90 protein-coding genes (1 of these 90 running past the window's edge) are annotated in these 115,343 nt (G+C 61.2%); 59 read left to right on the forward strand and 31 right to left on the reverse strand.

What is annotated here, in order from left to right; genetic code table 11:
* From JIN84_RS05645 to JIN84_RS05655, 3 genes are all read right to left on the reverse strand, one after another.
* Window positions 1–542 (reverse strand): hypothetical protein (locus JIN84_RS05645; protein WP_200350054.1); only part of this gene is annotated, 542 nt, incomplete at its 3' end.
* A 492-nt stretch (window positions 543–1,034) separates the two neighbouring features.
* Entirely contained in the window at window positions 1,035–1,436 is a 402-nt protein-coding gene (locus JIN84_RS05650; RefSeq protein WP_200350055.1) for a RidA family protein, read from the reverse strand.
* Between the two features lie 530 nt (window positions 1,437–1,966).
* Window positions 1,967–2,725, reverse strand: coding sequence for an SDR family oxidoreductase (locus JIN84_RS05655; protein WP_200350056.1), 759 nt, complete (start codon window positions 2,723–2,725; stop codon window positions 1,967–1,969).
* A 192-nt stretch (window positions 2,726–2,917) separates the two neighbouring features.
* On the opposite strand from JIN84_RS05655, the gene JIN84_RS05660 reads away from it, so the two are divergent.
* A complete protein-coding gene (locus JIN84_RS05660) occupies window positions 2,918–3,559 on the forward strand; it encodes a TetR/AcrR family transcriptional regulator (protein WP_200350057.1) in 642 nt (213 codons plus the stop codon).
* A 164-nt stretch (window positions 3,560–3,723) separates the two neighbouring features.
* Here the strand turns inward: JIN84_RS05660 and JIN84_RS05665 are convergent, their stop codons facing one another.
* The 3 genes from JIN84_RS05665 to JIN84_RS05675 form a co-directional block, all read right to left on the reverse strand.
* Window positions 3,724–3,978: a hypothetical protein gene (locus JIN84_RS05665; RefSeq protein WP_200350058.1), complete on the reverse strand. Its 255-nt coding sequence runs from the start codon at window positions 3,976–3,978 to the stop codon at window positions 3,724–3,726.
* A 141-nt stretch (window positions 3,979–4,119) separates the two neighbouring features.
* Window positions 4,120–5,163, reverse strand: coding sequence for a carboxypeptidase-like regulatory domain-containing protein (locus JIN84_RS05670; protein ID WP_200350059.1), 1,044 nt, complete (start codon window positions 5,161–5,163; stop codon window positions 4,120–4,122).
* A 2-nt stretch (window positions 5,164–5,165) separates the two neighbouring features.
* Window positions 5,166–12,650 carry a hypothetical protein gene (locus JIN84_RS05675; protein ID WP_234043233.1) on the reverse strand — a complete coding sequence of 2,495 codons (7,485 nt, stop codon included), beginning with the start codon at window positions 12,648–12,650 and terminating at the stop codon, window positions 5,166–5,168.
* A 399-nt stretch (window positions 12,651–13,049) separates the two neighbouring features.
* Here JIN84_RS05675 and JIN84_RS05680 point away from each other — a divergent pair, with 399 nt between their 5' ends.
* Window positions 13,050–13,313 (forward strand): hypothetical protein, encoded by a 264-nt coding sequence (locus JIN84_RS05680; protein WP_200350061.1) that lies wholly within the window; start codon window positions 13,050–13,052, stop codon window positions 13,311–13,313.
* A gap of 145 nt (window positions 13,314–13,458) precedes the next feature.
* Here JIN84_RS05680 and JIN84_RS05685 read toward each other — a convergent pair whose 3' ends face one another.
* The 7 genes from JIN84_RS05685 to JIN84_RS05715 form a co-directional block, all read right to left on the reverse strand.
* Window positions 13,459–13,602 carry a hypothetical protein gene (locus JIN84_RS05685; RefSeq protein ID WP_200350062.1) on the reverse strand — a complete coding sequence of 48 codons (144 nt, stop codon included), beginning with the start codon at window positions 13,600–13,602 and terminating at the stop codon, window positions 13,459–13,461.
* A 219-nt stretch (window positions 13,603–13,821) separates the two neighbouring features.
* Window positions 13,822–14,472 (reverse strand): hypothetical protein, encoded by a 651-nt coding sequence (locus JIN84_RS05690; RefSeq protein ID WP_200350063.1) that lies wholly within the window; start codon window positions 14,470–14,472, stop codon window positions 13,822–13,824.
* A gap of 14 nt (window positions 14,473–14,486) precedes the next feature.
* The gene (locus JIN84_RS05695) at window positions 14,487–21,470 is read right to left on the reverse strand and encodes a hypothetical protein (RefSeq protein ID WP_200350064.1); all 6,984 of its coding nucleotides are present in this window, start codon (window positions 21,468–21,470) and stop codon (window positions 14,487–14,489) included.
* Between the two features lie 858 nt (window positions 21,471–22,328).
* The gene (locus tag JIN84_RS05700) at window positions 22,329–23,111 is read right to left on the reverse strand and encodes a hypothetical protein (protein WP_200350065.1); all 783 of its coding nucleotides are present in this window, start codon (window positions 23,109–23,111) and stop codon (window positions 22,329–22,331) included.
* A 33-nt stretch (window positions 23,112–23,144) separates the two neighbouring features.
* Window positions 23,145–23,723 carry a hypothetical protein gene (locus JIN84_RS05705; RefSeq protein ID WP_200350066.1) on the reverse strand — a complete coding sequence of 193 codons (579 nt, stop codon included), beginning with the start codon at window positions 23,721–23,723 and terminating at the stop codon, window positions 23,145–23,147.
* 16 nt (window positions 23,724–23,739) lie between these two features.
* The gene (locus tag JIN84_RS05710) at window positions 23,740–24,129 is read right to left on the reverse strand and encodes an imm11 family protein (protein ID WP_200350067.1); all 390 of its coding nucleotides are present in this window, start codon (window positions 24,127–24,129) and stop codon (window positions 23,740–23,742) included.
* A 359-nt stretch (window positions 24,130–24,488) separates the two neighbouring features.
* The gene (locus JIN84_RS05715; RefSeq protein ID WP_200350068.1) at window positions 24,489–24,854 is read right to left on the reverse strand and encodes a hypothetical protein; all 366 of its coding nucleotides are present in this window, start codon (window positions 24,852–24,854) and stop codon (window positions 24,489–24,491) included.
* 621 nt (window positions 24,855–25,475) lie between these two features.
* Between JIN84_RS05715 and JIN84_RS05720 the strand changes: the two genes are divergently transcribed.
* The 18 genes from JIN84_RS05720 (at window position 25,476) to JIN84_RS05800 (ending at window position 46,300) form a co-directional block, all read left to right on the forward strand.
* The gene (locus JIN84_RS05720; protein WP_200350069.1) at window positions 25,476–26,006 is read left to right on the forward strand and encodes a terminase small subunit-like protein; all 531 of its coding nucleotides are present in this window, start codon (window positions 25,476–25,478) and stop codon (window positions 26,004–26,006) included.
* Window positions 26,003–27,301: a hypothetical protein gene (locus JIN84_RS05725; protein WP_200350070.1), complete on the forward strand. Its 1,299-nt coding sequence runs from the start codon at window positions 26,003–26,005 to the stop codon at window positions 27,299–27,301. Before JIN84_RS05720 ends, JIN84_RS05725 begins: the two co-directional genes overlap by 4 nt.
* Window positions 27,302–27,553: 252 nt before the next feature.
* Window positions 27,554–28,153, forward strand: coding sequence for a hypothetical protein (locus JIN84_RS05730; RefSeq protein ID WP_200350071.1), 600 nt, complete (start codon window positions 27,554–27,556; stop codon window positions 28,151–28,153).
* Window positions 28,111–28,380: a hypothetical protein gene (locus tag JIN84_RS05735; protein ID WP_200350072.1), complete on the forward strand. Its 270-nt coding sequence runs from the start codon at window positions 28,111–28,113 to the stop codon at window positions 28,378–28,380. Before JIN84_RS05730 ends, JIN84_RS05735 begins: the two co-directional genes overlap by 43 nt.
* 145 nt (window positions 28,381–28,525) lie before the next feature.
* On the forward strand, window positions 28,526–30,184 hold the full coding sequence (locus JIN84_RS05740; protein WP_200350073.1) for a portal protein: 1,659 nt from the start codon (window positions 28,526–28,528) through the stop codon (window positions 30,182–30,184).
* 176 nt (window positions 30,185–30,360) lie between these two features.
* Entirely contained in the window at window positions 30,361–30,657 is a 297-nt protein-coding gene (locus JIN84_RS05745) for a Bbp19 family protein (protein ID WP_200350074.1), read from the forward strand.
* A gap of 16 nt (window positions 30,658–30,673) precedes the next feature.
* Window positions 30,674–31,294, forward strand: a complete 621-nt coding sequence (locus tag JIN84_RS23205; protein WP_200350075.1) for a hypothetical protein — start codon at window positions 30,674–30,676, stop codon at window positions 31,292–31,294.
* 17 nt (window positions 31,295–31,311) lie between these two features.
* Window positions 31,312–32,304 carry a hypothetical protein gene (locus JIN84_RS05755; RefSeq protein WP_200350076.1) on the forward strand — a complete coding sequence of 331 codons (993 nt, stop codon included), beginning with the start codon at window positions 31,312–31,314 and terminating at the stop codon, window positions 32,302–32,304.
* A gap of 1,039 nt (window positions 32,305–33,343) precedes the next feature.
* Window positions 33,344–34,396, forward strand: a complete 1,053-nt coding sequence (locus JIN84_RS05760; RefSeq protein WP_200350077.1) for a glycosyltransferase family 25 protein — start codon at window positions 33,344–33,346, stop codon at window positions 34,394–34,396.
* A 241-nt stretch (window positions 34,397–34,637) separates the two neighbouring features.
* Complete coding sequence (locus JIN84_RS05765) at window positions 34,638–40,727, forward strand: RHS repeat domain-containing protein (protein ID WP_200350078.1); 6,090 nt, start codon at window positions 34,638–34,640, stop codon at window positions 40,725–40,727.
* Between the two features lie 6 nt (window positions 40,728–40,733).
* A complete protein-coding gene (locus tag JIN84_RS05770) occupies window positions 40,734–41,147 on the forward strand; it encodes a hypothetical protein (protein WP_200350079.1) in 414 nt (137 codons plus the stop codon).
* Between the two features lie 157 nt (window positions 41,148–41,304).
* Window positions 41,305–41,598 carry a hypothetical protein gene (locus tag JIN84_RS05775; RefSeq protein WP_200350080.1) on the forward strand — a complete coding sequence of 98 codons (294 nt, stop codon included), beginning with the start codon at window positions 41,305–41,307 and terminating at the stop codon, window positions 41,596–41,598.
* A 40-nt stretch (window positions 41,599–41,638) separates the two neighbouring features.
* On the forward strand, window positions 41,639–42,136 hold the full coding sequence (locus JIN84_RS05780) for a hypothetical protein (RefSeq protein WP_200350081.1): 498 nt from the start codon (window positions 41,639–41,641) through the stop codon (window positions 42,134–42,136).
* Between the two features lie 278 nt (window positions 42,137–42,414).
* On the forward strand, window positions 42,415–43,917 hold the full coding sequence (locus tag JIN84_RS05785) for an RHS repeat-associated core domain-containing protein (protein ID WP_200350082.1): 1,503 nt from the start codon (window positions 42,415–42,417) through the stop codon (window positions 43,915–43,917).
* 69 nt (window positions 43,918–43,986) lie between these two features.
* Entirely contained in the window at window positions 43,987–44,574 is a 588-nt protein-coding gene (locus tag JIN84_RS05790; protein WP_200350083.1) for a hypothetical protein, read from the forward strand.
* A 242-nt stretch (window positions 44,575–44,816) separates the two neighbouring features.
* On the forward strand, window positions 44,817–44,948 hold the full coding sequence (locus tag JIN84_RS23210) for a hypothetical protein (protein WP_267908179.1): 132 nt from the start codon (window positions 44,817–44,819) through the stop codon (window positions 44,946–44,948).
* 65 nt (window positions 44,949–45,013) lie between these two features.
* Window positions 45,014–45,601 (forward strand): hypothetical protein, encoded by a 588-nt coding sequence (locus JIN84_RS05795; RefSeq protein WP_200350084.1) that lies wholly within the window; start codon window positions 45,014–45,016, stop codon window positions 45,599–45,601.
* 372 nt (window positions 45,602–45,973) lie between these two features.
* Window positions 45,974–46,300 (forward strand): hypothetical protein, encoded by a 327-nt coding sequence (locus JIN84_RS05800; protein ID WP_200350085.1) that lies wholly within the window; start codon window positions 45,974–45,976, stop codon window positions 46,298–46,300.
* A gap of 503 nt (window positions 46,301–46,803) precedes the next feature.
* On the opposite strand, the gene JIN84_RS05805 is transcribed toward JIN84_RS05800, so the two are convergent.
* The 6 genes from JIN84_RS05805 to JIN84_RS05830 form a co-directional block, all read right to left on the reverse strand.
* A complete protein-coding gene (locus tag JIN84_RS05805; RefSeq protein WP_200350086.1) occupies window positions 46,804–47,241 on the reverse strand; it encodes a VOC family protein in 438 nt (145 codons plus the stop codon).
* 338 nt (window positions 47,242–47,579) lie between these two features.
* Window positions 47,580–48,182: an outer membrane protein gene (locus JIN84_RS05810; protein WP_200350087.1), complete on the reverse strand. Its 603-nt coding sequence runs from the start codon at window positions 48,180–48,182 to the stop codon at window positions 47,580–47,582.
* A gap of 447 nt (window positions 48,183–48,629) precedes the next feature.
* Window positions 48,630–49,313, reverse strand: a complete 684-nt coding sequence (locus tag JIN84_RS05815; protein ID WP_200350088.1) for a response regulator transcription factor — start codon at window positions 49,311–49,313, stop codon at window positions 48,630–48,632.
* A gap of 1,326 nt (window positions 49,314–50,639) precedes the next feature.
* Window positions 50,640–51,851 (reverse strand): helix-turn-helix domain-containing protein, encoded by a 1,212-nt coding sequence (locus tag JIN84_RS05820; RefSeq protein WP_200350089.1) that lies wholly within the window; start codon window positions 51,849–51,851, stop codon window positions 50,640–50,642.
* 75 nt (window positions 51,852–51,926) lie between these two features.
* Window positions 51,927–52,565, reverse strand: coding sequence for a response regulator transcription factor (locus JIN84_RS05825; protein WP_200350090.1), 639 nt, complete (start codon window positions 52,563–52,565; stop codon window positions 51,927–51,929).
* A 502-nt stretch (window positions 52,566–53,067) separates the two neighbouring features.
* On the reverse strand, window positions 53,068–53,898 hold the full coding sequence (locus tag JIN84_RS05830; protein ID WP_200350091.1) for a hypothetical protein: 831 nt from the start codon (window positions 53,896–53,898) through the stop codon (window positions 53,068–53,070).
* Window positions 53,899–54,443: 545 nt separating this feature from the next.
* Between JIN84_RS05830 and JIN84_RS05835 the strand changes: the two genes are divergently transcribed.
* The 5 genes from JIN84_RS05835 (at window position 54,444) to JIN84_RS05855 (ending at window position 58,763) form a co-directional block, all read left to right on the forward strand.
* Window positions 54,444–55,220 (forward strand): glycosyltransferase family protein, encoded by a 777-nt coding sequence (locus JIN84_RS05835; protein ID WP_200350092.1) that lies wholly within the window; start codon window positions 54,444–54,446, stop codon window positions 55,218–55,220.
* A 347-nt stretch (window positions 55,221–55,567) separates the two neighbouring features.
* Window positions 55,568–56,269 (forward strand): glycosyltransferase family 32 protein, encoded by a 702-nt coding sequence (locus JIN84_RS05840; RefSeq protein ID WP_200350093.1) that lies wholly within the window; start codon window positions 55,568–55,570, stop codon window positions 56,267–56,269.
* Between the two features lie 4 nt (window positions 56,270–56,273).
* Window positions 56,274–57,098 carry a hypothetical protein gene (locus JIN84_RS05845; protein ID WP_200350094.1) on the forward strand — a complete coding sequence of 275 codons (825 nt, stop codon included), beginning with the start codon at window positions 56,274–56,276 and terminating at the stop codon, window positions 57,096–57,098.
* Window positions 57,095–57,913: a hypothetical protein gene (locus JIN84_RS05850; RefSeq protein WP_200350095.1), complete on the forward strand. Its 819-nt coding sequence runs from the start codon at window positions 57,095–57,097 to the stop codon at window positions 57,911–57,913. Before JIN84_RS05845 ends, JIN84_RS05850 begins: the two co-directional genes overlap by 4 nt.
* A gap of 316 nt (window positions 57,914–58,229) precedes the next feature.
* Window positions 58,230–58,763 (forward strand): hypothetical protein, encoded by a 534-nt coding sequence (locus JIN84_RS05855; RefSeq protein ID WP_200350096.1) that lies wholly within the window; start codon window positions 58,230–58,232, stop codon window positions 58,761–58,763.
* Between the two features lie 50 nt (window positions 58,764–58,813).
* Here JIN84_RS05855 and JIN84_RS05860 read toward each other — a convergent pair whose 3' ends face one another.
* Window positions 58,814–59,473, reverse strand: a complete 660-nt coding sequence (locus JIN84_RS05860) for a glycosyltransferase family protein (RefSeq protein WP_200350097.1) — start codon at window positions 59,471–59,473, stop codon at window positions 58,814–58,816.
* Window positions 59,474–59,480: 7 nt separating this feature from the next.
* Window positions 59,481–60,527, reverse strand: a complete 1,047-nt coding sequence (locus tag JIN84_RS05865; protein WP_200350098.1) for a UDP-galactopyranose mutase — start codon at window positions 60,525–60,527, stop codon at window positions 59,481–59,483.
* A 148-nt stretch (window positions 60,528–60,675) separates the two neighbouring features.
* On the opposite strand from JIN84_RS05865, the gene JIN84_RS05870 reads away from it, so the two are divergent.
* The 5 genes from JIN84_RS05870 (at window position 60,676) to JIN84_RS05890 (ending at window position 66,600) form a co-directional block, all read left to right on the forward strand.
* A complete protein-coding gene (locus JIN84_RS05870) occupies window positions 60,676–61,395 on the forward strand; it encodes a glycosyltransferase family 32 protein (protein WP_200350099.1) in 720 nt (239 codons plus the stop codon).
* A gap of 727 nt (window positions 61,396–62,122) precedes the next feature.
* Window positions 62,123–63,049 (forward strand): phage capsid protein, encoded by a 927-nt coding sequence (locus JIN84_RS05875; RefSeq protein ID WP_200350100.1) that lies wholly within the window; start codon window positions 62,123–62,125, stop codon window positions 63,047–63,049.
* Window positions 63,050–63,103: 54 nt separating this feature from the next.
* The gene (locus tag JIN84_RS05880; RefSeq protein ID WP_200350101.1) at window positions 63,104–63,565 is read left to right on the forward strand and encodes a hypothetical protein; all 462 of its coding nucleotides are present in this window, start codon (window positions 63,104–63,106) and stop codon (window positions 63,563–63,565) included.
* Between the two features lie 72 nt (window positions 63,566–63,637).
* A complete protein-coding gene (locus tag JIN84_RS05885) occupies window positions 63,638–64,258 on the forward strand; it encodes a phage connector family protein (RefSeq protein WP_200350102.1) in 621 nt (206 codons plus the stop codon).
* A gap of 158 nt (window positions 64,259–64,416) precedes the next feature.
* Complete coding sequence (locus JIN84_RS05890) at window positions 64,417–66,600, forward strand: phage tail protein (RefSeq protein ID WP_200350103.1); 2,184 nt, start codon at window positions 64,417–64,419, stop codon at window positions 66,598–66,600.
* A 132-nt stretch (window positions 66,601–66,732) separates the two neighbouring features.
* Here JIN84_RS05890 and JIN84_RS05895 read toward each other — a convergent pair whose 3' ends face one another.
* Window positions 66,733–67,155 (reverse strand): hypothetical protein, encoded by a 423-nt coding sequence (locus tag JIN84_RS05895; protein ID WP_200350104.1) that lies wholly within the window; start codon window positions 67,153–67,155, stop codon window positions 66,733–66,735.
* A gap of 98 nt (window positions 67,156–67,253) precedes the next feature.
* Here JIN84_RS05895 and JIN84_RS05900 point away from each other — a divergent pair, with 98 nt between their 5' ends.
* From JIN84_RS05900 to JIN84_RS05960, 13 genes are all read left to right on the forward strand, one after another.
* On the forward strand, window positions 67,254–68,159 hold the full coding sequence (locus tag JIN84_RS05900) for a hypothetical protein (RefSeq protein ID WP_200350105.1): 906 nt from the start codon (window positions 67,254–67,256) through the stop codon (window positions 68,157–68,159).
* The gene (locus tag JIN84_RS05905) at window positions 68,143–68,568 is read left to right on the forward strand and encodes a hypothetical protein (RefSeq protein ID WP_200350106.1); all 426 of its coding nucleotides are present in this window, start codon (window positions 68,143–68,145) and stop codon (window positions 68,566–68,568) included. Before JIN84_RS05900 ends, JIN84_RS05905 begins: the two co-directional genes overlap by 17 nt.
* Before the next feature lie 13 nt (window positions 68,569–68,581).
* Window positions 68,582–69,052 carry a hypothetical protein gene (locus JIN84_RS05910; RefSeq protein ID WP_200350107.1) on the forward strand — a complete coding sequence of 157 codons (471 nt, stop codon included), beginning with the start codon at window positions 68,582–68,584 and terminating at the stop codon, window positions 69,050–69,052.
* A gap of 28 nt (window positions 69,053–69,080) precedes the next feature.
* Entirely contained in the window at window positions 69,081–71,036 is a 1,956-nt protein-coding gene (locus JIN84_RS05915) for a lysozyme family protein (protein ID WP_200350108.1), read from the forward strand.
* A gap of 188 nt (window positions 71,037–71,224) precedes the next feature.
* Window positions 71,225–74,062: a hypothetical protein gene (locus JIN84_RS05920; RefSeq protein ID WP_200350109.1), complete on the forward strand. Its 2,838-nt coding sequence runs from the start codon at window positions 71,225–71,227 to the stop codon at window positions 74,060–74,062.
* Window positions 74,063–74,507: 445 nt separating this feature from the next.
* The gene (locus tag JIN84_RS05925) at window positions 74,508–76,298 is read left to right on the forward strand and encodes a zeta toxin family protein (RefSeq protein ID WP_200350110.1); all 1,791 of its coding nucleotides are present in this window, start codon (window positions 74,508–74,510) and stop codon (window positions 76,296–76,298) included.
* Between the two features lie 27 nt (window positions 76,299–76,325).
* Complete coding sequence (locus JIN84_RS05930; protein WP_200350111.1) at window positions 76,326–77,315, forward strand: metallophosphoesterase; 990 nt, start codon at window positions 76,326–76,328, stop codon at window positions 77,313–77,315.
* A gap of 123 nt (window positions 77,316–77,438) precedes the next feature.
* A complete protein-coding gene (locus JIN84_RS05935; protein WP_200350112.1) occupies window positions 77,439–77,705 on the forward strand; it encodes a hypothetical protein in 267 nt (88 codons plus the stop codon).
* Window positions 77,706–78,196: 491 nt separating this feature from the next.
* Window positions 78,197–83,734, forward strand: a complete 5,538-nt coding sequence (locus JIN84_RS05940) for a hypothetical protein (protein WP_200350113.1) — start codon at window positions 78,197–78,199, stop codon at window positions 83,732–83,734.
* Complete coding sequence (locus tag JIN84_RS05945; RefSeq protein ID WP_200350114.1) at window positions 83,731–84,054, forward strand: hypothetical protein; 324 nt, start codon at window positions 83,731–83,733, stop codon at window positions 84,052–84,054. The genes JIN84_RS05940 and JIN84_RS05945 overlap by 4 nt, the downstream gene beginning before the upstream one ends.
* Before the next feature lie 258 nt (window positions 84,055–84,312).
* Complete coding sequence (locus JIN84_RS05950; protein ID WP_200350115.1) at window positions 84,313–86,784, forward strand: hypothetical protein; 2,472 nt, start codon at window positions 84,313–84,315, stop codon at window positions 86,782–86,784.
* Window positions 86,781–87,014, forward strand: a complete 234-nt coding sequence (locus JIN84_RS05955) for a hypothetical protein (RefSeq protein WP_200350116.1) — start codon at window positions 86,781–86,783, stop codon at window positions 87,012–87,014. Before JIN84_RS05950 ends, JIN84_RS05955 begins: the two co-directional genes overlap by 4 nt.
* Window positions 87,015–87,043: 29 nt before the next feature.
* Window positions 87,044–87,367 (forward strand): hypothetical protein, encoded by a 324-nt coding sequence (locus tag JIN84_RS05960; protein ID WP_200350117.1) that lies wholly within the window; start codon window positions 87,044–87,046, stop codon window positions 87,365–87,367.
* Between the two features lie 508 nt (window positions 87,368–87,875).
* Here the strand turns inward: JIN84_RS05960 and JIN84_RS05965 are convergent.
* Both JIN84_RS05965 and JIN84_RS05970 read right to left on the reverse strand, forming a co-directional pair.
* Window positions 87,876–88,046, reverse strand: a complete 171-nt coding sequence (locus JIN84_RS05965) for a hypothetical protein (protein WP_200350118.1) — start codon at window positions 88,044–88,046, stop codon at window positions 87,876–87,878.
* A gap of 231 nt (window positions 88,047–88,277) precedes the next feature.
* Window positions 88,278–89,435 (reverse strand): acyltransferase family protein, encoded by a 1,158-nt coding sequence (locus tag JIN84_RS05970; protein WP_200350119.1) that lies wholly within the window; start codon window positions 89,433–89,435, stop codon window positions 88,278–88,280.
* Between the two features lie 1,086 nt (window positions 89,436–90,521).
* On the opposite strand from JIN84_RS05970, the gene JIN84_RS05975 reads away from it, so the two are divergent.
* The 15 genes from JIN84_RS05975 to JIN84_RS06045 all read left to right on the forward strand — a co-directional run bounded on the left by JIN84_RS05975 (window position 90,522) and on the right by JIN84_RS06045 (window position 105,837).
* Complete coding sequence (locus tag JIN84_RS05975; protein ID WP_200350120.1) at window positions 90,522–91,367, forward strand: hypothetical protein; 846 nt, start codon at window positions 90,522–90,524, stop codon at window positions 91,365–91,367.
* 441 nt (window positions 91,368–91,808) lie between these two features.
* Window positions 91,809–92,396 (forward strand): hypothetical protein, encoded by a 588-nt coding sequence (locus JIN84_RS05980; RefSeq protein WP_200350121.1) that lies wholly within the window; start codon window positions 91,809–91,811, stop codon window positions 92,394–92,396.
* A 38-nt stretch (window positions 92,397–92,434) separates the two neighbouring features.
* Entirely contained in the window at window positions 92,435–93,091 is a 657-nt protein-coding gene (locus JIN84_RS05985) for a hypothetical protein (protein WP_200350122.1), read from the forward strand.
* 10 nt (window positions 93,092–93,101) lie between these two features.
* Window positions 93,102–93,752 (forward strand): hypothetical protein, encoded by a 651-nt coding sequence (locus JIN84_RS05990; RefSeq protein WP_200350123.1) that lies wholly within the window; start codon window positions 93,102–93,104, stop codon window positions 93,750–93,752.
* 642 nt (window positions 93,753–94,394) lie between these two features.
* On the forward strand, window positions 94,395–94,955 hold the full coding sequence (locus tag JIN84_RS05995; protein ID WP_200350124.1) for a hypothetical protein: 561 nt from the start codon (window positions 94,395–94,397) through the stop codon (window positions 94,953–94,955).
* Window positions 94,956–95,215: 260 nt separating this feature from the next.
* A complete protein-coding gene (locus JIN84_RS06000; protein WP_200350125.1) occupies window positions 95,216–96,178 on the forward strand; it encodes a metallophosphoesterase in 963 nt (320 codons plus the stop codon).
* Between the two features lie 424 nt (window positions 96,179–96,602).
* The gene (locus JIN84_RS06005; protein WP_200350126.1) at window positions 96,603–98,534 is read left to right on the forward strand and encodes a hypothetical protein; all 1,932 of its coding nucleotides are present in this window, start codon (window positions 96,603–96,605) and stop codon (window positions 98,532–98,534) included.
* Window positions 98,535–98,562: 28 nt separating this feature from the next.
* Window positions 98,563–98,892 carry a hypothetical protein gene (locus JIN84_RS06010; protein WP_200350127.1) on the forward strand — a complete coding sequence of 110 codons (330 nt, stop codon included), beginning with the start codon at window positions 98,563–98,565 and terminating at the stop codon, window positions 98,890–98,892.
* Window positions 98,889–99,488, forward strand: a complete 600-nt coding sequence (locus tag JIN84_RS06015; protein WP_200350128.1) for a hypothetical protein — start codon at window positions 98,889–98,891, stop codon at window positions 99,486–99,488. The genes JIN84_RS06010 and JIN84_RS06015 overlap by 4 nt, the downstream gene beginning before the upstream one ends.
* Window positions 99,489–99,573: 85 nt before the next feature.
* Window positions 99,574–101,037, forward strand: coding sequence for a hypothetical protein (locus JIN84_RS06020; protein ID WP_200350129.1), 1,464 nt, complete (start codon window positions 99,574–99,576; stop codon window positions 101,035–101,037).
* 132 nt (window positions 101,038–101,169) lie between these two features.
* On the forward strand, window positions 101,170–102,297 hold the full coding sequence (locus tag JIN84_RS06025; protein WP_200350130.1) for a collagen-like triple helix repeat-containing protein: 1,128 nt from the start codon (window positions 101,170–101,172) through the stop codon (window positions 102,295–102,297).
* Window positions 102,298–102,323: 26 nt separating this feature from the next.
* Window positions 102,324–102,683, forward strand: a complete 360-nt coding sequence (locus JIN84_RS06030) for a hypothetical protein (protein WP_200350131.1) — start codon at window positions 102,324–102,326, stop codon at window positions 102,681–102,683.
* A 412-nt stretch (window positions 102,684–103,095) separates the two neighbouring features.
* Window positions 103,096–104,661 carry a thiol-activated cytolysin family protein gene (locus JIN84_RS06035; RefSeq protein ID WP_200350132.1) on the forward strand — a complete coding sequence of 522 codons (1,566 nt, stop codon included), beginning with the start codon at window positions 103,096–103,098 and terminating at the stop codon, window positions 104,659–104,661.
* 241 nt (window positions 104,662–104,902) lie between these two features.
* Window positions 104,903–105,199 carry a hypothetical protein gene (locus JIN84_RS06040; protein WP_200350133.1) on the forward strand — a complete coding sequence of 99 codons (297 nt, stop codon included), beginning with the start codon at window positions 104,903–104,905 and terminating at the stop codon, window positions 105,197–105,199.
* A 41-nt stretch (window positions 105,200–105,240) separates the two neighbouring features.
* Complete coding sequence (locus tag JIN84_RS06045; RefSeq protein WP_200350134.1) at window positions 105,241–105,837, forward strand: hypothetical protein; 597 nt, start codon at window positions 105,241–105,243, stop codon at window positions 105,835–105,837.
* A gap of 24 nt (window positions 105,838–105,861) precedes the next feature.
* On the opposite strand, the gene JIN84_RS06050 is transcribed toward JIN84_RS06045, so the two are convergent.
* The 5 genes from JIN84_RS06050 to JIN84_RS06070 all read right to left on the reverse strand — a co-directional run bounded on the left by JIN84_RS06050 (window position 105,862) and on the right by JIN84_RS06070 (window position 109,914).
* Window positions 105,862–106,722 (reverse strand): hypothetical protein, encoded by an 861-nt coding sequence (locus JIN84_RS06050; RefSeq protein ID WP_200350135.1) that lies wholly within the window; start codon window positions 106,720–106,722, stop codon window positions 105,862–105,864.
* A gap of 125 nt (window positions 106,723–106,847) precedes the next feature.
* A complete protein-coding gene (locus JIN84_RS06055) occupies window positions 106,848–107,390 on the reverse strand; it encodes a hypothetical protein (protein ID WP_200350136.1) in 543 nt (180 codons plus the stop codon).
* A 27-nt stretch (window positions 107,391–107,417) separates the two neighbouring features.
* The gene (locus JIN84_RS06060) at window positions 107,418–107,825 is read right to left on the reverse strand and encodes a hypothetical protein (protein WP_200350137.1); all 408 of its coding nucleotides are present in this window, start codon (window positions 107,823–107,825) and stop codon (window positions 107,418–107,420) included.
* A gap of 112 nt (window positions 107,826–107,937) precedes the next feature.
* A complete protein-coding gene (locus JIN84_RS06065; RefSeq protein ID WP_200350138.1) occupies window positions 107,938–108,312 on the reverse strand; it encodes a hypothetical protein in 375 nt (124 codons plus the stop codon).
* Window positions 108,313–108,669: 357 nt separating this feature from the next.
* Window positions 108,670–109,914, reverse strand: coding sequence for a hypothetical protein (locus JIN84_RS06070; protein ID WP_200350139.1), 1,245 nt, complete (start codon window positions 109,912–109,914; stop codon window positions 108,670–108,672).
* Window positions 109,915–110,222: 308 nt separating this feature from the next.
* Here JIN84_RS06070 and JIN84_RS06075 point away from each other — a divergent pair, with 308 nt between their 5' ends.
* Complete coding sequence (locus tag JIN84_RS06075; protein ID WP_200350140.1) at window positions 110,223–112,529, forward strand: hybrid sensor histidine kinase/response regulator; 2,307 nt, start codon at window positions 110,223–110,225, stop codon at window positions 112,527–112,529.
* Window positions 112,530–113,114: 585 nt separating this feature from the next.
* On the opposite strand, the gene JIN84_RS06080 is transcribed toward JIN84_RS06075, so the two are convergent.
* Both JIN84_RS06080 and JIN84_RS06085 read right to left on the reverse strand, forming a co-directional pair.
* Window positions 113,115–114,581, reverse strand: coding sequence for a hypothetical protein (locus JIN84_RS06080; protein ID WP_200350141.1), 1,467 nt, complete (start codon window positions 114,579–114,581; stop codon window positions 113,115–113,117).
* A gap of 336 nt (window positions 114,582–114,917) precedes the next feature.
* Window positions 114,918–115,343, reverse strand: partial view of a PepSY domain-containing protein gene (locus tag JIN84_RS06085; RefSeq protein WP_200350142.1) — the 3' portion only. The gene runs 270 nt beyond the window's last position; only the last 426 of its 696 coding nucleotides appear in the window; its start codon lies beyond the right edge, outside the window; the stop codon is at window positions 114,918–114,920.

Genomic DNA, 115,343 nt, shown 5'->3' on the forward strand with positions numbered 1-115,343 from the left:
CGGATGGGGGCGACGGGGGTGGTTTTTATTTCGGGGGCTGATGTGCCTGCGGCATGGATGGTGTCCCACAGGGCTTTGTCCTTGCCGGCGGAGTCGATGGTTTTTTCGGCGTAGGCGACGAGGTTCCCTGTTTCGTCGAGGGCGTTGAAGATGATCCGGTCCTTGTTTTCGCCGTAGAGGTGGTAGGATTCGTAGTAGCCCCGCCGGCCATCCCTCACTCCGGGCCTGACGGTGGGGACGTGGATGGTGGCGAGGCCGAGGTTTTTGATTCCGGAGCCGGTGGTTTTCCGGTAGAGCATCCAGCCGTCGTTGGCGCTGAGGTCGGGGCGGCTTACGAAGATTTCGTCGGTGCCGTCGCCGTCGATGTCGAACTCGAAGTATTGGAGGTCGGCATGGATGCTTTCCGGTGTGGTCTCGGGCGTCTGGAAGTTGTCGGTGACGGAGATGGCGAAATTTTCGAGCGCCTCGTCGAGTGCGGTGGCGGCGTGGGAGCCGGCGGTGGTGAGCAGCAGCAGGATCAGGGGGAGTGCCGATGCTTTCATGGGCCATGATGTGGCATGGTTGCGGCGGCTTGGGCGAGGTTTTAACGCCTGGTTTTTTACGATGGCGTGAGTCGTGAAGGGACGGGATCGAACGTGGAGCGGTGCGCCACGGATGCCGTCCCTTCAGGACTCCGGTAATGGTGGGGATATTTCCCGGGGCTGCGCGGTGCTTGCCCCGGGCTGTCTCATTCCGCACCGTTGGTGCTGGAGGATGCCGGTGGAGCGCCAATCCATGGTTAGGCTTTCCATAGTTCGGCTTGTGAAATGGAGGAAAGTCAGGGGCAATGTCCCGGGAAAAGGGCCCGAGTATCACGGAGTCCTGAGGGGACGTGGTCGAGGGAGAAGCGTCGCGCCACGGATGCCGTCCCTTCAGGACTCCGGTAAATGGTGGGGACATTTCCCGGGGCTGCGCGGTGCTTGCCCCGGGCTGTCTCATTCCGCACCTTTGGTGCTGGAGGATGGAAGATGGAAGATGGAAGAGGGGCGGGCGTGTCAGGCTTCCCGGCTTTGGGGGATGCGGGCGGTGACCTTGATTTCGAATTGGAAGCCGGCGAGCCAGTTCACGCCGACGGCGGTGATGTTCGGGGCGGGATCGCGGAAGAATTTTTTGAGTTCTTCGAGGGCGAAGCCGACGCTGGCTTCGGGATCGATGAGGTAGAGGGTGACGTCGACGACGTCGTCGGAGTTGCAGGCGGCGGCTTCGAGCACGCCCTGGAGGTTGGCGAAGGCGAGGCGGATCTGGGCCTGGAGGTCGGGTTCGGGAGTGCCGTCCTGCAGGGCTCCGACCATGCCGGAGACGAAGAGGAGGTCGCCGGAGCGGATGGCGGGCGAGTAGCCGTGCTCACGGTAGAGGGTGTGCGGGTGTTCGGGGAAGATGGCTTGGCGGGTGCTCATGGTGTTGGCGTTTGGTGGGGTGGACAGCCATTCCGGATAACTCATTTTTCTCCGGCCGCAAGGGGAGTTTGATGATCGATGAGGGGAAGGGTTGATGGTTGAGAGTTGATGGTTGATGGAAAGAGAGGAGGAAGATCGCGAGGAGAGGTGTCGGGTGGGCGGTGGGTTGTGGAAGAGAAGATTTTACCGCAAAGGTGCGAAGGGAAGGATCGATGAGAGATGAGGGTGAGCGATGATCGATGATCGATGGGTGACAGAGGGGGGAATCGAAACGCGGAGGACGCGGAGTGCGGGGAGGAAGAAGCGGAGGGAGAGTCGGCGGGAGAGTCGGAGGGAGAGCGGTGAGCGAAGAAGAGTTGATGGTTGGTGGAAAGAGGGGAGGAGGATGGACAGGATGTCCACGGCACGTTGCTGTCAGGATGAGCGCGCTGCTTTTTGCCGCTGGTGGGGGCGTCGTTCGGACGGGGGGCGGTTGGAGGCCGCCGCGGCGTGGGGCGACGGGGGATCGCCGCCACACCGGGTGACGGGCGTTACAGTTGGCCGGGGGTGCGGGCTGCGGCCCAGGCGATGGCGTCGGCTCCGGCGGGGAGGAAGGCGGGGGCGCCGGGGTCGGTGACGGAGGTCCAGACGGCTTCGGCGACGTCGGTGGCATGGGTGACGGGGTCGGTGGATTCTTCCCAGGCGGTGAAGATTTTTTGTGCCATTCCGGCGTATTCGTCGGGGATGCCGAGCATTTGGGCGCGGGCGTTTTCACCGAAGCGGGTGCCGGGGGCGTAGCCGGGGAGGACGAGGGTGGCGCGGATGCCGAAGGGCTGGAGCTCGAGGGCGAGGGACCGGGTGAAGGCGTTCACGGCGGCCTTGCTGGCGGTGTAGATGGAGAGCAGGAGGAGGGGTCTGAGGGTGACGGTGGAGGTGACGTTGACGATGACTCCGGCGCGGCGTTCGCGGAATTGGGGGATGACGGCCTGGGTGACGGCCATGGTGCCGAAGGTGTTGGTCTCGAAGATTTCGCGGATTTTTTCGAGCGGGGTTCCTTCGAGGGAGTTGAGGAAGCCGATGCCGGCGTTGTTGACGAGGGCGTCGATGGGGCCGGCTTGTTCGACGGCGGCGCGGATGCTTGCGGCGTTGGTGACATCCAGCGGCAGGATGCGGAGGTGTTCGGAGCGCGGGAGGGCGTCCTCGTCGGGCACGCGCATGGTGGCGACGACCTTCCAGCCGCGTGCGAGGAAGTGGCTGGCGATTTCCTGGCCGAAGCCGGAGGAGCATCCGGTGATGAGTATGGTTTTCATGTGGGTTGGTCTGTTTTGGGGTGAGGGGTGAGCTGCTGTCACCAGGGTTAGTAGAAGTGATATTACGAGACTGTCAAGTTTCGGAACGAATAAGTTTCGTAATTGTGTTTTCAGGCGGCAGGCGGATGTTTTTTACATTCCCATCCGGTGGGGGTCTGGGGCAGGGTCGGGGCTGGAGCACGAAGGGGCGATATGAGGAAACCAGCGAAAAAGCAGACGGCGGCGGTGGCGGCGGGCGGGGTGAAGCCGGCGAAGGCGCTCGGGCGGAAGCGGGATCCGGAGCGGGACGGGGATTTCCTGGAGGCGACGCTGCACATCCTGGCGGAGGCGGGCTTCGACAGCATGACGATGGATCTGGTGGCGGCGCGGGTGAAGGCGGGGAAGGCGACGCTTTACCGGCGGTGGGAGTCGAAGGAACTGCTGGTGCGTGACGCGCTGATCAGCATGAGCCGGAACTCGATCGAGGTGGACCAGCTGCCGGATACGGGAAACCTGAGGGACGACCTGCTGGCGGTGGTGAAGCCGCATTCGCTGGAGTACAGCGAGCGGAAGCTCAAGGTGCTGGCGGGGCTGGGATCGTTCACGACGCAGCACCAGAAGTCATACGACGAGGCGCTGGCGGGGATCTTCGGGCCGTGGATCGAGGTGAACACGGCGCTGATGAAGCGGGCGGTGGAGCGCGGGGAACTGCCGGAGGGCGCGGACATCGCGGCGGCGTGCGAGGTGATCGTCTCGATGACGGCGTTCCGGACGAGCATCGAGCGGAGACAGTTCGACCGGGAGAGTTATGTGAGGCTGCTGGATATCCTGATTCCCGGGTTGAAGGGGGGATGAGGCTTGGAAGAAGATTTACCGCAAAGTCGCGAAGAGCGCGAAGGGGCGCAAAGGAAAGTGGGCGAAGGCGAGGGAAGATGTGCGGAGCAGGCCGCCTCTTTTCTCCTGCCTGCCATCATTCCTCATGTCGGCGGAATGGGGAGATCATGAGACTACGGTATGGCTCAGGGCGGGGGAGCATTGATGTATTCCATCCGTTTCCAATTCGCTTCGATGCCTTTGCTCCGGGCATATTCCTCGAAGCGGAAATCCGGCATCGACAGGTCCGCCGCCGTTCCTTCCCAGATCGATTCGCATTCGCGACAGAGCACGAACATTTTCGACTCCAGATCGGGCAAGCGGACCAAGTTCAATCCGCTTTGCCCACAACATGGACAGTCCAGATCCGGCGGATCTCCGATTTTGATTTCAATTTTCATGGCACCGGATTTGTTGGCAGGACCCCACATTCATCACGCCGGTAGTGCCGGGGGCAAGACGATACGGATTTTTTGGCCGGGCGAGGGGGGGCGTGAGGGCGGTGGGGTTTTCCGTGGAGCGGGCCGCCGGGACGGAGCCGGTCATTCTTTTTCGGGGTCGGTTTCCTGGTAGCCGAAGCTGGTGCCTTTGAGGGATGCGAGGTTGCGGGAGCCGGGTTTCTGGTTGAGCCATGAGGTCATGGTGATGGCGGATTCCCCGACCTGGGTGTCTCCGTCGACCTCGAGGACCAGGCGTCCGTAGCTGCCGTCCGGGAATTTGACGAAGTAGCGGCCGGATTTGATTCTTTTCCATTTATCCTGGGGCTGGCTGGCGCGTGCCTCGAGGTGGATGGTTTCCTTGTATCCCTGTTCGGGGGCTTCGAACATGATGGAGTCTCCGCTCCAGAGGAAGCCTCCGCCGGGGATGGCGGCGTCCAGGCTCCAGTCGAAGCGCATTCCATAGCCTCCGTCGGGAAGGGTGAGGCAGTCGCTCTTGAAGCGGAATTCGATGGCGTGGGGACCCTCGCCGTTTTCCGAGTCGAGGGAGATCCTGCGTGGTGTGCCGTCGATGGGAAGCTTCCAGCGGGTTTCCTTGGTATAGGACATGGGCTCGGGCGTGCCGATGTCATGAAGGACGAGGGCGAGCGGGGTGGCGGGATTACTGTAGCGTTTTCCGGGGGCGGCGCCGTCCGCATACTCCACCATGGATGAGGAGGCGGGTCCCGAGAGGGGTGGAATCCGCAGGTAGCCTTCCTTGCTGGCCTTCACTCCCATGGAGACGCCGTTCAATCCCGTGACGGAGAATTTTCCGTCGGCATCGGTCACCAGGGTGACCTTGGTTTCCGACGAGGATCCGTCCGCCAGCGGACTGCTGACGGGAGTCAGTTCGATCTTCGCTCCCGGCACGGGAGCGCCGTGTTGGTCCGTGACGATTCCGTAGAGTTCGATAGGGGTGCTGAAGGCGTCCAGCAGGGACTGGACCGGACCGTTTCCCATCGCGACCGCGTGGCTGGGAGAGCGGCCGGCGGGAAGCCGGCTTTCGTGAGATCCGGGTTTGTCGTCGGTCCGGCAGTAGCGGACGAGCAGGATGACAAGCAGCGCTCCTGCTCCGATCTTGTAGAGGTGGGATTTCTTGAATTCCGCCATGGTCATTTGGCCTCGAGTTTGATGACCAGTTTCTCCCAGAACAAGCTGGTGGATTGGTAATTCCACTGCCATTCGGCGCTGTGGGTGCTGCCGAACCCGCCGTGGGCGACGCCTTCGCCCCAGTCGTCCATATTCTGATGGGCGAAGACGGCTCCCCGGGTCCTGAGGTCGGAACCCGCGGTGCGTGTCAGGGATTTGGTGACGAAGCCGAAGGCTTCGGCAACGTTGGTCACCTCCACTTTCGTGGGTCCCGTGTCTCTCGTCATTTTGTAGGGGAAGCTCCCGGTCGGCGCGGCCCGGTATGAGTAGCCGTGGATGAGGTCCGGTTTGTAGAGGTGGTTGTTGGCCACCCAATTGCCGAGGGCGCTGTCGTTGGGCAGACCGAAGTTGAAGAAGTTCGGCGCTCCGGCCACGTTGTGGAATTTGTCCTTGAGGCCGTAGGTGTCGCGGAAGGTTGGCGACGGGTCAAGGTCCGGACACTCCTGGGCGGAGCCGGATGGAAATATATAACCGAGGAACTCCGAGGTTCCCGGATCATACCTCAGGGCGGTATTGTTGTCGTATGCCATGGCGCTCATCGCGGCATTGCACATGGAGTAGTTCTTGACCTGCATTCCGGCCCTGAGTGCGGAACCCACGACCACGTTGCCCATGCTGTGGGCGAATATGCACCTCCGTGCGGGGTAGGGCAGGCCATTGACAAACTGGGCCATCGCGGGACCACAGAGCCATGCCCGGTATTCGCTGGGGTTGTAGGTGAGCACGCCGTCGGCTCCGGAGAAGGTGGCCCAGCGGAAGGCATAGAAGTCTCCCTTGAATCCCTGGTGCCAGAGGCGCTTGAAGGAGGTCTGGGAGTTCTGCATGGAGTAGTTGTAGGTGTTGTTCCAGCCGTGGACGTAGACCATGGAGACGGGTTCCGCATCCGGGTCGGGGGAATAGGGCCAGTTGTAGGGATCCCATGTCCAGGTTTGGGCCGGAGGGTTGGTGCTCACCCAGGGTTGGGGGATCTGCTCGGCCTCGTTCTGGATGCGGGCACGGCGGTACATGTTCCGGACGTCGAGCAGATTGATCCATGTGCCGGCGCTTTCTCCGATCTTGGTGCCGTTCTTGTTCATGACGACCATGGCGAGTTTGCCGAGACCCACCGATTCTCCCTCGAAGATGAAGTTCGCGGTGCTGTCGCTCCGGTGGCTCCAGAAGGAGGGCGGGATCTGGACGAGTCCGTCGCTTGAGGTGAAGCAGGCTTCCGAGCGTTGTCTTGTCGCGGCGGTGCCGTTGTTGAGGTAGGACAGGCTTCCCCAAGGATCCTGGTTCGGCCAGACCTTGATCCGTGGTTTTCCGGATTTGATTTCGGTGAACTTGAGGCCCACCTTGATTTCGCCGCTTACCAGATCCCTGGTGCTGAAGCCGGTGTTGAGGTTGAGACGGGTGAAGTCCTCGAGGTCCCTGTTGGTCTTGATCTGGTTGTCGAGCCAGTCACGGTCGTTGGTCCCGAACTCCGGATCCTCGCTGTCCTCGTCTTCGTCATTGTCGTTGTTGATCCAGAAGCGGAAGGGTTTGGCGACGGTGGCCTTGCTCTCGTCATAGCTGAGGTAACCGTCGCGGTTGGTGTCGACATTGGGGCCTCCGAGGCGGCTGCCGCTGATCCTTACCTGGACAACTTCGTTCTCCCCGGCCTCGGCGACCTTGTAGATGGTCCGTGTCTCACCCGCCGGGACGATGATGATTTCGATGCTGTTGGTGACGCCGATTTCGGTATCCATGTCCGGAGTGCGGGTCCTGGCGATGTAAACGACCTCCGGGTTGGTCTTGGATGCGGTGACTTCGATCTTGATGTCCTCGACGTCCTCGTATGGGCCGGTATATCCCTTGGAAAAGATGCGGCCAGTGATGAGCTGGTCGAGGTGGGTGGGCTCATAGGCCTGGGCCGGCCATGGAAGGGAGTTGAAGTTCCGCGCCAGATAGGAACGGACGTCCGAAATCCGTTCCTCATGGGTGAGCGGCCGGCCGAGGACGATCTTGTGTTCGTATCCGGTGCTGGTATGGGATTGTTCGTCGTCCTTGGAGGCGTCGTTGTTGATCCAGGTCGGGAAGTTGTCGAAATAGGGAGACCAGGAGGATGGAGGATCGGTTTTGGTGGTTTCCTGTCCTGCGGAGGGGGTGTTTCCCCAGACTTCGGTGGTGGTGGTGGTGCCTTGCGCCGTGGCTGTCTTGAGGGCGGCTGTGGTCTTGGATTTGAGATAGCCGCCGCTGCCGCTCGGCGGGGTCTTGAGTTCCCAGCTCTCGTTGTGATGTCCCCATGTGGAGACCGTCTCTTCCCAGTGGATAGTCGCTTCGTGTTGGTAGAATCCCGGCATTTCGAAGGTGGTGATGTCCGATTCCCCGGGTTCCGTCACCGTCCACTGGGATTCCTTGGTATAGTTGTAGTCTTCCGATTCGGTGTCGTTGTCAGTGTCCGTGTCGTCGCCGGAGTCATAGATCTTGGTTTCCGTCTTCTTGAGGTAGCAGACGGGGACTTCCGCGATGACATTCGGATCGTAGTTGGGTGCGGTCGTGGGATCATACAGTCCCGGGTAGCCCGAGGAATGGTAGGCGGATGCGCGGCGAAGCTTGACGGAGTATTTGGGGGTGTCTCCGGCCTGGTTGCCGGAGCCGGCGTTCTGGCCGCTTCCGTGGGAGTTCTGGTAGTCCTCGACCATGTTGAGGCCGTATTGGGTGTTGCCGGAGGAGGGGTTGACGTTGGTGAGGAGGGTGGGGGTCTGGCCGCTGGTGTAGAGCCACTGGGCGTAGTTTTTCTCCCAGTCGTCCGGGATGCCGTCGGCATCGGTGTCGGTGTTGGGGATGAGCTGGACGATGCCCAGGGCGGAATAGCTGTGGGAGCTGATGATGCCGCCGGAGGAGATGTGGATGGGCAGGAGAGCGCTCGCGCTGGTGGAATGGATGGTGGCGAAGGGCACTGTGGCGGCGGTGGCGGGATCGCTGCCGGCGGGGTAGACGGGGAGGGTGGCGAGGGTGGTGTAGGCTCCGTCGGCCTCGATCTTGAATGGCTCGGGGCCATCGCCGAGCATCCGGCCGTTTTCGGATGATACGGTCAACACGTATTCATTTGTCATCCCGGTGTAGCGGGCTTTCCTGATGCTGTTGGTGGCGAAGCTGGCGACGTGGGGGGTGGTTACGAGGTTCGCGGTGCCGGTGGGATCCGGGAGGTTTCTATTGTAGGTGACTTCTCCCTTGTCATCCACTGCGATGAAGCTGATTTCGTAGGGTCCGGAGTCGCCGGTGCTGACGCGGAGGGTCTGGGTGGTGGTGCCGTCGGAGAGGACCAGGTCCGAGTCGTATGTGGTGGTTCCGGAGGCGGTGACCGGCGTGATGACGAGGGCGACGGCCTGGCCTTTGTTATTGATGGCCACCCAGTCATAGTTACCGCTCAGGGTGCCCTTGTAGGTGCCGTTCTGCGACAGGATCACCTGGTCGAGGGCGGCTTGGAAGATACGGGCATTCCCGGTGGGGGAGGCGATGGTGGTGGGGAGGAGATCATCGCCGGGTGCCAGGTGCTGGTCGAGGATGAGGTCGTCCACGATGTCTGCGAGAGATATGCGGGCGTCCGCAGTGTTCAGCCTGTCCGGGATGAGGAGGTAGTCGACCTGGGAGTTTCCGGCCACGGTGTGGGTGCGGATGGCGAAGGCGTTCACGACGCCGCCGCCGGCGTTGCGGTTGTCCACGTCTTCGGTGATCTCGTGGTAAACACTGCTTGAGTCGTAGTAGTATGAAAAACCGCCCGGAGGAAGGGGGGTGAGAGTGGGGGTGGAGCCTTCCTGCGCGCCACCGACGAGGGTGGCCGCGCCGGCAAGGGTGGTTTTCAGGAATGATCCGTCGTCCGCGAAGGATTTGGAGTATTCGCCGCCGAGGAGGGGGAGCTGGCGGATGAGGTAGTTGTTGACGGGGCTGGTGGATATTTTGGATTCGTCGAGGTTGGAGACGTGGTCTCCGTCGTTGTCGAGAGCGGCGTCGGAAGGATCAAGGGGGAGCAGTCCCCAGCGGACTTCCCATCCGTCCTGCATGCCGTCGCCATCGGTGTCCGGGTCGTTGACGAGGGTTCCGTTCTGGTATTCGGCGGTGTCGGAGAGGCCGTCGCCGTCGGTGTCGCCGGTGTTGGCGGAGAAGGGGTTGAGGCCGTTCTCGGTTTCGTAGGTGTCCGGAATGCCGTCGCCGTCGGTGTCGCGGTCCGGGGTGAGGAGGAGGTGGGCGGTGGTGCCGTTCCTGGTGGCGTTCACGTGGAGGGCGCCGTTCTGGTTGGCGGAGATGATCCTGGTGAAGGCGTGGCCGGAGGAGACGGGAACGATCTGGCCGAGGGGGTATGCCTTGCCGCGGCGCCAGAGGGTGGAGACGGGCCGGAGTTGGGAGGAGGTGGTGACTTCTCCGTAGAGTTCGCCGGAATCGAGGACTTTCTGGATGGTGCAGGCGTATTCGGGATTGCCGACGGCCTTGAGGACCCAGGCGGAGGTGGTGGTGTTGTAGGAGGCGGTGAAGGGCTGGTTCCGGATCACGCCATTGACGGAGGTTTCGGAAGTCCCGGCGACCAGTCCGGATGGGGAGACCGCGCCGACGGAGGCGGTGGTGCCGCCGGAAAGGGTGCCGAGGTTGACGGCCACTCCGTCGCTTTTCCAGATGACGGCGCGGGCGGGGTTGGAGGAGACGGTGGTGGTGCCGGCGATGACGGGGTCCGTGCTGTTCGAGATGCCGACGGCGGTGGCTCCCGACGACCCGGAAAGGTTGAGGAGGAGGGTGGTGGTGACGGCGGTGCCGGCGGTGTTGAGCTTCCAGAGGATGACGCGTTTTTGTCCGGAGATGGTGGCGTTCACGGCGACGTGGCCGTGGTCGGTGAGATAGGGTACGGCCGTGGAGGAGATGGAGGCACCGGTGGGGAGGGGCAGGATGACCGGCGGGGAGATGACGCCGTTTTCAGGCATTTTCCAAATGACCCACTGGCGGAGGCTGGTGTTGCTGGTGGGGGCGCGGCTCCCGGCGGCGTATTTGCCGGAGGGGGAGAGCGACCATTTGCCGACGATGCCGAAGAGGTCGTTGGCGTTCGCGGCACCGGACATGATGACGGGATAGGCGGTGGGGGAGGACCAGTAGAGGATGCTCCGGGGACTGGTGGGGGCGAGGCCGAGGGCGGCTCCGTTCACGCCCTGGGCGATGGCTGTGGTGGCGATGGTGGTGGAGTTTCCCAGGACGTTTCCTTTGTAGAGGGTGTAGGTGCCTTGCCCGGCTCCGCGCTGGACGTCCCATACGGCGGGCACGCTGGCGTTGTTCGATGCCCTGCCCCGGAGGTAGAGGGAGTCGCCGGGGGTGGAGGCGACGGGTTCCTCGCCGAGGACGCCGGAGTAGAGGGAGACGGTGGCCGGATCCGGGAAGGGGCCGAGCTCGCGGACGCGGTAGAAGGGGGCACCCTGTGGATCGGTGTTCAGGCGGAATTCCTGGAGGTTGGTGTAGCCGTCGCGGTCGTAGTCGAGGGCGGCGTCGGCGGGATTGTTGTAGTCGAGGCCGTTGGCGATTTCCCAGATGTTGGGCATGCCGTCGCCGTCGGTGTCGATGCCGTCGCGGACGTCGATTGTCTGGCCGTTGTTGGGGTCGATGACGGGGGCGGCGTTCGGGTCGGAGCGGAGGTAGAATTCGGCGAGGTTGCTGGTGCCGTCTCCGTCGGTGTCGAGGTGGCCGTCATTGACGGCGGGGTTCAGGTTGTAGAAGGCTTCCCAGTCGTCGGGGATGCCGTCGCCGTCGGTGTCGTCTGCGGGGATGATGGTCTGGAGGATCTTGCTGGTTTTCTGGATGATGAGCAGGCCGTTGTCGCAGATTTTTGTTTTCTGAGGGTTGGTCGATCCGGCGGGCAGGAGCTTGGTGAGGGGCGCGATGACGGAGTCCGACCAGAGGTGGGTGGCGATGCCGGAATAGCCGAGGAGCATCTGCGGGTCGTTGGACATGCCGACGACTTGTTGGGAGGAGTTGGTGAGGTGGTAATCTCCATTGTAGAAGAAGGCTCCGGTGGGCGTGTCCTCGTAGTAGTAGTGGTCGGTGCCGCCGGTGGAGTAGTTGTGGTTCACGGTCTCGTTGGCGAGGGTGAAGGTGTAGGCTCCGCCGAACTCGCCCCAGTCATTCAGGGCGATGGGGGCGCCCACGGATGATTTCACGGCGTACCAGCTGCGGTCGTCTCCGTAGTAGTATTGGTTCCAATAGATCAGGCCGGTGGCGGTGTCCCGTCTGTAGAGTTGTTCGAAGCCGCCGATCATGGCTGAGCCGTACTGCATGATGGTGCTGGTCTGTCCGTATGCGTCATAGGAGTAGTAGGGCTCCCAGGGGTCTACGGAATAGCCGTTCTCGTCGTAGTAATCGTCGGGATAGGTGAAGGTGGGGATGGGCTGCCACTGGATGGATGACTCGGGCACATCCGGCATGTTGATCAGCCTGTTGTTCACGACATCGGCGGTGACGGGGGTGGAGAGGTGGAAGTAGCCGCCGGGGAGGGCGAGGAAGGTATGCCGGAGGCCGGTGAGGGGGTTGACGATGGTGCCGACGTATTCGCCGAAGTCATTGACATCGACATAGACGGGAGAGGTCCATGTGCCAGCGTTGGTGGGGGGGGTGAGGGGATTGATGGGGACCTGCTTGGGGTCCGCCGGTTTCAGGTCGGTGCTGGTGGGGGAGCCGGTGGTGTAGAGGAGGTGGCCGGTGTCGCTGATGCGGCGGGGGAAGGCGGATGTGGGAGGGGTGGCGGTGGGGTTGATGAAGAATTGTTTGGACTCGCCGCCGTCGGGGTGGGACGGGGAGGGTGTCCAGATGAAGCCCTTGGTGCCGCCGGTGGTGAGGTAGCCGACGACCTGGCCGCGTGAGTTCACGTCGGTGGCGGTGAGGACGGAGGTTGACGCCACGCTGGCGGGAGGCACGACCCATGTCCACCGGCCGGTGGCGGGTGAGTAGGTGTAAACGCGGGTGCTGGAGGTAGTGGCGTCGGAGCGGACCCCGACGACCCTTACGAGGCTGGTGCCGTTTTTGGCGGCGTCGATGAGGGTGATGGTGCTGATGGTGGTGTAGCCCTGGGGATCGGGGATGGTGGCGACCTCGTAGGTGCCGAGGGGCTTGCCGTAGAGTCCGCCGGGTCTGACGGAGAGCTCGTATTCCTGTTTGGCGGTGAGTCCGTCGAAGTCGAAGTCGCTGGCGGCATCCGCGGGGTTGTTAGGCTTGTGGGCGTTTGCGGTTTCCCATGTGTTGGGGATGCCGTCCCCATCCGAGTCCGTGGAGGTGACGGGGTCGGTCGGCGGAGGGTTGACGCGTGAGGGGGCGGGTTGTTCTCCCCAGCCGTTTCCACGGAAGGCCGCCGTCTTGGCACTGGCGTTTTCGTGCAGATAGATGATGCCCAGGGAAAGGAGCAGCGCTGCGACGGTTCCGGAAAGGAACGCGTGGAACATACGGACCGGAAGACAATTCATGGCTTTTTCAGGACGTGGTTGGGGAGGGTTCGGGACAAAGGGCCGGCGGTCCATGCACCTCTAACAGCATGGAGGCGTGCGACGCGGATTCATCCGAGGTCTGCTTAACTAGACGAGCAGACTTGGCCGTCGAGGAAATTCATCGAATATTTTCAAGGAGGGGGGCGCATGGCGGGATTGCGTTTTTTTACATGTGAGGATTGTGATGGTTTATGGTTTCAATTTTCTTGTTGTTAGTTGGTTGTGGTGTTTTTTGGCGGCTGTTTCATTGGCGGTGAATTGCGGAAATACTTCCGAAATGATACAATCGGTTGTTGGGGAGGGGGAGCCGCCGGTGGAAGGGAAGATCCCCCGCGGATATGTGATTGATATCCACAGGAGGATGGCTTGGAATCCAACATGCCAAGGGTCCCCGCTGTTGTTTCGGTTTTGATCATCCTGCCTGCGACGCTCTGGTGCGGCTATTGCTCGTGGCACTTCACCGCGTTTTTCCATGGCGAGTTGATCCATCAGACTCAGATGGCCTTCGGGGATGGAGGCATTCCGGCAGGGGAGCGGTTGTCGTCGTATGTGGTCTGGATTCCTTTCGCGCTGTTTTTGATCGCGTCGGTCTGGATCAACCTGCGCCTGCTGCTGCGGGCATTGCCGCAGGGACCGAGGTGACCGGTGGGAGAGGGGTGCTCTGGAATGTGCTCGGGAAGAGGAGGAACCCACCGGAGATAGGAATCCGGGATTCCATGGCCATGCCGGTGGGGCGGCCGCGATGGACGGCAGGCAGGTCCGGGCCATTGGTCCCTCCGGTGTGGGATCAGGCCGATTGATTCATGCACTCCACCTTGTGCCAATCCGCTTCGATGCCTTTGCTCCGGGCATATTCCTCGAAGCGGAAATCCGGCATCGACAGGTCCGCCGCCGCTCCTTCCCAGATCGATTCGCATTCGCGACAGAGCACGAAGAGAAGAGGATCTGCCGCGGAGGTGAGAAAGGGGAATGATCTATGAGAGATGATCTATGAGAGATGATCTATGAGAGATGAGAGGCGATCAGAGGAAGAGGAGATTTGGCGCGGAGGGGTGGGGAGAAGTCGAGAGGGGGGGGACGAGGGGGGCGGGGCGGTTGGAAACCGCCGCCATGGTGGGTGGCGACCGATGACCGCCGCCGCGGTCGGGTATCAGGGGATGGTGATTTGCAAGGGGGTGTCCAGGTTGGCGGGGACGGTGACTTCGACTTCGTCGTAGCGATCCTGGCCATTCTGGAGGGGACTGTGGACTCCGAGACGGTAGATGCCGGGTTGGACGTTTTCTATTTTGAACCGGCCGCTGTCGCGCGACCCGCCGATATAGACCCAGTTGTTGTTTTTCCCCGACAGGACGAACGACCGGACCGCCTTCTCCCGGAAAACAACGCCGGCGGGCCAGGTGATCTCCCCGGTGCAGCTCACTCCTCCTGATTTCGCATCCGGCACCACCTGGGATACGTCAAGAACCTGTCCGGTCGCCAATGTGACCGTCTGGAATTTTCCGAAGCCGGATCTCATGAAAACCGACAGGTAGAGGGGAACCCCTTCCGGGACGTTTGTCAGGGTGAACTTTCCTTCGCTGTCGAGTCTGGCGATTCTTTGCGCGGCATAGGCTTCGCCCACGGCTTTGGTGTGGTCGAGCCTGGTGCCTTCTCCGGGGGCGATGATTCCAACCGAGACCGTACCGGTGGCGACGAGGGTCTGGCCATCGACGACCTGTTGCAGGGTGCCTTTGATCTCGGCGGAACATGCCAGGTCGTAGGCCATCAGGAAACAGCATGCGGGAAGCAGAAGTTTTTTCATATGATCGGTTTGATTTATTGGCAGCATGAGCCGATTTGCCAGGACTCGTTGAAGTTGTTTTCCAGATCCTGAATTTTAAGATCCACAATGAAGTCCTTGATCAAGGTGATGAATTCGTCGGGAACCACCCCCAGCATACCCGCTCCCGGTCCCGCCAGGATCCTGTCGATCTCACTGCTGCGGACTCCCCTGAGAGAAGTCTGCTTCAGCACCTCCTTGTCGGTCCCGCAAGGGCATCCGTACCTCCCCCATCCCTCTCCCCTGACCTTGTTCTCAATCTGTTCGAATTTCGGAAACGCCTTGTTGAGGATCACATCCGGCAACAACCACAGGTGGCCTCCGACGGCATTCTCCAGGGCGAGCGCGTCTGTCGCGGCCTTGTCCCACTCGCTTCCCGGCTTGCCGATCTGTTCTCCCAAGGTCCCGATGATCAGCCGGTTCGTGCCCTGGGTCGCGGCGGGGTCGTTGAGCGTGTACTCCGGATCGGTGGTGTGATCCCTGGAGTTCCGCGCGACCAGCGAGACGATTTCCTGCGAGACCTCGTGGAGCATGAGTCCCATCAGGAGTTCGGAGAGGGATCCCTTGAGCTTGCTTCCCGCGCCGGTGGGCATCACCTTCAGCTTGAAGAGGGCGTTTCTGACCGCCGGGTCATCCACCAGGAATCTGAGAGGGGGAGACTCGATGACCTTGGCCTGTCCCTGGTAGATGACCAGATGGGCCGTCATGTCGAAGCCAGGCAGGCCGAGAGGTTTCCAATCCGGGATGTCGGCATTGGGATTCATCGAGACGACCTGGATCTCGCTGGATGGGGTGATGGTTTTCGAGAACTGCTCCTGGTTCAACACTTTGTAAACGACCTTGCCTTGGAATCCCGTCAATTCGGGAAACCGGACACTGACATCGAACGTGTCTCCGTTGCCGTAATAGACGCATCCGTCGCTTCCGATGGCGGGGTACTGGTGGAAGGCCATTCCCTGGGCGGCTTTCTCGGCGCAGCATTTCGGGCGTGGCTTGGTATCGAAGCCATCTCCTCCGGTATAGTTCCTGAACTCGACGTTGAGGTATTCGATTTCGATGTCGACCCATTTGTATCCGCCGGGATCGGCCCTCGCGATGACGGTTTGCGCCTGTCCGGCGGGGACGTTGACGATTTCCTGTGTTTTCAAGAGGGGGAGGTTGTAGCCATGGTTCCCACCTGTCGTATTGTAGAATTTCCGGGTGATCACGATCATCTCGGGCTTGGTCTTGGCCGCGGCGATCCGGATCTTGACTTCATCGATGTGCGCATGCGAATCGGACAAGAAGTAATGCTGTGTGATTCCGCCCGAGAAGAAGGAGCTGTAGGTGTCGAGGGAGCTGGTGACGGACGCCTCTGTCGGCCAAGGCACCGAAGCGATGTCGGTTTTCACGAATCCGAGGACTTTCGAGTCGTAGGTTTCCTGTTCGATCTTCTGGGTGAGGGCGACGGAATATTCGATCTTCTCGGCGCCGTTCGTGAGAGTTCTGGACTGGCCGGCGTCTTTCGACGGGTCCGTCCTGTTGAACAACCCGTAGAAGGACATGATGGGGAAGGTGCTGAACTCGGGATCCCATGGCACCGGCGTCGAGGACGAGGAGGTGCCGTTTTTATAGGTGTTGGTCGTGATGTGGGTGCCGGGGGAATCCACCAGCTTGCTTCCCTTCTTGACGGTTGACACGACAGAGGTGGACGACCAACTGCCTGTGTTCTTGTAGGTCAACGAGTCGGTTTCGTCCGCGCTGACGGTTTTCGCCACGGTCTTGCCGAAACTGTTGTGGCGGGAAAACGATGCTTTCCATGATTCATCCGTGTCGGTTTTCGTCAGCATGGTGGGATCCGTGAAGGTCACTGTTTCCGTGTCCTCGATGTAGTAATCATAGTCGGTCGTGCTGGTGGATATGTCGGTCAGATTCTCCTCATCCCTGATGCGCTTCCTCTGGGCGTATCTGGAGTAATAGGCGCTTTGCGGATCATCATACAATCCGTCGTATCCCCCTGCGATGTCGCATGAGGATTTGCGGGTCATCATCGAGTAGACCGGCGCCGCGCCCTGGCTGTCGTTGACGGCGGCGTTGAAGGCACCGTCTGTTTTGGCCTTCTCGTAATCGGCCCGCATGGTCATCCCGTTTCCGGCGACATCGGCCGCCGGGTCGATCTCACCGAGCAGGACGGTTGTCTGGCCGGTGGTGAAGAGCCAGTGGGCGTAGGCTTTTTCCCAGTCGTCGGGGATGTCGTCGCCGTCGGCGCTGTTTTGCGGGATGAGGCGGAGGATGTTGGTGGCGGTGGTGGTGGTCTCCACGGTGATGGTTCCGTCGGAGGCCAGGTGGCGGGCGAAGACCTCGCGCGGGAACAGCGAGGCGAGGGGGGCGGGCGTCGCTGTCGGACCGGTTTTCACCATCGTGGCGGCGATCCTGACCACGCTGCCGTCCGGGGTGACCTGGTAGGGGGCCGGGCCGGTGCCGAGCAGGCGTGAGTTGAAGGTGGAGGGACCGGAGACGGTTTCCGGGCCGAGATTGGGCTGTTTGACACGGGTCACGGAGCCGTTGGCCTTGAACAGGTAGTATTCCTGGTAGGTTCTTCCGAGCGAATCTTCCTTCGGGCGGCTGATGAGGGCGTTTCCGTCGGACGAGTAGCCGAGAATGGAGACGGTGGAGGCATCGAGGGGGATGTTCAGGACGTAGGCTTGGCCGTCCTTGAACTGGTGGATCTCGGGAACGTTGTAGCCGGGATTTCCGCCTTGGGGCGGCACGGTGCGGAGCATGAAGGCGATGGCGTCGCCGTTGTTGTTGACCTTCGACCAGTTGGTGGTTTCCGGGAGTTTGCCGACGAACGTGCCCGCCTCGTTGAGGAGGAAGAATTCGCCGGAGGCGCTGCGGTGGAGACGGCGCGTGCCGGATGGGGAGACGGAGACGGGCGTGGGGTCCAGCGTGTCTCCCGTGGCCAGGGCGGGCTCCAGAAGCGGGACATGGTTGCCTTGTCCGTCATCCTGGCCGTTGTCGACCATGAAGGCGCGCAGACCGCTTTCGACGGCCGACCATGGTTTCCAGCCGGCTTCGGAGGTGATGGTGGTGGCATCCGGCAGAAGGAAGCGGGTGACCACCGTGGTTTGGTCCTCCCCGGCGTAGGTGGTGGCGGTCCTGATGACGGAACCGTGGACCTTGCCTGTTTGGGGATCAAGATGGTAGGTCGGGCGTTCGACCGTGTAGGAGATCGGTTCGGAGGAGGGGTTGTTGAGGCCGTAGTCGCGGTAGGGAACGGGGAGCGTGGTCCGGGACGGGCTGCCTCCCGGTGCCGGGGGCTTGGTCAGGTAGTATTGCGTCGTGGTGGAGAAGACCTCGTTCCATGAGGAGTCGCTCTCGAAGATGTAGACGGGTTCGGAACGCTCGATGATTCTGCCGCTGTCATCGGCGTCGGAATAGGTGCCGTCGCCGGGTACGGGATCGCGGGTTTCGATCCGGTAGATGCCGGTGGGGATTGTGCCGATGTTGAATTCCTGCCGGTTGGTGACGAGGTCTCCATCGGGGTCGAGGTTGGCATCCGAAGGGTCGAGAGGAAGGAGCCCCCAGGTGGTTTCCCAGCCGTCGCTCATGCCGTCGCCGTCGGAGTCGGTGTTACGGATCTGGGTTCCATTCTGATATTCGTCGAGGTCGGAGAGTCCGTCGCCATCGGTGTCGGCATCCGGGCTGTTTTTGACGAATGGATTGAGGTCGTTCTCGGTTTCGACGGCGTCGGGAAGGCCGTCGCCGTCGGTGTCCCTGTCCGGTGTGAGCAGGAGGTAATGGCTGGCGCCATTCCTCATGGCCTCGACGAGGAGGGTGCCGTTTTGGTTCGCGGAGAGGATCCTGGTGAGGGAGTAGCCGGAAGAGACCGGAAGGATCTTGTCCAGGCGGAATGTCTTGCCGCGGCGCCAGAGCGTGGGGACATATTTGCTCTCCACATCATTGTTGGCACGGCGCTCGCCATACATTTCGCCGGTGGCGGTGAGTTGCTGGATGGTGAACTCATAACTTGGAACATCGAGGCCCTTCATGCTCCACGTGGAAGTGGCGGGGTTGAAGGTGGCGACGAAAGGCTGGTTTTTGGCGTAGCCATCGACCACAACGTGGGAGTAGCCACCGACCACACCATCCGGAGAAATCGCGCCGGCGTAGGCATAGGTTCCACCGGGGAGGGTGCCGAGGTTGGTGACGGTGCCGTCGCTTTTCCAGACGACCGCGCGGCCGGACCCTGTGGTGGGGGAGCCGGCGACCACGGGGTCCGCGTTGTTGGAGATGCCGACGGCTTTCGCCGAGTAACTGCCGGAGATGTTCGCGAGGATGGTGGTGCTGGCGACCGCGGTGGCGGTGGAGTTGAGTTTCCAGAGGATGACGCGGTCGTATCCATTGATGAGGGCGTTGGCGGCGATGTGGCCGTGGTCGGTGAGGAAGAAGGGAACGGCGGCGTTGATGGCGGAGTTGGCGGGCTCGGGCAGGACGACGGGTTTGTAGGTCTGGCCGTTTTCCGGCATTTTCCAGGCGATCAGCTCGCGGGCGTTGAGGTTGCTGGCGGGGATGCGCTTGCCGACGGCGAATTTTCCGCCGGGGGAGAGCTGGGCCTTGTTGAGGAGGCTTGAGATGTTGTTCGCGTTGGCGGCGCCTGACAAGGTGACGGGGTAGGCGGTGGGAGAGGACCAGTACCAGAAGGTCTTGGTGCCGCCGGTGCCCGACATCCCCAGGGCGGAGCCATTCGGGGCGTGGGCCATGGCGGTGGTGTTCACCGTGGTGGGATTTCCCTGCACGTTGCCTTTGTAAAGTTCCAGCGTTCCTCCGGCCGCCCCTTGTGGGACGGTCCAGGCGGATGGCTGGCTGATGGAATTTTCGTTCGTCACCCTGAGGTAGACCGAGTCGCTGGTGGTGGCGGCGGGGGCCTGGCCGAGGACGGCGGAGGTCAGGGCGGCCGATGTGGCCGGGAAGGGGCCGAGCTCGCGGATGCGGTAGGACGGGGCACCCTGGGGATCGGTGTTGAGGCGGAATTCCTGGAGGTTGGTGTAGCCGTCGTGGTCGTAGTCGAGAAGGGCGTCGGTGGAGTCGTTGTAGTCGAGGCCGTTGGCGAGTTCCCAGGTGTTGGGGATGCCGTCGCCGTCGGTGTCGATACCATCGCGGGTGTCGATTGTCTGGCCGTTTTCCGGGTCGATGACGGGTGGGTGGTTCGGGTCGGTGCGGAGGTAGAATTCGCCGAGGTTGGTGGTGCCGTCTCCGTCGGCGTCGAGGTGGCCGTCCTTGACGGCGGGATCGGAGCCGTAGAAGGCTTCCCAGTCGTCGGGCATGCCGTCGCCGTCGGTGTCGTCGTCGGGGATGAGGATCTGGAGGACGGTGGCGGTCTTTTGCAGGATCAGCACGCCGTTGTCGCAGATCTTGGTCTTGAGTGGGGCGGTGGATCCGGCGGGGAGGAGTTTGAGGATGGGTGCGTTGACGGAACCCGACCAGAGGTGGGTGGCGGTGCCGGTGGTGCCGAGCAGCACCTGTGGATCATTGGAGATGCCGAGCACATGGGGGAAGCCGGCCTTGAGATGGTAGTCTCCGTTGTAAAGGAAGGCACCGGATCCGCTGTCCTGAGCGAAGTTGTAGTAGCCCCAGATGTCGTGGATGTATTCCTCGGTGACAGTGTAGAGGTATTTGCCGGCGTATTCGCCCCAGTCGTTCAACGCGGTGCTGTTGGAGGTGGTCTCGTAGGTCTGCGACTGCCATTCATCGAGCCAGACGGTGTTTTCCTCATCACCCGGCAGCGCCCAGGCGATGTAGCCGGTGTCCAGGCTCTTGCGGATGGGGCGCGTGATGCCGTCAACCTCGGCGGTTCCGTAGTGGTAGACGAAGTATTCGGGGTATTCGGCGTAGGGGTCGACGGGGTTTCCGGATTCGTCGAAGAAGTCGTCCGGATAGACGAAGACGGGCATCTCGGTCCACTCGATGGTGGACATGTCCAGGTGCGGCTCGTCGATGACGCGGTTGTCGACGAGGTTGCCGGTCCAGACGGGCGAGATGTCGATGCGTCCGCTTGGAAGGGCGAGGAAGGGTTGCTGGCGTGCGGTGAGCGGATTCCAAACATCACCGACGTATTCGCCGAAGTCGTTGACGTCCACGTAATTGACGACGTTCGTGCTTGAGGCCAGGGCGGCGATGGGGACCTGATCGGGACCGGCCGCCCGCAGTTCGTCGCTTGACGGCGAGCCGGTGGAGTAGAGGAGGTAGCCGGTGTCGCCGATGCGGCGGGGGAAGGCGGCGGTGGATGAGGTGGCCGTGGGGTTGAGGAAGAATTGCACGGATTGGCCGCCGGAAGGAGAGGACGGGGTCCAGAGGAAGCCCTTGTTTCCACTATGGATGTAGTAGCCGACCACCTGTCCGCGGGAGTTGACGTCGAGACCGGTCAACTGGGTGTCCGCGGGGATGCCGGCAGGAGGGGTGACCCGGGTCCACTGTTTGGTGGCGGGAAGGTAGGTGTGGAGGTTGACGCTGGAAGCGCTTGAGTCCGAGCGGACCCCGACGACGCTGACGAGGGTCATGCCGTTTTTGGCGGTCTCCACCAGCGTGACGGAGGTGAGGACCGTGTAATCGGGAGGATTGGGGATGGTGGCGAGTTCGTAAGTGCCGAGAGGGTTTCCCTGCCGGCCTCCGGTATCGACGGAGAGGTCGTATTCCTGTTTGGCGGTGAGGCCGTCGAAGTCGAAGTCGCTGGAGGCGTCGGCGGCGTTGTTGGGGTTGTGGCTGTTGGCGGTTTCCCATGTGTTGGGGATGCCGTCTCCGTCGGAATCCGTGGAGGTGACCGGGAAGGGAGGTGTCGCCACGGCGGATGGAGCCGGAGGTCCGCCCAGGCCGTTGCCGCGGAAGTTCGCCGTCTGGGCATGGGCGTCCTCGTGAACGTAGAGGATGCCGAGGGACAGGAGGACGGCTGCGACGGTGCCGGTGACGAAGGCGTGGAAGATGCGTACGGGGAGGCAGTTCATGATGTTGGACGGCGTGTTTCGGGCGCGCGTGAAAGGATGGCGGAGACGGTTAGAAAGATCGGGCGCGGACGGATGCCATGCGGCGATGGTCCGGCATGGCGGTGTCGGCGACATGCTCTAACTAACGAAACGGAATGTTCCGTCCAGACAATTTGATATAAAATTCCGAAGTGTGGAAATGATATCGAAATCGCGTGAAATCGGGAGGATACGACAGGGTCTAACATCCGGAATGCCATGTCTAACAGATTGATTTGTAGATGATTCCGGCGGCTGCCGGGCGGATGGCGGCCGGTGTGGTGCCGATGATGGCGGGGTGACCGGCTATTGTTTCATATTATGTGTGTGGGTTTAATTTTATTTGGTGTCTGTTTCGTCACAATGGAGGGATTGAAAACGGTGCCGGAGGCCGGGTTGTCGCGGGTGGGATGGCGTTCCATATGGGTGGAGGATGGTATTGATATATCGTTAGATATGTATTTCTGGAAACGGGCGCCCTGTTGGGATTTTGATCCCGGGGTTGAAGGGGGGATGATCGACGAGGGATGATCGACGAGGGATGAGCGTGATCGATGATCGATGAATGGCAGAGGGGGAGGGAATCCATGTCGGGTCGCATATCCGATTGAGATTCCCAAGAAGATGACTGAGAATCCGGCATGCCCGGGTCTGTTGTTTTTGATGGCGTCGGTCCGGGCGAACTTCCGCCTGCTGCTGCGGGTGTTTCCGCGGCGAGGGGGTGGCCGATGGAAGGGAGGATGCGGGTCCGGGATTCCATCCTCATGCCGGTAGGCGGCCGTGCGATGGATGGCAGGCCGGGATTTTAATGAGGTGTGATCCACCCCCGACCGGGTGCGGTCATGTTTGCGGGAAGGGAATGAACCGGTCCCGGTGTTTCTTCGCATAGACCGCGGAGAGCACCGTGCCGGATCGGTATTGCCGGCGGAGCTCGTCCTCCACCTCCTCGCCGATCCGGTCGAAGCGGTCCATTTCCTTGCTGGTGTTGAAGCGGCGGACGGAAATGGTCTGCAGTTCGTCAAGGGTGATGGGGTCCTTGCCCTTGGTATAGATGGACCAGGCTTCCCGCAGCAGGTCTCTCAGCCGGGGCGCCTCCATTTCGGTGAGGGCGGAGCAGAGGGCCTTGAAGGAATCCGGGGAAAGGAACTGGCAGAATACGGAGGTGAATCCGTCCGCGGCGATGACGGTACCGATTCTCTGCAATGTTTCGAAGACGCTCTCGGCATCGGTGAGTTCAATTCGATGCTTGTAACGCTTGAAAAACAGGTAGCTGCCGAGCCCGGCTTCGAGATCGATGCCGTTTTCCAGGGCGAAGATCTCATCGAGGGGCTTGGGCGGGGTGGACGTGTCCCAATTGATCATGATGGTGGTTTTCGATTTTAAGTGAGGGGGGGGGCGTCGCACCGGATGGTTTGGAAACGTATGGGAAGCAAGGCTGAGGTCGTTGGATCGGAGGCTGGTGAAAGGAGCGCGGAGGATGGGGCCTCCGCCGGGGATCGCGGCGCGCAGGATGGGATTGGTGTTCGTGGTGAGGCGTGCGTCCCTTGGATTACGTCCCTTCAGGACTCCGGTATGTTTGGGGTCGATTCCCAGGGCGTTGCCCTGGACTGTCGCATGGCGCACCTTTGGTGCTGGATTTGATTTTCCAAGGCGTCCTCAACCGTCGCTCCAGATTTCTTCGAAGATGAGGCCGGTGAATCCGTTCTCCTGGTAGAATTCGATGAATTCGGCATCCCCGCGTCCCGACAACACATATATCTCCTCGAAGCGGGTCTCGGGGATGCGGAAGATGGTGCTGTCCATGATGCGGGTGGGGTGGAACGCGTATCGGGTGATGGCGGTGATTCCGCCGTTTTCATCCGTGGTGTATCCGGCGCGGCCATGGTCGAAACAGTTGTAGCAACCCATGACGTTCATGATGTCGAGCCGTTCCGAGGTGCCTTCCAGGCGCGCCGGAAGGTATTCCATGTCGTCCTGGAGGAGCTCGATCTGCTCGGCGGCGTCGGCCACGGAGGTGTCGTAGGCGAGGAAGCCGGGGTGGAACTTGAAGAAATTCCCCCTGCGGGTGGTTTGGGGATCCGCGGCGCGGAGTTCGGGGCCCTGCCGGCCGAAGGCGGAGATCCATGGTTCCCACAGGTGCTCCAGGTCAAGCGAGAGGATCGGTTCCAGGGGTTCCGGCTCCGTCGCGGCGAGGGTGTGGAACGCGGGGTCGTTGATGATCCGATATATTTTCATTATTTTTAAAGGTATGTCAGTCGCTCCATACTTTTTCAAACGCCAGGCCTGTCAGGCCGGCGTTGTGATACTGATGGTAGAATTCATTTTCCGGATCCCCCCTGTCGGCGACGGTGTAGATCGCGACATTCTGTCTGACCTGCGTTTTGAAAATGCTGAGATCTCCGATGGTGTCCGGTTTGAACACATGATCGGAAATCTCGGCAACCGCCGTGCCCGCCATGCGGTATTTGGATGCCTCCATGTCGAGGCAGTCGTAGGTTGCGAGAACATTCAATACATGGAATGGCTCGGGGTTCCGCTCCACCCGCGCCGGGAGGACCTCGCCGGATGCCTCGAGAATTCTCCCGACGGCGCTGAGGTGAACGGAGCCGGCATAAACCAAGGCACCCGGTTCCAGATACATGAAATGACCCGGTTGTTTTTTCGCTGGTGCCTCAAGATAGAACTCCGGCCCATTCTCTCCGAAGACCTTCCACGTTTCCGACTTCCGAACCGGTCTGAATGATCCGGATTTGTTGAAAAATCCGGAATCCGAGGTCAACAGAGAATCTCTGGAATGGTCGTGTTGAATCAGATAGATTGTCATGGTCAAGGGATCGTTACATCGGATGGTTTTCCGGCGGTTGGTTGCAATTCATTTCTGATGGCTTTCACAGGCTGGCTGGTCCCGCCGGGACGGATGGGTTGTCCACGGAGATGGGGCTTTCCCGCCGAGAGCACGGATGGAGGCTGGGAAATCCGCATTCCATGGATCGGGTCCTTTTACCAGCCGTCGCGCACGGTGTATTGTGTGGCCTTGTCGGGGGTTCCGTCTTCCGCGTAGATTTCATCGGCCTCTCCGATGACGCGGGCTCCGAGGATCTTGGCGATGTGGAGCATTTTCAGGAGGGTTTCCTTGTTGGGTTTTTTGACCCGTATGTCACTGGTGTTGTAGTGGAAATAGCGCACGCCATGGTATGGGTTTGGGGTGCTGTGCATCTTCGCATTGAGCGGGTTTTCGGGGTCCTGGTCCAGCAGGATCAGCCGGGGATCCGCGTCCACGACGGCTTTCCATTCTTCCGGAGTGATTTCCGGGCCTTCGTCATCGTACCAAGTGTCGCGCCGGGTGATGTAGATGTCGTATCCCATGGTGGATCGGTGGATATTGTCAGGTGAAAGGAGGATGCCGGAGTGAGGGGTTCCTGCCGGGGGTGGGATTGTTTCAGGTTTTGGGTGGGAGTTCCATTTTGTTTGGTGTCTGTTCTGTCACGGTTAGGGAGGTGCGGACCTTTGGAAGATGGTATCGAAACGCCCGGTGGTTGTGAAGGGATGGGATCGGAGGGGTGGTGGCGCGTCATGGATGCCGTCCCTTCAGGACTTGTGATTCGAAGCAATCCATCCCGGGGTTGCGCTTCGCTCACCCCGGGCTTTCACATCACGCACCTTTGGTGCTGGATGGATTCCAATCAGATAGTTGTTCCGCCGGCGGGGCCGCTGCCAAGATGGGTTGTGCGGTGGTGAGGTTGTGAGGTTGTGAGGTTGTGAGGTTGTGAGGTTGTGAGGTTGTGAGGTTGTGAGGTTGTGAGGTTGTGAGGTGGTGAGGTGGTGAGGTGGTGAGGTGGTGAGGTGGTGAGGTGGTGAGGTGGTGAGGTGGTGAGGTGGTGAGGTGGTGAGGTGGTGAGGTGGTTCGCGGGGTGAGATATATTTATAATCCCATTTTTTGATGATGGGTGATCAGGCAGTATGGCGGGTGTTCAAATGGAGGGAAAGATGCCAGCGAAGAAAACAACGGTTGTGAGGAAGACGGGCGGGCGGAGCGCCGCGGCGAAGGGGGCGCTTGGGAAGGATGGGGTTGTGAAGGGGGAGTGTGGCGGTGGCGGGCCGGAGGTGGCTGGTGGTGCGGTGGAGGGGAAGAGGGTTTCTGTTTCCGCAAGGAGGGAGGATGTGAGGGATGGGATCTGCGAGCGGATCGCGGAGGGGAGGTCGCTGGCGGCGGTGTGCCGGGAGGAGGGGATGCCGTGCACGCGGACGGTGCACCTCTGGCGGGAGGAGGACGCGGGGTTCGCGGCGCGGTTCGCGCGGGCGAGGGAGGACGGGTTCGAGGCGATCGCGCACCGGCTGCGGGAGATCGCGCGGGGGCGGGGTGAGAGTTCGGGGGATCTGCCGAGGGACAAGCTGATCATTGATACGGACCTGAAGCTTTTGTCGAAGTGGGCGCCGAGGTTGTATGGTGACAAGGTGGATGTGAGCGCGAACCACGCGGGGGAGATCAGGATCGTGGTGGGGGGGGACGTGGGATGAGCGTGACTCTGGAGATACGGCCGAGGCGGCAGTTCCGCGAGTTTCTGGAGAGCAAGAAGCGGTGGTGCTGCCTGGTGGTGCACCGGCGGGGTGGGAAGACTTTTTCGAGTTTGCAGAAGCTGCTGCTGCGGGCGCTGACGCACAAGCGGCCGGGACCGCCGACGAGGTATGCCTACATCGCGCCGACGCAGGCGCAGGCGAAGGACATCGCGTGGGGGTATCTGAAGAGTTTCACGTGGCAGATCCCGGGGGTGTCGATCAATGAGAGCGATCTCAAGGTGACGTTCGCGGACGGGATGACGGTGCGGCTTTATTCGGGGGAGAATTACGAGCGGATGCGGGGGCTTTATTTCGACGGGGTGGTGATCGACGAGCCGGAGGATATCGATCCGATGGCGTGGCCTTCGGTGATCCGGCCGTGTCTTTCGGATTACAGGGGGTGGGCGATCTGGATCGGGACGATCAAGGGGAAGAAGGGGCAGTGGCAGAGGTATGTGGATGCGGCGGCGGACGGGGATTGGTTTTCGCTGTTGTTGCGTGCTTCGGAGTCGGGGATCATTCCGGAGGATGAGTTGGAGGACTTGCGGAAGGGGATCTCGGCGGATGTTTTCCGGCAGGAGTTCGAGTGTGATCCGAGCGTGGGGCGGACGGGTGCGATTTATGCGAAGGAGGTGGGTGAGGCGGAGGCGGCGGGCCGGGTGCGGGAGTTCTCCCCGGACAAGGGGGCGCTGGTGCATACGGCGTGGGACCTGGGGAGTCCGGAGAACACGCGGGTGGTGTATTTCCAGAGGGTGGGGCCGTGGCTTTATATCGTGGATCATGATACGGGGCTGCGGCTGACGACGGCGGAGCGGGTGGCGCACATGATGGCGAAGGGTTATGCGTTCGGCTGCCATTGCCTGCCGCATGATGCGGCGAGCCGGCGGCCGGGCGGGCTTTCTTTCGTGGAGGAGCTGGCGTCGGCGGGGCTGGAGAACGTGCGGGTGATCCCGAGGACGGACGACCCGGAGCGGCGGATCAACCGGATGTGGGGGATGTTTCCGAACATCTGGTTCAACGAGCCGAGGACGAGGGATCTGCGGGTTTCGCTGGAGAATTACCGGCGGAGGGTGGATGGGGCGAGTGCGGCGGTGATGAGCGAGATCGTGCATGACTGGGCGTCGCACGATGCGGATGCGTTCGGGTATATCGCGGAGGCGGAGATGGCGGGGATCGTGTCGGAGAACCTGCCAAGGCTGGGGGCGGGGAAGAGGGGGGCGCGGGTGAGGGTGTCGTTGGGAAGAGGGGATCTATGAGGGATGAGTGTGAGCGATGATCGATGAGGGGAAGAGTGGATGGTTGAGAGTTGATGGAAAGAGAAGAGGTGCGGGTTGGCGGTGGGTTGTGGAAGAGAAGATTTTACCGCAAAGGCGCGAAGGGAAGGATCGATGAGCGATGATCGATGAGTGACAGAGGGGGAAATCGAAACGCGGAGGACGCGGAGGAAGAGGTGATGGGTGAGCGGTGAGGGAGGATGGGAAGAGTTGATGGTTGAGAGTTGATGGTTGATGGAAAGAGAAGAGGTGTTGGATGTGCGGTGGGTTGTGGAAAGTGATGATATGAAAAATATGACGGATATGACGGATATGACGGATATGACGGATATGGCGGATATGGCGGATGGGGAAGATATGGGAATGCGGGCGGGGAGGGGTTTGGCTGCGGTGGAGCGGGCGGCGGCGGTTTATGAGGCGGAGGCTTGCGCGCGGACTTTCCGGGAGGATCTGGAGGCGCATCTGCTGCACGGGCTGGTGTTCAGCACGCCGACGGCGTTCGTGATGGCGCGGCGGGTGTCGCGGGAGTGGCCGCGGGAGTGGATCGTGGATCCGTGGGTGAACGGGGTGGCGGATCCGCCGCGCGCGGAGGTGGATTTAAAATGGGATGGCGATGATGGTCATATTGGCAAAACTGATTTGACGTGCGCCCATAAAGATTGTATCCACATCTATCTGGCTGCGGGTGATGTGGGGGAGATTTTCGGTTTTCCACATGTGCCTTGCGACTGGATTTCCTACGAGCGGAACAACGTTCTGCGGTTTCATCCATACGAATCACTCAAGAAACGATGTATCAAGAACCAGACAGCCCATATTTCTCGGCCGACCTGATCGGTGCGGACGGCAAGCTGAAGCGCTTGCACAAGGGGGCATCCCCGCCGCCGCCGCCTCCCACGCCGCCGCCGCCGGTGCGTGATACGAACCGCCAGGTGGCGAGGGAGGGTGACCTGGCCCGCGCGGCCGCCGCGAAGCGGATGGGGTATGCGGCGACGATCCGGCCGCAGAAGTCGCTGCTGGGCGGAAGTTATGACGATCCGGGGAGCAGGAAGTTGCTTTGAGAGGTGTCGGTGGAGGTGGCGGGCGGGCGGTGATCACGGATCACGTGGTGCCTGATTTCCGCCAACGACACCACGCCCGCCGATGCATCCGTTCGCCGAACCACCGATTTCCCAACGTCCGACCATTCAACATTTATCCAACAACATGCCTGCTGATATCCAACAATTGTGTGAGCGGAACGCCGCTCTGAAGGCCGACAGGGCCGCTTATGACTCGCTGTGCCAGGAGCTGGCGGAGGTGATCGCGCCGCGCAAGGCGCAGATCACGAACCGCGACCAGACGCCGGACGCGGGCCGGGAGCGTCGCTCGCGGAACTCGACGGCGGCGACGTGCAACATGACGCTGGCGCAGGGGTGCATGGCGTATGCGATGCCTTTTTCGGAGCGCTGGTTCGGGATGGAGCCGCCGGCGGACCTGGCGGACGACGCTTCGTTCAAGTGGTATGCGAAGTGCACGGAGATCATGCTGGCGGGGCTGACGTCGTCGAATTTCTACACGGAGATCCATGAGGCGTGCCTGGACCGGTCGGGGTTCTCGGTGGGGAACATTTATGTGGAGGAGTCGATGACGCTGCCGAGCGGGTTGATTTTCGACGCGGTGCCGGTGGGGACGTATTCGATCGCGGAGAATCCGGAGAAGATCGTGGATACGGTTTTCCGGGAGCGGGAGATGACGGCGGTGCAGCTGGTGCAGGAGTTCGGCGAGGAGAGGATGCCGGCGAAGGTGATGGAGGCGCTGAAGGATAATGCGAAGCGGCACACGCAGAAGTTCACGGTGGTACATGCGGTTTATCCGCGCGAGGACCGGGACACGATGAAGCTGGACGCGCTGAACATGGGGGTGGCGTCGTGCTGGTTCCTGCCGGACCACAAGGTGCTGCTGCGGGAGGGCGGGTATGAGTCGAATCCCTATCTGGTCTCGCGTTATCTGAAGTGGGGCAGCTCGGCGTACGGCTGGTGCCCGGGGTGGCACGCGCTGGATCCGGCGAAGTATCTGAACCGCCTGGAGTTCCTGATGGACGGGGTGGCGGAGGTGCAGCTTTACCCGCGGATGCTGATCCCTTCCACGCTGGAGGGTGTGGTGGGGATGGGAGCGGGGGATGTGACGATCTACAATCCGTTCCAGAGCGCGAAGCCGGAGGTGTGGGGGACGGAGGGCCGCATCGATGCGGGGCTGGAGCGCCTGCAGCGGCGGGAGCAGGAGATCAAGGACGCGTATCATTATGATCTTTTCCGGATGTTCAGCCAGATCACGAAGCAGATGACGGCGCGGGAGGTGGCGGAGCGTGCGACGGAGAATCTGGTGCTTTTCTCGCCGACGTTCCTGCGGATGCAGTGGGAGTGGCTGGAGCCGATGTTGCAGCGGGTTTTCAAGCTGTATCTGCGCCAGCGCCGTTTCCCGGCGCCGCCGCCGTCGGTGATGGCGCGGGAGGGTGGCGGGGCGCAGGTGCGTCCGCCGCGCATCCAGTTCACGTCGCGGGTGGCGCTGGCGATCCGTTCGCTGCAGTCGTCTGGTTTCATGAATCTGTTGGAGAGCCTGCAGCCGATGCTGGCGATCGATCCGAGCGTGAGGCATGTGGTGAAGGTGTCGCAGGCGGCGCGCGGGCTGGGCCGGAATTTCGGGGTGCCGGAGGAGTGGCTTTCGTCGGAGGAGGAATATCAGGAGATCATCCAGGGCGAGCAGCAGGCGGCGGCGCAGCAGGCGCAGGTGCAGGGTGCGACGCAGATGGTGAACACGGCGAGCAAGCTGCGGCCCGAGCAGATCGAGGCGGTGGCGGGGGCGTTGGGGGGGAAGATGGGGTGATGGAGGGATCGTGGATCGTGGATCGTGGATCGTGGATCGTGGATGGAAGATGGAAGATGGAAGATGGAAGATGGAAGAGCCGGGACGATGGGACGATGGGACGATGGGACATTCAAGGCGGTGTGGCGCTTGTCTCCGTGCTCCGAGGGGGGTGATGAACTTTTAGGAAGGACCGAATGATGAAGAACGAAGATGACGAGATCCAGAAGCAGCTGGCGAGGCAGGGGCGCATCGAGGCGCGGCAGTTCCACCGGTTGTTCCGGACGGAGGATGGCCGGGCGGTGCTGGCGGCGTTGAAGCGGGACTTCGGCTGGGATGCGGCGGCGCCGCCGACGGGGAAGGACGGGGAGCTGTCGATTTCCCGGCTGCGGGCGTGGACGGGTTCGCGCGGGGTGATCGCGACGATCCTGCACAAATGTTCTCAAGGTGAGAAGCTCACCGAAATCACGAAACAAGCACACGATGAAGACTGATAACGAAAGTATCTATATGATCGACAATGCCGGCAGGCTTTTCCGCAAGGGCGAGCACATCGGCGATCTGGAGGGCGACACGATGAGGCTGCTTCCGGAAAAGAAGAAATACACGGCGGCGGTGACGCGCTGGCTGCGCGAGGAGGCGGCTGCCGCGGAGGGGGAGGCGGCGGGTGACGGACCGGCTCCGGCGGCGGAGGAATCCGCTCCCGTGGCGGAGGGCGCCGGTGCCGGGACTCCGGGAATTCCGACGCCCGCGGAGCTGGAGGCGATGGACAGTCTGGGACTGGACCGGGAGGCGCGCGAGCAGGTGCTGAGGGCGCGGGCGCTTTACCAGGATGATCTGGATTTCGCGGCGCGCACGGGTTGTCCGCCGCCGCCGAAGAAGAATCCGCAGTATGGGGACAAGACGCCGGCCTTCGTGGAGTGGCTGCACGAGCACCGCCATGACCAGTTCATCATCCGCTACGGGGTGACGGGCCGGGGCAGGGTGCCGGTGCTGGAGACGAATCCGCAGACGGGGATGGATGAGGTGACGGGGTATCGCGAGACGTATTTCGCGCGCCGGAAGACGCACCTGACGGAGCGGGACAGCTCGCGTGACGGGTTGTCGGAAGATATGGATTGGAATGCCTGAACCTTTTGTTTTTCCAGATGAAACGATTTTATATGTTGAACAATGAGATGGAGGATCCCTCGGCCGGGGGGGGCGGTGGCGAGGTGGCGGCGACGGGTCTGACGACAGGTCCGACGACGGGTCTGGCGACAGGATTGCTCGGTGAGTCGCAGGCGGCGGTGGTGGCGAAGGCGGCGGCCGCGCCGGGCCGGCAGGCGGGCGGTGGTTTCGATTTCCGCAAGCTGGTGGGCGACGACGGGCGGTTCACGCCGGACTGGGTGACGAAGCTGCCGGAGGACCTGCAGCAGCATCGCAGCCATTTCGCGAAGTATTCTGATCCGTTGCAGGCGCTGCAGCACACGCTGAATCTCCAGCAGATCCTGGGGAAGAAGGCGGAGGCGGTGGTGATCCCGGCGGCGGACGCGCCGAGGGAGGAGTGGGCGCCGGTGCTGAAGCGGCTGGGCGTGCCGGATTCTCCGGAGGGCTACGGCCTGCGGATCCCGGAGGAGCTGCCGCAGGGGGTGACGGTGGACGAGGAGGAGTTGAACGAGTTCGCGAGGTACGCGCATGACATCGGGCTGACGCCGCAGCAGGTGGCGAAGCTGCAGGAGTATGACCTGGGACGCGCCGGGAAATGGGCGGCGACCGGTGAGGAGCAGGCCCGTGCCTGGGAGGTGCGGGAGTTCAACCGGCAGTCGGAGATCCTGACGAAGGCGTGGGGGAACGGCCCGGAGGCGGTGCAGAAGAAGGCGCTGGCGGAGCGGGCGGCGCTGACCTTCGGGTTCACGCCGGAGGAGGTGGGGAATGATCCGCTTTTCCGGAACGCGCGCTTTGTGATGACTCTGGCCCGCGCGGGTGCGGCGATGTCGGAGGACGCGCTGGTGAAGGGCTCGGACATCAACAGCGTGGGCGGGCTGCGGGCGAGGGCGCAGGATGTGATCAGCAATCCGGCGAATCCTTTGTACAAGAGGTATTGGGATGGGGACCCGGATGCGAACGCGCAGGTGCATGCGTGGATGAAGGCGGGGTGAGATGGAGATGTAAGAGGCAAGAGGCAAGAGGTAAGAGGTAAGAGGTAAGAGAAGAGTTGGGGGGCGGCGGTGCTTGGCTGCCTGCGCGAGGCTGACGAAGGATCAAAAGCAGGTTGTTCCGAGGAGACCTTTCAGCTGTCGTCCAGCGGGCGCAGGCGGTCATGCACCGCCGCTACGGATATGGAGGGGGATGATCGATGAGGGATGAGTGTGAGCGATGATCGATGAGGGGGGAGGAGTTGATGGTTGAGAGTTGATGGAAAGAGAAGAGGAAGACCGGGAGGAAGAGGTGTCGGGTGATCGGTGGAAGAGGAGATTTACCGCGAAGGCGCAAAGGAAATGATCGATGAGAGATGAGGGTGAGAGATGAGGGTGAGAGATGAGGGTGAGAGATGATTGAGGAAAGTGGAGGGTGGGAAATCGAAACGCGGAGAACGCGGAGTGCGGGGAGGAAGACGCGGAGGAAGAGGTGATGGGTGCGGTGTGGTGGTACGGCGGGTTTGGGGATTTTGAGCACCAACGGTGCGTGATGGAATTGTCCGGGTCGGCGTTCCGGGATGATGGTTTTTTGCGGCGGCGGGAGTTCTGATGGGACGGGGCCGGGCGGGGAGCGGGGCGCCAGGGATGTCGTCCCTACAGGACTCGATTTGTTTGGAATGTGTTACCCAGGGCCGCGCTTCGCTTGCCCTGGGCTTTCGCATTCCGCACCTTTGGTGCTGAAGAATGGCGGATGCGGACCCGTGGGTAGGTGCGTGTGCGGGTCACCTGTGTCCGCGCTTTTGACACTGGTGCGGCTCCTCAATGGGGCGGAGTTTCCAGCGCCCCTGCCGGGGCTTGAATGGATGGGGGCGGGTTCCGGTGGCTTGCGCCACCGGCTAATTTCCATGACCCCTCCGGGGTGCCGACCATCGCGCCGTCCGTCTCGCTTTGTCAGCGGGAGATGTGGCGACCGCCCGGGGGTGAGATATATAAATGATATTTTAATTAGGGGTTTTTTCTCGTATGGGGGAGGGGGTGTCATTATTGGTCAGGGATGTCCATGAAACTGAAAGATTACTTCGAACGGATTTTTGTCATCAATCTTCCTTACAAGGAGGAGCGCCGGGCGCGTCTCACGAGCCATCTGGCGGAGCTGGGGCTGGCGGAGCCGGAGGATATCACGTGGGTGAGGGCGGTCTCGGGGGAGAAGTGCCCGGCACCGGCTTATTTCCAGGCGGGGAACGGAGCGTGGGGGTGCCTGCATTCGCACCTGCGGATCGTGCAGGACGCGATCATGGACGGGCTGGGGAATTATCTGGTGCTGGAGGATGATGTGGTTTTCCACGAGGATTCGATGAGGTGTCTGGCGCGGTTCTGGGAGGAGCTGCCGGCGGACTGGGGGCAGATTTATCTGGGGGGGCAGCATCTGCATGATCCGGAGGAGGTGGACGGGAGGCCGTTCGTGCTGAGGGCGAGGAACATCAACCGCACGCACGCGTTCGCGCTGAGGAATGTGGCGTTCCAGGCGTTCCAGAAGCACATCACGCATGCGCCGGATTACATGCGTGACAACTGGCACATCGACCATCAACTGGGCGCGGCGCACGAGCGGATGGACTGGAATGTGTATGTTCCGGCGTGGTGGGTGGCGGGGCAGGAGGAGGGGACGAGCAATATTTCCGGCAGGGTGACTCCGCGCCATTGGTGGAACCACCATCGCCATGGCGGGGAGCTTCCGTTCATTTATCTGGACGAGCCGCCCGCGACGGAGGGCGAGCGGGACCGGCTGATGCGGCAGCTGCATTTCGGCTACAACAGGAAGCCGGACAGCGTGGAGGATGTGGGACTGGACGATTGCGTGGGTTCTCCGGACGCGTTGCGGAGGTGGCTGGGGATGATCGCGGCGGAGGCGATCCGACACTGGATGCTGCCGGCGATCTGGCATCCTTCGATTTCGATCGAGGAGGTCCGCAGGTTGTGGGATCCGGGGGTGCTGAGGCTGGGTGAGGCGGATATCGACGTGCTGCTGAGGTATCCGGGGAACGGGTTGTTCGAGCATCCGTTGAATTCGGAGGGCGGGGTGAGGAGGCGGCGGAGGGTTTCGGCGGCGTAGGGAGAATCAAGAATCAAGAATTAAGAATTAAGAATTAAGAATTAAGAATTAAGAATTAAGAATTAAGACTGGAAGACGGGGAGGAGATTGAGAGAAGAGGGGGATTTTTTTCCTCTCTTCTCTCTTTTTTTGTTGAGGGGGGAGATATGTAATTTAAATATGATTTTTATTTGTGATTGTATATCAACTTGTGGTGGCGGGGTGGTGGGGGTGATATTCGGCGCGTATTCAAAATACATATATGAATTATCAACTCAAGAACAGCATCAGAAACCTCCCCGTGGTGGCACCGGAAGAGAACGGGAGCGGGAAGACGTACCAGGTGGCGAGCAATTATGATTCCTACGGCCGCCTGGTCTGGGAGAAGTCGCCGCGTGGCTTCATCACGAACTACGTCTACGACGTGGCGACGGGAGCGGTGGTCCGCAAGATCGAGGACGCGCTGGTGACGCCGCTTTCGGGCGCGCCGGAGGGATGGGTGACTCCGCCGGGCGGAGGGCTGCACCTGGTGACGGATTATGACATCGACCGCTACGGCCGCGTGATCCGCGAGCTGGGGCCGGTCCACAACGTGCAGCTGGCGCCGACGGATGCGTTCACGACGGCGGTGCGGCAGGTGGCCTACACGCTTTACCTGGATGCGGCGCAGGAGGTGAGGCGCGCGAACGGCCATGCCACGGGATCGGCGGGAAGCTATACTTTCAAGACGGTGGGCGCGGTGACGATCACTCGCACGAAGCTGGTGGAGGGCGGCACGGTGGAGGAGAGGATCGAGGCGACGCGGGAGTGCGACGTCGGGATGCTGACGGCGGGGGAGGATTTCGACGACCGCTGCCGCTGGAGCAAGTGGTCGTTCGAGACGACGGACCAATGGGGCAAGGTGAGCGAGGGACGAGTCTACCACGTCATCCCGGCGACTGGATCCGGAACGGTGGGGACGCATTATGAGAAGGTGGAGTATGGTTATGACGCGATGAAGCGCCTGGTCCGCGTGAAGGACGAGACGGGCACGATCACGCGCACGGTGTATGACGCGCGGGGGCTGGTGACGGCCACCTGGGTGGGCACGGATGACACGGGTGCGACGGACGCGATGCCGAGGCCGGTGGTCACTCCGGCGACGGCGAACAACATGGTGCTGGTGGCGGAGAATGTTTATGACAACGGTGCCGCGGGAGGGGACGGCCTGCTGACGAAGATCGTCCGCAAGGCGGGTGATGATCCGGAGGACGACCGCGAGGAGCTCCGGGCGTATGATTCGCTCGGAAATCTGACGGAGGTGAGGACTTCCGATGGTGATATGGATTTGTTGGCGGTTTATGGCTATGATTCGCTGGGCCGGGTGAGGGAGGTGGTGCGCTACCGTGACTCGGTGGGCGCGGGGAATTTCCTCGGCAAGGAGGTGAACCACCATGACAGCGAGGGCCGGATCTACCGCCATGAGGTGTGGGGTGCGGAGGATGGCGTGCTGACGGCGGCACCGCTGGTTTCGAACCGCTGGTTCGACGCTTCCGGGAACCTGATCAAGGAAACCGGTCCGAGTTCGAACGCGGCGGTGAAGTATGTTTATGACGGCGTGGAGCGGAACCTCGCGAGATATGTGGTGATCGAGGGCGACCATCCGGTGACCTCGGGCGGGAGCGGGAGTTCGAGCCTGGGTGGCGAGCTGAGTTCCTCATCGGCCTCGGGCAGCAACGAGTGGGGTTTTTCGTCCGATTCGGATTCGGACAAGGCGTCGAGTTCATCGAGCTCGTCGGGTTCCCCGAGCAGCAGTTCTAGCAGTTCCAGCAGTTCCGGCGGCAGTCCGTCGAGTTCCGGCTCCGGTTCGGAGTCTTCGGGTTCGGAATCGTCCGGCTCCGAGTCTTCCGGCTCGGGAGATTCATCCGGAGATGGCTCGGGTTCGGGGGGCTCGGATGATGGAAGCGATGACGGATCGGGAAGCGGCGATTCGAGCGGTTCGGAGACCGATCCGATGGCGAGTTGTCCGGATTGTGACGAGGACTCGGGTGTGGGTGAGTCGGGCGCGGGTGTCGGCACCGATGACGGATCGGGCGCGCCGTCCTGTCCGATGGAGCAGAGCGAGGGACCCGTCCGCTATGCGACCGGGGAACTGCTCCACAAGGCGGTCGACCTTTCGTGGAAGGGTTTTGGTTTCAAGTGGGGTCACACCCGCAGCTACTCGAACCGCATGGGCCGCGATGGCGACGGACTCAACGGCTACCGCTGGCTGCTGAAGGAGCTTTCGCACGTGGCGCAGAACCAGGGCCCCGACAGGAACCTGATGGCGGTGGTCACGGGGGCGAATTCCACGACGTGGATCGAGCCTCGCACGGATGGCAGCCTGCGGAGTCTTTTCGGGCACCGTTCCCAGATGATCGCCGAGGGCACCGGCCTGAAGCTGCATCTTCCGGACGGCAGCTTGAAGAAATTCTACGGCAACACTCCGGCGGTGGCGAAGAAACTGCGCGGGCGGATGAAGTCGCTCGTCAACCGCAACGGCAACGAGATGACGCTGACCTATTACAGCGACGGCCGCCTGGACAAGGCGCAGTGGGCGGGCGAGGGCCGCACCGGTGTGTTCAATTATGATTATTTCACCTCCGACGTGGGAAGAAACGGACGCATCTGCGCCATCACGCAGACCATCGATGGCGTGAACCTCCAGCGCGTGCGCTATGATTACTATCAGGTGGAGTCGGGTGGTTCTCCGGGCGATCTCAAGATCGCGCTGGTGGAGCAGTGGAACACGGAGACGGGGACCTGGGTGGAGATCCGCCGGAACTACTACCGCTATTATGTGGCGGGCGAGGCGAACGGATTCGCCCATGGCCTGAAGATGATCATCGGTCCGGCGGGATGCCGGCGCATGATGACCGGGGGTGTTTCCTTCGTGACCACGACCGACGAGGAGCTGCTCGGCTTCAGTGATTTCTACTTCGAGTATGACGGCGCGCGCCGCGTGAAGCATGAGAAGATCAACGGCGGGTCGATGCCCTACTCGTTCGAGTATTGGAAGAATCCGACGGAGCCGTCGCTTTCACAGGTGAACACCTGGGCGACGCGGACCACCGAGACGAGGCCGGACGGCAGCAAGAACATCGTTTACAGCAATGCGGGTGGAAAGGCGATCCTCAGCATCCTGAGGGCGGTGGGTGGCGCGAGCTGGCATACCTACCGCGAGTATAACTCCGACTATCAGACCACGCTTGACGCGCGTTCGTCCGCCATCGCCGGCGTGACGGAGCCGGTCATCGGCGGATCGTCCACGCTGACGGTGACGCTGTCGGACACCGGGCGGGTGAAGATTTATGATTATAACGAGGAGACGGATCCCGTGGCACCGCGTTATCTCAAGTCGGTCTCGGAGCAGCCGGGCGGGAATTCCAGCCTGCGGGAGATGCTGAAGTCCCACAGTTATGGCAAGCACGGGGACGTGGCCGGCGGATTCAAGGGCGTGGTCACGAAGACGGCGACCGAGACGAAGGTGGGCGGGAAGACCCTGAGGGAGACGAAGGATTACCAGTTCCACGACGGGGCGGCGATCGTGACGCCACCGGGCGCGGGCGGGACGTATTACCCGCCGAACTACATCTCGGACGACTATGTGCACCTGCAGGAGACGAGAACGTATGACAAGGGAGGAAACATCATCCTCACCTCGCGGAGCGAGCGCTACCACGACGAGACGGCGCGCGGTCCGCTCTACGGGGCGAACCCGGGGCCGGGTCTGGCGAAAGGCCGGCGCACCTACACCGCCTATTGGCCGGATGCCATCGGCCGCGTGAGGGCGACCGCGGAGTATGGAACGAACAGCGGAGCGGATCTCACCCGCCCCGGCGTGCCTCCCGCGACCTCGGACAGCGTGCTTGTCACCACCCGCCGGTTCGCCGGGAACGGTGAGGCGAACGCCATCGTGGACACCTTGGGCCGCGTGACGAGTTGGAAATCCGACGCCCGGGGCCGCCGCACCGAACTGGTCGAGAATGAGGTGGACGGCGGCACGGCCACGGACCAGAACCGGACGACGAATTATGAATATCACTCGAATTCGCAGCTGCGGAAATTGATCGTGAAAAACGCGGTCACGGGCGACCAGGAGACCGAGTGGTGCTATGGCGTGACGCCCGCGGGAGGCTCGGCCATCGCCCACAACGGCCTGGTGCGGCGGAAGAAGATGGCGGACGGAGGTTCTTATACGAATCAATACAACCGCCAGGGGCAGGCGATCCGTTACACCGATCCGAACGGCACCGTGCACGAGTACGAGTATGACAAGCTGGGCCGCCTGGTCCATGACTCCGTGACCGCGTTCGGCACCGGGATCGACGATCTCGTCACCGGCATCAGCCGTGGCTATTCGGACCAGGGCCAGCTCGCCGTGGTCTCCAGCCATCGGGTGGGCGGCACGGTGAACCAGGTGCGTTTCGAATACAATGCGTGGGGCCAGCTCGCGGCGGACCGGCAGTCCGTCATCGGGAGCGTGATCTCCACGACGCCGTCCGTCACCTATGGATATCGGGATGGCACGGGGAACGACATCCGTCCGGTTTCCATCACTCATCCGTCCGGACGCAAGATCAACTACCGCTACGGCACGGCGGGAGGGTTGAACGAGCAACTGGGCCGCATCGGAAGCCTGAGGGTGGAGGGAGCGACGGTGGATCTCGTTTCCTATCAATATGTCGGACTGGACAGGTTCATCCGGACGAGCTATGTGGAGGGAGGCATGGAACTGAACTACAATTTCACCGGAGGCAATTCCGGGGACCCCTACGGCGGCTGGGACCGCCACGGGCGGACCCGCGAGATGCGCTGGATGAAGGGTTCCACGCAGATCGACCGCCACGCCTACACCTACGACCGCGCGGGCCAGCGGCTGACCCAGACGAACAGTCCGGGCGGCACGAACGAGAGCCAGGCCTTCGTTTACGACGGGCTGCGCCAGCTCAAGAACCGCATCCGCGGCGGCACCATCCGCATGGAGGAGTTTTCGTATGATCCGATCGGGAACTGGACGGGCTACGACGTGTGGGAGGACGGCGTACAGACGCTCGACCAGAGCCGGGTGCACAATGCCTCGAACATGCTGACGCAGATCGATGGATCCAGCGCGTTGCTGGCCCACGACGCGACTGGGAACCTGACCCAGTGTCCGCCGGATGTGGGCGGAAGCTGGAGCGATTCCCACCAGTTGAAATGGGACGCGTGGAACCGCCTCGCGGAAGTGAGGGACGGCAGCGGGGATCTCATCGCCGCCTATGAATACGACGGCCTCATGCGCCGGACGAAGGCGGTCACGCCGGACCTTGCCACCGACACTTATTACAACCACATGTGGCGTCCGGTGGAGGAGCATCTCGACGACGGTTCAACCACGACGACGCACAGTTACGACTGGGGCCTGCGCTACCGGGACGACCTGGTGCGCCGCGTGCGCAAGGAGGGAAGCGGCACGCCGGTGGTCCACTACGCGCTGCACGACTACTACAACGTGACGGCCATCACCAGCTCGACAGGCACGGTGCTGGAGCGCTACCGCTACAGCGGCTTCGGCGAGGTGGGCTTCCTGACGGCGGCGTATGCGGACAAGTCCGCGAGCGATTACCAGTGGAACATCCTGCACAAGGCGCAGATGCGTGACGAGGGGACGGGGTGGTACAACTACGGGTATCGGTATTACTCGCCTTTGCTTGGGAGGTTTATCAACAGGGATCCGATTTGGGAAGAAGGTGGAACAAACGTCTACGCATTTGTATTGAATAATGGGATCAACGGGACGGATCTTTATGGACTCACGCCGGATATGGATACCCGAGGACGAATCGATCGATCATGGGACGAATTGATGAAGGATTATTCTGATCGAGGATTGGAAATGACTGAAAAGCAGAAAAAGGCTCTCATGAGGGGTTGTATTGGTCTTGCTTTGTGCAAGCTGAACAGGACCAATGGGTTCCCTGAAGAGGATGTGAATACAACCTGTTATCAAACGGAAAAGGAGACTGATGGCACCAAGTGCGGCCCCGGTCAGAGAAAAGTGGTCTTCGCAAAACAAGGTAAATATACCGAGCCCGATGGCCCAAAGAAGTGGCCCGATGGTGCGATCCCCAAGAACTCTGTTGAAGCTTCTGACGGGAAGGCTGGGTATAACTATGTGACAAGATATCCCACAAAAGATGGATTCAGGTATGGGTGGGGCGATCATGCCTGGATATATGGGGATCAAAACTTCACTTTCCATGATGTGCCGGCGAATGACAGGCGCTATCCGGACAGCATGTGGTGCGCGGCCTGCGTTCCTTGTAAAGGAGGAGATGGTTCTGAAAAGTAAAACAATATGAAAAAAACATTAAAATCATTAATCACATGCATTTCTTTGGTTTTCATCGCCGGTTCCATTCCGGTGGTTCTGGCGGAGAAGGAAGCTGATATCAAACAGAAAATTAAATACGCGGGAATCGAAAATCCGAAAGAGAGGCTGTATTTCTGTATTGAAGTATTGTCTGATGGCACTGTGAAGCGGGGGATGATTCTTCCGCAGCTTCAGGAGATATTCGACAAGAAGATTGAAGAGATAGGAGACCTTGAAGATGGCGGCAAGTTGTATAACCTTGACTTTGAAAAAGCCCCCGATCTTTCCAAGGAATATGGTCTTGAATATCCTAGTCCATTCATAGGATGGTACCTTCGGATGGAGATGGACAAGTATGGTAAACTCGAGAGATATCATTTGTCAAACCTGCACAAGTAGCAGAGTTGTCCTCACGGACGGCATCATCTGAAACCCTCGTCGGACGCGGCTTCTAGAGGTCGCGCCCGGCATGCTTGATTTTCAGGCTTGTCACGCCGATGCGGTGTGGCAGGCTTGGTTTGTTTTGGGGAGGAAATCAAAAGCCGGGGCTGTAGTAGTGGCGCTCATTTCTACGAGAGCTGGCGGTGGCTCCATCGACAATTCCAGAGATCCATACGGCGGCTGGGACCGCCACGGGCGCACCCGCGAGATGCGCTGGATGAGGGGTTCCACGCAGATCGACCGCCACGCCTACACCTACGACCGCGCGGGCCAGCGGCTGACGCAGACGAACAGCCCGGGCGGCACGAACGAGAGCCAGGCGTTTGTTTACGACGGGCTGCGCCAGCTCAAGAACCGCATCCGCGGCGGCACCATCCGCATGCCAAAGGCCAAAATGAATCGGGCTTGAATAATCACAAGGAAACATATAATAATCAATGCACATGAATATGAACCACCTGGACCTGTCGCTGATGGAGCATGAAATAAAACTGGTGTTCGATTCATTATTCAATGAATCGACGGAAATTGATGCTAGTGGAACCCTTGATGGTGAATTTTTGGAGATGTTCAACCAAAAAAACTATGACGAAATTCCGGAAGTAATAGGAAATCTGGCGGCGTTCCCATTTTTTTCTCTCGTTCCAGAAGAGGTTGGGAAATGCTATCTCGGAGGATATTTGATCTATTTTGTACAAATGATTAAGAAATCCAGGGATGATTTTTCCGCCACCGGCAGTCCGATGGTTTGCGGTGTGGAATATGAAAACTTGTTCGATTTCCTGAGCCGAAAATCGGTGGTTGCCTGGGTTGGTTCCAACAAATCGATGTCTTATATCATTCGGAAATTTTTGGATGTGGTGTCCAACACCGTTGCCTTGCAGCATCGGGAGGAAGACCTGATTCAAATCGCCCATATAAGAGACTCCATCATCGCGGATGTCTGATTCATAGAGGGCATCACGGATGTCGTCAGACTTCATATGGCGGCATCCCGAGCCTTCGAAAAACACCGTGCTGCGCCCAGGTGTCGCACGGGATTCCTTTCCAAGCTTGTCACATCCATGTGGTGTGGCAGGCTTGGTTTGTTTTGGGGAAGAAATCAAAATTCGGCACTGTAGCAGTGGCGCTCGTCTCATCGAGAGCTGGTGGACACTGCGGCGGCAATTCCGGGGACCCCTACGGCGGCTGGGACCGCCACGGGCGGACCCGGGAGATGCGCTGGATGAGGGGTTCCACGCAGATCGACCGCCACGCCTACACCTACGACCGCGCGGGCCAGCGGCTGACGCAGGCGAACAGCCCGGGCGGTACGAACGAGGGCCAGGTTTTCGTTTACGACGGGCTGCGCCAGCTCAAGAACCGCATCAGGGGCGGCACCGTCCGCATGGAGGAGTTTTCGTATGACCCCATTGGGAACTGGACGGGCTACGACGTGTGGGAGGACGGCGTGCAGACGCTCGACCAGAGCCGGACGCACAATGCCTCGAACATGCTGACACAGATCGATGGATCCAGCGCGCTGCTGGCCCACGACGCGGCCGGGAACCTGACCCAGTGTCCGCCGGATGAGAGCGGAAGCTGGAGCGATTCCCACCAGTTGAAATGGGACGCGTGGAACCGCCTCGCGGAAGTGAGGAACGGCAGCGGGGGGCTCGTCGGCGCCTATGAATACGACGGCCTCATGCGCCGGACGAAGGCGGTCACGCCGGATCTGGTCACGGACACCTACTACGGCGAGGAATGGCGTCCGGTGGAGGAGCATCTCAACGACGGTTCCATCACGACGACGCACAGCTACGACTGGGGCCTGCGCTACCGGGACGATCTGGTGCGCCGCGTGCGCAAGGAGGGAAGCGGAACTCCCGTGGTCCACTACGCGCTCCACGATTACTACAATGTGACGGCGATCACCAGCTCGACGGGCACGGTGCTGGAACGCTACCGCTACAGCGCCTTCGGCGAGGTGGGCTTCCTGACGGCGTCGTATGCGGCGAAGTCCGAGAGCGACCATCATTGGAACATGCTGCACAAGGCGCAGGCGCGTGATGCCGAGACGGGGTGGTATAATTATGGATTCCGATATTATTCGCCACTGTTGGGGAGGTTCATCAACCGGGATCCGATCGAGGAGGATGGAGGCATCAACCTGTACGCGTTCGTTGAAAACAACGGTGTGAACGGGACCGACTTCCTCGGGTTGCAGCCAGCGATCAGCCAACGGGAGGCGGTGAAGCGGCTGGGGCTGACGACACCGCCGAAGACACCGGCGCAGGCACCGGCACCGGCACAGACACCGCCGCAGAACAACGGGAAAGACACGGATGCGGTGGGGGTTGAGGGGGCGCAGAAGGCCTCCGAACTGACCAGAAAAGATCCCGAAAAAAGGGAGTACTGCGGTTCCATCTGCTGCGAAAACGGTAAGAAGACCCGCACCGACCCCAAACCAGGCACACCGAGCGGATGCGACGCCACGGTCGTTTCTCCATGTGTCTCACCGGCTACGATGGTAGGTCAGTATCATTCCCATCCGGGAAATACCGATTTCAGCGAGAAGGATTATGTTTCAACCGATGCGGGGGGCTCCAACTACCTGGGAAGACCTGACGGGGTGCGCCGGCTTGACAAGGCTTTCGAGGGCGGAGCCACGGTCCCGAAAGCCTATACGAGGGGTAATGACGGAAATTTCCACGGTCCTTATATCCCCCCCAATCTCAAGGGCAGATAATATAAAGCATCCGTGAGCCGATGATGTTTTCGTATTCTTTTGAATAAAGCAAAATCCATGAAAAACAGTATGAAAATATTATCGGTGCCGATGCTCGCCATCGGATTCATCCATTCCAATCTGGCGGCGGGGGAAGTCTCCGTCGCCAGTTATCTGGACAAGTCCGTTTCGTGCGAAATTTCGGAAAAATCGCTGACCGGGGCCGTCCATGCCCTCATGCAAAAAGTGAGTGCCGATGATCCTGCCGCGAGGAATATCAAATTTGAGTTCGTGAACAGCAGCCAGTTTGACGAGCGCAAACAGTTCGAATTGAAGTTTGACGACGTCAAGCTGTCAAAAGTCCTGTATCAAATCGGGATGGTCTACAAGCATGCCGTGAATTATGACTTCCGAAGGAATACGGTCGTATTCACCGCGGCGGGGAACGGCAGCGATGACGAAAGGGATTATAAAATCACCAGGTCGGTTTCTGACAAACTGGGCCTGGACTGGAGCTCGGAGGCGGAGCTCGAAAAGTCTCTGGACAAGTTCGGTGTGGGCGCGACGCTTGTGAAAACCAATTTGTCCGAGCGGACGTTCACCGCCAGCGGGCTGCCTGCTTCGTTGGATCATATCGACATGTTGATTTATGTTTTCTCGCAGAAAGTCACGGAATAGGGTGGTCTGGTCGGGGTGTTCCAGCGCATGCTGATGTCCCGATCCGATTTCCCTGTATTTACTTCCAAGCTTGTCACGCCCATGTGGTGTGGCAGGCTTGGTTTGTTTTGGGGAAGAAATCAAAAGCCGGGGCTGTCATAAGGGCACTCGTTTCAAAAAGGGCTGCGGGTGGTTCCGGCGGCAATTCCAGAGACCCCTACGGCGGCTGGGATCGCCACGGGAGGACCCGGGAGATGCGCTGGATGAGGGGTTCCACGCAGATCGACCGCCATGCCTACACCTACGACCGCCATGCCTACACCTACGACCGCGCGGGCCAGCGGCTGACGCAGGCGAACAGCCCGGGCGGCACGAACGAGGGACAGTTAATATAAAAGATCCGTGAGCCGATGATGTTTCCGTATTCTTTTGAATAAATCAAAAATCCATGAAAAAAAGTATGAAAATATTATCGATGCCGATGCTCGCCATCGGATTCATCCATTCCAATCTGGCGGCGGCGGAGGAGATTTCCGTAGCGGGTTACCTGGATAAGAGGATTTCGGTGGAGTTTTCCGAGAAGTCGCTGACGAGGGCCGTGCATGCGGTCATGGATAAGATGCGCGCGGACGATCTGGATGTGCTGAGATTGAATTTCGAGTTCAAGAACTCAAGCAAGTTTGACGAGCACCGTGAGATCACGATGAAGCTGGAGAACATGAGGTTTTCGGAGGTTCTCTATCATGTGGGAACGGCCTTCAAGCATGGGGTGAATTATGATTTCAGGAGGAATACCATCATTTTCACCGCCGCCGGAGGAGGGGAGGATGATGTGAGGAGATATCGGATCACGGAGGCGGTGTCCGCGAGGCTGGGTTTGAACTGGGCCTCGGAAGCGGAACTGGAGAAGTCGTTGGACAAATACGGGGTGAAGGCGGCGCTTGTGAAGACCAATCCGGCGGAGCGGACGTTCACGGCCAGCGGGATGCCTGATTCGTTGGATCATATCGACATGTTGATTTATGTTTTTTCAAGGATGCCGGAATAGACGGGTTTGGTCGGGAGGAGGAGGGCGGCCGGGAGGCATCGGCCTGGAGGCATCAGCACATGGTGAGGTTTTTTTCCGGCGCGCCACGGATGCCGTCCCTGCAGGACTCATGAAAAGGTCATGGCATGTCCCGGGGTTGCGATTCGCTCACCCCGGGCTGTCTCATTCCGCACCTTGGTGCTGGAGGGGTGGATGGTTCCGGGTCTTTTGTGCTGGAGGATGCCGGATGAGTGCGGCATTCAGGTCTTGTCAGGGGAATCGGATGGAGGCAGGTTGTTATGGTTGGCGGAGGGCTTGGAGACCGCTGTGCCTGTGTTGGCTGCCGTGTGGCGGCGGGGCATGAGGGGCCGGGCCCGGCTGCCATTTCGTGTGATGAAACAGGGTGTGAAGAAGCTGGTTGCGATCTGGGCCGTGCTGATGGCGGTGAGGATCGCGTGTGTCTGGCTGACGGATCATGATTTTTTCTGGGATGCCGGACCGGAGGTGGATCTCGCGAGATGGAGGGCGGGCGCGGGGTTGTTCATGAGGTTGATCGATCTGGCGAACCTGTTCCTTTCTTATCGGGTCATCGCCTGGCAGCCGCGGGAGAAGCCGGTGTTCATCCTGGGGATGGTGATGGGGGTGATTTCGTATTCTCCGTATCTGCCGAAGGCGCTGGATTCGATGCTGGACAACCTGCGGATTGTTTTGGGTTTGTGATTCCAGGGGGAGGTGGAGCGTGAGGGATGTCGTCCTTACAGGACTTGTGGTATCGCGCGGGGGGCACCCGGGGCGGCGCTTTGCTTGCCCCGGGCTATCTCATTCCGCACCTTTGGTGCTGGAGGAGTGAACGGTTCCGGATTTATCGGAGGATGGAGGATGGAGGATGGAGGAGGAGGATGGAGGATGGAGGATGGAGGATGCACGGATGCATGGATGCATGGATGCATGGATGCATGGATGCATGGATGCATGGATGCATGGATGCATGGATGATGAGGATCTGATAGGTCCGGATCCGGTGGATTTTTGGAGTGATGCGGAGGTGACGTGCTTTTGAAGTTACGGGGCCGGGTGGAGACGGAACACCGTTTGTTCCGCCGATGGACAGGATGTCCACGGCATGTGGCGTTCAGGATGAACGCGCTCTTTTCGGTGGCTGTCGGCGCGGTGCGACCGAGGGGTCGGGAGCGGAAAGTGGGGCTACCGGGGGCTGGAGCGGGTTAGAGTTCTTCGGCGAGTTCGAGGATGATGCCTTCGGGGCCGCGGATGCAGCAGAGTTTGTAGATGTCGCGGTAGTTGACGATTTCGCCGAGGAGTTCGGCGCCTTTTTGACGGAGGTGGGCGACGGTGCCTTCGAGGTCTCCGACGGTGAAGGCGAGGTGGCGGAGGCCGGGGACGTTCATGGGATGCGGCGGGGTGGCTTCGCCGGGAGAGGCGGGGTGGTGGAATTGGACGAGCTCGATGTTGGCGTTTCCATCGGGGGTTTTCAGCATGGCGATGGAGCTGCGGGCGTTGTCGAGGCCGATGACGCGGTCCACCCATGGGCCGCTGACGTCGTCCTCGCCGATGACTTCCATGCCGAGGGCGAGGAGGAAGTCTCTCATGGCGGGCAGGTCGCGGACGGTGATGCCGATGTGGTCGATGCGGTGGAGTTTCATGGTTTTGATCGATGAGGGGGGGAAGAGTTGATGGTTGAGAGTTGATGGTTGATGGAAAGAGAAGAGGAAGACCGGGAGGAAGAGGTGCCGGTTGATGGTTGAGAGTTGAGAGTTGATGGAAAGAGAAGAGGAAGACCGGGAGGAGGAGGTTGGGGTGATCGGTGGAAGAGGAGATTTACCGCGAAGGTCGCGGAGGGACGCAAAGGAAGAAGAGCTGGGGATTATCCGGGAATGTTGGGAAGGTGCCAGCGAGATATAGGGGGAGGGAAAGGAGAAGGCCGCCCGGTTTCCCGGACGGCCTTGATGTCATAACAAGAGAACTTGCGGGACGGGTGGACTCAGAAGTGGAAGGTGAGGCCGCCTTCGAAGAGGACGTCGTCGTCGAGGGAGACGCCGCTGAAGCTTGGATCGTCGAAGTAGATCCAGCGGGCGCCGCCGAAGATTTCGACGTTGTCGTTCACGTGGTAGGCGAGGCCGGCGAAGACCTGGGCGGTGAATACCCAGTCGTCCGCTTCGGCGGTGGCACCGAAGCCGCTGACTTCGGCATCGACGTAGCTGGCACCGAGACCGCCGCCGACGTAGGCGCTGAGGCCGCCGGAGATGAGGTGCTCGAAGCGGGCGTTGAGGGTGATGGGGACGAGGTCGATCTCGTTGTCACCGCCGGGAGGGGTGACGGCGTCGAGGGCGTCGTGGTTTTCGGTCCAGCCGCCTTCGGCGAAGAGGGAGACGCTCCAGCCGCTGAAGACCCATGGGGAGTTCGCGCCGATCCGGAGGGTGTACATGTCTTCTTCGTAGTCGAGGAGGTATCCGGCGGATCCACCGATGAACCACTGCCATGAGTCGTTGGTGACGGTTGGTGGCGGGGGTTCGTTGATGACTTGCGTGGTCCCGGCAAGGGCTGGCATTGCGAGGAGAAGCGACAACAGGATCGTGTTTTTCATCTGAGTGTTTGGTAGTTGCGTGTTGGGAGGTGGATCGCCAGGGGCGTGCACCGTTCCTTGGGGGCCTCTGCTAGCAAGTGGGATTCCATTTCCGGCGAATGCGGGGAAATCCCGATGGCGCAAGGGGATTCGGGGGGCGGGGAGGCGGGATGGGGGAGCGGTAGGGGGTGCGTTTTGCGCGATGGCGTTGCAATTTTGATGATCGGAGACAAGAGACCAGAGACAAGAGACCAGAGACCAGAGACCAGAGACCAGAGACCAGAGACCAGAGATCAGAGACCTGAGACCTGAGACCTGAGACCTGAGACCTGAGACCTGAGACCTGAGACCTGAGACCTGAGACCTGAGACCTGAGACCTGAGACCTGAGACCTGAGACCTGAGACCTGAGACCTGAGACCTGAGACCTGAGATCCACATCTACGATCTACGATCTACGATCTACGATCTAGAGTTCCTCGATTTCGAAGAGGCTGCGGACGGTGGGGAAGGATTCCTTGCCCATGGAGACGCGCAGTTGGTGGGTCTGGTGGACGAGTTGGGCGAGGGTGGTGGCTTTCATTTTCCGCATGATGCCGGAGCGGTGGGTGCTGACGGTGGCGCGGGGGATGCCGAGTTCCCGGCAGATGCGCTCGTAGCTGATGCCGTCCACCATGCGGAGGAAGATCTCCCGCTCGGTCGCGGTGAGGTTGAGGAGGTTTTCCAGGCGATCCTTGTATTTTTGCCTGGAGTCCCAGAGGGCTTGTTCCTTGGCGAGGGCGGTGGTGACTGCCTGCAGGAGGCTGCTGATGTCGGCGGGCTTGGTGAGGAAGTCGTGGGCTCCGCCCTTGAGGACCTTGACGCTGGTGGGGATGTCTCCGTGGCCGGTGAGGAAGATGAGGGGAAGGATCGCGTGGCGGCGGTTCAGTTCCTGTTGGAGGTCGGGTCCGCTGATGCCCGTGGGGAAGCGGATGTCGAGAACGAGGCAGCCGCGCGGGGGGGCGGTGTGGCTGTCGAGGAAGTCGGTTGCGGTGGGGTGTTGGCGGGTCTGGAATCCCGCTGCTTCGAGCTGGTGGCAGGTGGCGGTGCGGAAGGATTGGTCGGCATCGGCGAGATGGACGACCTGCTCCGCGCGCTCGGTGGGTGTGAGCATGGTTTTCGGTTGGTCAGCGGATCAAGGGGGGCTGACGCGTTTTGATGATGTGGTCACATCAAGGGTTCCGGGGGGGAGGGATGGGTGCTTGTTGGTTTTCGGGTTGGTGGTGCTGTTTTTTTCGGATCACGGTGCGCGGTCCGACGGGGAAAGATGGGTTATTTTGGGGTGGGTTTGCAATGGATATTAGGTGAATGTTTGGGTTGGTGCATTTTGCAACGCGAGGGGATGATCGATGATCGATGAGGGGAAGAGTTGATGGTTGAGAGTTGATGGAAAGAGAGGAGGAAGACCGCGAGGAGAGGTGTCGGGTGGGCGGTGGGTTGTGGAAGAGAAGATTTTACCGCAAAGGCGCGAAGGGAAGGATCGATGAGAGATGAGGGTGAGCGATGATCGATGAGTGACAGAGGGGGAAATCGAAACGCGGAGGACGCGGAGTGCGGGGAGGAAGACGCGGAGGATAAAGTGGCGGTGTGGTGTGGTGTGGTGTGGTGTGGTGTGGTGTGGTGTGGTGTGGTGTGGTGTGGTGTGGTGTGGTGTGGTGTGGTGGGTTTGGGATCTTGAGCACCAAAGGGCGTGATGGGATAGCAAGGGTGGGCGTTCCGGGATGATGGTTTTTGCGGCGGCGGGGGTCTTGAGGGGACGTGGTCGAGGCGGGATCGACGCGGCAGGGATGTCGTCCCTTCAGGACTCCTGGCAAGGGGCATGGTAGGCCCCAGGGTTGCGCTGCGCTTACCCTGGGCTTTCCCATTCCGCACCTTTGGTGCTGGGGAATCCGTTGTTTTGCCTGAGGAGGGGGGCGCTGGTGCTGGGGAATCCGTTGTTTTGCCTGAGGAGGGGGGGCGCGCTGGTGCTGGAGAATCCGTTGTTTTATCCGAGGAGAGGAAGCGCGTGGGTGGTGGAGAAATCCGGTGTTTTGTCCGAGGAGGGGGGCGCGTGGGTGGTTTTCGGAGCGTGCGGGATGATCGCACGGAACAGGTCAACGGGCTCCAGTCCGCGAAAAGGGCGGTGTCGGGTGGCGCGGCGGAAGTGCCGCGCTCGTTGGCGGGCAGACCTTTCCGCCGCCCCTGCCGGGGCGGATATCTCCGCGCGATACTGATCCGGTGGCTTGCGCCGACCGGCTAAGGTCCGCCTGTCCCTCCGGGACGGAAGATGAGCGGAGCCGCGCTGGGGAAGGTGCGGTGAACCATGGTTGGGAGGGTGCGTTGAACCTTGGTTGGGAAGATGCGGTAACCTTGGTTGGGAAGATGAATGGAACCGTGCTTGGCCGCGGGGCGATGGTCGATGCGGTCGCTGTTCCTTGGGGGGGGCGGAGAGGGCGCGGGGTCAGGCTCTTGTGGCGAAGAGGTGGTTGTTGCGCCATTCCATGGGGGTTTCTCCGGTTTCGCGTTTGAAGAAGTTGCAGAATTCGGATTCGGCGTGGAAGGCGCACCGCTTGCCGACGACGGAGATGGGGATGTTGCTGTTGAGGAGGTATTTCCTGGCTTTTTTGATGCGCGAGTTGCGGATGGCCTTGCCGGGGGAGATGTTGAAGGCTTTTTCGAATTCCTTGTAGAAGCCGGCCCTGGAGATGCGGGCGTGTTCGATGAGGTGTTCGACGGTGAGGCCGTCGTCGGGGTATTCCTCGAGCAGTCTCCAGGCGCGCTGCATGCCGCGGTTGATCTGGTGGTAGCCTCCGGTGGAGAATCTTTCGATGATGTCTCCGGTGGTGAGGGGCAGGTAGCGGGTGGTGGCGGTGAGTTCCTCGGTGCCGGTGAACTGGTGGTGGAGGCGTTTCGCGGCTTCGTAGCCGAGGTTGTAGCCGGGGAGGCGCAGGGTGGTGATGCCGGGTGTGCTGTGGACGGCGCAGGGATGGTCGCCGAAGCCGACGATGGCGATTTCGTTGGGGACGTGGATGCCGAGTTCGTCGGCCTTGCGCCAGACGAGGGCGGCCATTTCGTCGTGGACGCACCAGAGGGAGGCGGGTTTGGGGAGGTCGCGGAGGAATTCCTCGAGTTCTTCCTCGCCTTCTCCGCAGAGCATGTGCTCGGGGAAGCGGCCGGGGTCCCTGGAGACGTTGGTGAAGACCCTGATGTCGAAGTTGCCGGAGATACTATGAACGCCGTTGGCGGGAAGGAGGGTGCCGGGCCAGTCGGCGGCGTGCCGGGATGTGGTGACGCAGCCGATGGTGCGGCGTTCGAGGCTTTTCAGGTAGCCGCCGGCGATTTCATGGGTGTTTCCGGCGGAGACGCAGGGGACGGCGCCGGAGTGGGCGTCGTTGCAGTTGACGACGGGGATGGAAGCCGACCACATGTCAGGCAGCCAGCGGTCTCCGGGGGCGGCCCAGGTGACGAAGCCGTGGATTTTCGAGAGGAGGGCGGGAGAGGGGGGCTCGCCGCTTTTGAGCGGGAGGAAGAAGGCCATGAGTCCGGAGTTTTCCAGACAGTAGTTGATGACTCCGTCCATGATGTCCCTGCGGCTCTTGAGGTATTCCTCGCGCAGGAGGACTCCGATGCGGAGCGGGGATGACATGTTGAACCTGACTGATGAAATGGACATGGAAAAAGACCGGTGGAGGGTGGATACAGGGATCCGTGTCGCGCGGGTTCCGGGGATGGGAACGCGGGCGGCGGATCAGGCGGGGTCGACGGGGAGGCCGAGGTCGTGGGCCTGGTGGACGAGTTCCGCGATGGAGCCGGCGGCCATTTTTTCCATGAGGCTGGCGCGGTGGGCGCGGATGGTCCTCTCGGTGGAGCCGAGCCGGCCGCCGATCTGTTTGTTGGTCATTCCGGAGACGACGCAGGAGAAGACCTTGCGCTCGCTGGGGGTGAGTTTCTGCCAGCGGTGTTTGAGGTCCATGCCCTTGCGGGTGAGGTTCCATGTCTGGGCCTCGCGCGCCATGGCCTTGGTGATGGTGGCGAGGAGGACTTCGGCGGTGGTCTGCCGGGTGAGGAAGTCGGCGGCGCCGCGCTTGATGGCGAGGACGCTGTTGGGGATGGTGCCGTGGTCGGTGAGGAAGATGACGGGGAGGTGGTCGTTCCTCCGGATGAGTTCCGCCTGGATCTCAAGTCCTCCGAGTCCGCGTGTGGTGTGGACGTCGAGCACGAAGCAGCCGCGCAGGACGGAGCGCTGGGCTTCCAGCATCTCGGTGGCGGAGGAGTAGGGCCGGAGGACGAGCCCGGCGTCCCGGAGCTGCCGGCTCACGAGGGTGGGAAGGGTCCCGTCTTCATGAATGTAATGAACAAGCTGTTCCGGCTGTGCGTTCAAATGCATTAAGGAGAGGGAGCGGTTTGTTTCGGGAGAATCATTTCGTCTTGGCCGGCGTGGTTGGTTTTCCCTAACCGCCGGGCGGGTGATAAACAGCCGAGATTGGAATCGTCTAGCAGGATATGTGTCTGTTGTCATCATTGATGGTTGGTTGTCCATCGCGTTTGTAAGGCGGGGGATTTCACTGGTGTCGGTAACAATACCGACAAGGGGTGGGGATTCTCCGACCGGTGTAGGGGATTCCCCTATCAGGTCCGGTTAGGGAGGTTTTCGCGTGGGTGGCGATGGGGGTGTGGGGAGGCGGGGGTGTGCGGCGGGGACCTCTCGTTTCCGGGATCCCCGCCGCCGTGTGCCCCTCTGCCTTCCCCGTTCCGCATGATGACGCTGCCATGTCATCTTGTGTGCGGAAAGGTTGCCATGAGGGGTGTGGAGGCATGTCAAGGGCTGCCATCCACACGGTGTTCAGTCATATGCTCCGGCGGACCGGAACGCGGGATCGTGAGGACGCTTATCGCTGGCGCTTACGAAAGAGCAATATGATGCCGAAGAGGCCCATGAGAGGGATGATGTCGGGCTCGGGGATGGCGGTGATGTTGAGGCCGGAGACGGTGTAGAGGTTGGCGTTCGGTTGGCCGACGAGGCTGCCGAGGAGGTCGGTATCAAGCAGGGCGGAGGCGGAGAGGCGCAGTTTGGGATCCACCACGGAGGTTCCGGTGGTGAAGCGGAAACGGGCGGTGCCGTTGGAGGCGGTGAGGTCGGTGAGGCCGAGGACCTGTGCGGGGACGTTGCCCACCGAGTCGTTCACGCTGACGGAGAAGCGGTTGAGGACGGCGGGCGAGAGGTTGCCCAACAGCGAGGTTGTCTGGGCGAGGTTGAAGGTGAAGTCGTAGGTGGTGGAGGGGGCTAGGTTGAGCCCGACGTCTCCGAGGTCGATGGTGGCGGACCATTGCGGGGTGAGCCCGGCGTTGACGATGGGGCCGAGGATGTTGTTGCCGAGGACGCCCACGAGGCCGCTGGTGCTCCTGTTGGTGCCGAACTGGATGGAGCTGGGCCCGATGATGGTGTTGGAGAAGAGCTTGAGGGTGCCGGCGAGGATGAGGCCGACGCTGGCGCTGCCTCCGGCGGTGGCGGTGTAGGCTCCGGAGACGGTGTTGGTGTTGTGGGTGAGGTTGACGCCCACGTTCGCGAGGCCGGCGAGGCTGAGGTTGACGTCAGCGTTCGCGGGGACGGCGGCGTCCGGGCTGGTGGCGGTGACGTTGGAGACGGGCAGCAGTACGGTCGCGGCCTGGAGCTGGACTGGGAGAGCCAGCAGCAATGCGACAAGTATGTTCTTTTTCATAGGGTTGGTGTTCTTTTTTTTGGGGTTTTTCGGGGCCTGCGGAGGCTCCCTGGGTTTTGGGGTTATGTAGCGATCACATGTGTAGTTGGGGTTGTGGAATTCATCTATTGGCACTTGGGGCAAAATGTATGCACCAAACGACAATGTTCGGGTGAACATTTGTTTTGGAGGGGGAAGTCGCTGGTTTTCAGAGGTGGGGGGTGATCGATCTATGAAAGATGAGTGTGAGCGATGATCGACGAGTGGAAGAGCTGGTGGTTGGGAGTTGATGGAAAGAGAAGAGGATGATGGCGGGGAAGAGGTGCCGGGTGGGCGGTGGTTGGTGGAAGGGAAGATATGTCGAAAGGGCGCGGGGGGAGTTATGGGACGTGGCGGGTGGGCGTGGTGCCGCACTGCTGTGGAGCCGCCGGTGCGGGACGTGGCGCCCTGTCGGCGGTCTCCGGGGGGGGAACTACTGGGTTTGTCGTAGTTGGCGGAGTGCTGGTGGTTCCGGCGGGGATTTTTAATGGGATTTTCTTCGGGGGGCGGATGGATTATCGAGTGCCATGGTTGCCGAGGATCATGAGGAGGGTTTCCTGCTGCTCTCGACGGGGGATGGGAGGAAGCAGTGGTTGTTCAATCTGATCGAATCGATCCGGGAGTTTTATCCGGAGGCGCCGGTGCATGTGCTGACGGATGCTCCGGTGGATGTGCCGCACACGTTGATCGGGGCGGGGACGGGGCTGGATTCGCGTTTCTACAAGACGCGGCTTTATCATCATTCACCGTTCGGCAGGACGATTTTCCTGGATGATGACACGATCGTGAACGGTTGTTTCGGGATGCTGGAGGGGTTGTTGGACGGGTGGGATGTGGGGATGGCGCTGGATCCTTTCGCGACGCTGGGATTGTGGCGGGACAATGTGTTGCGGAATTGCATGGGGCATTTTCCGGGGTGGGACGCGTTTGTGGGTTATGTGGACGGGGTGAAGGAGGACAGGCCGTTTTTCAACAGCGGGGTGATGGTGTGGAGGCGGGGCGAGGTGGCGCGGCGGTTGTTCGACCGGTGGCACGGGTTGTGGCGGGACGGGGGGAGGGGGCCGGACCAGACGTGGCTGGCGAGGGCGGTCCTGGAACTGGAGGTGGAAGTGAGGGTGCTGCCGCAGGAGATGAATTTTTATCCGGTGGAGGGGCATCGGTTCGGGCACGGGAGTTATCCCCGGGCGGAGGAGGCGAAGGTGATTCATTATCTTTCGCACCATGGGAAGCGGGTGATGGAAGAGGCGGGAAGGAGGGCGCCGTTTCATCGGGCGTATTTGGAGCATGTGGCCGGGAGGGGGTAGATTGTGGATGGTGGATTGTGGATTGTGGATTGTGGATTGTGGATTGTGGATGGTGGATGGTGGATGGTGGATGGTGGATGGTGGATGGTGGATGGCCGGGTGCTGTGGCGACAGGCGGGGGCTTTGGTTTTTGAACCACGGATGGACACGGATGAACACGGATTAAGAAGACGGATGGAAGATGGATGGAAGATGGATGGAAGATGGATGGAGCAGTTCTCTACTACGGGTCATTCGGGGGTGACCTTATCGTGGGTTCTTCCCGGGGAGATATATGATGGGATTTAAAATGGGGCGGGGGGATTTTCTTGATCGGGGGGTGGGGTGACATTTTACTTCACGGACGAATGAATATTCCAAAGATCATCCATCAGTCGTGGAAAGATAGTAATGTGCCCGCGGAGGTATATCCGCACGCGTGGCAGGATTCGTGGCGGAGGCATCATCCGGGGTGGGAGCATGTCCTGTGGACGGATGAGGACAACCGCGATCTGGTGAGGACGAGGTATCCGGAGTTCCTGCGGTTTTATGACGGCATGGATGTGGGGATCAAGAGGGCGGATTTCGCGCGGTTCCTCTACATGCATTCGCATGGCGGGGTGTATGCGGATCTGGATTTCATCTGCCTGCGGGAGCTGACGCCGCTGTTGCATGGGGCGAGGCTGGTGGTGGGGCGGCTGACGGAGGACAACACGCATTACAGGATTCCGAACGCTTTCATGGCGTCGGAGCCGGGTGTGGATTTCTGGCTGAAGGTGGCGAGGGACGCGATGGCGGCTCCGGAGTGGGAGCAGGGGGTGGAGCGGCTTTCGGGGCCTTTCCGGCTGCAGTGGGCGCTGGAGAAGTACCGGCCGGAGGGTCTGAGGATCCTGGATCCGCACCTGGTTTATCCGATCGACTGGATCCATCTGACGCATTGGCATGACGGGGTGCTTTTCCGTGAGGATGAGGCGAGGATGGCGCGGGAGTTCCGGGTGATGCCGCTGGAGAGGATCGAGGCGGCGCTTCCCCAGGCGTTCGCGGTGACGACGTGGAACCATAACTGGTGATATCATGGAAACGGTGGCGAAGGATGACGGAGTGAAGGGGAGGCGGGTGGACCTGGTGGTGGCGCGCTACGGCGAGGGGCTGGAGTGGCTGGCGTGCGTGCCGGCGCATGTGAGGGTGATCGTGTATAACAAGGGGTGGGAGGTGACGGAGCGGGAGGTGCTGGAGAGGATTGATGTGCTGATCCGGCTGGAGAATGTGGGGAGGGAGTCGGAGACTTTTCTGACGCATGTGGGGTCGGGTTTGTCTCGTGATGCGGACCGGGTGGTTTTCACGCAGGGGGATCCTTTTCCGCATAGTCCGGATTTCCTTGATCTGCTGGAGCGGGAGGAGGAGTGGAGGGAGGTGCAGGCGTTGTCGGTGCGTTGGCTGGAGCAGCATGACGTTCCCCCGCGGTTGCTGGTGGATGGGGACAGGCGGGACCGGGTGGGGGGGCTGCGGGTGCGGCGCGAGGTTTTTTCGCTGCGCACGCTGGCTCCGCCGGGGTTTCACGATGCGGGTGCGGTGGGGATTTCCAGGGATTACCGCAGGTGCCACGGGCTGCCGGCGGGGACGAACATCGTGGAGCATTTCCTGCGGTTGGCGGGGTGGGATGAGCTGGCGGATGAGGCGGGCGCGGCGGATCTGGGGGTGTTTTCGTATGGGGCGGTTTTCGCGGTGGCGGGCGGGCGGCTGGCGCGGGTGCCGGGGGTGGTGCTGGAGGGGTTGCGGGTGCTTTCGTGCGGTGACCGGTCGCATGGTTATCTGTGCGAGCGGCTGTGGCTGCATTTGTTCGGCGCGGCGTTCGTGGCGGTGGATATGGAGGAGAAGGGGGGATCCGGGGTACGATGAATGCCGTGGATGCGAGGATGGTGCCGCTGAATGTGAGGAGGGGATTTTCCCCGGGGGCTCGGTATGACCTGAACCTGGCGGTGCTGACGCATTGCGCGGAGCGGAACATGAACCGCATCTCGTGCATGAAGCGGTGGGGGGTGCTGAATGTGGGGGGGCGAAGGGTGCACATCACTCTGATCGTGAATCCGGGTGATTTCGGTCATGCGGAGGAGATCGCCGCGGGATGGCGGGAGGTGGGGGAGGTGTCGGTGCTGGAGATGCCGTGCGCGGAGCCGATCCCGAAGATCAACGGGTATTACCTGTGGCTGTTGGGGGCGGATTTCACGGCGAGGTGGCACGGGCGGGTGGATGATGATTCGGTGACGGATGTGGCGGCGATGCTGGGTTATCTGGACGGTGAGTTCGGCGTGGAGCCGGTGCATGTGGCGGGCGGGCCGGTGTCGAGGCATGAGAACGAGCCGTTGTTCGTGCCGTTTTTGCTGGAGCACGGGATTTTCATCGATGACACGCGGACGGAGTATGAGAGTTCGTTCACTTCGGAGATGGGGATGCGGGTGATTTTTTCACACGGCAGGGGGCGGTGGTTGATCGAGGAGAGCGGACGGCGTTTCAGCAGGCCGGGGGATCGGGCGCTGGCGTTCGCGGCGCATGTGTCCGGGGTGCGGGTGGTGGAGAACGCGCATTCGATTTATTGGTTCGAGCTGGTGAGGCTGCCGGTTTTCGGCGGGGATGTGTATCACATGCATTATGTGCCGTGGCATGACGGGGAGGTGACGCGGCGGCTGGGGGAGTGTTATCCGGATTTTTTTTAGGCGGCCGAGTGGATAGTGGATAGTGGATAGTGGATAGTGGATAGTGGATAGTGGATAGTGGATGGGAGATGGAAGATGGAAGATGGAAGATGGAAGATGGATGATGGATGATGGATAATGGATAATGGATAATGGCCGGGTGCTGTGGCGACGGGCGGGGGCTTTGGATTTTGAACCACGGATGGACACGGATGAACACGGATTAAGAAGATGGAAGATGGTGGATGGTGGATGGTGGATGGTGGATGGTGGATGGTGGATGGTGGATGGTGGATGGAATGAATATGGAATTGGGTGATTTTTAATATAACGAGATATGAAACGTGCTTTTTTGATAACGGGGGCGGAGGGGTGTGGGGCGATGGTGGTGACGCGGGCGGTTTGCTCGGCGGGGGTGTATGGCGACTATGGCCATGTGCAGAGGCTGGATGACGCGGATTTCGAGGCGGCGCCGGATGGGATCGTGCTGAGGAGGAGTTGTCCGCATGGCGGGGTGTGGCCGGATCTGGCGGAGCTGGTGGGGCGGATGAGGGAGGCGGGGTATGTGGTGGTGCCGGTGCTGGTGATGCGGAATGTGATCATGAACATCGAGGCGCAGGTGAGGCATGGCTATGTGGAGACGCACCGGATGGCGCATGACTCGATCGTCCGGGCGAACGGCTGGGTTTTCTCGAAGCTGGCGGAGGTGGGGTTGTATCCGGAGGTGGTGTGCTTCGAGGCGTTCGTGCTGGATGGGGAGGTGAGGAGGGTGTTTTTCGAGAGGCTGGGGTTGGATGGGCCGGAGATGGAGTTTTTTGATCCGGTGTCGAGGTATCGGACGGATCAGGAGGAGTTGAGAGTTGAGAGTTGAGAGTTGAGAGTTGGATGTTGGATGTTGGATGTTGGATGTTGGATGTTGGGTCAGGCGGGTGGGGGGCTTTGGAGGGGGTGGTTGTGCCAGACGTGGCAGGTGGTGCAGTTGTCGCAGAGGAATTCGAATTGGGCGGGGGTGGTGATGAGTTTGTCGATGAATTCGGATTCTCCGCCGACACCAGTGTGGTTCCAGAGGGGGGGCTGGAGGGCGGCGAGGAGGGTGGTGTGGAAGGCGAAGCCCGCCATGTCGACGGGGTATTTGCGGGATTTCCATCCCGCGTCCCAGTATTGGATGCGGCCGTCGCTGACGATGGGGCGCTCGATGCCGGAGGGGCCGAGGTTGCCGACGGGGAGGAGGCCGATGTGGCGGACTTTCCGCAGTTCGTGGAAGAGGGCGGGGGAGTAGTGGTTGTCGTCGTCGCCGTTGTAGATGATGCCGTGGAGCTGGTTGGCGAGGATGTGCAGGAGGGCGGAGTCGCGTTGGGGGTTGCCTTTGTCGCGGGTGGGGCCGACGGCCCAGTAGGTGTGGTCGATTCCGGTTTCGAGGAGGAAGGCGGTGACTTCGGGGTCGGTGTGGGCGGCGTCTTCGACGAGGAGCCATTTCAGTGGGGCGGCGTCGCGGAGGACGGCGGCGAAGCGGCGGAGGTAGGGGATGCGCTCGGGGCGTTTCCAGGTGGGGGTGATGATGATGAGCGGGTTGTTTTCCATGGTGGGTTCAGTGGTTGGTTGTTTTTTGGAGGGAGGGCTTGAGGAGGTCTTTCCTGTCGGCGGGGGAGAGGTGGTGGCGGAGGAGGGTGACGGCCTGGGCGACGGCCATCCACATGTCGAGGTAGCTGTAGGTGGCGAGCCTGCCGAGGAAGAGGGTGTGGGGGAGGTTCCGCGCGAGGGCCTTGTAGCGGGCGTGGATTTCCATGCCGTCGCCGAAGGGCATGGGGTAGAAGGGTTCGTTGGTGTCGTCGTGGGCGAGCGGGTATTCGCGGGTGACGACGGTTTCGGCGGGGTTTTCATCGAGGAACCAGGCGTGGTCGTAGGTGCGGGTCCAGGGGAGGGTGTTGCATTGGTTGATGACGGCGTGTGGCTGGCGTGTGGCGCTGCGGGTGTGTTCGAAGCGGAGGCTGCGGTAGGGGAGGCGGCCGTGGCGGTGGCGGAAGTAGGAGTCGATCTTGCCGGTGTAGATGTGGAGGTCGGCGCGGGCGGCGGCTTCCATGGAGAGGCCTTCGGGGACGCCGAGGTGGACGGGGATGCCTTCGAGCATGCGGGTGAACATGGCGGTGAATCCATCGGCGGGCTGGCCCTGGTGGCGGTCGGTGAAGTAGCGGGTGTCGTGGTTGTCGCGGCGGAGGGGGACGCGGTTGCGGATGGCGTCGGGGAGTTCCGCGAAGGGGATGCCCCATTGTTTTTCGGAGTAGTCGCGGAAGATGAGGTCGCGGATGCCGGAGTCCGTGAGGTCGCGCCCGGCGGCGTCGGCGGAGGCGAGGGACCACGGGATGGGGATCCGGCCGAGGGCGGTGTCCGCGACGACCCTGACCTGGTAGCCGTTCCATGCGGTGAAGCGGGAGAGGAAGTTCCAGACCATGGTGTTGTTGGTGTGGAAGAGGTGGGGTCCGTAGGTGTGGACGGTGACGCCGCCGGTTTTCCCGTCATGGCAGTTGCCGGCGATGTGGGGGCGGGTTTCGTATATCTCGACGCGGTGGCCGGCACGCTTGAGGAGGACGGCCGCGACTGTGCCGGATAGGCCGGCGCCGGTGATGATGACTTTCATGCATATCAAGTGTCCATGATTGTGTCATGTGATCAATATCCATATGTATATATACGGTGGGATTTAAATCGCGGGCGGGCATTTCGCTTGTCAGGGAGGGGTGCGGGGCGTGAGATATGGGTCAAACAGCAACGAACCTATTCATATCATGTCATTCCCACGCATCATCCACCAGTCATGGAAATCCAGCGGGCTTCCCGGATTCCTGGCCCGCCGCATTTCGACCGTCCGCGAGAAGCATCCGGATTGGGAGCATCGCTTCCACACGGAGGCGGACATGGAGGAGGTGGTGGCGGAGTGCGGGGTGATGCCGGTGGAGGATTTCCGCAGGATTCCGACGGAGGCGGGGAAGGAGGATGTGTTCCGGTGCGCGGTGTTGTTCCGGGACGGAGGGGTGTATTGCGATCCGGCGCTGGAGGCGGTGAAGCCGCTGGAGGAGATGTTCGGGATGGCGGTGTGGGACGGTTTTGTCTCGGGGGGCGAGGAGCTGCTGATGACGGTGGACCACCCGGTGCATTGCGAGGTGGTGCATGGCCAGGATGTGGTGATGAACGATTTCATGGTGGCGATGCCGCGGGCGCGTTTCCTCGGGATATACCTGGGCGAGGTGGCGGCGGCGGCGCGGGAGGGCAGGCTGGGCGGGGATCCGGCGGAGTCGACGGGGCCGCTGGCGATCAGCCGGATGATCGACGAGCATGGGGGGCCGTCGGCGTGCGGGATCGCGCTGCTGCCGTCGTCGTGGGTGAGCCCGCTGCCGGACATGTCGCTGGATTTCCCGGAGAAGGATGAGTATGAGGGGATGATCGCGTCCGGGAGCTGGAGGAGGAAGATGGATCTGTATCTGGTGAAGGGGTGGGGGGAGAGTTGATGGTTGAGAGTTGATGGTTGATTGAAAGAGAAGAGGAAGAGTTGATGGTTGATGGTTGATGGTTGATGGTTGATGGTTGATGGTTGATGGTTGATGGTTGATGGTTGATTGAAAGAGAAGAGGAAGAGTTGAGAGTTGATGGGAGAGATGTGTGATTGGTGGGGGTGGTGGGAAGAGGTGGACAGGGGGATTTCCGGGTTTGGGGGACGCGTGCGGATGGGGTGGATATGCCAGGGATGCCGTCCTTTCAGGACTTCGATGTTCTTTGTAGATATTACCCGGGGCGGCGCTTCGCTTTGCCCCGGGCTGTCTCATTTCGCACCTTTGGTGCTGGAGAGTGGGCGGGAGTTTGGGCGGGGGTTTGTGCGGGGGGTTGTGCGGGGGTTTGTGTGGGGGTTTGTGTGGGGGTTTGTGTGGGGGTTTGTGTGGGGGTTTGTGTGGGAGTTTGTGTGGGAGTTTGTGTGGGAGTTTGTGTGGGAGTTTGGATGAGGGTTTGGATGAGGGTTTGGATGGGATTTTTATTGTGGCGGTGTTATTGATTTGTCGTGCTCCCATTGTTTGTGGTATGTCTGTGTTTGTCAGACGGACCACTTAGGCGAGGGCCGCTCCACGGGGCGATCACCTTCTCAAGCCCAAGCCCGGCAAGCAGCAAGCGCTCTCGCCGGGTCCTTCATTCCGAGGCCCGAACAACGGGAGTGAACCTCAACATTGACTTATCACTCATCATATGCCTGATCTCACTATCGATCAATTTTATGCGACCCAGTTCGATGCGAACTGGCAGCATCTCGTCCAGCAGAACGAAGGCCGTCTCCACAGCGTCGTCCGGCAGGAAACCGTCAAGGGGAAGCGGAAGCTCCTCAATTTCATCGGGAAGTCGAAGGCCCGCCTGATCACGACCCGCAACGGGAAGACCATCCCGTCGAACACTCCGCTGGCGAAGCGCAAGCTTTCGCTGCGCTCGTATGACGAGGTCTATCACGAGGATGAATGGGATGCCGATCTTCTCGGCGATGTGACCTCGCCGCGCTCGGCGGTGGTGATTTCCCAGGCGTCGGCGTTCCAGCGTGCGATGGACGAGGCGGTGATCAAGGCCGCGACGGGGACCGCCTATATCGGCGAGGACGGCAGCGAGCCGGTGGACCTTCCCGCGGGGCAGAAGATCGCGGCGACTTATGTGCATGGCGGCACCGGAGCGAGTTCCGGCCTGACGCTGGCGAAGCTGATCCGCGCGAAGTCGATCCTCGGGAAGAACGAGGCGTGGGGGCAGAACCAGTCCGGCGTGCTCGGGGACAAGGCGTATTTCGTGGTTTCCCAGAAGCAGCTGGATGATCTCCTCATCAGTGTGGATGTGGTTTCCAACAGCCGTTATTCCGATGTGAAGGCGCTGGTGAACGGCGAGGTGAACCATTTCATGGGCTTTGATTTCATCCGCACGGAGCTTCTGGATTATGACGACGTGGGAGGCGGGATCCGCACGTGTTTCGCGTTCCTGTCCTCGGGCATCGCGTTCTCGAAGAACGGTCTTTCGACGAAGATCGTGGTTCGTGACGACCTGAACGAGACGCTGCAGATCCGCACGAAGGGTTCCCACGGCGCGACGCGCACGGAGGAGGAGAAGGTGGTGGCCGTCTATTGCGACGAGACGCCCTGATGTTCCCGGTCCGCTTCGAATGTGAATTACGAACTTATAACATAAAAGACAATCATGGCTACCTACCAAACTGATACCGCCAAACTGCAAGCACCCGGTGGCGCGGGTGACAGCGGACGCGCGCCGGGCGGACTTGTGTCCGCCGACGTGCTGATGCTGACGGCGACCTACACGCTCCGCGGGGACGAGACGACCGCGGATTCCATCGAGATCGGCACGGCGCCGGCGGGTTCCCGCCTGGTTCCGCACCTCTGCCGGGTCGTGTCCGAGGCGGTCGGCGGCTCGTTCGCCGGCTCGATCGGCGACGCGGCCGACGCGACGCGCTATTCGACCGCGCTCACGCTGAGCTCGGCGGCGACGCTCGCCTTCGCGGGCGCGCAGAGCGGCGCGCTCTCGCCGGTGCTCAACACGGCGAACACTCCGATCCTTTTCAAGGTGACGGGTGCTCCGGCGGCGAGCCTGGCTTCCAAGGACAAGAAGGTGACGTTCCTCCTGGCCTTCACGGCACAGAACTGATCCGCCCCGAAAACAACCGAGGGGGGATCGGGATCGTGTCCCCGGTCCCTCCTCATTTTCCTTTTTTCCATCATGCCATCACCGACAGACATCGCCAATCTCGCGCTCCAGCATCTGGGGGAGTCGCGCATCACCTCAATCACCGACACGGGGGACAAGGTTTCCCGGACGTGCGGGCTGAATTATCCGCAGGCGCGTGACGAGGCGCTGCAGACGGCGCCGTGGACCTGTGCGAAGGCGCAGGCGACGCTGACGCGCCTGTCGCAGGCGCCGCTCCACAAGTGGAAGGCGGCGTACCAGCTGCCGGTGGATTTCATCCGGCTGTGCGAGGTGGGCGGCGGCGGGGCTTGGTTTCCATCCGAGTATTTCGACCGGATGGGGAGCAGGCTGGTGCTGGGGCGCGGTGACGATGAGACGCCGGTGACGCTGGACATCGAGTATATCTTCCGCCAGGAGGACACGTCGACGTATGATCCGCTGCTGGTGGAGTGCCTGGCGCTGCTGCTGGCGTCGAAGATGGCGCGGACGCTGACGGGGTCCGACTCGAAGGCGCAGGCGCTGCGGGACGAGTATGAGCGTGTGGCGCTGCCGCGCGCGAGGACGCTGAACGCGCAGCAGATTTATTCCGGGAAGAACCACCCGCTGCGGCAGATGCTGGGCCGCTCGGTGCTGGGGGGTGGGTTGAAGAGATGAGAAGCAAGAGGCAAGAGGCAAGAGGCAAGAGGCAAGAGATAAGAGATAAGAGATAAGAAAATTTTTGGGCGGTGGCTTTTTCTGCCGTGGCTTTGCCGGGCCTGGCCCGGGTTTTTGGGGGCGCTTTGTTCTGTTTTTATTTACGATTCATTTTCATCATGATCACCTCACTGATTCCTTCGTTCAACGCGGGCGAGCTTTCGCCGCTGATCCACCTGCGCTCGGATTTGGAAAAATACCGGGCGGGGTGCCGCACGCTGGAGAACATGCACATCATCCCGTATGGCGGGGTGAAGCGGCGTCCGGGCTTCGCCTTCGTGGACAGCATCCTGACGGAGTGCCGGTTGTTCCGGTTCCAGGTTTCCACGGAGGAGGTGTTTCTCCTGAGGTTCGGGAAAAGGAAGATCCATTTCTATGCCGGTGGCAAGCTGCTGGCGGGTGTGGAGGAGGACACGCCGTATGATCTGGACGAACTGGCGGAGCTCCAGATGACGCAGATCAACCACGTCGCGTATTTCACGCACCCGGCACGTCCGGTGCAGAGGCTGGTGAGGAACGAGGACGGGGAATGGAAGTTCGGCCGGGTTGATTTCGACTACCCTGCGATGATGGATGAGAACCTGAAGAAGCGCTTGAAGATCGCGGTGTTCAGCGGGACGAACGCGGACAAGGAGTGGAGCGGAGGCATCGAGGGGGAGACTGTCGATATCCGGTCACCGGATTTCGATCTCTTTCATACGAAGAGGAATCCGAACAACATCAAGAAACCGGTGGATTCGTACCATGTGGGGGCGTATTTCGAGATCTCCCACCCGAGGAAGGCGGACGAGTTCGACGTGACGGTGATGGCCCGCCAGAACGGTGCGACGAGGAAGGACAAGAACAGCAAGCTGGCGGACAAGGTGGGTGGGGAGATCCGGTCCGAGGTGCTGTATGTGCAAGGGGGCTGGACGTTCACCACCAGCGGGACGTGGTCCGGGACCTTCCGGATCCAGCGTTGCGAGATCGCGGCGCCGGACCCGGAGAAGGGTTACAAATGGGTGACGATCCGGAAGTTCGAGGGGGACCTGAACGCGAACTATTCGGCCGGTGGCGAGGAGGACGAGCTGGTGAAGATGCGCCTGGTCTGGACGAAGAACAGCGGGTCGGGGCACGCGTTCCATCCGAAGGGGACGCTGGAGGCGTCCGGCGCGTACATGCGCGGACTGGTGAAGATCGTGAAGGTGACCGACAAGAAGAACGCGGAGGCGGTGGTGGTAAGGCCGGTGCGGAAGGGGGCGACGAGCTACTGGCGCGAGGGCGCGTGGAGCGAGCTGAGGGGATTCCCCCGGACGGTCTGCGCGCACGAGGGACGCCTGATCTTCGGCGGGAACGAGTATCTGCGGCAGGCGATCTGGGCCTCCGCGGTGGATGATTATGAGAATTTCAAACCGGGCGGAACGGAGGATGACGATTCATGGACGCACGTGATCGCCTCGGACCAGCAGAACTCCATCCAGTGGATGATTTCCCACAAGTCGCTGTTGATCGGGACATCCGGGGACGAGTGGGTGCTGGGGTCCTCGCAGGACGAGGGCATCATCACGCCGACGAGCGTGAGGGCGCGCCGGCACTCGGGCTGCGGTTCGCAGTTCCAGAAGGCGCGGTTGATCGATGACTCGGTGATCTTCGTGCAGCGGGGTGGCAGGAAGCTGCGCGACCTGACGTTTTCCTTCAGCGCGGACGGCTATGTGACGACGGATCTGACACTGCTGGCCGACCACATCACGGGAGGTGGCGACGGGATCAAGGACATGGCGTTGCAGACGCACCCGGAGTCCCGGCTGTGGTGTGTGACGGATGACGGCAACCTCATCGTGCTGACGTATGACCGGGGCCAGAGCCTGACGGGCTGGCAGCGGATGACGACGGGCGGCGAGACGGACGGTTTCGAGAATGTGGCGGTGCTTTCGACCGCGGGCCAGGAGGACGAGATATGGGTTTGCGTGCGGCGCAAGATCAACGGCCAGGTGAAGCGGTGCATCGAGCGGATGAACACGAGCGGCGCATTCCTTGTCGGGCCGTGGAACCTGATGCGGACGCGGGCGGACGCCTGGAACGATCGGTACCGTTCTTACGCGGAAGGAATATTGGCGCACGCCGGACCCGGGGCGTGGGTGGAGGGGCAGGACATGTATTACTGCGTGAAGACCCACAGGGAGTCCCTGCCGACCTCGCTGTCCACGACGGACCACTGGACGGTGGTGAAGCCCTGGACTCCGGAGGGAATCTATAACCCCGGGGATCATGTCTATAGGAACGGGGCGGTCTACAAACGCAGGGATACCTCAACGACCGATTGATCCGCTCCGGCGAAAGCCGCGCGGCGGGCGGCATGAAACGCCGCCGATGATTCACGAATTTCCAATGATCTCCGGCCTTTGCCGGAAACAACCCAGCCACTGACCGAATGTCTTCTTCATCCTCATCATTTTTCAACCCCTCGCCGAGCACGGGGTCGACGGGTTCTCCGACGTCACCGGGTTCTCCGTCGGGACCACCTTCGACATCGCCCGGATCTCCGTCGGGACCACCTTCGACATCTCCCGGGTCTCCGTCGGGACCGCCTTCGACGTCTCCCGGGTCTCCGTCGGGACCGCCTTCGACGTCGCCCGGGTCTCCGTCGGGACCACCTTCGACATCGCCCGGATCTCCGTCTGGACCGCCATCGACGTCGCCTGGTTCTCCGTCTGGACCGCCTTCGACGTCGCCTGGATCTCCGTCGGGATCGCCTTCGACGTCACCGGGTTCACCGTCGGGACCGCCTTCGACGTCGCCTTCGACATCGCCTTCGACATCGCCTTCGACGTCACCTTCGACATCGCCTTCGACATCGCCTTCGGGTTCCAGCTCTTCATCGGGGTCGGTTTCCTCGTCGTCGTCGTCTTCTTCTTCTTCTTCTTCTTCTTCGAGCAGCAGCAGCTCCAGCTCTAGTTCCAGCAGCACCACTCCGGATGTGATCGTGGTGGATGATGACGAGTATTGGGATTTCGTGGTGGGGGTGAGGGAGGATCCGATCCTTTGGGTGAAGCAGGACAAGTATTATGTGGGCGACCTGGTGTCGTGGTTGGGAACGACCTACCGTTGCAAGTCCGAGCATTATCCGGCCACGGGCCAGCCGCCGGGCGTCTCGAGCTGGGCGTGGAACGTGCGGTGGGAGGTGGTGCAGGGTTTTTACCATGTGGGTGACCAGGTGTCGCGGCACAAGTGGAACTACACCTGCATCGCGGACCACGTGCCGTCCGAGGAGAACCGCCCGTCCGACGGGACGGGGAGCTGGGGGAGTTTCTGGGAGAAGGAGGTGATCCTTCCGAACAATTTCTATGTGGATTCCGGGGTGAGCCATCACAAGACGTTCACCGGAACGATGTTCGACGGTCTGGACCATTTGAAGGGCGAGACGGTGCACATCCTTGCGAACGGTTGTGTGCTGCAGCCGCGGACGGTGGACGGACAAGGGAGGATTTTCTTCAACCAGCCGGATGATCCGCAGACGTTCACCTCGCTGGTGGCGGGCCTGCCGTATGAGTCGGTGCTGGAGCCGATGGCGCTGGAGGCGGGTATGGAGAACGGCACCTCGGTGGCGCGGGAGAAGCGCATCCACGAGGTGGTGATCTATTTCCATGAGTCGGGCGGGTGCAAGGTGGCGGACAGGAAGACAGGCGCTTACGAGGCGCTGCCGTTCCGCACGGCGGACATGATCGCGGACCAGGCCGCGCCGCTTTTCACGGGGCCGTATGTCCACACGCTGGAGTCGCGGCATGACATGGAGGCGTCGTTCGTGCTGAAGCAGGACCTGCCGCTGCCGATGACGGTGCTGGCGGTGGTGCCGAAATGGAACATCTATGGAGACCAGGGCTGACAGGTTCACGATCCGGCACTACGAGCCGGCGGACTATCCCATGCTCGAGGAGTGGTGGGAGGGGCACGGCGCGCCGCCGATGCACGAGGACATGATCCCCGTGTCCACGTGCGTGGTGATGATGGATGGCGAGCCGGTGGCGAGCGGATCGGTTTTTCCGTGCAACAACAACTTCGTGGCGTTCTTCCACGGCATGGTCACCCGTCCGGGGCTGGGCATGAGGGAGGCGCGCCTGGCGCTGGAGGCGCTGCAGGACGGACTGGACATCATCATGCGGACGGGCGGCCACACGCTGCTGCTGGGGACCGTGCCGGAGGGCGCGATGCTGCGGGGGGCGAAGATCATGGGTTTTTCCCCGACGGGTGGTCCCGTGCAGGGGGTGGGGCGTTTTGTGAAACCTTTAAATTAGAAAATCATCTATCATGGGTACAGGTATTGAAGTTTTTGTCATCGCATCGATCGCCTCCATGGCGGGTGCGGGTATCTCCGCCTACTCGTCCTACCAGCAGGGGAAGGCGCAGGAGGCGATGGGCGAGCGCAACGCGAAGATCGCGGAGAACGCGGCGCTGAACGAGGCGCAGGTGGCCGCGGAGAACGCGAAGCGCGAGCGTGAGAAGGGCCGCCGCCAGCTGGCGGCGATCCGCGGGCACATGGCGGGGTCCGGCGTGCAGATGTCCACCGGTTCGTCGCTGGATGTCATCGGCGACGCGGCGTCCGACCTGGAGCTGGCGGCGATGGATCTCTTCCGCGACAGCACGGCGCGGCAGATGACCTACCAGAACCAGTCCGTGACGGAGCGCTGGGAGGGAAAACAAGCCGGCGTGGCGGGCAAGTACAGCGCGATGGGCACGCTGCTCGGCGGGGTGAGCTCGACGATGCGGGGCGTGGCTTGAACCAAACATTTCATCAAAGACAACGATCATGGAACTACCCGGAAAGAGTTTGATAAAGGCCTACGACACTGGCGGCGAGATCGACAAACGGAACGCCGCCGCGGTATGGAACGCGGTCGGCGAGGCCGGCGACAAATTGCAGGGCCTCGGCGAGACGGGCATGAAGGTGTCCAAGGAAAAGAAGGAGGCGGCCACCAAGGCGAAGGCGGCGGAAGAGGCCGCGGGTCCGGAGGACAGGAACGCGGGGATCCTCGCGAAGATCCAGGATGCGACCTCGCGGTCGCAGGCGGCCGAGCTGTCGCGGGAGATCGGCGAGCGCATCCGGAGCCAGCAGGGAAGGGTGGCCCAGAACAAGGACATGACGGAGGACGGGGCGGTGGACGAGTGGTATAAATCCACCAAGGACCTCCGGGAGAAGTATGGCAAGGATGGGAACCAGGCGCTGGCGGTGCATTCGCAGAGCCTCATCGAGCAGGGGGCGACGATCATGAGGCAGACGGTGGGCACGGCGAGGCTGCAGCGGGTCAAGCAGTCCGCCATCAACACGGTGGATCTGGCGGAGAAGTCCGGCGATGAGGACCAGCTCGAGCAGGGGTTGTCCGTGCTCAGGCATTTCACGCCGGACGACCAGTTCGAAGGGGTGCGGAAAAAGTCGTACAACCGCATGCAGACGCACCAGGTGGAGAACTCCATCGGCGGCGATCCCTACGCGGTGCGGGACGATCTGGCGAAGCCGGATTTCCTCGCGAGGCACCCCCACCTGACCGCCGGCGACCTGCCGCGTCTCCAGTCGATGGCGGCGGGCGCGGCCCGTCAATCGCTGGGGAAATCGGTGACCTCGTTCAACCAGGATCTCCTCACGGACAACCTGAAGAGCCGGGAGGACGTGGCGCGTGTCTATGGCCGCAGCGCACCGCCGCAGGTGGTGGAGCAGATGCAGCAGCAGTTTGACAGGAAGCATGACGAGACGGAGGGCGACCTGCGCGTGACGCCGGCCTACCAGAACCAGAAATCCGGCGAGGTGGGCAGGATGCTCGACGGCCTGGCCACGGCGAAGGGCGCGGATTTCGAGAAGAACTACACGGCGGCGGCGTTCGAGCTTTCGCTGTTGGAGGACAGCCCCGGGAAGGCCTACCAGATGGAGCGGTTGAACGCGTCCGTGGCGGGCCGCGCGTTCCGTCCGAAGGACCGCAAGCAGGCGGCCTTCGCGGCGCTGGATGGTTTCATCACGCGGGATGCCGGGAATTTCCAACCGTCGGTAAGAGTGGGAACCATGGATCCCTTGAGCGGCGCGGTCAGCTATGGTCCCGGCAAACCGCTGCGGGACATCCGTGCGGGGCTGGCGCATCCGGAGGACGAGGACGAGGCGATTTCCCACCAGATGGCGGCGGACTCGCGCTCGGGCGAGTTGTTTGACAAGCTCTCGAATTATTTTGAGATCAATCCGGACGCCAGCGCGCAGGACATCGAGAAGCAGGTGCTGGCCCTCCACAGCGAGGTGGTGAGAGGGAACCGCGGAACGGGAAACCGCTTTCCGCGCCCGGGGGAACCGGAAGGGCCGCCTCCCGGCCGTGATCTGCTGGAGGTGGTGGGGAGGTTTTCCGCCGGCCGCACGCCATCCGGCGCGGGGCAGGGGGGAGGGGATGCCGCGGGGCAGCTCGCCGCCCAACTCGCCGACGCCCGGGCGAAGGTGGATGCGGCCCTCGCCGGGTCCGACGTCGGCTTCAGCGAGCATGAGCGCGACGCCCTCGCCAGCTTCACGCAGGACCAGGGCAAGGACAAGCTCGCGCAACTGCTGGACCATGGCAGGCGGAGCAAGGGGGACATCGCCACCAGCATGTTGCGTTACCGGAACAAGGATGGCCGGCGTTCGCGGGATCTCTCGGTCCGTCGCGAGGCGGAGCGCGCGTTGTTCCTCCGGGGCTATGAGGGGCGTTCCGGTTCCACCGCTTCCGCTGGTGATGGCGGCACCACCGCTGGCTGACGCCAAGGCTGACGCCAAGGCTGACGCCGAAAGCTGACGCCGCCGCGCGGTGATTTCCCACCGCGATTTCCATTGGTCGCCCGGGAGGAAGCCGGGGGACGGAAGTGTTTTCCATCCCCTGTGCTTCCCGGCCCGGCGCGCATCCCCCCGTTGAACGAACCCGCACCGCAACCCGCAATTTTCCTGACATGGCCCTGACCCTCCTTCCTTCCATTGACGATCCCGAGACCGGAGCCGCCCCTCCGGCGGTGCTGCCGGATGCGGCGCCTGTGCCGGATTTTTCCGGACAACCGGTGAGCACCGCCGCATCCGCCGGAGTGCCGCTGACCCGGGATGAGGCGCTCGCCGCCCCGCTGCCGCCGCAGGACGCGGGGATCACGGCGGGAGCTTCCGCGCCGGTGGCGGCCCCCGAGATTCCGGACCCCGCGCTGACCCGTGACGGCATTCCGAGGGCGGATGAGAATCCGCTGGCGAAGTCGTTCGGTGAGATCCGGTGGGATGTCATGGTGCCCGGGAGCTGGCGGGAATGGGACGAGGAGTGGTGGCGGCAGAAGGGGATCGAGAGGGATCTTTCCACCCCCGAGATGAAGGAGACCTTCGGGATCGTGCTTGATAAGAGCCTGCCACTGATGGCCGGGGATCTGGACTCCTTCGAGGATGTCGAGCGGGAGAACACCCACCGCATCGTCGATAAATTCCTGCGGGATTCCACCGGAAGGGAGGTGCCGCTCGGCGCGGATGACATCCAGCGCAAGATGCTCATCCAGGAGGCCGCCCACCGTTTCTTCGACGGACGCGGGGCGGAGAGCGAGGTGGCGTTGAAAGGGGAGATCGTCAGCGCGGCCGAGGCCGACAGGGAGCGCACCGCGGCCGAATACAAGGCGAGGTTCGCCGTCGTGAGTCCGTTGCTCGGCGAATACATCGGCACGTCCGCCCGTGCGCAGATCCTGGCGGGCCACGATCCCGGGGTCTATGAGAAGGTGAAGGGGGAGCTCAATGAGAAATACGAGCTGCGGTCCGAGGTGGCCAACGCGCTCAAGGAAGCGGACGGTGATCCCGACCGCGCCATCTGGATGCTAAAGCAGAAGGTGGCGGAGGAGAGCAGGAAATCCAGTTCCTACCGCGATCCCTACAACCCCTTCTCCGCCCCGGCGAATCTCTCCTACAGCCTCGCGGCGGACCGGAACGGGAAGACCATCGCGCGTCTCCAGGAGATGCAGGCGGAATTCGACCGCATGGGAATCCCTCGCGAACAGCGGGCGAACTACATCCGGGACACGGCCAAGGCCACGGCCTGGACGAAGGATACGAACGACAACATCCGGCTGGGCTCGGACCTGCGGATTTACATCAACCCCGGCCAGGTCTTCGGGAAGAGGGAGGCAGTCGTCGCCGAGATCAACGCCTCGTCCGCGAGTCCGGACGAGAAGCACGAGGCCATCAAGCGCCTCGACCTCATGCGGGCAAACATGGCGGACAAGATGGACGAGATCCTGCGGAGGACGGATGCGACGCAGGGAGATGAATGGAAGAAGGATTTCGCCGCGGCGGTGCCGCCCGCACGGCTTGTCTATGGTTCCCCCGGCACGGAGTCCTACATCCGGTTTGTGAAGGACGGAGGTTTTTCCAACAAGGTGGATGCCCTGGACGCTTATGCGAAGTTGCAGAACGACCGGAACTATTTGTTCCGGTTCGAGGACGCCATCACGGTGGGGATCCAGACGGGCATCGTGGGAATCGCGAAGACCACGGTGGGTGCCGGGGCGGGATTGAGCGGGGTCGGCGGGATGATGGGATCGGACACGGCGAAGGAATGGTCCGCCGGGCTGGGCCGGAAGCAGATGGAGCTCGGCGACGTCATCTCCGATCTGGACAAGGCGTCCGACCTGCGGGGCAACACCGGGGAGCTGGCCGTGGCGAAGGATTTCAGCAACTCGCTGACGCAGATCCTGCCCATGCTGGCGGGCGGACAGTACGCCGCCGGGCTTGGCAAGCTCGGCAGCGTGGTCGTCGGCGGGATGGCCGTGTATGGCACCACCGCCGCGCAGGGCTACGAATCGATCACCGGCAGCGCGCTCGAGCACGCCCGCCGGCGGAAGGGTGGGGATCTCACGGATGACGAGATCATCGGCGTGCTCGGCGATCGCCGGGTGCAGGCGGGAGCCTTCGTCAACGCCATCCAGAGCGCGGCCCTGGCGAAGCTGATGCCCGGCGGCACCGAGCGCGCCGCCCTCGGCAGGCTGCATGGCACCACCCTCAGGGACATCCTTTCACGCGGCGGCGAAGGACTTTTCAGGGACCCCGCCTTCCGCAAGGAAATGGGACAGCTGGCGAAAAACATCTTCGCGGATGCCAGCGACGAGGCGATCGAGGGATTCCTCAACACCGCCACCGAGCACCTGGTCCGCGCCGGCACACTGGACCAGGACGTGAGGCTCGGCGACCTGCTCCAGGACGCCGCCTACTCGACCCTCTTCGACGGACCCACCGGCGGCCTACTGCCGCAGGTGCGGCATGGAGGGAAGTTTTACCAAAATATTTCTGATCTCAAACGCTTTCCGGGTGCGGAGGTGAGGGAGGAGAACGGAATATTTGTGTTGGATTATCCAGATATCGTAGCATTTTCGCCGAGTATCAACGGCATGCTCACAGAGAATGGCACACTGATCTTCGGCATCAAAACCCCCGAAAAAGACTCTCCTGTGAGAGGAGCTGATATGTTCAATAGAATGATCACCCATTTTGGAGACCGGGTTAAATCTATCCAGGGCCAATGGTATGAATACGATTCGGAAAACCCCGACAGAAGATCGAATTTATACACTTTCAACAAGTTTATCAAGGAAGGTAAGATTCCGGAAGAGGCTGCATTGCTTACTTTTACCGGGAAAATGGCAGGTCGCAACGGCTTTAAAGATGTCAAAATTCTTGAATCGCGGGGAAAAAAGGGGGAGTATACCAGAGTCAAAGTCGAATTTAAAAAACGTTATGAGAACCACTCCAGCAGAAATCAGAGAGCTCTTTGATAAATCGCAGTCCTGGCCGGATGTTTTTCGTGCTCTGCTTGCGCAAATGCACCCAGAAAATAGGACGTATGTTCATCTGATGGCCCAGCTTTTGAGATCCTGCGACATCGATTACAATCTCCTTCATGAACTCCAGTGTTGGAACGGGTTTGGTGGAAATGCAGGTTATACGGATGAAGAACTCTCACAGGTAGTGAGTGGCAGGATCGCTCTAAAGGTGGGATAGCAAGGGCCGTGGCGACGACGGGTGGTTTCTGATTTTGACGCCAAAGCCTGATTCAACAGAAACCACGCCGACCAGCTCAAGCAGGCCGAGGAAGCTGCCTTCGCGAAAGCCAGGGAATCCGGCGTCGTCAATACCGACGAGGTCCGTCCGTTCCTCCCTGGCTACGCTGACGCGGCCCCCTTCACACGGGACAACGATTACCATCAGGCGGCCAGCGGGATGAACGACCGTGTACTGGCGAGGATGCTCGCCGAGCCGTCAAGAACCGGCGTCGTCACCGTGCTCGCCGGAGGAGGTGGCAGCGGCAAGTCCACCGCTTCCGCGGCTTTCGTTCCGGAGTCGGACTTCACCTTCGACACCACGCTCTCCAGTCCCTATTGGGCTGGGAAACTTCAGGAGCAGATCCGCGCGAGCGGCAGGGAAATGGATGTGGTTTATGTCCACCGCCGCTTCCCGCTCGCGGTGGACAACATGGTCCGCCGTTATCTCAAAGACGAGGCGGACGGGAAGGTGGGGAGAATCGTGCCACTGCCTGTCGCGCTTTCCGCGCACATGGGCGCACAGGAAACGATTCTTGGTATGAAGGATGTCTCCATCACCATCGTTGATAACAATGGAAAGTTTGGAAAGTCTTATGAGATAACACTGGAAGATCTGGCCAAGGATCGTTATATAAACACATATGAACAAGACACCAGAGGAGAAAGAGGCGGCGAGGAAGCTGCGCGCGGCGGCACTGATCCGAAACCTGAACGAGGGAGCTACCAGGGACGCATTGATAACGGACAAGATCATCGAGGAGTTGGACCGGAAGCACGCCTTGAAAATGAAGGCCGACAGATCATTGAAGACTACCGCCGGCGAGGACGGCTGACCGATACCGCGGCCGACGCCTTCCTAGGGAGTTTTGCAGGTGACCCGCGCGGCACGGTCGTTGTTCCGGAGCAGGCGTTCCATGATCAGCAGCACTCGGAAAGTCCGCCTGACGGTCCCGTCATCACCATCAACTCTCCGCCGAGTCCTCCAGGGAATCCGTTCCGCGGGACCGATGGCTCCCTGGCGATCAAACCCCGGTTTCATGCGGACAGCGATCCTGATCTCGCTGCGAAAGAAGGCGAGTTCATTGGAATCCTCAACCGCCCGGTCGAGGAGGTGGATGCCGACTACAATGCCATTTCGGACGAGCACGAAAGCAGCCATGGAGGAAAGGTCATCAGCACCGATCTTCCGCGCAAGCTCCTTCCCGTCTTCGCCGAAAGCAAGGAAGGCCGGAAGCGGTACACCTCGGTGACCACCGCCGGAGCCCGCGCTTACGGTCGGGATCGCCTCTGGCGTGAGATCAACAACCGCGGCGATCGGAGGAAGCTCATGTTCACCGCTGGCGGCATCGCCGCCGGGAAAAGTTCCGTTGTCACCAAGGAGGTCATCGACGCACAGGATCTTGTCTATGATGCGACGCTGCGGGAAACGGATTGGGCGATAAGCAACATTGAGAAGGCCATCGAGCAAGGCTGGGAGGTTCAAATCGTCTATGTCCAGCGCCCCATCGGCCTGGCTCTGGATGGAGCGGCCGACAGGGCTGGAAAGCAGGGACGTTCGTTCCCGCTCGCCGATCTTCCCGCCGCCCACGGAGACGCGCAGCGCAGCATCATTGAAATCGCCAAACGATTCGAAGACAACCAGGCGGTGCAAGTCCAGTTGTGGATGAACGCCGGCACACGGGGGGAGGAACCTACCCCAATGTCGCTGTCCCAACTTGACAAAGGAGGTGAATATTCATATGAACACATCAATGCCACTGACACCGGAAGAACGACAAGCTTGGTCCGAGGCGACCAAGAAGGGGGTGATCAACGCCTTCCAGAATCTGGGAGCGCCTCCGAAAGAGGAGCAGTCATCGACGCCTACCGAAAAGCACTCGGAAACCCGGACCTCTCCCACGAAGTCCTTTCCGGACTCGCCGGAAAAGACGAGGAGCTCCGGCGAATCCTGAAGGAAAGCGGGAGATAGGATTTTACGGTCCAGCCTGTCCTTTCCATGAAGAAATACGATGTCATCGGCGATATCCACGGCCATGCGGTGGAGTTGGGATCGTTGTTGGAGAAACTCGGCTACCGGCGGAACGTGGCGGGGACCTATATGCCGCCTGAGGCGGACAGGATCACGGTTTTCACGGGTGATTATATCGATCGCGGCGGAGAGAATTTTGAAGTCATCAGGACGGTGCGGGATATGGTCTCCGCCGGCCACGCCCACGCCATCATGGGAAACCATGACCTGAATGCCGTGCTTTTCCATACCCTTCACCCCGACTCCGAAACAGGGGAGATGAAGCCGCTGCGCAAGCATGACCTCTATCACACGCGGCTGCACCAGACATTCATCGATGAGCTGGAGCGGGATCCTGAATCAGGTGAGGAAAACCTCGGTTGGCTCAAGTCCCTGCCCATCTGCCTGGAGCGGGATGGCTTGCGCTTCGTCCACGCGATGTGGGACCAAGCCGCGCTGGACCACCTCCGCGCGGACGGCCTGTTGAATGCGGATGGCACCCTTCACCCGGATCACTGGCATGAACTCGCCATGAAGGGCACGCCCGGCTGCGACGCCGTCGATCTGCTGACGAAGGGACAGAAAATCGACCTGCCTCCGGGCGTGGAATTCATCAATGCCGATGGCCACACCCGCGGGGAAGCCCGGCTGAAGTGGTGGGCGGACGCCGGAGATGCCGGTCTGATGCTGTACCAGGCCGTATTGGGTGTTCCAGCCGAGGCCATGCCGGACATTCCCGCGCCCGAGGTGGTCAAGGATCGCATGCGCCAGCTCCAGGACACCCGGGGCACGGTCGTCTTCTTCGGCCATTACTGGATGAGCGGCGAATACCCCACGGTGGAAACGGAACGGGCGATCTGTCTGGACCAGAGCGTGGCGAAGGACGGTTATCTGGCGGCCGCCACCGTCACGGTGGAAGATGGGAAAGTGCTTGAGATGAGCTTCCACTCCGTGAAAGCGAGACCCGCCGCAAGGTGAAAGTGCCTTAACGGGCATGGAGGAGGATTCGTCGGCACGGATCCGATTTCGAGAAAGCTGAAATCCTTGATTCGAACGGTGAGCCGGGCAATATCCCGCCGTCAAAGTCGGATTCCAAAAGCCATGATTGAAACCACTCCCTCCGAAATCAGAGAGCTGTATGGCAAATCGAATTCCTGGCCGGAGGTATTCCGCGCGCTCCTCTCACAGATGCATCCGGGCAATAGGACCTATCTGCATCTGATGAATGAATTTCTCGTGTCTTGTGATATCGATTATCGTCTCCTGAATGAGATCCAGCGATGGAGCCACTTCACAGGGGATGCCGGCTACACGGATGAGGAGCTTTCACAGATCATGAGTGACAGAATCGAACCTAAAGCAGGATAGCAGGAATCGTGGTGGTGAACGAGTCCCGGTTGAAGTCAAAGCCCGGACATTTTCGTTGAAACAATCCGCATGTGGAATCTTCTGCGGCGGGGCCACCGGTGGCCTGCTGCCGCAGGCGCGGCATGAAGGGAGGTTTCATGAGTGTGACATTGGCATATCTCTGGAAACCGGAATACAACGGATCCGCTGTAGAAGGAAATAGGTGGACGGCTGGAACTCCAGAACAACCCCGGCGAGTGGACTCATTCGGACCACGGGGTGGTGTCTGGCTTGACGCGGAGTTCCGCGCATGCGGTTCCGGCATTTAGATAGGGACATCTTTCGTATGCCCGGAAGACGCCCTGAAGGGCTGGACTACGAACGGAAGAGCATCCCGAATTAAAATGGGGAGCACGTCAAATCAATTTGGATTTACGGGGTGGTGCGGTTTTGGTAAAAGGGCGGGGATGTCTCCCGCCCGGCGGGGGGATTTCAATTTCCTTTCCCCTATCATGGCCCTGACCTTTCTTCTTCCGACAGACGACCGCCCCGCCGGTATGCCAACTTCCTCGCTGGAACCGGAAATCACGGGGCCTCCCTCCGCTCCATCCGCCGGTCCAGATATGGCGATGTCCGTCCCCGTCGGGATACCGGAGTCTCCCGGCGGAGCGGATGCCGGGGCCAACGCCGGTGCCGTCGCCGCGCCTCCGGATGCGGAGTCTCCGCCCGCGGCCCCGGCTCCAGCTACGGCATCCCTAGTGGATGGCGAGGATGGCGTCGGCGGACCTGCGCCGCTTGAGGGCGGGGATGAGGGATGGGAGCCGGCGGGAGGGGAGGCCGCGTCGGACAAGAAGTGGGATCTCTCGACGCCGGAGGTGGCGCGTGTTTGTGAGGCGGCCCTGGACAAGGAGGGCCATTTCAGAAACCAGGATGCGGGCGATGGCCTGGATCGCAACCGGCAGATGATGCTGTGGGTGAACGACGATTTCATGCGGACCCAGGTGGGGCGGGACATTCCGCTCGGGGAAGATGAGATGGGGCGCAAGCTGCTGCGGCAGGAGATCTCCATCCGCCACTTCGGCGGACGTGGTGCGGAGTCGGAGGATGCGCTGCACGCGGAGATCGTGAAGTTCGCCCAAGGCCGCAAGGATCGCGGAGCGCTGGAGGGCGATCTCGTCCTGCGCGCCCGGAAGGCGACCCTACTGGGCTCGATGGATCCGGGCCGTTCCGTGGCGGCCGCGTGGCCGGTCTTCCGCGACGAGGCACGCCGGCACCCGGGTTACAGGCAGGAGGACGAACCGGAGTTGTTCGCGAAATGGAACGCGACGCTGGTCGGGACGCGCCAGTCGCTCGGCGGACTGGTTCCCCAGCTTTCGCGCGTGTGGAAGATCCTCCAGCCCGTCCGCACGGACGGTTCCGGCCAGCCCTTCGTGGGGCCGCCCGCACCGGCGCGGCCGTTCGTCGGTCCACCGGGTCCGGGCCAGATGGTTTCGGATTTCACCATGCCTGAGGACACGGCCACCAATGCGGCTCCGGCGGTGTCCGGCACGGACGCCTTCGCATCCGCCGCCGCCACCGCCCGGGAAATTTATCGGGGGCTGCCGGCGGACCAGCGTGAGGCTTTCACCGACGGCATCGGACTCATGGCGATGTCCCTGCCTCCGGACAAGAGGGAGGGTTTCGTGAAGCGGCTGCATGAGGATTCCGGCGTGAAAAGCGGCCTGCTGCGCGCATATGGGCGCATGAAGTCGCCCGACGAGGCTCCGTCCCCCTACCTGACGCCGGATCCCGCGAGGAGCGCCGCCGATTGGCAGATCCTCAGCGACGCCCATTCGCAGAAAGGCGCTTTCGGAGAAGACATGCGGACGGAGATGGACTATGCGCGGAACCATTCCACCGCCGCTTCTTTCGCCGGGGCGTTCACCACTCCGGACGGGAGCGCTCCCAAGTTTCGATCCGGTTCTCCCGAGCACAACGCGCGCGTCGCCTTCTGGGAAAGGACGCGCGGAAAAAAGGCGGCGGACGGCATGGCTGCGGCGGATGGCTCCGGCACTTACAAGACGCCCACCCCCAGCACGCTGCCCGCCGCGAAGCAGCGCGCGGACTTCGACAGCTACTGGCAGCCGTTGCTGACGAATCCCCGGCTGACGCCCGCCCAGCGTGAGGAGACCATCATGGCGCGCGATCTCGCACGGGTAAGGATGGAGTCCCAGATCGCCTACCGGGCCGCCGGTCCCTTCCAGCGGAACGCGCTCCGGCGGCAGATGGAGTGGGGTGCGGTGAGCTTCGAGATTTTCAGGCGCGACCAGACCCTTGCCTGGAAAAATCCCCGGGAGCGCGCCGGCTTCATCAAGGACTTCCTCACCCGGGTGGATGCTCCCTTGCTCAAGGCCGGCGAGGAGGAGGCCGCGGTTTTCAAGATCGCCGAGAGACGCCAGCGGGGTGCGGACATCGTGGGAAAACATGCGTCGTTCTCGGCGATGGATTCGGACCTCACCGGAGTCGCCTACAAGGGCACCGATGTTTTCTACCACATTGTCGGAGGCCTCGGCGGCGCGCTGAAGGAAAGCCTCACCGGCAAGCTGGATTCCCGGCAAAACCTCGGTCACGAACTCAAGGGACCCGGCCTGGAACAAATCAAGCAGGGCCTGCGAACCAGGATCAAGGCTTACGAGGAGACGCTCCTGAGGCCCGTCGTCAACATATACCCGATGGGCCAGCGGAATCCGGGCCCGCCGCCCCCGGACCCCAATGCGATGACGCGGTACATGCTGGCGGCGGATCGCGACGCGCTGCAGCAGCTAGTCAAGCTGGAGGGCGAGCTTGCCAAGGAGGGATTCACCCCGGAGGAGGCCGGGCACGCCATCTTCGACAACGCCAGGATGACCGCGTGGACCAAGGACGAGCAGGAGGACTACGCGCGCGTGCTTTCCACCGGCGAGGTCACTTTCAATCCCAGCCGCGTCTATGGCGACGTGGCGGCCATGTATCGCAAGATCGACAGCCTGGACATCACTCCCGCCGCCAGGGAGCGGGCGAGGGCGAATCTCGACCGCCTCCGCGAGGAGCAGGCTGGCAAAACCCTTCAGCTCCTCGCCAATCAGGATGACAATTTCCTGCGCGATGAATTTGAAACCATCCGCCGTCAGAAGGAGCGCGAGGGCATCACCGATCCTGTCGGGCTTGTCGATGCCTACCAGCAGCACATGAAAGACCGCTGGTGGACCACCAAGGCCGGAGACGCCACGCTCACCGGCCTGGTGGACGCGGGCCGGGGGCTGAACCGCCAGGCCATTTCCGTGGCGAACGCCTCCGCCACCCTCTTCGCCCGCGCCACCGACGCCGTCGGCATGGACGGCGTGGCCGCCGGCACGCGCGGGAACATCGCCACCATGGCCGGCTGGCAGCAGGCCAGCTTGAACAAATCCAACGACGAGAACCACATCGCCAGCCTGTCCGGCATCAACGGTGGCTATGGCGTGGTGAAGGACCTGGCGAATACCGGCGGCCAGCTCGCCCCCACCATCCTCGTGGGATTCGCCACCGCCGGTTCCAGCGTGCCGGTCCAGCTCATCGGCACGGGCATCGTCGGCGGGATGCAGGGCTTCGGCTCCGCGGTGGACATCGCCATTTCCCTCGAGCAACAGAAGCTCGGGCGGGATCTCTCCGGGGATGAGTTGCAGAAACTCGTCTCCTCCCGCGAGGTCATGCTCACCGCCGGATTGAACGCCCTGCAGACCGCCGCCGGAAACCTCATCTTCCGTGGCGGTGCCGGTGGTGCGGGAGCCGCCGCGGGCCGGGAGCTCACCCTCAGGGAACTCAGCGGCATCCTCCGCACGCAGGCGGGCCGCGCCGCCTTCGGCAGGGAATTCAGGGGAAGCTTCAACGCGCTTCTCAACACCACCAAGGCCGGCTTCATGGACGAGGCCAGGGAGGAGCTCGCCAACCAGGTGCTGGAGGACATCATCACCCACATCGGCCTGGGCCGGGAGCTGGATCCCGAGGAGACGCTCACCGGCTGGGTGGGTTCCTACGTCCTCGGCGGCACCGTCGGCGGGGCCGTCCCTCATTTTCACAATCCCACCCGCGTGCTCACCACACGGCTGGGCGAGGTGAACCGCGCCATCGAGGAAACCAGCGATCCGGAAAAACTGGCCAACCTCCGTGCCGGCAAGGCGGCCCTTGAAAAGGAATGGGCCACCCGCACCGGGACTCCCTCTCCATTCCAAGGCGGCACCAGCCCCGCGCCGGATCCGGAATCCGCCGTGGATGATGATTTCTCCGCCGCCGTCAGCCGTATCGGTGTCGACGACGCGCTAGCCACAGGCGCTCCGGCCGCCACCCGCGTTCCCGTTGCGGAGCCTTTCCCGTCATCTCCGGCGGTCCCCGGCCCCGGCGCGGACGTCGTCTCCATCACTCGTGAGAAACAGACCCTGGACAAGCTCCATGGAGACCTCACGCGCGGCGGCCTCCCACCCTCCATCGCCTCCGAGCGCATCTACACCTGGGCGCCGATCGTCAACGTTCCTCAACAGACCATGGATCACCTCAGGTCCTCCGGTCTCGGCGGCGCGCTGCCCAATCTGGAACGGACTCTCGGCGGCCTCCCCGGGAAGATTGCTCAGGACATCCTCCGGGACAATACACCGTCCGCAGGACGGGTAGGGGGGATGGATACTACGACAGTTCCGTCGGTCTCCATGGATACTGCGAATCTAGTAGTATCCAAACCTAGCGAAGAGTCCAAGACTTCCGTGCATACGGAAACATCCACGGATACCCGGACCTCGGAACCGGATGCTCCAGCGACAGTTACCTCTCCCACCCGGGCGGTTCAGGAAATTTCCACCGCGCTTTCCCAAGACCTTCCGCACATCCGGTGGGGAGGGAAAGGCGGAGCCCTCGACGGCCATTGGAGCAGATCCTCCGGTGTCCTCTCCCGCCTGCTGCCGCTCACCATCATCGGCCATGCCGGCGGCACCAAAGCCAGCCAACGCATCAACGCGTTCACCACCGCCAGCGACACCGACCTCGCGGCGATAGGAGCCACTCCGGAATCAATCACCCGCTTCCGACAGTCCCAACTGACCGGCAAGGGAGCCTCGGCCCGGGCCCTCGCGACCCTCATCGACACGCTGGATCCCAACAGCGCTTCCGCCCGTGCCGCCGTGATCGATTTGGAAAACCGCGCCGCCGCCAGCCGACGGGCCGCCGCCGAACTCCAGAGCAACGGCGGACTGCCCCGGGTGATGGCCCAGGACGGCGGTTGGACGGTTTACGATTCCGCCACAGGCCAGGAAATCGGCAGGGCCACAACGCCGGAGGGAGCGGCGGCCATCGTTGACGGGCTGCATCGTCTTCAGCCGGTGGAGATTGGTGAGGTTCATGACGGCGGTTCCTCGGAGGAAGATAGACCTGTCGCCAAGCGTCTCTCCAAGATCAGAAAGAAAGAAGGAATTTCGAAATATGAACAATGGAACGCGATCGCCTGGAAAATCTACAGATCCGTGTCCCGTCATGCCGCGATCATTCCTTATGATCTCGGCGTGAAGTCAAAAAACAGAAAGGGAGTGGACCGCTCCGCCATACTCTTTGACGAAGAATGCCCCCTGACCCCCGAAGAACTCGAGATATTACCGTCCCCGCGCGAGATCGTTCTGGTTCATACCGCAGAGGGACGACTTCATACGACCAACCTTGGAAAGAGAGGGACCGCTGTGATTCCAGATGACACCCCCGCCGGCTCCATCATCACGCACAATCATCCTAGCGGAAGCGGTCCGAGCGTCGAAGATATTGAAATAGCCCTCGAAAATCCAAGCTTCGTGATGAGGGTCATTACAAGAAACGCGGGTGGAAAAGTGGAGATATGGAAATTCAGTGCGATGGGGGAGATTGGAACGGTTCAAATAAAAGTCATAACAGAATATTACATCGGAATGCGTGATAAATATGGAGGTAAGAATATTCATGGAAACGAAAAGGCATTGGACTTGACGATGTTACGGTTTCCAGGTAAGTTGAAAATTATCAACCGTATTCACCAATGAGCTTAGACCGGAATATTGATCCAGAAGTGGCCAGACTGATCACGAAGGATGGCACAAGTCTCGAAGAATTTGAGAAAATGCGTATGGAGGCCGATTCTGATCCGTGGGTGATCGCTCTCATGGAGAGGTGGGATAGGATCCAAAGCGGGAATCTCACTGATGAGGACCGTGCTTTTTGTGAAGAAGTTGAAAAAAAAGAGGAAAAAAGAAAGGCGGAAGCAAAGGCCGCTGGTGCCTTGTGGATCATTGATGACAGCAGCTGCGATGCGGACGAGCCAGACAGGATCGCTTGTTTGGAGGCGAAGTTTGCGAAGGAATAGATGGACGGTTTCCATGCGGTCTGGCTAGGCCCAGGCTTGGTTAGGGAATTTTGATGATTCTGTTTTTCGTCTGCACCGCGAGTCTTTCTCCCTTCCCAAACTGTCCCCGGCCCCGGCGCGGACGTCGTCTCCATCACCCGTGAGAAACAGAACCTGGACAAGCTCCATGGAGACCTCACGCGCGGCGGCCTTCCACCCTCCATCGCCTCCGAACGCATCTACACCTGGGTGCCGATCGTCAACGTTCCTCAACAGACCATGGATCACCTCCGGTACTCCGGTCTCGGCGGTGCGCTGCCCAATCTGGAACGGACTCTCGGCGGCCTCCCCGGAAAGATTGCTCAGGACATCCTCCGGGACAATACACCGTCCGAAGGACAGGCAGGGGTGACGGACCATACTCAAGGTCGTACACCGGCGGAGGCTGCGGTGTCGCCAGAGCGGGCGGAATCCGCCGCCGGGCATTTTGTCGAGCGGTCCGTTTCAGATGGACAGCCGGACGGTTACGCGGCAGACTCACCCGGCAATGTCTTCGGAACCCATACCAGAGTCATCCCTATCGACGAACTCCCGGACTGGGGGAGTCGAGCCCTGCGCAATGCCAATGATGCCGAATTCAGAAAATCAGGCAAACGAGGAAACGTCGTTGCCGTTCAACTCATTGGCAGTCAAAAGAGTGAGGGGCGAGATGAAGCCGTGGATTTCGGGCGTGAATTCCTTGACGTTTTCGGAAAGAAAATTCGGTTTGTAAAATCAAAGGACGGAACAGGACTCGGGTTCGATGCCATTGTCTCGCCCGACGACCCCAACACCATCATCGTCGATATCGACGCCGCCGGAGGAACCGCTTACCTGTTAGGCCACGAGCTCGGGCACTCCATCCAGCACCAGCGGCCGGATCTATATGACGAGTTCAAGCGGGAGATCCTCGCGCTCTCCGGTGACAGGAACTCCTATACCAAGCGGCTGGAATCCCTCGGCTACAAAGGGGAATCGCTGGATGTGGAATTCGTGAACGACTTCATCGGCTCCCAGATGGTCGAGCCGGACTTCTGGGAAAAACTCAGGGAGCGGAATCCCGGAGTCTTCAAACGCCTTGTCGACGCTTCCCTGGAGTATCTCAAGGTCATCGGCGGGAAGATCAATCAACTGCATCGGGACGTGCGTCCCCATTTCAGGGATATCGAGCGGGCGCGCACGTCGTTGGTCAAAATGCTGGAAGCCTACCAACGCGGAGAAATGCCCGGAACCTCGGTGCGGCCGCCCACGCTGGAAACCTCACCGGACAATGAACTCGCCACGACCTCCGCACCATCCCACCCGGCGAATCTTGAAACCACCGCGGACCCGGCCTCCCCGCCGACGCAGACCTCTCCCACCCCCACCTGGGCGGTTCAGGAAATCGCCACCGCGCTATCCCAAGACCTGCCGCGCATCCGGTGGGGAGGGAAAGGCGGAGCGTTCGACGGCCATTGGAGCAGATCCTCCACAACTCTCTCCCGCCTGCTGCCGCTCACCATCATCGGCCATGCCGGCGGCACCAAAGCCAGCCAGCGCATCAACGCGTTCACCACCGCCAGCGACACCGACCTCGCGGCGATAGGAGCCACTCCGGAAGCCGTCACCCGCTTCCGCCAGTCCCGGCTGGCCGGCAAGGGAGCCTCGGCCAGGGCCCTCGCGACCCTCATCGACACGCTGGATCCCGACAGCGCCTCCGCCCGCGCCGCCGTGATCGATCTGGAAAACCGCGCCGCCGCCAGCCGACGGGCCGCCGCCGAACTCCAGAGCTCCGGCCAGCTTCCCACCGTGGTCCGGCAGGACGGCGGCTGGACGGTCCACGACTCCGCCAACGGCTGGGAAATCGGCAGAGCCACCACGCCGGAGGGGGCGGCCAGCCTCGTCGACGGACAGGTGAGCCTTCAGTTCGAGACGAAGGAACTCCATAAGGAAAACCGGCCCATGTCTTCCGCTCCGCATGAAAGCGCGCGAGAGATCGGAGAAGAGTCCGGAGATGATGAAAGTTTAGGCGAACGTCATTCAAAAGCCAAAGGGTTGGTCGAAAAAGCCCGCGAAAACATAAGAAGGCTGAAGAAGGAAGGAGCAGGTTCTGAAAAAATCGCGAAGGCCTATCAGAAGCTCGCGAATGCCAAAAGGAAGCTGGAAGAGGCCGGGGAGAGGCGCGAACGGTCCAAGAGGAAAGCCGCACTGAAGATCTACGGGCCCTTGCTGGCCATGCTGGCCTCCGGTGAGGCACCATCGCGCTCGAGTGAGCTTGCCGCGTCCGAACCGACCGTCCTGCCGGAGGAAATGCAGATCCTCGGATCTCCACAGGAAATAGTCCTCGTTTACGACAAAGATGGCAGGTTACATGCCGTGAATCTCGGCACCAGTACGGGCTCGCAGCTGCCGGACGGCGTGCCGGATGGCGCAACGGTGATCCACCAGCATCCGGGAGGAAAAGGACCGAGTGATTCGGATTTATATGTGGTTCTCAGCCGGCCTGGGATGACCTTCAGAATTATCCGCAGAAACGAACACGGCCAGGTGGAGCTTCTCCAGATGAGGGCGAGGAAGAGGCTGACCGAGCAAGAAGCCAGAGTGATCGCCGAGCAATATGCCGATAAAAGTATAGCAGGCGGTGATACCCATCAGGCCAGGCGTGAGGCTTTGTCATTGACGATGGAGAAATATGGCGATAGCATTTCGGTAAGTAATCATATCTTTCCATGAAAAAAGAATCATCTGTAAGTAAAAAGCCTGTTTGCATTATTGATTCTGAGAAAGCAATTCTTGGCATGTCACATGAAGAGTTGGAAAAAATAAAAAACTCTCCCCAAATCAGAGCTATCGACGAATTGTACGAACGACTCAGGAATGGCACCGCTACTGAGGACGAACGCATCGACCATGAGATCAGGATCGCCGAGAGGGAGATGGACGCCAATCGTTTCAGATCATAAAGTTCCTCAGGGTGCAACCGCCTACCTCAATGAGCTCAGACCTTAACATCACTCCAGATCTGGCCAGACTGCTGGCGAACAACGGTACCAGCCTCGAAGAATTTGAGGAAAGATGCCGAAAGGCTGATGAGAATCCAAAGGTTATTGCCCTCATGGAGAGGTGGGCTCGGCTCGAAAGTGGTAATCTCACGGATGAAGACCGTGCTTTTTTTGACGAGGCGGAACAAAAAGAGGAGAAAAGAAAGGCGGAAGCGAAGGCGGCGGGTGCCCTGTGGATCATTGATGACAGCAGCTGTTACGCCGACGAACCAGACAGTCTCGCCCATTTGGACAAGAAATTTTCAAAGGAATAAATGATCGGTTTCCACCCCGCCCTCAAGACTGGCAGGGGTGGCGGGCCATGCTAAAAGTCGTACACCGGCGGACGCTGCTGTGTTGCCAGAGCAGGCGGAATCCGCCGTCGGGCCGGTCGTCGAACGGTCCGTTTCAGATGGACTTTTTGGAGGGAAGTCGGCAGATTCACCGGGCAATGTCTTCGGAACCCGATTCACCAGCATTCCCGCAAATGAGCTTCCGGAGTGGGGACGAAACGCCCTCCGAACCGCAGAGCTTGAACACTTCAAGAATACTGGAGAATCAGGGGCTGTTGGTGCTGGAAGGCTGGCAATCGAAGGTGATCCGAGGGAGAATAGTGACGCAGGAAGAAACGTTGAAAGAGGATTCTTTGAAATCTTCGGAAAACGCATCCAGTTCATCAAATCCACGGGAAAACACCCACTAGCATTTGAGGCATTTGTCTCCCCAAGCGACCCCAACACCATCGTCATCGACGCCGACTCGCGAGCCGGCACCGCCTACCTGCTAGGCCACGAGCTCGGGCACTCCATCCAGCACCAGCGGCCGGATCTGTATGATGACTTCAAGCGGGAAATCCTCGCGCTCTCCGGTGACAGGAACTCCTATACCAAGCGGCTGGAATCCCTCGGCTACAAAGGGGAATCGCTGGATGTGGAATTCGTGAACGACTTCCATCGGCTCCCGGATGGTCGGGCCGGACTTCTGGGAAAACCCAAGGAGCGGAATCCCGGAGTTTTCAAACGCCTTGTCGACGCTTCCTTGACCGCTTGTGGGAGGTTTCCGCGAAATCAGGTCAGGCAGACTTGGATCATCACCCACATCGGCCAGGGCAGGGAGCTGTATCCTGGGGAAACGCCCGCCCGCTGGGGCTTTCAATCCAGTGATAAGAAATATCCGGAGTGCCGCTCAGGAGGCCGGATCGCTTCCGAGCCGGGGAACGGCGGGCCCGGCGAGAATCACTTCCGGGCGACCGGACGGCTGGGAAGGACCGGGGTGCGAGTGCTTCTTCCGGAGCTTCGCGATGGGCTGCTCGATGAGGCGGTAGATGGCGTAGGCGAGGATGATGGAGACCACGAAGGACAGTGCTCCCTCGACGACGGGGTGGAAGCTGCTGGTGAGGAACGCCCTCAGCACCGTGAAGTGGACGAGATACAGCGGATAGGAGATCCAGCCGAAGAATCTGACGACGCGGGTGTTCAGGATCCGGAATGGCAGCCAGTCCGGGTGGCGGATCGCCGCGGTGAACAACGGATAGAGCGCGATTCCCTGCAGCGAGTAGCGCACCGTTTCACGGAAATCCGGGGAACGGTAAAGCAGCGTGAAGGCGATCAGGGCGAGGCTCGCCGGCACAAGAAACAGTTTCCAGACACGGTCGGAGAACCTCACACGGTCCATCACGGGGTTTCCCAGGATCGCCAGCATGCTGCCGTAGAGGATGGAATCGACCCGGGTGTCGGACGCGTAGTAGCTGCGGTGGTCGTCCATGTCCATCTCCACGACGAGGACATATCTCCATGCGAGGAAGGCCACGCACATGAACATGAGGATGAGCATCTGGCCGCGCGCCTTGACCCCGACCTTCACGACGAGGTAATAGACGAAGGGGAACACGAGATAGAAGTGTTCCTCCACCGCGAGCGACCAATAGATGCCGGTGCCGATGCTGGTGCCGGCGTTGCCATGGAAGATGGCATAATAGTTTCCGAAATGTAATATCTGGCTGAGCAGCGGCGTCGGCTGGATGACGCCGGGCAGGAACCCGAAGACGGTGAGGGCCGCGCCGGCGATGAGGACGAAGTAGAACGCAGGCCAGATCCGCAGCATGCGGCGGATGTAGAATTGCTTGAAGTCGATATGGCCGGTGCCCTCCAGCTCCCGCCGGAGCAGGGTGGTGATGAGGTAGCCGCTGAGGAAGAAGAAGATCGTCACACCGAGTCCGCCGGGGATGATCCGGTCGAGGCCCGCGTGTGAGAAGAACACCAGCAGGATGGCGATTCCCCGGATGCCGTCGAGGGAAGGGATGTAAAAACGTGGGGAGGTGTTTTGAGGGGGTATGGAAGACATCGGGGCAGGGGGGACACCTGCGGCAGGGAAGGGCCGCTGGCGGGAGGGGAGGGCGGGTGTACGCGATATGGGGGCGAATCGCGGACTACCGTCGGGATGGGGGATTGCCAGCGGGTGGGGGAAACAGCGGGCGCGGGGGATGAGGGTGATGCCGGCGGGCGGGGAAACCGCGGACGCCGGAAGACCGGAGTCTTTTTGTTAGGACGGCGGGCTCATGGCAAGCTTTGTATTCACGATTCTAACATAATTTTTCGGAAACACGTGCTAATCGGAGTTCGACGGCAGTGCCGGGGTGGGATCGGCATTCGTTTCCGGCGGCGGATCCAGGAAAGATAGAGGATCGGCGCGCCACCTGACAATCCCATTTATATTCATCAGTGGAAATCTAACAAACCAGTATCAATTTTTACCGAGGCTGACACGGTATGGCATGCGCCGGGGGAGGCTGCGAGCCTGGCTCAGGATTCCGATGTCCCGGTTTCATCCAAGGATTCCGCTTTTTGGAGAATATTTCTTCTCATCCGTCATGCCCCGCACCAGCATGGCGCGCGGAAAATGGACGAATGCATTCTATATCTGATCGGCGGCGATGAAAACGAACGCGCGACCGTTGTCTGTCGGACCGGGGACGGATTGTGCCATTTGTCCTTCCGTTACCGGGATGGTGTGTTGGAGGAGAGCGCGACTGATTATTTCGAGGCTTTCCGCCTTGTCCGGCTGCGGTTGGAGGAGGAAAACCTCATTCCGTTCTGCTACGGTGCGAGCCTGAATGTCCACCCTTCGGGCATGTGCCGGGACATGGGTGCGGGATTGAAGGCATACCGTATGTCGATGGGGAGACGGGTGGATCGGAACGATCTGGTTGACATATTCAGCGAGGGTCCCGATGTGATGCCTGCGACGGTGGCAATGCAAAAATCATATTTCGAGGAATGGCTTCGGTCTGAAAAATGCTGAGGATTTTCCATCATCACATCGGGTGGATGCGGGACGTGTCTTGTTCGTGCCCTCCGTAAAAATGAAGTTCAGCGGATCCCGCGCGAAGCGGAGTTGACAGACTGGTGGCCGGATCACAGAACACGGGACATGAACCGCTTGGCGATCCTTGTTTTCTACGGAATGATGAGTCTCGCGTGTTCCGCGAAGGAGGATGGTCGGCTCTTGCCGGAGGAGGCGGGTCGTTCCCCGTCGGCGCACGGATCTCCGGGCGAGGGCGTCCAGAAGGCTGTTGCGGAAGAATCCCTTGGGGAAATAAAGGAGATTCGTGTCCAGCAACCGTTCGACAGCGGTTGGAGCGTGGTGTTCCGCAATGACGGTTCGGCGAAGATCTATTACGGATCAAGCATGGGCGACTCGTGGACGACCGCCCCGGATCTTTTCGACCTCAACCTGATTGAAGCCGAATTGCTCCCGTTGGTGAAAGAAGCGGAGGGACTCCCCGATCTCAGATCGGCGACATTCGTCCTGATTTCAAGGAATCTGAGGGAAATGGAAACTGCCGAAAAGGTGAGGGACGGGGACGTAACCCGGAACCTTTTCGTCAGGGCCATGAGGCGTCTGGAAGGAGTTTCCAACGTGGAGCGTTTCCGTCAGCTGATGAAGTATTCGCCTGCATTCGGAATCGAGGGCTTGGACGTCCGGGAGGATCAGACCGGACCTTCCGGACCGGAGAGTCTCACGCTTTTCATGGAGGCGAACCGGAGCGACCAGATCCCGGACGATGTGGATCTCAGCCGGTTCGTGATCGACCGCAGGGCGAAGGCTCTCCTGGACAAACGGAAGGCTACTACCCCGGTGAAGCAGCCTACGGTGAAGGCGCGGGAGGGACCGATGCAGCGGGTGCCGTTGGTATCCCTGTTGGCTGTGATGTTCGCCGGGGTGGCTTGGGCGTTGTTCGGGAAGGAAATCCAGGCCGGCTCCGGGCGGCGTTGACGGTGGAGGCGCAACCTGTTTTCATCGTGGCACTCCAGATGAACCGGATCCTCGTTTTGATTGCTTGTGGAATGATGAATCCCGTGTAACCGGCACAGGAGGCGGATGGAAGGCATGTCATAACCCGCGCGAGGCGGAGTTGACATCTTCATGACCACATCACAGAAACACGCGGACATGAACCGCTTGGCGATCGTTGTATTTTACGGAATGATGAGTTTCGCTTGTTCCGCGCAAGAAGACGGTCATTCCCCGCCGGAGCAGACGGGCGGATATAGTTCCCGGCATGAGCACGCATCTCCGGATGACGCCGTCCGGAAGGTGGCCGCCGAGGAACCGCCTGGAGAAATAAAGCGGATCGAACTGGGTCAACCGTCCGGCGGCGGTTGGAGTGTGGAGTTCCGGAGTGACGGTTCTGCCAGAATCTCTTACGGAGCAAGCATGGGCGACTCATGGAAGACCGCTCCGGATCTTTTCGATCTCGAATCGATCGCGGCCGATGTCCGTCCATTGTTGGAAGGGGGAAAAGGAACCACCACTTTCAAATCGGCGGTACACATCGCCATTTCAAGGAATTTGCTAAAACCGACTTATTCAAAAAAAGTGGAGAACTCGGACGTGGCCCGGAATCTTTTCGTCAGGGCCATGAGGCATCTGGAAGGGGTTTCCAACGTGGAGCGTTTCCGCCACCTGGTGAAGTATTCGCCTCCATTCGGAATCGAGGGCTTGGACGTCCGGGAGGATCAGACCGGACCTTCCGGACCGGAGAGTCTCACGCTTTTCATGGAGGCGAACCGGAGCGACCAAATCCCGGACGATGTGGATCTCAGCCGGTTCGTGATCGACCGCAAGGCGAAGGCTCTCCTGGACAAACGGAAGGCTACTACCCCGGTGAAGCAGACACCCGTGAAGGCGCGGGAGGGACCGATGCAGTGGGTGCCGTTGGTTTCCCTGTTGGCGGTGATGTTCGCCGGGGTGGCATGGGCGTTGTTCGGGAGGGAAACCCGGGCCGGCTCCGGGCGGCGTTGACGGTGGGTGAGCAACCTGTTTTCATCGGAGCACTCCAGATGAACCGGATCCTCGTTTTGATTGCTTGTGGAATGATGAATCCCGTGTGCCTTGCACAGGAGGCGGATCGATTCACCATGAAGGAATTGAGAGAGGTGGCGGATATGGCGGAGCGCAGATCCCCCGACGATGATGAGGTGGTGCGGCATGTGGCGAGACTGCTGGACCTGCTGGTAGGGAAGACGGAAACGCTGGATGTCCATAACAAGGGGGTACTGATCGGGCTTGCCGTGTTTGTTTACCCGAATCTCTCTCCGGAGGAGGTCGATGCCGCGCGGGAGAAAAGGCGGAAAGTCCTCGAATCCCATGCGGCGGTTGCATTTCGCCAGAATATGGACGGAAGGGAGCTGCTATATTTTGCAGCAGGTGTGCTGGGTGTCCCGATCGACCAGGTGGGAATGATGGCTTATGCCAGGAACAGCGCGAACCCGCTCCCTTTGCGCTTGCGCGCCCTGGACGCGATCCTTGGGCAAAAGAGCATCCTGCCCGGACTGGAGCCGGATCTGGCGGCCCTCGGCCTGGACGATATCAATTTTTCCGCCGACGGATGTATTGGTCCGAGAACCGGCAAACGGGTCTATCCCATCCGCAAGGCGTCGGCGGAGGTGTTGAAAAAATTGAAAGAGACTTCACCCGGCGATCCGGCGGGTAAATGAATCCGGTCATATGAAAAGGATATTGATTCCGATGCTCCATCTGCTGGTTATCCAAGGCCCGGCATGCGCCGGTGTGATCAAGGGGACCATCCGGCAGGTCGTCGATGGCGAGACGCGGATGGCCGTGGGAGGGGTGTCGGTCGGGATCATTGGCCCCGGGGAAGGGTCCAGGCTCGATCATATGAAAGCCTTGGGCGAAGCCCATGTGGCGAAAAGGGTGGCCATGTTCGACGGTGATGGGAAATTCTCGATGGAAAACGTCCCGGAGGGGGTTCCTTTGTATCTGTCGGTGTTCATGAGATCCGGCTATGGCAAATTCCTGACGACCACATTGACACCCGGCCAGGTTCTCGACATTTCCCAAGTGATACCTGATGCGAAATCGGGAGGAGTGGTGTGTACCGGAAAAATTACATGGCCTGCGGACGTGCCCGCCCAGGGAAAGACGATCCGGATGATCGCTTTGTCGGGGAAGAACAATGACTGGGTCTATGTCGATGGCTCGCTGGGTGACGGGCTTTTCAAATTTGAAAACGTGCGACCCGGAGTTTACCGGCTCGGGGTCCATGCGACTTCAGGGGATGGCGGGGATCGATACGACGAGGCGGAGATCACGGTCGCGGAGGACCGGAAATCGCCGCTGGAAATCGTCATGCCATGATGTCGGAATGAAGATGCCATGGTGGCGGTGGTTTCCTGAATGGACATTATAAGGGAGGATCGATGCGCCATGGATGTCGTCCCTTCAGGACTCCTGGCAATGGTCATGGCATGCCCCAGGGTTGCGCTGCGCTTTCCCTGGGCTTTCGCATTCCGCACCTTTGGTGCTGAAGAATGACGGATGATCACAAAATCCATGCATCGGTTTTTGACATGGGTCGGTTTCTCAAGGGTGTGGTTCCTGAAATGCGTCGGTTTCTGATATGTGTAGGGTTCCTGAAATGCGTTGGTTCCTGAAACGCGTCGGTTCCTGAAACGCGTCGGTTCCTGATATGTGTAGGGTTCCTGATATGTGTAGGGTTTCTGATATGTGTAGGGTTTCTGATATGTGTAGGGTTTCTGATATGTGTAGGGTTTCTGATATGCGTATGGAAGCCAGGGCCCGCGTCGTGGGCTGGCTTTGATCCCTTTCGGGGGGCTGGAGGATCTGACGACACCGCGTTTGATCTGAGGACGCCGCTACCCGTTCAACCACGCGGCGGCTTCCACTGCGATTGCCGGAAGTTCTCGTGCGGATGTGAATGTTTCCGGTTGAATCCGTGCTTTTCTTCGGCGAGGTTATCCGTCAAATGTCAATCCACGTATGAACCGGTGTGGCAAGACCTGCGTTGTCCTGGCGGTGATGTTGGGCGTCATCGGCTGGCGCGCGCGGCCGTTGGCCGGCATCTTCGACGGGGGGAATCTCCGGACGTCGGAGGATTTCGCATCGCTGGATTCCATGGTGCCGCCACGCATGGCTCCGGCGGCGGCCTATGAGGGGCTTTCCCATCCGACGTGGGACGGGGTGCGGCTTTGCTTCGAGGTGTTGTTCAAGCCGAGGAGGATTATACACGGACACGCGTTCGAATTCGCCACGGCGAAGAACGGCGCGGTGGGGGAGATCGCCGCATTGCTGACCGACCGCTCTTCCTACCGGCGGTGGGGTGGGGAGAAGCCCTGCGGGGTGTTCCATGCGAACCGTTATTTCCGTTGGACGGATGGATCGGGTTCTTGGGAGGTCCTGCTGGGCGAGGGGTGTGGCGAAGCCCTGCTTTTCCACGGCGGTCGTTCGCTGCGCTGCGATGTTTCGCCGGATGCGGTGCTGGCCATCCTGGAGCTGGAGAAATCCGGCATCCGCCCGGCGGTGCTCACGGCGAGTCGTTAGCGCCAGCGGCACGGCCACCATCGGAGTGATACCGGAACCCGGAGCGGTCGCGCTCGCGATCCTCTACGGAATGGTAGCGATGCTCCGCCGCCGCAGATAAGTTTATCAATCGAGCCCGGTGCGTTCCTTTCCGAGGGGGCGCGTCCGGAGGCGGAAAAGGATGGAGTCGGTTGGCGGGGGTGGAGATGCGGACGATCTTTTTTCAAATCGGCATACTCCGGATTTCCCAAATACGATGTTTTGGATCATGATAGGGACGCATGCGGGAACCGGTCCATTACGACATCATCGGAGACATCCACGGACGTTTCGACAAGTTGGCCGGGCTGCTGCAGCGGATGGGCTATGAGAGGGAGGGAGCGGGCTTCAAGCCTCCGGCGGGCCGTGTGGCGTTGTTTCTCGGCGATCTGATCGATCCGAAGGAGGGCCATGTCCTGCCCGGTGGCGTGCGCGCCACCCTGCGGGCGGTGAAGGCGATGATGGATGCCGGACATGCGTTGTGCCTGATGGGGAACCACGAGTTGAACGCGGTCTATTACCACAGCAAGGGGCCGGACGGCCGCTGGCTCCGCCACCACGGCAGCAGGAACAGGAGGATGCACGCGGGAACCCTGGCGGATTTCCCGGATCACCGGGATCCCGCCGGCGAGTGGATGTCGGTCTGGATGCCGTGGTTGAAAAAGCTGCCGCTGTGGCTGGACCTCGGAGGCATCCGCGCGGTGCATGCGACGTGGCACGAGGAATCGATCGCGCTGCTGACGGGCCGGGATCTGGCGGACGTGGATTTTTTCCTCGCGGCCAGCGACGAGCGGACGCCGGAGGGGAATGCGGTGGAGATCCTGCTGAAGGGATTGCTCGCGGGGTTGCCGGAAGGGGTGTTTTTCCTAGATGGCGCGGGCATCCAGCGGGGGCGTTTCCGGGTTTGCTGGTGGTTGTTTCCGGAGAAGGGAATGCCGTGCGGCAGCCTGGTTTTTCCGGCGAACGCGGACATCCCCGACCACCCGGTTTCCGACGACGCCATCGCCGGCATCCCGAGCTACCCCCTGGCGGCTCCGCCGGTGTTTTTCGGGCATTACTCGAAGCCTTCTGATTCCCTGCTTCATCCGGAACGCCACAATGTCGCGTGTCTGGACCATTCCGCGGCGAAGGGCGGCCCTCTCATCGCCTACCGGTGGCGCGGCGAGCGCGAACTGGACCCGGCGCATTACGTGCGGCACGGGTGAGGAGGTGGCGCGTTCAACACAACCAACGGTGGAGAAGTGGGGAGGTGATCGGTTTGTAATGATTTGGTGATCAGTTTTATATAGTATATTTTTTCTGTGGGATAGTGCGGGTGCGGATGCCGGAGTGTATTGTTAGAAGTGTGAATCCAACATTTCCATAGGTTGTGTTAGATGAATCTCCTTTGAATGGGATTTTTTCAAAATAGGGAGCACGTCAAATCATTTTCGTTTACGGACGACGGCGGATCCGGTAAAAAAGCCGCCGGAACGCGGGAGACGCGAAGCGGGTTTTTCCGAACAACCAGCCAGTGGAACCCAAGGCTTCCCCACCGCGTTCCACCTGCGGTCCGAATGGCCGGGCGTCGCCGTTTCCATCGCGCCGCAGTCACCAGTTTCAACCTGATCCCACACCTCCCGTCCCCTCATGTCAGTCAGCGTCCTGCCACCCTCCATCGTCACTTATGATGGGAACAACTCCACCATCACCCCCTACATCGTCGGGTTCGCTTTTGCCAAAAAGGAGCACCTGGTGGTCACGGTGACGAGCGCCAAGGGCGTGGTGACGGTGCTTGCTCCCACGACCGGCTACACGGTGGGCGGGGAGGGGAACCCGGGCGGAGGCACGGTGAAAACCACCGAGGCCTGGGACAGCTCGCACAAGGTGGCCATCACGCGGTCGGTCCCGCTGGAGCAGCCGTTCGTCTATGCGGAGGGCCAGCGCATCCGGATGAAGACGCTGGAGGCCAGCCTGGACTGGATCGTCCCGCAGGTGCAGGGCGTGTGGAACCGTCTCGGCACCTACGCCGCGGCGCTCGCCACCCATGCCTTGAACACCACCAACCCCCACGCCGTGACCAAGGCGCAGGTGGGGTTGGGAAATGTGGACAACACCAGCGACGCGGACAAGCCGATCAACGACGCGACGCTTGTCGCGCTGGCGGGTGTCGCCCGCACGGACATCCCGAACACCTGGGACGAGCCGAACAGCTTCGGGACGCTCACGGTCCGGGAAGGAAGCGGGACGTCGCTCGGCGGCGCGGTGAACATCGCTTTTTCCGAAGACTCCGGGACGATGCTCCACCTCCACTCCTCAAGCCAGGAACCCGGGGAGGATCTTTTCGCCATCGTTTATTCCAACGAGTTCGAAGGCCTGTTTTTTGTCAAAAAGGATGGGGCGTGTTCCGCGCTGTCATTCACGGGGAATGGGGCGGGCCTCACCAACCTGTCCGCCGCCGCGCTGGGAGGGACGAAGGCGGAGTTCGACGCGGCGGCATCCGACGGAAACTTCGTATGGCAGGGGAGCCCCGCGAGTGTCACGAACCTCACCGTCACCGGGAACACGGTCCTCGGTGACGCGACCACGGACACCATCACGGTCAGCGGAAGGTTCGCGAGCAGCCTGATTCCGAATGGCAACAATACGCTGGATCTCGGAGCGTCGTCGTTTTGTTACAAGGATGGATGGTTCGCGGGCAGCGTGGTTGTTCCCCAGATGCATGGCGGCACCGTGGCGAACGGCAGCATCCACCTCCAGGGAACCTCCAACGGCACCAGGACGACGAGTTATCTCACCCTGCAGCGGAACGGCGGCTTCGTGGGTGTCGGCACCGCGGTCCCGACGACGCTCGTCGAGGTGTCCGGCAGCACTCCGGAGGTCACGCTCACCAACACCGCTTCCAGCAACAAGCAGTGGAAATGCTCGCTGCAGGGAAGTGGTTTCAAAATCACGGAAACGGGACAGGGCGACCGTCTGGTCATTTCCGCAGGCGGAGCGGTCAGCATCGGGAGCGGGGCCTTGTCCGCCGGAAGCATCACCACCACGGGGACCATCGCGGCGGGCGGGCAGACCGAGCTCTCCGCCACCCAGGCCGCGGCGACCGGCGCGAGCGCGATTTCCCGCGATCTCCTGCGGGGTGCCTATGCGGAACTCGCCAGCGACCAGACCACGGCGGCGAACACCACGCTTTCGGACATCACGGGTCTCGGGCTGACCCTGCCGGCGGGGATCTATCAGCTCAGCGGCATCACCATGGCCTCACCCGCGAATTCCGCCATGGGCATCAAGGTGAACATCAGCATCGTCGGCACGGGAACCCTCTTCGGATTCAACACTTATCACAACAGCACGAGCATCCAGACCACCCCTTACAGCCTGACGAGCATCGCCGCCTTCGGCGACATGCGCCAGACGAACGGCGGGGTGAACGGACAGCCGGGGGTGAGCGAACACCACTGCATCCTGAAGGTCACCTCCGGCAGCGCCGTCGTGAAAATGCAGTTCGCCCAGCATACCAGCGACGCCGCGCCGCTGACCGCCAAGGCCGGAAGCCATCTGCGGGCCGTGAGAATCGGCTGATTTTCCATGAAGAAAGACCACGTCCACCATGATCACACCATCCCTTAAAAGAGCCGTCGCCATCAGCGATGCCGCCGACAACGTCGCCGCCTATCTCCGCAACCAGATCTCCTCCTGCCATGCCTTCTTGACGGATGGCGGGGATCCCCAGGCCGTCTTCGACGCGCTGGGCGGGCGGGCGGCCGTCGATGTCCAGTGCTACGGCATCGCGCTCGCCGCGCTGCAGCAGATGGACGCGCGGCGCGCCACCCTCGGGATCGCGCCGCAGTCGGAGGGGCTCGTCGCGCCGGATCCGGAAATCTACCACCTCAACGAAGACGGCACCGTCACCTACAACACCCCCACCCAGCAACCATGAGCGCCCCCATTCCTCCCGCCAGGCCGCGCGCCTCGCTCGACCTCGTCATTTCCCGCGCGCAAGCCGCGTGGGACAACGAACGCCGAGGAACCCCGCTGCCGGAAACCTTCGTGCTCATGAGCCGGGCCTATTATGACAAGACCATGGGCGGACCCGGCAACGACGTGGGCATGTATGACGACGCGGCGTTCATCGTTTCGGCACAGGGGTTCTCCAGTTGGAACGCGAACACCGATCCGAGCCGCTACGGCTGGAACCCCGGAGCCGGAAAATACATGGCCCGCCTCAGGCCCGGCATCTACCGCTACCGCAGGCTCAAGCACAAGATGAACAGCCCGTCCGGCTACATGGCATACGGCCAGGGGGACAGTCCGGTGACCGTCGAGCGCATCCGCGAGGATGGCGGCGTCGCCCGGACCGAGACCGGTTGCTTCGGCATCAACCTGCATCGCGGTGGAAACAACGGCACCTCTTCGGAAGGCTGCATGACGATCCCGACCGGACAGTGGCCCGCGTTCGACCAGACCTTGTCGGGGATTCTCAAGGGGCTCAACACCACCGGATTCACACTCATTCTCATCGACACTCCCATCTGACGGGGATGGCGGGGCGGGAGGCGTGACTTCTTTTCATTCTCCCGTCCCAACGTTTCCCGGCCCCGCCTTTCCGGTCATTCCACTTATGAAAACGCTATCATTACTCCTGCTGGGCACGGTCGCCTGTTCCGCGCAACGCTACGCCACCGACACGCAACTCGCGAACGAAGCCGCGGTGCGCGCCGCCGCGGATTCCGGCAAGGCCGGGACCTCCGGAGAAGGCGTCACCGCATCCGCTTTCCGCACGGCGCTCGGGCTGGGCGGCGGCCAGTCCCCGACTTGGGCGGGCATCCTCAACACTCCGATATCCGGCGGCACCGGCAGCTTTACCACGCTCGCGGCGGGTGGAAACACCACGCTGGGAGCTTCCTCGGCGAACACGATCACCTTTACCGGAAGGATCGCCAGCCACGTCACGCCATCGTCCAACAACGCCTACGATCTCGGGACCACCGGGCTTCGTTTCAAGGACGCGTGGTTGTCCGGCGCGGTGGCCAGCGCGACTTTGGGTGTCAGCGGCGCTTCAAGCCTGGCAGGCGGGATCACGACCCCGGCCGCGACGAATCTCAACATCACGCCCGGGACGACGGGATTTGTTGATATTATGAAACCCAGTCAAACCGGTGTGCGTGAGACGGTGTTGAGGGCCAAAGTGTCGGATGGGGGGAATGACGCGTTCGCCATTTACAATGGAACCATCGGCGACGATAGGTTCGTGCCAGCTTTCGGAGGTGCCCAGTTTTCGACCTCCGCATCTCCCGCCATCATTTTCAAAGCGGTCACTGATGCTGCCAATGACACCCTTACCGCGCCTCTGATGCAATTCGAAGCTGCTCGGACGTCGTCCCTTGTGGATCCATTCAATGGGACGTTGTCCAGTATTGCAACCCGCTCGTTGTTTCGCTGGCTCAACGGATCTGTGACGGTGGGTGAGGTATCAAAAGATGGGCAGTGGGCACTTCCGTCTGTTTCCGTCAGCGGCACATCCACTCTGGGAACAACGTCAGTCACCTCTGCGACTTTCCCTCCTCTGGAATCAACCCGCAGCACCACCTCGACGACTGGGATTTTCGGAGCAATGAGATTGGCGATCAGCTCTACGGGAGACATGACGGACGGTTTGGGGGCGCAGATTTCCTTCAGTGGATCGGACAATGGCGGAAGTGGTTTCAGTTGGGGAGCCATTGGTGCCACCCGGGCCGGTGCGGACAACACCGGGGATCTGTTCTTCAGCACCAGCTCCGTTGGAACAGCCGCCGAAGCGATGCGCGTCAAGGCCAACGGCAACGTGCTCGTCGGTTCCGCGACCGATGCCGGCACCGGGAAACTCCAGGTCAGCGGCGCGGTCGCCATGACGGGGGGGCTCAGGCGCGGGACCACCACTTTCGCGGCGCGTCCGTCGGCATCCTCGAATCCCGATCTCGAACTGATCTTCACCGATGCCCTGTCCCCCGCGGTTGGCTCCGCCGTGGCCGGTGGTGGTACGAAGCGGGTGGTCGCCATCAGCAACGGCACGAACTACATCATCACGGCCATCATCATTCCCTGATGTGTCGCCGGCTGCGGCATCGCCATTCCTGATGGGGGCGCGCCAAATCAATTTCACCCGCAGCGCATCCGGGCCCGCAGGAAAAACATCATTCGCAAGGGAACAAACCCCCACTTCAAGTCTACACCGCCCATGTCACTTCACAACGAAATCTCCACCGTCACCTTCGACGGAAACAACTCCAACAGGACCGGCTACGACATCCCGTTTCCCTTCTTCGAAAAGAGCCATCTCTCGGTCATCGTGACGCGCGAATCCGACGGAGCGGAAATCCCCCTCATCCTGAACTCGGGCTTCGGGGTCGAGCAGGAGAACGAGACGAAGCCCTTCAAGATCGTCACCTCGGATCCTTGGGATTCCACCCACACCCTCACCATCACCCGCAGGATGCCCCTCACCCAGACCCACGAGTATGTGGAAGGACAGCGCATCGCGATGGGTTCTCTGGAGAAAAGCTTCGATTGGATCGTCATGCAGGTCCAGTGGCTCTGGCACCACTTCCACCGGCTCATCGCCGACCGCCCCACCCATGCGGAGCTCGCGGCCGCCATCGAGGCGGTCGAGCTCACCCCCGGTCCGCGGGGCGAGCAGGGAATCCAGGGCGTCCAGGGGCCGCAGGGGATCCAAGGCCCGCAAGGGGAGACCGGCGAACCCATGCCGCTGCTCCAGTTGGACGCCCCACCGCAGGATGGGATCGCCGGAGCGAAGCAGACCATCCACGCCGCGTTTCCCGGGACGGTGGTCGCGGGTGGAAACATCACCGTTCATTTGCGCTACCCGGGAATGCCGGATCTGGGGCCCTATCTGGTGGCCGTCCAGAGTGGAGACAACCCGGGCGTTGTCAGGACCAAGATGGTGAACGAACTGAACCTCCACGCCGCCGTCACCGGACTGGCGGACATCTGGCCGGGCGGCACCGGGACGCTCGTCATCGGGCGCAGGATCGAGGCGGCATCCTCCTCCGCTTTCGGACTGCTCGTCAGCATGGGATCCGTCACCGGCATTTCCTACACCGAGACACTTGTCGTCCCCGGGAATGAGGAATCCGCGGGGACCGTCGCGGGCGCCGGCCAACTCGCCATCGTCACCATGCCGGGCACCGGAAACAAATACACGTTCGTCGCCCAAGGCACCTCGCCCATGCGCTGGGCGGGCGTCACGTCCGGACTCATCCACGATGAGGAACTCCCCGGTTGGAGAATCCTTCGGTATCACGGCAGCGGCGCCGACCGCACCACCGAGCACGTGGCGATCGATTGAACGAGGCCTTTCAACCCACCATCATCATGCATCCTGAATTCTTGAAATCCATGGCAGGCTTCCTCGGGGCCGGTGTCTCGTTCTTCGCCACCTACTTCGCCGACGCCGTGCCCACCTCCCTGCAGACCGGCTTCGAGGGCGTCACCTCGCTCAGCGTCATCGGCTGTCTCATCTACGCCATCAAGCACCTCAACACCGAGCGGACCGAAGAACGCCGCCTGCGCGAGATGGACCGCGAACGCTGGGAGGCGAAGTGGGCGGAGGAGCACGCCGACAACATCGCCGCCCGCGAGAAGGACCGCGAGGTCCGTGAGAAATTCGCCACCGCCGTCGGCGACCTCGCCCGCGCCGTGAACCCGGATGCCGCGGACAGGCGGGAGGAGTGAGGATCATTCCCATGCATGGCCTCGGCCGCGGAATACTGAAAATACGGAGTCTGAATCAGGCCGCCGGATTATGACATATGTTTGAATATATGTATGTTTGTTTAATGTGGTTTTCGGACCGTATGCTGCATGGTTGAAGCCTGCGGCCGTGCTCCGGAGTCCGGTTCAAGCGCGGATCTCATGGGAGGCGGCGGAGGGAGGGTGAGGGAGAACGATCCCCGGATCCCCGGGGGGATATGGAAATTTTCATATGATGTGGGCCTGGTCCATAACGCGATCGGGTAGGGCATGACAACACGATCGCGTACAAGGTGAAATCTCCGGCGTCCGTTGACACGATTGAAACCTTTGCTAGCGGTGATGATGAATCCTGCCGCCCCCAATGAAAAACATCATTCGAATCCCCGTCATCATGGCAACCTCCCTCGGTGTTGCCGTTTTTGTTCATACGTCATATCGCGACGAGAGGATCGACGGGTTCGTCCGAAGCTCGCAAAAAATCTCCGTCCAGCCGGAAGCTGAAATCGACCTTCCTTCTTCCGACATGGGACTGTCTAACAATGAGAAATCCGTCGCTCCGGTCGTTTCCCGGCGACTGAGCAAAACAGCCGAATCGTTCGCGGTTTTCCAACCCAACGCCGACGTGCTTTATCCGGGAGCCTTGGTCCGGACATCCAGCCTGGTGAGCGGCACCCTCCAGCCGGTTGGAAATATCGGTCGGGCACCTTCGGAGGTCACCATTACGAATATCACGCTGCTTGAGAAAGAGAATCAGACGGGAGGTGATGCGAAGGCCGCCGTCTACAGCAGCAGGATCGACAACCCCGATGCATCGTCCGTCAATGAGGCGGTGCGATCAATGGTCAAGCGGGTGGTGCCCGGAACGACAGCGGCGAAATTGTCATACCAGTTGTTGAAAACCAACAGCTTGGAAGAAGGTTTCACACGCCTCGGTATTTCGGCCGGTTGGCTGGGAGGCGAGGTGAAATCCAGCCTCGGCAAGCAGGTGAGGGAGGAGAAATCATCTTTCATCATCAAGTTCTCGCAGGAATACTACACGGCTTCCTTCGCCACTCCGGCCCGGCCCTCGGATGTTTTTTCGAGGAGGGTGACCTCCGGAGATCTCGAACAAACGAGAGGGGACTCATTGGGTTACATTTCGAGTGTTACGTATGGAAGGGTGCTTTATGTGGTGGTTTCGAGCAGCGTTCACGAGGACCAGATGAGGACCACACTTGATCTCGCGCTGAAGCAGGTGGCCTCGAAACAGGAACTCCAGTTCTCTCATGCACAACGTGAGATGCTGGGTTCCTCCGAGATCAGGATACTGGCGCTCGGCGGAAATTCGGACCAGGCGATGAAGGTGATCTCCGGTGATCTTACGAAAGTCAGGGATTTCCTGGAATCCGGAGCCCAGTTCTCGGCCAATAGTCCCGGAGTTCCCATCAGCTACACCGCAAGATATCTTTCAGATAACGAACTCGCTAAAGTATCGTTCACCACGAACTATGTGGTGGAGACCGGAAAGGCCCGCGCGCCGGTCACCGCGGTGGTCCGCCTGGTGGCGCTTGATGTCTATCTCGATGGTTCCCCGGGCAAGGACAAGTGGTCCACATGGGTAACCATCAACGGGAAACGTTACAAGGTATGGAACCGGAAGAAAGATATCAGCGACAACGGAAACATCACTGATCCGAAGGGACCGGGAGGCGACGGAAACGCCAGCAGATATTCCTTGGAAAATGAATATGAGGTATCACTTTCGCCCGGTGAACCACTCAAGGTGGAATTCCATGGCGTGGCCCACGACAATGACGACGCCGTAGATCCTTCCTCACGTCTGTTTCTTCCATCGGATTACTGGGGGATAGGGCAGAGCACGGACACCATCAACAACTATCCCTGCCACAGGATGGGAGCCGCCAACGGTCACCAGACGGAGTATTACATCTGGTTCAACATTCGGAAGAAGGAATAGCGGGCGGATGGAGATGGTTCCCTGCGGCCCCGGGGGAGCGAAATCCATCTGCCTGAGGAATGCCGGCTGCGTTACCGGTTGGAAGATCCGGGCATGACAGCAATCTCCTCCGAAACGGGCAAATTGAAACCGAAGATTGCGAAATGCCCCCGCCTCCGTCCGTCTGTCCGTCAAAATCCATTGAAATCACAGGCATTCAAGCGCCTCTGGAAATGTGAACGGCAATTGCTAGGGGGGAGCCATGAACACGTCGCCCATCCTGTTGCTGAGCCTCATTCCCTTCTTCTTCATCTCCTGCAAGCGGCATGAGACGGGCATGAGCTATGAAGAGCGGAAAAAGCTCCCTCCGGAGGCGAACGCCAAGTCCCCGCAACCTCCGAAAGACACCGGGGCGGGCCAGACCGATGGCGGCACGCGCTCCGACTACAAGCCCACCACCGGCCCGGCCGGACAGGCTGAAACCACTCCCGCCACGCCACCCAGCGGCACCAACCCTTCTCCCTCGAACCCGAACGTGGTCCGTCCTCCCGAAGAGTGAGTCCCCATCCCACGTGATCCAAAACCCACCAGCCGTCCGAAATGAAAGTCACCCTCAATTACCGACAGATCACTCCCGAACGGAGGAATCCCGTGGAGCGCGTGGTCCAGAAATCATCGCTGCCGCCACGCCACCTGCTCATCGTTTACCGTTATGATGAGTCCGACGAACTGGTTCTCGCCATCGATCCGGAAGATCCCGAGCTTGAAGCGTCCGGCGAGATCGCTCATATCCGGCGGACCATGGAAGAGGAGATCCGTTCGATCATCGAAGAAGGCCGCATCACCGGGCAGGACAACTTTGGAATCTCGGACACGCGCGTCTGGGTGAAAACCCCGGTCGCCCGCGACAGCCTGGACGGACTGGATATCCTGATCGTCAGCCCCGACAGCGCCCCGCCCCGGGATCCCGACGATGTGCCTGTCGAAAAATTTCCCGGTACCCTCACCTGCACCGGGATGAACGACCTGGGCGAGGTCTCCGTGCGCCTTGTCACCAACCAACCCATCGAGGATGAGAACGGCCGCGAGGTTTACCGTCTGGATCTCGACCAGCCCTCCATCTCATCCCTGGCGAGGGACAGGGAGTCCGGGACGTGGACGATCCGCCTGCCGGACCGCTGCCGCGTCATCCGGTGATTCCGTGTCCATCCGTCCGGATGCTCACTTCGGCTTCCCACTGACGTCTTTTGGAGGGGGGAGCAGGCTCGGCGGCACCACGGCGGGATCTTTCCCGGCCAGCGCGATACGCATCCGGTCCAGCTCCTTGCCAACATCCTCGCCCGCCTCCTTCCGGATTTCCAGGATCCGGATCTCGATCGGCATGATGTTGATGAAATAACCCTCCGCATCATTCGCGCCGATCTCCTTCTCCCGATCCAGCAGCCAGTCCAGGCACTTGATCCGCATTTCCGTGTGGGTGAGCCTTGCGTTAGCCTCCAGCCATTTGGCAAGCCCGCCCGCCGCGTCGAAAGGAGTTTCCGTGCTGATCCGCATCTCCCTCTCGGTGAGGTTTGCCTTCGCCTCCAAAAATTTGGCAAGGGGGCCCGCTGGATCGAAGGGAGTTTTCCCGCTGTTGGGGCGGAGATGGGGCCGGCCATCCCGGCCCAGCCGGACGATCTCGAATCGAGGGTCACGCGCGGGTACCTCCACCAATTGGAAATGAATGTTGGTGTAACAGGCGTCTCCCACCGTAGTGGTCTTGGAGAGATCCCCGAATGTGATCGAGGGCCGCTTGTCGCCCAGGTGTTCCGTCAGGACGGGGAACGCGTTTTTCTTCAGCTCGGTCAGTTTTTTGAAAGCCCGGCGGCATTTTTCGAACCGCTTCTTGTAGTCCTCGCTGACACCGGTCTCCCCGGCGAGTTGCTGGGCGATCGACAACGGGGCGGCGGCCTGCTCCTCCATCACCAGATCCTCCACGAGGGCGCGCACCGATCGATCATCCGCCACCGGGACCTGCGCGACGAGGGCGGAAACGGAGAGCCCGAGGAATGCGAGGGTCGCGGGTATCGTTGTTGTTTTCATTTATAACGGAATCAAGCGGGCGTGTGACGATTTTCACGATGACGCTCGAGGCGGCCCGCGTCACGGATATTTCCGCCTCACAAGTCTCCGCATGCGCACGGAGTCTTTTCAGAATCCGCGCTCTGTTAGAAATCCGCCCGACGTTTGCGGAAAAGGTGTTCGAGTCCCCGGACCATCGCGAGGAACATCACCAGGAAGGGAAACGTCAGGATGTGAAACACCACGCTGGCCAGTTGGGCGAGGATCGGAATATCCGCCGGAGGATGGGGCGCATATCTCCCGTCCTCCCCCAGCACCGGGATGCCCGGCACCCACCAGAACACCAGCGCATTGGAAATGCCCGCCAATACCAGGTTCAGGCAGAACGCCGCCACCGTGAGAATCACCAGCCAGCCGAACCCAGCGTCGTGTTTCCACTTCCAGCGGAAGAAGACGAGCGCCAGCCAGATGGAGGCGATGGTGGCTGCTGCGAGGTAACCCGTGAGGAATCGGGACTCCCCGTGCCTCGCGAGGCCGCCACCCTCCAGGACGACCGAAAGCACATACGGGATCCTCGCGAAAACCGGACCCGTGACCCAGATGCTCGCGACGGCGGCGATCCGCGTCACCGTCATTTCCGCCCCGGGATTGCCTAAGGTCGGCGTGACAGGTTCGGGCGGAGTCGTCATCGGATTCGGTTCGGGGGAATATCCCGGTCACAGGTCCTTGAGGAACTCCAGCATTTTCGGGTCGGTCTCGGTGACGGATGCCGCCACCTGGAGATTGATCCATATCACCTTCTTTTGCCTGATGCGCTCGACCGTCTCCTTCTTTTCCGCCGCGAGTTCTTCCTTCGAGAGAGAGGATTCCTTCGACGCGAGTCCCCTCAGGAGCTGGCGGAGGAACAACGAGTTCGGGTAGGTTTCCGCCTGGATCCACGACCCATCCGTCACGGCCACCACCCGGAAAGGACCGGATGGCATGCCCTCCGCCTTCGCGGGGAACACGATGTCATAAAAGGTTCCGACCTTCATCGGTGGTGTTTCCGTGTGGCCGCTCCTGCCGCAGGACAATGAAAGCAGGGCGAGCGTTGAAAACAGCAGGGCGAGGAAACGGGTTTTCATGAGGAAACAAGTCTAACACGGGAGGCGGGAGGCTGTCCATCGTCGTCGCGTTGCGGTCTGTCTGGATTCTCCCGCCACCCGATTGGGAGAGGGGCGGGGCGTGCGGTGAGAGTCAGTCCCTGATCCTTTTTTTGCTTCCGGTGGCTTCCTCGTCCTCCCGCGGGACAAGGGTGAATTTGCCGGGGGAAATCCGGATCTCGGCATCGAGGGCATCGGCGACCTTCGCCAGCACCGCCAGCCAGCTGATCTCCTTCACCCGGAAGGTCAGCTTCCGGGCGAGCCGGTCCTCCACCTGCGACTTGTCGATGTTGAGATAAAATCCCGGCGTCGTCATGGACGAATCGTCCAGTGTCGCGATGATCCAGGATGCCTCCGTATTCTCGATGTCGAACACCGGATGAATGTAGGCCGCCTGTTTCATGGTCCACTCCATCGTCTTCGGATCCGGCGGGGGAGGGGCGTCGAGCGCGCGCAGGGTCCCCATCATGAGGACACATGTTAGAAAAACCGGCGGATGTTTCAGCGTTCGCATTTGAACGGACGTATTAGCCGGACCGCAGGTGGAAGGGAAGCTGGAAGATGACGGGGCGGGCCTCGCATTGACCGGACATTCGGGAGTCGTCGTCCTCATTCCATTTGAATTTTCACCGCCAAGACGCCAAGAACGCCAAGAAGATGGCAACTGGTTGAGAGCCTGATTGAAAAATAGAACGGCGGATCTTCAGTCCGACTTTCCTTCCTCACAATGCCACTATCGGATTTTCTCCAAACCTTGGCGTTCTTGGCGTCTTGGCGGTGAAAACTTCCCCTCAATTCCAGGAACGTTTTCAAAAAAGAGACCCCGTCAGTCCAGCTTTGCCGCCCACTCCGCGGCCGCGGCGGGATTGTTTGTCTGCAGGGAACTCACCGCCCCACGGATGGCCGCCTTCGTGACGGGAGACATGGGGGCCCTCGAAAGCCACTCCAGCGTCTGTTCGGGGTTCTGGGTCGTCCACCGGCTGAACTGCGAGGTGATCTCTTGCGCCGGCCAGGTTTTCTCCAACGCGCTTAAAAATCCCTCCATTCCCCGGTCCGCCGTCCGGTTCCCCGAGATGGCACCGCTGAAGCCCTCGAACTGGTCGAACCCCATCCACTCCTGCCCGCCCACCTTGGCCCACACCGCGGCGGCCTTGTCGTAGGGCATCTCGCCCATGCTCCACTGGATGGAGTTCCACGCGATCGCCGCCGCCTGTTCGGTGAACGGCGTCTGCGGCAGGGAATTGAGCCAGTCCGCCGCGCTCTCCACGCTGGTGGAGGTTCCGTTCACCTGGATGCCGAAGGCGACGCGGGTCGCCTCCACGAAATCCCGCGGCTCCATCTTCGCCAGGTTCTTTCCCAACCATCCCAAGGCCTCCTGCTGGTCCTCGCGCATCCATCCCTCGATCACCGCCGACCGCGCGTTCAGTGCCTTGGCCGTGTCCGGATTCGCCTCGATCCATGCCAGCGCCGCCTGCGGATCGGTGTGCGCCCACCCCCGCGCGATCGCGCGGAAGTCATCCCCGGGAAGCACCAAGGGCACCTGGGACGTCAGATAATTGAGGGCGCCCGCCGCATCCACCTCACCCCACCTCGTCGCCATGGTCTTGTATTCGTCGTAAGTCTTGCCCTCCCGGTGGAGCTCCAGGAATTGCTCGTGCAGCGCGGAGCCGTCCTCCGGGCGCATCATCTGCAGGAGCAGGCTGTAGTTCCTCGACCTCCGGCTCTGGTTGGCATCCAGCAGCACCCCCCGGCATGCCTGTATCAGCTTCTCGTTCACCTTGCCCGGAACCGCCCCGGCATGGATCGCCTCGAAGCCCGAGAGCAGCCGCGCCGTTTCCCCGTCCGCGATGAACGTCGTCGGCGAGGCCCCGCGGTCAGCCCGCGATTTCGAGCCTTCCTTGGCTCCGGTCTTGGCTCCAGCCCTGGCTCCGGCCTTGGACGACCCGGTCTCCTCCTGCCGCAGGGATTCCGCGCCTGCGGATTTCCCCATGTTCCACGCCACCAGCCACCCTCCCGCCGCCGCCACAGACAGCGCGCCCACCACCCAACCGGGATAAGTTCTCTTTGTCATTTCCAACACGATCTATCAGAAAAAAAATCCCCGTCACGGCAAAGATGCGGCGGTTGGAAACAAGGCATTGGTCCTATGGGGCCTATAGGACCCATGTGACCCATGTGACCCATGTGACCCATGTGACCCATGTGACCCATGTGACCCATGTGACCCATTTCCGGAAAAACGGCAATCCACCTCTCCCCGAGTAGGGCATGCCGCGTCCCCCGGCCGCCAATCTGCTTTCTCCGGAAAAATTCACCTATCCGGCCATTTTTCGCAGGACGTGGCGATGGACCCGGTGTATTGACGTTCCACTCCCACCCATGCCGAACCACTCCTCCGACCACCTGCCTTCCGGCCTCTTCATCGCGGATGCCGGAGGCCGTGTCATCTACGTGAATGAGCGCTGGTGCGAGATCGCGGGAATCCCGGCGGAGCAGGCGATGGGCGACGGCTGGCGGCGCGCCGTCCACCCGGACGATCTGGACGCGCTCGCGGGCGAATGGCAGGACGCCGTGGCATGGCGCCGCCCCTTCCGCTGCGAGGCCAGGTTCCTCCACGCGGATGGCCGGGTCGTCTGGTTCGAAGGCGAGGGATTTCCCATCAACAGTTCCGAAACCGGAAACGCCGGCTACATCGGCACCTGCACCGACAGGACGGGCGGCCGCCGCGACCTCGCGCGCTCGCGCCTGTATGAGGCGCTGCTGTCGAACAACCCGGACTTCGCCTATGTCTTCGACACCAGCCGCCGCTTCATCTATGCGAACCAGTCCCTCCTCACCATGTGGGGGAAAACGTGGGAGCAATCCATCGGGCTCGACCTGCGGGAGATCGGCTATCCCGAATGGCACGCCGCGATGCACGAGCGAGAGATCGACTCCGTGGTCGCCACCGGCAGGCCGGTCACCGGGGAGGTCCACTTCGACGGCACCCACGGCAGGCGTCTCTACGAATACATTTTCAGTCCCATCATCGGAAACGACGGCAGGGTCGAGGCGGTCGCCGGGGCCACCCGCGACGTCACCGAGCGGAAACAGGCCGAGGAGCGGGCGAATTTCCTCAACGAACTCTCCGGCCGCGTGATGCGGCTGGACACCGAGGCGGAGATCATCGCGGAAGCCGTCGGCTCGCTCGGGCGCCAACTCGGCGTGGGGAGGTGCTATTTCATCGAGAGCCTCAAAGGGGAGAACCTCCTGCGCGTCGCGCCGGACTGGTTCCGCGAAGGCGAGGCAAGCATCGCAGGAGACTACCCCATCGACAGCTTCGGCGGCGAGGACTGGTGGGAAAAATACTCCGCCAGCGCCCTCGCCGTGGAGGATGTGACGAGCGATCCGCTGACGTCCACGAACTTCGACTCCTACCTCCGCCTGAACATCCGCTCCTACGCCACCCGCCCCTTCCGCAGGGTCGGCCCGTGGAGCGTGGTGCTCGCCGTGACCGAGTCCGCACCCCGGCGGTGGTCGGAGGAGGAGATCACCCTGCTCGACCACGTGGCCTCGCGCGTGTGGCCGCTCGTCGAGCAGCTCAGGTGGATCGACTCCCTGCGCGAGGCGGACCGCCGGAAGGACCAGTTCCTCGCCACCCTCGCCCATGAGCTGCGGAATCCGCTGGCCCCCGTCCTCACCGGCCTCGAACTGATGCGCCGGGCGAAGGACGAGCCCGGGACCGTCGACCGCATGACCGGCATCCTGGAGCGCCAGATCAGCCAGATGGCCCACCTCATCAACGACCTGCTGGACATCTCGCGGGTGAACACCGGGAAAATCATCCTCGACCCACAACCCTCGTCCCTCGCCGTCGTCCTGCGCAACGCCATCGAGACCGCGCAGCCCGCGCTGGACGAGCGCGGCCACCACTTCACCGCGGACCTGCCGCCGGAGTCGCTGGTCGTGCTCGCGGACGGCCCGCGCATTTCCCAGGCTGTTTCCAACCTGCTTTCAAACGCCGCGAAATACACGCCCGGCGGCGGCACCATCCGCCTCGACCACGCCGTCGCCGGCGACGGCATCCGGATACGCGTCACCGACAACGGCCAGGGCGTCGAGCCCGCCGAGCAGGCCGCCATTTTCGAACCCTTCCACCAATCCGCGAATGGCAGCGCGGACGGGCTGGGCATCGGCCTCACCCTCGTGCGCGCGCTGATGGAGATGCATGGAGGCACCGTCACCGTCCGCAGCGAGGGCCGGGGCAAGGGGAGCGAGTTCATCCTCCACCTGCCCGCCAGCGTCGCGGCGGAATCCTTCGTTCCGGAACATGAGGAAACGCCCCCCACGCCCCCGGCCGCCAAACGGGTGCTGGTGGTGGACGACGGCCGCGCGAATGCCGACATGCTGGCCATCTTCCTCCGGCACGAGGGCATGGAAGTGGCGGTGGCCTACGACGGGCTGGAAGCGCTCGAAGCGTCCCGCTCCTTCCGCCCCGAGTTCGTTGTCATGGATATCGGCATGCCCGTGATGGACGGCATCGAGTCCGCCAAACAGATGCGCGCGGAAGGGCTGGACGCCGTCCTGATCGCCCTGAGCGGCTGGGGCCGGGAGGAAGACCGCCAGTCCACCGCCGAGGCCGGATTCCACCACCACCTCACCAAACCCGTCTCACCCGCGGACCTGCGCAGGCTGATCGCCGGATGAGGGTGATGGAAGGGATTTGTTAGAATGGATCTGCTGGTATGGAAAACATCGGGTCTTCCCGGAACTTCCAGCGCCAATGGTGTGAGATTTCGTTGGTCAATGAGGGATGTCTCGAGCTCGACTTGAATCTTCAGCTCCAATGGTGTTTGGTGCCGTAATACCGGTTACCAAAAAATTATTTCCGAAACGAGTGCGGCGATGGTCCTGCAAACCGCGGCCCGGAGTTCAAGCTTCAGCTTGCTCTTTCACCTTCGCCCGCTTTTCGAGCTGCTCAGAACCACTCCTGGTACTCTTGAAAGAGCAAGCTGAAGCTTGAACTCCGGACAGCGCCAAGGATCCACAAGTCGTATGGAGTATCGGAAACCACTTCTGGTAAACCGTCTGGAGCATGCGGGAGATATGCTTTTGAACGGCTCCGAATCTTCAGCACCAACGGCGAAATGTGATCTCCAGCACCAAAGGTGCGAAAGGTGAGAGCCCGGGGGTAAGCAAAGCGCAACCCCGGGACCACGATCCCAGAAGTATGAAGTCCTGAAAGGACGCAATCCGGTGGTGCGGAAAGTGGAGGTGCGGTTGATATTCGGTTCACTGATATTCTCCCATCGAGATATCGCCCTGCGGCGCGGCGATGACCACTTTTCCTTCAAGGGTGGTTTTGCCCGCGACTTTCAATGAATCCGCGTTCGTTTCCCCGCGAAGACGGGTCTTGGTCGTATCGCCGTTCCCGATGACGGTGGTGTTCGGGCCTTCGCCGGTGGCATTGGGTCCGATGACGATGGAGTTGCTATCCGAGTTGCTGTAGCCTCTCGACTGGTAACCGATGTAGATGCTGTTGTTGGCCGTCTGGAGCGGTGTGGTTCCCGTGGCCCCTTGATATCTGCCCGAATTTGCTCCCAGGAAAACGTTGCCGTTTCCAGACGTATTCGCATCACCGGATAGAAGACCAAGCGCCACATTGTATGATCCGACGGTGTTGCCGACCATGGAGCTGGCTCCATGAACGGAATTGTAGGAGCCTGACGTATTTTCCGAAAGCGCGCCCGATCCTAAAGCGCTGTTCGCAATGCCCGTGGTTTTGAACATGGACATCGTGCCCATCGCTGTGTTATAGCTCGCCGTCACGCCTTGATTGAGCGCCTTTACGCCCACGGCGGTGTTGCCGGTTCCGCCATTCAGATATTGGAGTGTGGCGGCACCCAGCGCCGTGTTGTTCACCCCGGTGGTATTTGCGGCGAGGGCGAAGCCTCCGAAGCCCGCGTTGAAATTGGCGGTGGTGTTTGCCGCAAGGGCGTTGTAGCCGAATGCGGTCACCAGGTTGCCCGTGGTATTGATCACGAGCGCGTTGCCGCCGACCGCTGTATTCCAAAGGAGATCTCCCGCCCCGCGGCCGATCCTCAGCCCATTGACGTGCGAGTCTTTTGCCGCTCCGATACCTCCGCTGACGATGAGGGCGCCGGCGGCGGACGAACCGGACACGTTGGTGGATGTGATCGAAACCGGTTTGCCGGCCGCGAAATTGACCGCGCCCGTCGAATCGATGGTGAAGATGGAGCTGCCGTTCACCGAAATACCGTTGCCCGAGGTGCCCGTGAGGTTCAGGCCTCCCGTGACGCTCAGCGAACCACCGGTGACCGAGACGTTCACTGAGTTGAAAGCGGCGGTGTTGGCCGCTGTATCAATTCTAAAGACGGGGGAATATCCGGAACCCGCGAAATAAGGATTATATCTCCAAACATCGAACGTTCCGGTATCGGTCTCGGACTCGGCTCCGAGCACGAAAGAGATTGGCTTGCCAAACAAAGTCACTCCGCCATCCCAAGCCCCTCGGGACGACTCCGAAACCGCCGAATAGATCGACACACCTCCGCTATAACTGAACAACTGGAAGTTGTTGCGCCCGGCCCAGGCCGTCGGCCAGAGTCCGCTGTTCTCGCCGGAGTCCAGGAAAAACCCTTCATGAAGGTTTGCCGGTACCGCGGATGCGGATTGGCCGGCCACAAGGATCAACAAGGACGATGCCAAACCGATGTTTGTGAGAGCTTTGGGTTTCATGATGGTGATGCGTGCTTGTTTGAGTGGATCGTGATTTTGGAAAGGGAGCCAAGATCGGGCGGACGAATGGCGGCCCGAACATGCCTGTTCCATGGGTGAAGGTCGATATTTTTCGAGCTACCTCTTTTTGTTTGTTAGATGACACGATGCCCGCTCCCGTCACGAAAAACCATGATCAACAAGGGTGCGTATGATGTGCCGACACCGGTTCCATCCCTCGGACGACCAGCGGAGCCGGAGCGTTTGGCAAAGCGGACACGAACCTTCCTGCATCACCGACCTCCGGCCATGGAGCAGCCTTGTGGAGAAAGCATGAAAGATATGTCGATCCCCGCGCTACCCCTTCCTCTTCCTCGGCCGGGTCATGAAGAACAACGCCACTCCCAACAAGGAGACCGCGAACGTTCCGCCGGTGACGAGGGTGAGGCTCCAGTCCCGGATGTCCTTGTTTTTGATGAATCCGAACTTGTGGAACAGGGTGAAGATGTCGGCCTCGAATTGTTTTCCGTCGTCGGTGTGGCGGGTGACGCTGCCGGTGACGGTGGAGACATAGACTCGGTTGCCGTCGCCATCGCCCGCGTCGAACCGGTAGACGGGCAGGAGGCGGAAGATCCCGATATACTCGCGGTTGAAGGCCGTGAGGTAGTCGGTCTTTTTCACCGGCGTGCCGCCGAGGAAGGCGCTTGCGATTTCACCGGCGTAGATCTCATCCGCGGCGGGATCCACCGCTCCGGTGACGGCGTTCACATAACCGGGTTTCCC

Source organism: Luteolibacter yonseiensis (assembly GCF_016595465.1).
GTDB classification, from domain to species: domain Bacteria; phylum Verrucomicrobiota; class Verrucomicrobiia; order Verrucomicrobiales; family Akkermansiaceae; genus Luteolibacter; species Luteolibacter yonseiensis.

Bases quoted from the DNA above. Each gene is read 5' to 3' on its own strand.
- JIN84_RS05885 (WP_200350102.1), top strand. From the start codon at position 63,638: ATGCCATCACCGACAGACATCGCCAATCTCGCGCTCCAGCATCTGGGG.
- JIN84_RS05745 (WP_200350074.1), top strand. From the start codon at position 30,361: ATGATGAAGAACGAAGATGACGAGATCCAGAAGCAGCTGGCGAGGCAG.
- JIN84_RS05795 (WP_200350084.1), top strand. From the start codon at position 45,014: ATGAAAATATTATCGATGCCGATGCTCGCCATCGGATTCATCCATTCC.
- JIN84_RS05945 (WP_200350114.1), top strand. From the start codon at position 83,731: ATGAGCTTAGACCGGAATATTGATCCAGAAGTGGCCAGACTGATCACG.
- JIN84_RS05740 (WP_200350073.1), top strand. From the start codon at position 28,526: ATGCCTGCTGATATCCAACAATTGTGTGAGCGGAACGCCGCTCTGAAG.
- JIN84_RS05770 (WP_200350079.1), top strand. From the start codon at position 40,734: ATGAAAAAAACATTAAAATCATTAATCACATGCATTTCTTTGGTTTTC.
- JIN84_RS05725 (WP_200350070.1), top strand. From the start codon at position 26,003: ATGAGCGTGACTCTGGAGATACGGCCGAGGCGGCAGTTCCGCGAGTTT.
- JIN84_RS05970 (WP_200350119.1), bottom strand. From the start codon at position 89,435: ATGTCTTCCATACCCCCTCAAAACACCTCCCCACGTTTTTACATCCCT.
- JIN84_RS05835 (WP_200350092.1), top strand. From the start codon at position 54,444: ATGGTTGCCGAGGATCATGAGGAGGGTTTCCTGCTGCTCTCGACGGGG.
- JIN84_RS05950 (WP_200350115.1), top strand. From the start codon at position 84,313: ATGGATCACCTCCGGTACTCCGGTCTCGGCGGTGCGCTGCCCAATCTG.
- JIN84_RS05785 (WP_200350082.1), top strand. From the start codon at position 42,415: ATGAGGGGTTCCACGCAGATCGACCGCCACGCCTACACCTACGACCGC.
- JIN84_RS05730 (WP_200350071.1), top strand. From the start codon at position 27,554: ATGGAAAGAGAAGAGGTGTTGGATGTGCGGTGGGTTGTGGAAAGTGAT.
- JIN84_RS05990 (WP_200350123.1), top strand. From the start codon at position 93,102: ATGAAAAGGATATTGATTCCGATGCTCCATCTGCTGGTTATCCAAGGC.
- JIN84_RS05975 (WP_200350120.1), top strand. From the start codon at position 90,522: ATGAACCGCTTGGCGATCCTTGTTTTCTACGGAATGATGAGTCTCGCG.
- JIN84_RS05780 (WP_200350081.1), top strand. From the start codon at position 41,639: ATGAACCACCTGGACCTGTCGCTGATGGAGCATGAAATAAAACTGGTG.
- JIN84_RS06065 (WP_200350138.1), bottom strand. From the start codon at position 108,312: ATGATGGGGACCCTGCGCGCGCTCGACGCCCCTCCCCCGCCGGATCCG.
- JIN84_RS05920 (WP_200350109.1), top strand. From the start codon at position 71,225: ATGGCCCTGACCCTCCTTCCTTCCATTGACGATCCCGAGACCGGAGCC.
- JIN84_RS06040 (WP_200350133.1), top strand. From the start codon at position 104,903: ATGAACACGTCGCCCATCCTGTTGCTGAGCCTCATTCCCTTCTTCTTC.
- JIN84_RS05860 (WP_200350097.1), bottom strand. From the start codon at position 59,473: ATGGAAAACAACCCGCTCATCATCATCACCCCCACCTGGAAACGCCCC.
- JIN84_RS05765 (WP_200350078.1), top strand. From the start codon at position 34,638: ATGAATTATCAACTCAAGAACAGCATCAGAAACCTCCCCGTGGTGGCA.
- JIN84_RS05695 (WP_200350064.1), bottom strand. From the start codon at position 21,470: ATGAACTGCCTCCCCGTACGCATCTTCCACGCCTTCGTCACCGGCACC.
- JIN84_RS05880 (WP_200350101.1), top strand. From the start codon at position 63,104: ATGGCTACCTACCAAACTGATACCGCCAAACTGCAAGCACCCGGTGGC.
- JIN84_RS05670 (WP_200350059.1), bottom strand. From the start codon at position 5,163: ATGGCGGAATTCAAGAAATCCCACCTCTACAAGATCGGAGCAGGAGCG.
- JIN84_RS05905 (WP_200350106.1), top strand. From the start codon at position 68,143: ATGGAGACCAGGGCTGACAGGTTCACGATCCGGCACTACGAGCCGGCG.
- JIN84_RS05735 (WP_200350072.1), top strand. From the start codon at position 28,111: ATGTATCAAGAACCAGACAGCCCATATTTCTCGGCCGACCTGATCGGT.
- JIN84_RS06075 (WP_200350140.1), top strand. From the start codon at position 110,223: ATGCCGAACCACTCCTCCGACCACCTGCCTTCCGGCCTCTTCATCGCG.
- JIN84_RS05845 (WP_200350094.1), top strand. From the start codon at position 56,274: ATGGAAACGGTGGCGAAGGATGACGGAGTGAAGGGGAGGCGGGTGGAC.
- JIN84_RS05830 (WP_200350091.1), bottom strand. From the start codon at position 53,898: ATGAAAAAGAACATACTTGTCGCATTGCTGCTGGCTCTCCCAGTCCAG.
- JIN84_RS05815 (WP_200350088.1), bottom strand. From the start codon at position 49,313: ATGCTCACACCCACCGAGCGCGCGGAGCAGGTCGTCCATCTCGCCGAT.
- JIN84_RS05875 (WP_200350100.1), top strand. From the start codon at position 62,123: ATGCCTGATCTCACTATCGATCAATTTTATGCGACCCAGTTCGATGCG.
- JIN84_RS05960 (WP_200350117.1), top strand. From the start codon at position 87,044: ATGAGCTCAGACCTTAACATCACTCCAGATCTGGCCAGACTGCTGGCG.
- JIN84_RS05890 (WP_200350103.1), top strand. From the start codon at position 64,417: ATGATCACCTCACTGATTCCTTCGTTCAACGCGGGCGAGCTTTCGCCG.
- JIN84_RS05910 (WP_200350107.1), top strand. From the start codon at position 68,582: ATGGGTACAGGTATTGAAGTTTTTGTCATCGCATCGATCGCCTCCATG.
- JIN84_RS05825 (WP_200350090.1), bottom strand. From the start codon at position 52,565: ATGCATTTGAACGCACAGCCGGAACAGCTTGTTCATTACATTCATGAA.
- JIN84_RS05840 (WP_200350093.1), top strand. From the start codon at position 55,568: ATGAATATTCCAAAGATCATCCATCAGTCGTGGAAAGATAGTAATGTG.
- JIN84_RS05935 (WP_200350112.1), top strand. From the start codon at position 77,439: ATGATTGAAACCACTCCCTCCGAAATCAGAGAGCTGTATGGCAAATCG.
- JIN84_RS05965 (WP_200350118.1), bottom strand. From the start codon at position 88,046: ATGGAAGTCGTTCACGAATTCCACATCCAGCGATTCCCCTTTGTAGCC.
- JIN84_RS05715 (WP_200350068.1), bottom strand. From the start codon at position 24,854: ATGGGATACGACATCTACATCACCCGGCGCGACACTTGGTACGATGAC.
- JIN84_RS05930 (WP_200350111.1), top strand. From the start codon at position 76,326: ATGAAGAAATACGATGTCATCGGCGATATCCACGGCCATGCGGTGGAG.
- JIN84_RS05720 (WP_200350069.1), top strand. From the start codon at position 25,476: ATGCCAGCGAAGAAAACAACGGTTGTGAGGAAGACGGGCGGGCGGAGC.
- JIN84_RS05955 (WP_200350116.1), top strand. From the start codon at position 86,781: ATGAAAAAAGAATCATCTGTAAGTAAAAAGCCTGTTTGCATTATTGAT.
- JIN84_RS06035 (WP_200350132.1), top strand. From the start codon at position 103,096: ATGGCAACCTCCCTCGGTGTTGCCGTTTTTGTTCATACGTCATATCGC.
- JIN84_RS05850 (WP_200350095.1), top strand. From the start codon at position 57,095: ATGAATGCCGTGGATGCGAGGATGGTGCCGCTGAATGTGAGGAGGGGA.
- JIN84_RS05675 (WP_234043233.1), bottom strand. From the start codon at position 12,650: ATGAATTGTCTTCCGGTCCGTATGTTCCACGCGTTCCTTTCCGGAACC.
- JIN84_RS06055 (WP_200350136.1), bottom strand. From the start codon at position 107,390: ATGACGACTCCGCCCGAACCTGTCACGCCGACCTTAGGCAATCCCGGG.
- JIN84_RS05680 (WP_200350061.1), top strand. From the start codon at position 13,050: ATGCCAAGGGTCCCCGCTGTTGTTTCGGTTTTGATCATCCTGCCTGCG.
- JIN84_RS05915 (WP_200350108.1), top strand. From the start codon at position 69,081: ATGGAACTACCCGGAAAGAGTTTGATAAAGGCCTACGACACTGGCGGC.
- JIN84_RS05985 (WP_200350122.1), top strand. From the start codon at position 92,435: ATGAACCGGATCCTCGTTTTGATTGCTTGTGGAATGATGAATCCCGTG.
- JIN84_RS05855 (WP_200350096.1), top strand. From the start codon at position 58,230: ATGAAACGTGCTTTTTTGATAACGGGGGCGGAGGGGTGTGGGGCGATG.
- JIN84_RS06050 (WP_200350135.1), bottom strand. From the start codon at position 106,722: ATGAAAACAACAACGATACCCGCGACCCTCGCATTCCTCGGGCTCTCC.
- JIN84_RS05870 (WP_200350099.1), top strand. From the start codon at position 60,676: ATGTCATTCCCACGCATCATCCACCAGTCATGGAAATCCAGCGGGCTT.
- JIN84_RS05805 (WP_200350086.1), bottom strand. From the start codon at position 47,241: ATGAAACTCCACCGCATCGACCACATCGGCATCACCGTCCGCGACCTG.
- JIN84_RS05800 (WP_200350085.1), top strand. From the start codon at position 45,974: ATGAAACAGGGTGTGAAGAAGCTGGTTGCGATCTGGGCCGTGCTGATG.
- JIN84_RS05710 (WP_200350067.1), bottom strand. From the start codon at position 24,129: ATGTATCTGGAACCGGGTGCCTTGGTTTATGCCGGCTCCGTTCACCTC.
- JIN84_RS06025 (WP_200350130.1), top strand. From the start codon at position 101,170: ATGTCACTTCACAACGAAATCTCCACCGTCACCTTCGACGGAAACAAC.
- JIN84_RS05940 (WP_200350113.1), top strand. From the start codon at position 78,197: ATGGCCCTGACCTTTCTTCTTCCGACAGACGACCGCCCCGCCGGTATG.
- JIN84_RS06000 (WP_200350125.1), top strand. From the start codon at position 95,216: ATGCGGGAACCGGTCCATTACGACATCATCGGAGACATCCACGGACGT.
- JIN84_RS05690 (WP_200350063.1), bottom strand. From the start codon at position 14,472: ATGAAAAAACTTCTGCTTCCCGCATGCTGTTTCCTGATGGCCTACGAC.
- JIN84_RS06060 (WP_200350137.1), bottom strand. From the start codon at position 107,825: ATGAAAACCCGTTTCCTCGCCCTGCTGTTTTCAACGCTCGCCCTGCTT.
- JIN84_RS05925 (WP_200350110.1), top strand. From the start codon at position 74,508: ATGAACGACCGTGTACTGGCGAGGATGCTCGCCGAGCCGTCAAGAACC.
- JIN84_RS06070 (WP_200350139.1), bottom strand. From the start codon at position 109,914: ATGACAAAGAGAACTTATCCCGGTTGGGTGGTGGGCGCGCTGTCTGTG.
- JIN84_RS05790 (WP_200350083.1), top strand. From the start codon at position 43,987: ATGAAAATATTATCGGTGCCGATGCTCGCCATCGGATTCATCCATTCC.
- JIN84_RS06030 (WP_200350131.1), top strand. From the start codon at position 102,324: ATGCATCCTGAATTCTTGAAATCCATGGCAGGCTTCCTCGGGGCCGGT.
- JIN84_RS05895 (WP_200350104.1), bottom strand. From the start codon at position 67,155: ATGAAGAGCTGGAACCCGAAGGCGATGTCGAAGGCGATGTCGAAGGTG.
- JIN84_RS05665 (WP_200350058.1), bottom strand. From the start codon at position 3,978: ATGAAAATTGAAATCAAAATCGGAGATCCGCCGGATCTGGACTGTCCA.
- JIN84_RS05995 (WP_200350124.1), top strand. From the start codon at position 94,395: ATGAACCGGTGTGGCAAGACCTGCGTTGTCCTGGCGGTGATGTTGGGC.
- JIN84_RS06045 (WP_200350134.1), top strand. From the start codon at position 105,241: ATGAAAGTCACCCTCAATTACCGACAGATCACTCCCGAACGGAGGAAT.
- JIN84_RS05760 (WP_200350077.1), top strand. From the start codon at position 33,344: ATGAAACTGAAAGATTACTTCGAACGGATTTTTGTCATCAATCTTCCT.
- JIN84_RS05650 (WP_200350055.1), bottom strand. From the start codon at position 1,436: ATGAGCACCCGCCAAGCCATCTTCCCCGAACACCCGCACACCCTCTAC.
- JIN84_RS05820 (WP_200350089.1), bottom strand. From the start codon at position 51,851: ATGTCCATTTCATCAGTCAGGTTCAACATGTCATCCCCGCTCCGCATC.
- JIN84_RS05705 (WP_200350066.1), bottom strand. From the start codon at position 23,723: ATGAAAATATATCGGATCATCAACGACCCCGCGTTCCACACCCTCGCC.
- JIN84_RS06020 (WP_200350129.1), top strand. From the start codon at position 99,574: ATGAAAACGCTATCATTACTCCTGCTGGGCACGGTCGCCTGTTCCGCG.
- JIN84_RS06010 (WP_200350127.1), top strand. From the start codon at position 98,563: ATGATCACACCATCCCTTAAAAGAGCCGTCGCCATCAGCGATGCCGCC.
- JIN84_RS05660 (WP_200350057.1), top strand. From the start codon at position 2,918: ATGAGGAAACCAGCGAAAAAGCAGACGGCGGCGGTGGCGGCGGGCGGG.
- JIN84_RS23205 (WP_200350075.1), top strand. From the start codon at position 30,674: ATGATCGACAATGCCGGCAGGCTTTTCCGCAAGGGCGAGCACATCGGC.
- JIN84_RS06005 (WP_200350126.1), top strand. From the start codon at position 96,603: ATGTCAGTCAGCGTCCTGCCACCCTCCATCGTCACTTATGATGGGAAC.
- JIN84_RS05655 (WP_200350056.1), bottom strand. From the start codon at position 2,725: ATGAAAACCATACTCATCACCGGATGCTCCTCCGGCTTCGGCCAGGAA.
- JIN84_RS23210 (WP_267908179.1), top strand. From the start codon at position 44,817: ATGAGGGGTTCCACGCAGATCGACCGCCATGCCTACACCTACGACCGC.
- JIN84_RS05810 (WP_200350087.1), bottom strand. From the start codon at position 48,182: ATGAAAAACACGATCCTGTTGTCGCTTCTCCTCGCAATGCCAGCCCTT.
- JIN84_RS06080 (WP_200350141.1), bottom strand. From the start codon at position 114,581: ATGAAACCCAAAGCTCTCACAAACATCGGTTTGGCATCGTCCTTGTTG.
- JIN84_RS05980 (WP_200350121.1), top strand. From the start codon at position 91,809: ATGGGCGACTCATGGAAGACCGCTCCGGATCTTTTCGATCTCGAATCG.
- JIN84_RS06015 (WP_200350128.1), top strand. From the start codon at position 98,889: ATGAGCGCCCCCATTCCTCCCGCCAGGCCGCGCGCCTCGCTCGACCTC.
- JIN84_RS05755 (WP_200350076.1), top strand. From the start codon at position 31,312: ATGAAACGATTTTATATGTTGAACAATGAGATGGAGGATCCCTCGGCC.
- JIN84_RS05865 (WP_200350098.1), bottom strand. From the start codon at position 60,527: ATGAAAGTCATCATCACCGGCGCCGGCCTATCCGGCACAGTCGCGGCC.